Below are 114125 nucleotides of genomic sequence, written 5' to 3'. Positions count from 1 at the left end.
GAAGGCGGTCCCCCCCGAAATGCGCTCCGCAGGCTATTTCTTCGCCGAAGCCAAGTATCTGCGCCGGAAGAAGAAATTCGCCGAGGCGGCCGAGGTCATGCTGAAGGCGCCGACGGACCGGGCAGCATTGGTCGATCCGGACGCCTGGTGGCTCGAGCGCCGCGTGCTGTCGCGCGAACTGGTCGAACAGGGCGACATGAAGACAGCTTACCGGATAGCCGCGGCGCATGCCGCCGAAAGCCCGGTCAACGCCGCCGACGCCGAGTTCCACGCCGGATGGTACGCGTTTCGCGGATTGCAGGACGCGAACGCCGGCGCCAAGCATTTTGCCCGAATCGCCGAGTTCGCGGAGAGCCCGATCTCGCTCGCCCGAGCCTATTACTGGCTCGGCCGGACGGCAGTGGCCGGAGCCCCTGGCGACGCCGAATCTTACTTCCGCAAGGCGGCAATACACGGCACGACCTTCTATGGGCAGCTCGCTGCGGAGCGCATCGGCAACAAAGGGCTCAATGTCGACTATCCGGAGCCGTCAGCCGCCGACCGGGGGATGTTCGAACGCCGCGAAGTGGTGCATGCCATCAGGCGGCTGCAGCAATGCGGCGAGTACCGTCTTGCCGACACGCTCTATCGAGGGCTTGCGGCCGACATCATAAACCCCCGCGAAATGGCGCTTCTGGTGGCCATGGCCGACAAACGCGGCAACCATACGCTGGCGCTCAGGCTTGGAAAGATCGCGGCGGCGCGGGGGATAGACGCCGGCGCACTGTCGCATCCGGTCGGCGCCATTCCCGCCTCCGCCGACATCTCCGGCGCCGGCAAGGCGCTGGCCTATGCCATCGCCCGCCAGGAAAGCGAGTTCAACGTCGCGGCCGTCTCGCACGCCGGCGCGCGGGGGCTCCTGCAACTCCTGCCAGGCACCGCGAAGGCGGTCGCCAAGAAGGCCGGCCTTGCCTATTCCCCGGATCGGCTGACATCCGATGCCGGCTACAATGCCACGCTCGGCGCGGCATTCCTGGGCGAACAACTCGGGCACTTCGACGGCTCCTATGTGCTCACCTTCGCCGGTTACAATGCGGGTCCGGGCCGCGCCCGCGAATGGATCCGGCGCTATGGCGATCCGCGCGGCAAGGACGTCGAAACGGTGGTGGACTGGATCGAGGGCATCCCGTTCGCGGAGACACGCAGCTATGTGCAGCGCGTGATGGAAAACTATCAGGTCTACAAGATGCGCCTGTCGGGAAGCTTCGACATCGAAGGCGATCTGGTGAAGGGACGCTAGCGGCGCCGCTCTTCCCGCCTGGCGGCGGATGGCGGCGCGTCCGCGGCTTTGCCGGACCGGCGACCGGTGCTATCTGCTGAAGTCTTGTTGGGCGTGATCTTTCCGAAAACCCGCCTGGTATTTCGGGATCATGCTCCAGACGCGCCGAATGGAAACCTCATGGCTGCCCAGCAGACTTTCTCGGATCTCTTTTATTCCGCCCCGGACGGGCTGAAGCTGCATGCCCGCATTTACGGCGAGGGAATCAGGGGTGCGTGGCCGGTCGTCTGCCTTCCCGGCCTCTCGCGCAACGCCCGCGACTTCCATGACCTTGCCATCCATTTGTCGCAGAGGCAGGAGCGGCCGCGCATGGTCGCCGTATTCGACTATCGCGGGCGCGGTCTGTCGGCCTACGACCGCAACTGGAAGAACTACAATGTCGTGGTCGAGGCGGACGACGTCGGCGCCGGCTTGATCGCGGCGGGCATCCAAAAGGGCCATTTCATCGGCACCTCGCGCGGCGGCCTGATCATCCACAGACTGGGCGCGGTGAGGCCAACCGCGCTGAAAAGCATCGTGCTCAACGATATCGGCCCGGTCGTCGAAGGCGAAGGGCTTGCGCAGATCCGCTCCTATCTCGAGCGCTCGCCCAAGCCCAGGGACATGGACGAAGCGGTCACGATCCAGCGCGCCGCGCATGGCGCGGCGTTTCCCGCGCTTTCCGAAGCCGACTGGCAGCGCTTCGCCGCGGCGATCTACCGCGAGCAAAAGGGACGCCCTGTCGCCGATTTCGATCCGGCCCTCTTGAAGATGGTCAAGGGATTCGACCTCGACAAGCCGATCCCGGCAATCTGGCACCTGTTCGAAGCGCTGCGCGGCTTTCCGATGCTGGTCGTCCGCGGCGCCAACTCCAAGCTGCTTTCAGCGGCGACGCTGGCCGAGATGGCTCACCGGCACCCGAACTGCAGGACGCTGACCGTCGAGGGCCAGGGCCATCCGCCGATGCTGGAGACAGGAGACCTACCGCAGACGATCGCGGGATTCTTCGACCAGGTGGAAACCAGCGACTGAGCTGCGTCAAAGCCCCAAAGCGGCAAATGCACGTCGTGCAAAAGTGCGCAGCGGTTTTGCGATAACATCATGCAAAAACAGGAACTTAAAGCGCGTCGCATGAATCCGTTCAACCACGCCGCGCTTTAGCCTTCACTTGGCTTGCTGTGCCCTTCCTTCCATCGGGAAGGACGGTTCGGCCACGATGCCCGCTGCTACCGGAAAAAGCCGACACAAAAAGAAAGGCCCGCGTTCCTGAGAACGCGGGCCTTCCTGGATCTAAATCGTCAGCTTATCAGCCGCCGAAGTTGACCTGGCCGCGGAGCTGGAAGCCCCAGGCGCTGTCGAAGTCGAAGTCGTCGTCGAAGTTGTCGAAGTACTGGATTTCAGGCGTGATCACGAAGTTGTTGACGAGCTCGTACTGAACGTTCGCAACAGCCGCGAAATCTTCCAGTTCGTCATAGGAGAGCTGGACGTTGATCGTCGCCTTTTCGTTGACCTTCCAGGTGCCACCGCCCCAGACTGCCCAGTCGCCACCCCAACCAGCGTAGTAGTTCGGGCTGTCGGCACCGCCGAAGAAGTCATCATCAACAGAAGCCCAACCCGCCATGATGAAGAGCGAAAGAGCATCGGTCGCATTGAAGTCGATGCGGCCCTTGACTGCCCACTCTTCCCAGTTGGCGTCGTAGCCGACAACGGCGGACACGCCACCCCAACCAGCCGTATAGCCGACGCCACCGACAACATGCGGGACATAGCTGTCGAGCGTGTAGAGGTTGATGAAGCTCGGGAAGCCGACGGGAGCGATCAGCGCGCCATCACCCTGTTCGAGAGCGACCGCGGCGGTGAAGCCGTTGCCACCCGTGAAGGTGTAAGCGATCTGGTTGGTGCCGAACGGACCGTAGGAGATGATGTCGTCAAAAATCACGCCGCCGGCATAGCCGGTGAAGGTCGAGAAGAGCGAGTCCGTCTTACCGACGCGGAAGCCACCGAGTTCCATGTAGGCGTGCTCGATGCCGACCGAGTCATCCATGGTTACGATGGCAATGGGGCCGCCGAGTACTTCACGCGACGCCGCATAGTTGAAGTTGATCGCGGCGTAGGTGCGCAGGGTGCCGAGCTCGGTTTCAGCACGGGAGTCAACGCGCAGCTGGAAGCGGGCGCGCTTCCAGTAGGTGTCGTTGGTGTCGAAGCCATCGCCGGTGAAGAGATCCTTCTTGTCGGTGATGTCCTGAATACCCGAGAGGTCGCCCACGCCGATATCATAACGGAAGTAGCCCGAGACCTTGAGGCAGGTTTCGGTGCCGGGGATGTAGTAGAAGCCGACGCCGTACGTGTCGCAGATGCGCACATATTCCATCGGTTCCGGCTCAGCGATGACGACAGCGTCGGCAGCGCGCGCACCGGAGACTGCGACGAGAGCCGCAGCGGAGCCGAGAAGCAGGCTCTTGATGTTCATTTTCTGACCTCCAGTCAAAAGTTAATAAACGGGTCTGGGTATTTTTGCTGAAGGACAGCGTTCCCTGCCCCATCCCCAATTGCCGAAAAAGAGGCGCACCGCGCTGCTTCTTCTTGGCTGACATTACCGATGACGCGCCGCCGTTCAACCATGATGTGGCCGTCTTTGCCGTCGCCCAGCCGCTATCCCGACGCGCTGTTGCACAAATGACACGATTTAGGCTGCCGCCGAAAGCATTGATTAACCATGCAAGCCCGGATGTTGGCTTGGCGTAGGCCCGGATGCAGGCGGGCGAGACGATTCGCCGGCCGCGTTTGGCCGGCTGGGGGCCCCGCAAGTGCGAATCGCGGCCCGGGCACTTTCGGCGAACAGTTTTTTCGGCGGCCCGAGGCATTCCCGCGGCATTGCTGTTGATTGTGCCGGGCCTTTTCTTTATCCACCGCGACGACGGAGAGGTGGCCGAGTGGTCGAAGGCGCTCCCCTGCTAAGGGAGTAGAGGTCAAAAGCTTCTCGAGGGTTCGAATCCCTTCCTCTCCGCCACCTTCGCCTTCAGCTTCCGATGGCAGGCCATCCTGATTCGCTCCGCGAGCTTCGCAGGTTGCCTCCGAAGCTTCAGCGAAGGAGGGTCACCGCCTGACGCGCGATTTCAGGAAGCGGTCGAAGGACACGGCCAGAATCAGGATCAGGCCGATGACGATCGACTGCGTGTAGGAGGAGACGTTGTTGAACTGCAGTCCGTTCTGCAGCACGCCGATGAGCGCGGCTCCCACCACGGTCCCGCCAACGCTGCCGATGCCGCCGAAGAGCGACGTGCCGCCGATGACGACTGCCGAGATCACCGTCAGTTCGTAGCCCATGCCGGCAACGGCTTCGGACGAATTGAGCCGCGCCGACAGCACGAAGGCGGCGAGGCCGGCGAAGAAGCCGACGATGACGTAGACCGAGATCAGGATGCGGTCGACGCGCAGGCCGGAGAGCCGCGCGGCTTCCGCGTTGCCGCCGACCGCATAGACCGCGCGGCCATAACGCGTGTAGCGCAGCACGACGTGGCAGAGGATGGCGGCAACCGCGAAAATGATCACCGGCACGGGAACAGGGCCTACCAGCCCGTTGCCGAACCAGCGCATCGAGGCATCGAAGCCGGAGATCGGCCCGCCGCTGGAAATGGTCAGCGTCAGGCCGCGGAAGATGGTGAGGCCGCCGAGCGTGACGACGAAGGGCGGGACGCGAAGCCGCGTGATGGCAAGCCCCTGAATGAAACCGGCCAGGGCGCCGACGATGACTGCGGCGAGAAGTGCCGCGAACCAGCCGTAGCCGGTGCCGCCGCCGGCCGACAGCGAGAGCGTGTTGGCGGCGCCGCCCTTGGCCACGACGGCGGCGACCATGCCGCAGAGCGCCAGCAGCGAGCCTACCGACAGGTCGATGCCGGCGGTCAGGATGACGAAGGTCATGCCGAGCGCGATCAGCCCGGTTATCGAAATCTGCCGCATGATGTTGAAGATGTTGATCGGGTCGATGAAGCTCGGCTTCATCACCGTGAAGATGACCACCAGCGTGGCGAGGAAGATGAGCGGCCCGAAGCTCATCAGCAGGCGGGCGAAGTTGATGCCGCCGCGCTCGCCCGGTTCCGCGGTGCTGCTCATTGCGCCCTCCCCTCTCGCCTGTCGAGCGCCATGAGTTCCATCAGCTTTTCCTCCGTCGCCTCGATGGCGGGCATCTCGCCGGTGATCCGTCCGCGCCGCATGGTGACGATCCTGTCGGAGACCGCAAGAACCTCGGGCAGTTCCGAAGAGATCATCATGATGGCGATGCCGCGCTCCGCAAGCTGGACCAGGATCTGGTGCACTTCCGCCTTGGCGCCGACGTCGACGCCGCGCGTAGGCTCGTCGACGATCAGCACCTTGGGGTCGCGCGCCAGCCAGCGGGCAAGCACCACTTTCTGCTGGTTGCCGCCCGACAGGCCCTCCATCGCCTGCTCGGGCGACGCCATGCGGATCGACAGCATCTTCTTGTATTCCGCGAGCGAATCGCGCTCACGCCGCTCGGCCATGAAACCGAAACCATTGCTGAAACGCCCGAGCGCGGCGACGGAGAAGTTAGTGAGAATGCCGAGCGCGGCGAAGATCGCCTGGTGCTTGCGATCCTCAGGCACCAAACCGATGCCAAGCGCGATGGCGTCGGCCGGAGAGGCCGGCGCAATCGGCTTGCCCTCCAGCGTGATCGTGCCGCCGGCGATGCGGTCGGCGCCGAAAATCGCGCGCGCCAGTTCGGTGCGGCCGGAGCCGACCAGGCCGGCGACGCCCAATACCTCGCCAGCCCTCAGATCGAGGTCGACGCCTTCGAGCACGATGGCGTGCGGCGCTTCCGCATCGCGCACGGTGCGCAGGCCGCGCACCGACAGCAGCACGTCGCCCGAGACCTCGCGCTCGTGGGGCCGGGCGTAGAGTTCGGAGGCGGCGCGGCCGACCATCTTCTCGATGATCCGGGGAATCGGGATCGGCGCGCCTTCGCGTTCGAGATGGCCGGCAAGCCTGCCGTCGCGCAGGACGGTCATGCGGTCGCAGATCGCCGACGCTTCCTCGAGCCGGTGCGTCACGAACATGATGGCGACGCCTTCCTGGCGCAGCTTGTCCATGATCGACAGCAGCCTCTGCACCTCGTTTTCGGTCAATGCCGAGGTTGGCTCGTCCATGATGATGAGCCGGCTTTCAAGCGAAAGCGCACGGGCGATCTCGACGAGCTGCTGCTCCGCCACCGACAGCGCCGAGACCGGCGTTCGCGGATCGAGGGTCAGGCCGACGCGACCGATGATGCGGCGCGAATCCTCAATCATGCGCCGCCAGTTCACCAGGCCGAGCCGCCCGACTGGCGCGCGCCCGATGAAGACGTTTTCCGCGACAGTCAGGGTCGGGATCAGGCTGAGTTCCTGGTAGATGGTCACGATGCCGAGGCGCTTGGCGTCCTGGGGATCGGCCGGCGAGAATTCGGAGTCATCGAAGACGATGCGGCCGCTGGAAGGCCGCTGGACGCCGGAGAGAATCTTGAGCAGCGTCGACTTGCCGGCGCCGTTCTCGCCGAGCAGTCCCAATATCTCGCCGCGCCGCACGTCGAGCGACACGTCGTTCAGCGCCGTCACCCCGGAAAAATGCTTGGTCACGCCTTCGACGGTGAGAATCACGTCGTCGGTCGTGGCGGCCTTGGCCTGCGCTTGAGGCAAAAGCTACTCCCTGCGTCGCTGGAACTCATCGGAATATACATGGCCGACCCGCGCTGCGCGGGTCGGCCATGGCGTTAGCCGGCAGGACTTGCCTACTTCGTCTCTCCGATACGTTCGGCCTTGTCGAGATTGTCCTTGCCGATCACGATCGGCGTCAGGAGAACGAGCTTCTCGGCCGGTTCGGTCTTGTCCTTGGCGTAGGCGACCGCGATGCGGACCGCGGTGCGCGACTGCTCTCCCGGGAACTGCTCGACGGTGCCGGCGAGCTTGCCGTCGCGCACCGCGACGATGGCTTCCGGAAGCGCGTCGAAGCCGTAGATCTTCACGTCGTTGAAGCCGCGCGCCGCGCATGCCTCGACGGCGCCGAGCGCCATGTCGTCATTGGCGCAGATGATCGCGTCCGGCTTGCCGTTGGCGGCAAGGCCCGCTTCGGTCACCGACAGCGCCTCGGCGCGGGCGAAGTTGGCGGTCTGCTCGAAGACGATCTGGTACTTGTCCTTGAGCGGATCGAGCACGTTGTGCACGCCCTTGTTGCGATCGATCGCCGGACCCGCGCCGGGCTGGCCCTGCAGGTGGAAGATCTTGGCGCCGTTCGGGAAGGCGTCGACCATGGCCTGCGCCTCGGCCTCGCCGCCCTTGACGTTGTCGGCGCCGACATGGGCAAGGATGCCCTCGACGCCATCGACGCGGCGGTCGATGGTGACGACCGGAACGCCTGCCTGCACGGCCTGCTCGATGGCGGGCGCCAGCGCGTTGACGTCGAGCGGCGAGATGACGATGGCGTTGACCTTCTGGACGATGGCGGCCTCGATGTCGGCCGTCTGCTTGGGCGCGGAATTCTGCCCGTCGCTTTCGGTGAGGTTGACGCCCTGCGCCTCAGCCTCGACCTTGATCTGGTTCAGCATATGCACGAAGAACGGGAAGCTGAGGCTGGGCACCGAGCCCAGAATGGTCAGTTTGTCCTGCGCGAATGCGGCAGGCGCTCCGAGCGCCAATGCGCCAACCGCTACCGACGATACCAAAAACTCACGTCTGTTCATGGAATTGCTCTCCTCCTGAGCTGTGCGTTTCGCAGCGGCATCGTTTTCCTCCCGGCGCCGGCGCGACGGAGACTAGCCAACGCCATATGGATGCGCAAGGAAGGTTTGGTAGCGCTACCCCGGCCGAAACAGCGCGATCGGCGGCACTCATGGCGACAGGTCAGTAATCGCGTACTTTATAGACGCATTTCTTCACGTTGCAGGACTTGTCGGCCGCCGGGACGCTGGCGAAGTTGATGATCTCCCCGGGCCTGCAAAAGCGGCGGTCGGAGACATACCGGCCGTACAGGGACGTCCCGCTTTTCGAGCGCCAGCGCAGGATCACCGAGCCGTTGTCGCGCACCGCCCCCTGTACAGCCGAGCAGCTCATGTTGGTGATGGTATAGACCGGGTCCGCCGACGCCGCGAAGGCGACGAACAGCAACGGAACCGCCAACAATAGCCTATTCATTTGCATCTCCTGCCACATCGGCTCCGCCTGCCGCGGAGCCAAAAGATACGACCACATTCAAGCAGAACGCGCCCGCGAAGTCGATTGGGGGCGATTTTCGCGGGCGCGTCGCCGGCCACGCCGAAGATGGCTGCGCAGGACCCGTCGGTTCGCCCTTCCTTCGCCGGCCAAACCTGCCTATAGCTCTGGCCGTTTCGGATCGGATCGTCCGGGCGGGCACCACATTGCTGCCGACGCGCAAGGAATTCGAGCCGCCGACGGTCGACATTGGGCATGACGGGTCAAGGAATGACAGACGCGGGCCGGCAGACTGACGCTTTCGAATTTCCGATCCTGGTCGGCGACATCGGCGGCACCAACGCGCGCTTCGCCGTGATCGAGCACGCGGGTGCCGCGACCGGCGAACCCCAGATCGTCCATACCGCCGACTTCGCCACCATAGACGATGCGATCCGCGGCGCCGTCCTGGAACGGCTTGGCGTGCAGCCGCACTCGGCGCTGCTTGCCATCGCCGGCCCGGTGATCGGCGATGAGATCCCCCTTACCAACTGTCCGTGGGTGGTCAGGCCGAAAGGCATGGCGGCGACCGTCGGCCTGATGGACATCATGGTGCTCAACGATTTCGAGGCGCAGGCGCTCGCCGTGGTGGCGCTCGGCGACCACCACTTGGAGAAGATCGGCGGCGGCGACGCGCTGGCCCATGCCAGCCGTGCCGTGCTCGGCCCGGGCACCGGGCTCGGCGTCGCGGGTCTCATCAAGTCGGACGGCCAGTGGATCCCGGTCGCAGGCGAAGGCGGCCACATGGATATCGGCCCGCGCACGGCGCGCGACTATCAAATCTGGCCGCATATCGAGCCTCTGGAAGGCCGCGTTTCGGGCGAGCAGATCCTCTCCGGCCGCGGGCTGGTGAACACTTACCGCGCCGTCGCGCTTGCCGACGGCAAGACTCCCGTCTTCACCTCGCCGGCCGAGATCACCAAGGCGGCACTCGACAAGTCCGACGCCGTCGCGGAAGAGGCGCTCGCGCTTTTCGTCACCTGCCTCGGCCGCACCGCCGGCGACGTGGCGCTCGTCTTCAAGGCGCAGGGCGGCGTCTATCTCGCCGGCGGCATCGCGCAGAAGATCGTGCCGGCGCTGAAATCAGGCAATTTCCGCGCCGCCTTCGACGACAAGGCGCCGCACAGCGAGTGGATGTCCGAGATTCCCGTCTATGTGATCACCGACCCGCTCGGTGCGCTGGCCGGGCTTGCAGGCTATGCGCGCGCGCCCCACACATTCGGCGTCGAGACTGCCGGCCGCCGCTGGCGCAACTGACGGCTGGAAGGAGCAGGACATGAGCGATATGGGCCTCGTCGTCGTCGGAGCCGCCGGCCGTATGGGCCAGGCGCTGATCCGCGCGATCCACTCTATTCCCGGCGCAAAGGTCGCCGCCGCCATCGAGCGCAAGGGCTCGCCGCAGATCGGCCAGGACGCCGGCCAGCTGGCGGGCGTTGGCACGCTCGGCGTTTCGATCAGCGACGACCCATTGCCGGCCTTCGCCAAGGCCGACGGCGTGCTCGATTTCACAATGCCGGCCGCAAGCGTCGAGTTCGCAGGCTATGCGGCGCAGGCGCGCATCGTGCATGTCATCGGCACCACCGGCTGCGGCGCCGAGGACGACGCGAAGATTGCCGCCGCCGCCCGCCACGCCACCATCGTCAAGTCGGGAAACATGAGTCTCGGGGTCAATCTGCTCGCCGTGCTGGTCGAGCAGGCGGCGAAGGCGCTGGGACCCGAGGATTTCGACATCGAGATCCTCGAGATGCACCACCGCCACAAGGTCGACGCGCCGTCGGGCACGGCGCTGCTGCTTGGCGAGGCCGCCGCGCGCGGCCGCGCCGTCGGGCTTGCCGAAAACAGCGTGCGGGTGCGCGACGGCCACACCGGCGCGCGCAAGCCCGGCACGGTCGGCTTCGCGACGCTGCGCGGCGGCTCTGTGGTCGGCGACCATTCCGTCATCCTCGCCGGCCCCGGCGAACGCATCACGCTGTCCCACCATGCGGAGGACCGCGCGATCTTCGCGCGCGGCGCGGTCAGGGCCGCGCTCTGGGCGCGCGGCAAGAAGGCCGGGCTCTATTCGATGCGCGACGTGCTCGGCCTCGGCGCATCATGATTTCGCACTGGATCGGCGTCGCGGCTGGCAAACACGTCGCGATCGGCGTCAAGGACGGCTTCGCCATGTTCGCGCACGGCAGGCATGAGGCCGCCAAACGCGTCCAGCCGGGCGACTGGGTGGCGTACTATTCGCCGCGCGAAGGCATGAACGAGGGCGCAGAACTGCGCACCTTCACCGCACTCGGCCAGGCGTTGCCGGGCGACGCCGCCGAGCGGCAGATGCTTCCCGGCATCACCGGCTGGTATCGGCGCATGCGGTGGCTGGACGCAAGGCCCGCGGACATCTATCCACTGCTCGACAAATTTTCCTTCGTCAAAGACCGGCAGCACTGGGGGATGTATTTCCGCAAGTCGCTGTTCAAGGTCGACGCTGGAGATTTCGCGCTTATTGCCGATGCGATGGGCGTTGGCACGGAATTCGGATCGCAACCATAGGAGCTTTCATGTCCGGCACACTCGTGCTCGTCCGCCACGGCCAGAGCGAATGGAACTTGAAGAACCTGTTCACCGGCTGGCGCGACGTCGACCTGACCGAGCTCGGCCGCGAGGAAGCCAGGACAGGCGCCGAAAAACTCAAGGCGCGCGGCATGAAGTTCGACATCGCCTTCACCTCGGCGCTGATCCGCGCCCAAAAGACCTGCCAGATCATTCTCGATACGCTCGGCCAGGGCGATCTCGAAACGATCCGCGACCAGGCGCTCAACGAGCGCGACTATGGCGATCTCTCCGGCCTCAACAAGGACGACGCCCGCGCCAAATGGGGCGAGGAACAGGTGCATATCTGGCGCCGTTCCTACGACATCCAGCCGCCCGGCGGCGAAAGCCTGAAGGATACCGGCGCCCGCGTGTGGCCCTACTATCTCCACGACATGCAGCCGCATGTGCTGCGCGGCGAGACGGTTCTGGTGGCCGCGCATGGCAACTCGCTGCGCGCGCTGATCATGGCGCTGGAAGGAAAGTCGGGCGAAGAGATCGTCAAGCTCGAACTCGCGACCGGCGTGCCGATCGTCTACAGGCTCAACGCGGACTCAACGGTGAAGTCGAAAGACATCCTCGCCTGACGCTGAAGCGCCACGGCTGAAACGCAGACAGGCAGACGGCGGCTGTTGCCGTCCGCCCGCCTGTCTCGTGCCGCCCCCGCCCCGGCGGCAATTCACGGGACGGCGGGCGAACTGATCGCCCGTCCGTCCCATGCTCCTTGGGTGTTGAAACCTCGATACGGGAGCGCCCTGCCCGTTCCCCTTGCGAGCCTGCTCTTCAGTGCCGACTGGCGTCCTTCCGGCGCGGCGCCTTCGACCAAGTCATGTCGGCGTAGGTCACGACGGCGGCGAAAAAAGCAAACGCCGCGATCACGGCACTCAACACGACGATTGTCTCGGTCGGCATCGGAACTCTCCTGTCGATTTTTGGCTACGATGCCGGAGCGCCGGCCGGGCAGCCTTGATCAGGATCAAATGCCGGGAAAAAGCGCGTTGACAGGTCTGGCCCGCCCGCTTACATGAGCGCCCACCAGCCCAGATGGCGGAATTGGTAGACGCGCACGGTTCAGGTCCGTGTTCCGCAAGGAGTGGAGGTTCGAGTCCTCTTCTGGGCACCAGTCGATCCCGACTACCAACGAGATCAATAAGTTAAGCCTTTTCAGGCTGTTGCGTTCGCCCCTATGTGCTACAAAGGTGCGCAACAATGCTCTATCGTCCAGCGCGGCCGACGCTTGGTAAAGCATTCGAAACCCCCCAATTCTTTTAGCGCGTTCCGGTTGGGCTCCGTGACCGGTTGATTGGCATGCGGCTGAACCTGTGCGTGGTGGTGACCAAACAGGCCGTGGAGCGCCGGTGTGATGCTGGCGCGGGCTGAGTAAGAACCGTCCATAGGCTGATCCTTTGGGGCGGACGTGGGGGCAGATCGAAGTTCAGTTCATGTACCGGTCCCCGCGCCCAGGCTCGCGAGCCGGACGCTTGCCTCGAACCCCGTTTGGCTGCCCGTCCGGGGCGACCTGAGCGTCAGCACGCCGCCCATGCGGTCCGCGATGGTCGAGACGATGGACAGGCCGATGCCGTTCCCGCGGCCCGCCGTGCCGCCGCGCTCGAAACGGTTCGCCAGCCTCGCCAGCGTCTCGGCGGGCACGACGGGGCCGTCGTTGGACACCGTCAGAAGGCCGTCGGGGGCAAGGGCGACCTCGACGGGGGAGGACTGGCTTCCGTGGCGGAGCGCGTTCTCGACCAGGTTGCGGCAGAGGATTCCGACCGCGTCGGGATCGGCAGCCGACATGACGGGCGTGTCGGGCAGGTTGAGCAAGATGCGCCCCGCCGGCTCGTTCCGGCTCATGTCCCTGATCACGACGTCCAGTATATTGCGCAGGTCGGACTCCCGGTCCAGGTTCAGCCGTCCCCCCTCCGCCCGCGCTAACTGCATGAGCCGCTCGGCACGCGCCGTCAGCCGTTTCAACGTGGCCTCGATGTCGGCTCCGCGCTGCGCGGTCTGAGGCTCGGCGGTTTCCCTCTGGATGCGCTGGGCCTGCGCGATCGCTCCGGCCAGCGGTGTCCTGAGTTCGTGGGAAGTGTTGGCGGCAAGGCCGCGCTCCGCTTCGAACGCTGCTCTGAGCCTCTCGAGCAGCGCGTTCATGCTGGCCGCCAGCGGGGCGACCTCGCTCGGCAGGTCGTCGGACGCGACTGGGGCCAGATCCTTTTCGCTCCGGGTTTCCAGCTGGTCCCGGAACGCCCGCAGCGAACGGGTGCTGTGTCTCACCGCGAAGGCGACAGCCGCGAACGCGGCGGGGATCACCAGCAGGACGGGCAGGCCGAGGCCCATCTGCATTTCGCGAATAACCGCGTCCTGATGTGCCAGCGACTTCGCCACCGTAATGCGGATCGTACCCTGCAGCGCCTCTTCACTGTAAAGGCGGTGCGTCGCGGTGCGGCCGAAGCCCGCTCCTCCGTATGGCGGGAACGTGGAGAGGTCGGCCGCGTGTGACCGGAGCAGGATTTTGCCCTTGTCGTCGCGGACGACGTAAGTGAAGAGCTCATCATGGCTGCGGATCGCTCCGAGTCGCTGGCTGACAGTGTCACCATCTTCCCGCCCGACGATGTCAATGACCGCAAGCGGAAGCAGGCGCTGCGCGGTTTCCTGCAGGGACGAATCGAAGACTTCTTCGATCTCGTGCCTCAGCAGGACGGCGGTAGCCCACGCCGCGCCGATCCAGAATACGAGCAGGACTGCTCCGAGCGACAGGAGGAGCCTGCCCTGGAGGCTTCGCGGCCCCTTCATGCCCGCGCAAGCCTGTAGCCGAGGCCGCGCTCGGTTTCGATGAGTTTGGTGCCCAGCTTCTTCCGAAGCCGGCTCACATGGACCTCGATCGTGTTGCTCCCGATCTCGACGTCGAAATCGTAGAGCTTCTCCTCCAGCTGCGACTTGGATAGCAGTTGGCCGGGACGCGCCAGAAAGGCCTCCAACAGTGCCCACTCGCGCCCCGTCAGCTGCACCGGCTTACCCTCGCGGAGCACGCTCCGCCGCGCGAGGTCGATGTCGAGAGCACCATGCCGGATGATGGGGTTGGGGTTGCCCGAATAGCGGCGTGCAACGGAGCCGATGCGGGCGGAAAGCTCGTCGAGGTCGAATGGCTTCACGAGATAGTCGTCCGCTCCGGCCTTCAGGCCCTCGATCCTGTCGGAGACCTGGTCGAGCGCGGTGAGGATGATGACGGGCGTGACGTCCCCGGAATTCCTCAGCGCCTTCAGAAAGACGATGCCCCTGCCGTCGGGCAGCATCAGGTCGAGCAAGATGAGGTCGTAGCCCGCGCCCGCCATCGCGTCGCGCGCCCCGTCCAGCCTGGTGACCCAGTCGACCGAGTGACTGTCCCCCGAGATCTGGTCGCGCACCGCGGCGCCCAGCACGGCGTCGTCCTCTATCAGCAGGATTCGCATGTTCACACGCCTTCCGCGGCCCTCTGCCTCTACTATCGGGCCTTCCTGACGGGTTGCTGAAGCGATTAGAGGGCTAACTTCAGGGTGCCGTAAGGTTGGCCCTGCAGGGTCACCGCATATCCAAGTGAACGGAGTCATGGCCCATGCGGCTCGTTCTGACAATTCTCGCATTCGTCGCGGCCTGCCCGGTCGGCAGCGCAATGGCCGATGACGAGTGCTTCGTGCCGATGGCCGACTGGAAGCCGAGGGAGGCCGTTGCCGCGCTGGCGGCGCAGCAAGGCTGGACGGTGCGACGGATCAAGATCGACGACGGCTGCTACGAGATCGACGGTACCGATGCACAGGGGCAGCAGATCGAGGCGACAGTGCATCCGGCGACCCTCGAGATACTGGAGATCGAACACAACGATGGCGACGGCCGCCAGCGTCGCGAGGGGGAAAGCCAGAATGACGACTGACGGCCATGCCTTCCGGGGGCCAGGCCGGGAGAAACGGCGCGGAGGGCGAGGCCGAAGGGCCCCTCAATGAGGTCCACGAGACGCCGGCGAACGCCATGTTGCTGCTTTTCGCCTTGCACCTCGGCGGCGTGGCGCTCGCGTCGTTCCGCCACCGGGAGAACCTCGCGCGCGCCATGGTCACAGGTCGGAAGCGACCTGCTGGCGCCGGCGATATTGTCCGATCCCACGTCCTGACAAGCGCGCGCTTTCCGAGGCCTCGCCATTGCGGCGGGGCCTTTCGATTCCTGACGGCAAGCTGAAGCAGAAACTGCGTTTCCGTCAGGAAGGGATCAGGCGGGCCCCGCAGAACGGAGCCAGCAGAAAGGAGACCCTGCCATGAAGAAGACATTCACCATCCTGTTCGCATCGACCGCGCTTGCCGTGGGCGTTGGCATTCCGGCGTGGAGCGCCATGCATGAGCTGCAAGCATTCCCCGAGGCCGTCGCGGACGCTTCCGATGAGGTCGCGACCCTGCGGTTCGCCAGCGATGACGGCCGCCTTGACCTGGACCATCCAAACCGCCTCGGCCGTGGCGACGAGGACGACGATCATGACGAAGGCGATGACGACGAGGACGACGATCATGGCGACGACGACGACGATGACGGCGGCTACCGGGGCGGCGCCGCGGCCGGCCCCGCTCCGGCGGGCACCCCTCCGAACAATGGCATGTTCGGCAGCGGCGCAGCGCCGAAAGTCAAGGTGAACTGAGCCACTTGCCGCCTTTCTCGCGAATCCTGGAGACCTCGTCATGAGAACGATACTCGCCGCCCTGGCGCTCACCACCGCACTCACCCTTCCCGGCATCGCGATGGCGCGGCCGGTGACGCTGACGACGACCCTGAAGAACTACGGCGGCGACGGCGCCTATCTCGCCATCTATGTCACCGATCCAAAGGGCGCCTATGCGGGCACCCTCTGGATGGCGGGAGGCAAGTCCAAATACTACGAGCATCTCAGCGACTGGTACCGCGCCACACGCGGCAACATTGCCGAGATCAACGGCATAACGGGGGCCAGCGTGGGGGCGGGGCGCACGCTGGAGATCACGCTCGACCTCGCCGACGCGCTTTTCGACGCAGGCTATACGCTCCACCTCGACGCCGCGGTCGAGGACATGCGCGATAGCCCCAACGAAGTCGCCGTGCCGCTGACGTCCAAGGGCGCCGGCCAGACCGTACAGGGCCGCCGCTACGTCGCCACATTCGGCTACGGCATGTGAGGGCGGAAGCCATGATCCGAGCTCTTCACCGCTGGCCCGGTCTCGTGGCTCTGGCGCTGGTCACCCTGCTCGCGCTCAGCGGGGCTGCTCTTTCGGTCTTCCCTGCGGCGGAGCGGCTGGCAGCGCCGCGGGCCGATGACACGATGAGCGTTGCCGATCTCGCGGCCCGCATCCAGATCGCCTATCCGGGGCTGGAGCAAATCAAGCGCGCTCCCTCCGGACGCATCACCGCATACTGGTTCGACAGCGGCACGCCGGGTTCGGCGGTGGTCGATCCTGCAACGGGGGCGGGTGTCGCCTCCGCCGACCCGAACCCAGCCGAGCGCTGGTTGACCAACCTGCACCGCTCGCTGTTCATGGATAACGCCGGCCGCATCGTCTCCGGCGCCGGGGCGCTGGCCATGCTCCTGCTTTCCGTCTCGGGGACGATGCTCGTGGCCCGGCGCGCCGGAGGCTGGAGGCGATGGTTCGCCCCGTTGCGGGGACCGATGCCGGGGCGCATCCATGTCGAGCTCGCGCGCGGAGCCGTATTCGGCCTCCTGCTGTCCTCGGCGACCGCGATCTGGATGACGGCGTCGACCTTCGGGTTCCTTCCGGACCAGGCCGTTGTCCCGGACTTACCGTCGACGGTGAGCGGTGGGACCGGCATGCCGCTGGCCTCTATGCCGCTGCTGGCGGCAACGCCGGTCGAGGCTCTGCGCGAACTGAGCTTTCCCTATCCCGGCGACGCGACCGACGTCTTCACGCTCAAGACCGATCTCGGCACGGGCTACCTTGACCAGGGCACCGGAGCGACGCTGGCCTGGTCCGACCTCAGCGGCTGGGAGCGCGCGTCCGAAACGATCTACATGCTGCACACCGGACAGGGTGCCGCGCTCCTCGGCCTGGTGCTTGGACTGATGGCGCTCGCGGTTCCGCTGATGGGTGTCACCGGCGCCGTCATGTGGCTGAAGGGTCGTCGCGGACGGCCGCGCATCCGCGGCAACGTCCCGCCGTCGCGCGCCGAGACTGTCATACTCGTCGGAAGCGAGGGCGGCAGCACCTGGGGCTTCGCCGCGACGCTGCACAATGCCCTCACTCGGGCCGGGCATCAGGTGCACGTCGCGCCGATGTCGACGTTCGAACCGGCGCGGACCCCCGCCGCCCGCCGCTACCTGGTCCTCGCCGCGACCTATGGCGAAGGCGATGCTCCTGCCTCCGCGAAGGGGTTCGTTGAACGCCTTGCCGGCTTGTCCATCGTTCCGGCTGCGCCACTGGCAGTGCTGGGCTTCGGCGACCGCAGCTTCCCGGCCTTCTGCGCCTATGCCGAATCCGTCGAGGCGGCGGCAAAGGCGAAGGGATGGCCGACGCTCCTGCCTCTCGACACGGTGGACCGCCAGTCGCCACAGGAGTTCGCGCGGTGGGGGCGCGCGTTGGGCGAGGCGCTGGCCATTGAACTGGAACTGGGCCATCAGCCCGTCCGCCCCGAGTCGGTTCCGCTGACGCTCGTCGCACGACGCGACTACGGCCAGGAGGTCCAGGCCCCGACGGCGATCCTGCGTTTCGCCGTCCCGCGCCTGTCCCTCTGGCAGCGTCTCTACGGGAAAGGATTCGCGAATTTCGAGGCGGGAGATCTGCTCGGGATCGTGCCGGAGGGCTCGACCATTCCGCGCTTCTATTCGCTTGCATCGGGTATCGGCGACGGCTTCATCGAGATCGTGGTGCGCAAGCATGTCGGCGGCCTGTGTTCGGGGGCGTTGATGGCACTCGAACCAGGCGACGCGGTCGCCGGCTTCCTCCGCCGCAACCCTGGCTTCCACGCCGGCAAGGACCGCTTTCCGTTGATCCTGGTCGGGGCTGGCACGGGACTGGGGCCGCTGGCGGGCTTCATCAGGGCGAATGGCGGGCGCAGGCCAATCCACCTGTTCTTCGGCATGCGTCATCCGGAGAGCGACTTCCTCTACCGTGAGGAGCTCGAATCCTGGGTGGCCGAAGGCAGGCTTGCTTGCCTCACGACCGGTCACTCGCGCGGGGCGCGGCCGCGTTACGTGCAGGACGCGCTCGCTACCGAGAGGATGCAGGTCATCGGAGCGATCCGCAACGGTGCGCGCGTGATGGTTTGTGGTGGCAGGGAGATGGCGGCAGGGGTCGCCGAGGCGATGGCACGGATGCTGGAGCCGCTAGGCATGTCGCCCGCGATGCTCAAGGCGGAGGGACGCTATGTCGAAGATGTCTACTGAGCTCGTTCGCCACACGCTCAACGGGACGACCATGGGCACACGCTGGTCGGCCCTGTTCTTCGCGCCGCCAGCGTTCGATGCCGAAGCCACCCGCAAAGCTCTTCAGGCTGCCGTCGACGAGGTCGACGCGCAGATGTCCGCATGGAGATCCGACAGCGACCTGATGCGCCTCAACCGTGCACCCGTGGGAGAACCGGTGTCCGTCCCGGCTATGCTGATGGAGGTCCTGGGGCTGGCGCTGGCGGTCGGCAAGGCATCCGACGGCGCGTTCGACATCGGCGTGGGCGATGCCGTCTCGGCCTGGGGCTTCGGCCCGACCGCAGCTGCCCCCGACCTGATCCGCACGGCCATGACGGCGCGCCGCTTTCCCGCGCATGAGGCGCTTGAGCTGTGCGACGGGGCGGTACGCAAGCGTGTGCCCATTGCGCTCGACCTCAACGGCATCGCCAAGGGCTTCGGCGTCGACCGGCTGGCAGAGACGCTCGCACGACTGGGCGTCCGCAACGCACTGGTAGGCATCGATGGGGAGATGCTGGCAACGGGACTGAGGCCCGACGGCCAGACCTGGACGGTCGCCGTGGAACTGCCCGATCCGGACCGGCGCGCGCCGCATTCGGTCTTGTCCCTGCAGGACTGCGCGGTTGCGACCTCAGGCGATTACCGCCACTGGGTCGAGGTGCAGGGACGGCGGCTCTCGCACACCATGGACCCGCGCAGGGGCACCCCGCTGCTTAATGCCCCCGCCTCGGTCACCGTGCTTGCCGCGTCCTGTGCCGCCGCCGACGCCTGGGCGACCGCCCTGATGGTGCTCGGCCCCGGCAAGGGCGGGGAACTGGCGCGGAAGGTCGGGATCGACGCGCTATTCCTGCATCGAGGCGAAGGAGATAGGATCACCGCGTGCCGCGTCGGGCGGGTATTCGGCGACGAACAGCTGGTAACTGGAAGCGCAGGGGGCTGAGCCCATGGAGCATTTGACAGCGGACCGGGAGACGGCCGCGCTGTTGCGGTCTGCCCTGGGCGGGCTCTCGGATGCGCCAGACCTGGCCTCGGCTGCTGTCACCGGACACCAGCCGACGCTATTGCAAGGGAACCAGTAATGAGCCGCCTTTCGCACTCCGAAGTCCACATGGTCCACCGCATCGGCTGGCTGCGTGCGGCCGTGCTTGGCGCCAACGACGGCATAGTGTCCACGTCGAGCCTTGTGGTGGGTGTTGCGGCCGCCGGATCTGGCTCGACCGAAATCCTCATCGCGGGCCTTGCGGGCCTTGTGGCTGGCGCGATGTCCATGGCGGCGGGCGAGTATGTCTCGGTGAGTTCGCAGACGGACGCAGAGAACGCCGATCTGACCCGGGAGCGGCGGGAACTTGCCGAGAAACCGGAGGCGGAGCTGGAAGAACTGACGCGAATCTATGTCGACCGCGGCCTCGACAGAGATCTGGCCGCGCGGGTCGCGGTCCAATTGACCAACCGGGATGCGTTGCGGGCGCACGCCCGCGAGGAGCTGGGCATCTCCGAGACGGTCGCCGCCCGTCCGGTGCAGGCAGCGGTCGTGTCGGCCCTGACCTTCGCAGCGGGCGCGGTCATTCCGGTTCTGGTCGCGCTTGCATCCCCTGTTGAGAGAACGAGCGTTCTCGTAGCCGGGTCCACCCTCGTTGCGCTCGCCATCCTCGGAGGCCTCGGCGCGACGGCCGGAGGCGCGGGCGTGATGCGCGGGGCGGCCCGCGTCACCTTCTGGGGCGCGCTCGCCATGGGCGTCACCGCCGTGGTCGGCAAGCTCTTCGGAGTGAGTGTCGGCTAGACTAGGACCAGCCGCTGCGGCAGCCGATTGCGCCAGTGTTGCGGTGGATGCCGCGAAAGCCGCAGTCGATCCAATGCAGACCCTCAGCTTGCTGGGCTGGCTTCGTCATGGACGACCGACGTTTGCGCAAATATTCGGCTCCGGATATCGTCGAGCACAAGTCTACCGCGCTTCCGAACTTGATAAGGATCAAAGTCACGGGAGCAGTCAATCGGTAGGTCTTCTCCCATCTCGGCGGAAACCGGAGTCGGCATGCAAGTCCGCGAGCGAGAGGCGACGAATTCAGCGACACGACTTCCGGCTCCTGTGTTCGTGGCCAGGGGACTGACCAAGGTCTATGGGTCAGGCGATTCGCAGGTCGTGGCGCTGAAGGATGTCGATCTCGACGTCCGCCAAGGCGAATTCATCGTTCTTCTGGGGCCTTCCGGTTCGGGCAAATCGACCTTGCTCAATATTCTCGGCGGGCTGGACGCTCCAACGTCTGGGACGGCGACCTGGCGAGACCACGAACTGACCGGCGCCAACGACGAGGAACTCACCACCTACAGGCGCGAGCATGTCGGGTTCGTGTTTCAATTCTACAATCTGATACCGAGCCTCACTGTCGAAGAGAACGTGCGGCTCGTCGCTCAAATTGCCAGCGATCCGATGAAGCCGGCCGAGGCGCTTGAACTCGTCGGGCTGACCCATCGCGCGGGTCACTTTCCTTCGCAGTTGTCAGGCGGCGAGCAGCAGCGTGTTGCGGTGGCGCGCGCAATCGTGAAACGGCCGGACATCCTGCTTTGTGATGAGCCGACCGGGGCGCTCGACGTGGACACCGGCCGACTGGTTCTCGCGGCAATCGCGAAGGTCAACGCGGAACTGAGAACGACGACCGTGGTGATCACCCACAACTCCGCAATCGCGGGGATGGCCGATCGCGTGTTGCGGCTAAGTGGTGGGCGCATCGTCAAGGAGGAACCAAATCCGAAGCGAATTCGGGCCGAGGACGTCACGTGGTGAACGTGCTCGATATCAAGGTCCTGCGCGATCTTTGGTCGATGCGGCTTCAGGTCCTCAGCATCGCGCTGCTCGTAGCCGCCGGTGTCGCCGTCTTTGTGATGTCGCTGTCGAACTACCTGGCGCTGGTAGGCGCCATGGAGGCGCATTACCGTAACGAACGTTTCGCCGAGGTTTTTGCGGGTATGACGCGAGCGCCGCTCGCTGTCGTCGACCGGATTCGCGAAATCGACGGCGTCGGCGTTGCAGAACCGCGCGTTGCAGAGGCGGTGCGCATAATCCGCGAGGACACAAACCTCCCGATTTCGGGGCGCATCATCTCGCTCCCGGCCTCGGGCCAGCCGTTGCTCAATCGCCTCCACCTGGTGCAGGGACGTTGGCCCGATCCGCTGCGCCCGGAGGAGGTTGTCGTCAACGCCGCTTACGCCGAAGCACGCGCCGTGCGGACAGGTGACACCATCGATGTGGTTCTGAACGGGAGATTGCAGGACTTCCGCGTGGTCGGCTCCGCCCTGTCGCCCGAGTACGTTTTTGCGACGCGCGCGGCGGTGCCCCTGCCGGACGATCGGAACTTTGTCGTGCTGTGGGCCGGCGAGGATGCAGTAGCCAGCGCATTCGACATGGAAGGCGCGTTCAATGACGTGTCGATGACGCTGGCGCCCAACGCAAGCATGCCGCACGTCTTGGAAGAGGTCGACATTCTGCTTGCGCCATACGGCGGAACGGGAGCCTACGATCGGAGTGATCAGCCCTCGCACCGCTTTCTCGAAGACGAGCTGGCGGAACAGGAAACCTTGAGCATCGTCATGCCGTCGATATTTTTCGGCATCGCGGCGTTCTTGCTAAATGTGGTCATCGGCAGGATGGTCGAGGCGCAGCGGGGACAGATCGCTTCGCTAAAGGCGCTCGGGTTCAGGAACCGCACCATTGCGCTCCACTACTTCAAACTGGTTTCCGCCATTGCATTGCTGGGATCGGCGATAGGTCTGGCCCTTGGGCGCTGGTTTGCCGTTGGAGTCGTCGGAGCTTATCGCGCTTTCTTCCGTTTTCCGTCTCTGGAAGCGCAGCTCGAGCCGTGGCTCCTCGTTGTTGCGACGCTTGTCAGCGTCGCCGCGGCTAATCTCGCGGCGGCCTCGGCGGTATATCGGATGGCTATGCTTGCTCCCGCCGAAGCCATGCGGCCCGGAACGCCGCCCGCGCTACGCACATTTGGCTGGCTGCAGACTGTAGGAAGCACGCGAATTCCGCTCCAATACGTCATGGCGGCGCGCGCCATCCTCGGACGGCCGATGAGAACGCTGTTGACGACCGTCGGCATTGCTCTGGCGATTCCGCTTGTTCTGTTCGGGCTCTTTTGGTTCGATGCAATCGACTACATGATCGATGTGAGCTTCGAGCGCATCGAGCGTGGCGATGCGTTCATCACCTTCACGGAACCTGTCTCGGCGGATGCGCTCTACGAACTGCAGGCGATACCCGGCGTGCTGAAAGCCGAGCTCCAGCGAGTCGTGCCGATCAGATTGCGGGCGGGCCACCGGACCTATCGCACATCGGCTACGGGTCTGGAATTCGGCTCTGAGCTCAAGGTTCCGAGAGACCGCGCGCTGCAGCCAATTGCCGTTCCATCCGATGGCATCATGCTCAGCCGGACGATTGCGCGGCAGCTCGATCTCGACCTGGATGACAATGTCACGATCGAAGCGCTCGAAGGAAACCGGACCGTGAGGGACGTCGCCGTCCGCAAGATTTCGGACGACATCCTTGGGGCATCGGTGACGATGGAGCGCACGGCACTCAATCGCTTGATGCGCGAGAGCAACATTGCCAATGTCGCGACCCTCAGGATCGATCCGCGTCAATCAGAGCTGCTCTGGTCCAGGATAAAACTGATGCCGAAGGTCGAGGGAAGCTCCGTCAAGGCTTTGTGGTTTGCGTTGTTCAACGAGACGATCGGCGGAATGGTGCTCATCGGCGCACTCATTCTCGCGGGATTTGGAATGCTGATCGCTATAGGGGTCATCTACAACAGCGCCCGAATCGCCCTGCAGGAGCGCGCCTGGGAGCTGGCTAGCCTCCGCATAGTGGGGCTGACACGGCGCGAGGTATCCGCTGTCATTTTCAGCGAGCTTGCCGTGGAACTCGTTGTCGCTGTTCCTGCCGGACTCTTGATCGGATGGTACCTGATCGAGTTGATCGCATCCGCCCGTGCAAGCGAATCGTTCCAGATTCCCGCTGTGATCGATCCGAGCAGCTACGCCATCGCGTCGATTCTGGTTGTCGGCGCGGCTGTCGCCAGTTTCATCATGGTTCGCCGCAGGATCGACACGCTCGATCTGGTGGCTGTCCTTAAGACACGGGACTGAGCATGAAGCTGAGAACAACATCGATCGTCGGCGCGGTGATATTGGCGCTTGCAGCGCTCGGCCTCTACTGGCTGCTGATGCCGCAGCCGATCCTTGTCGAAACCGCCGAGGTGGTGATCTCACACTTCCAGGACACGATCGAAGAGGACGGCCGCACGCGCGTGCGGGATCGTTATCTGGTGTCGGCGCCTCTTTCCGGGCGAGTCCAAAGACTGGCGCTCAAGGCCGGCGATACCGTGCAGACGGGACAGAAGCTGGCGACCATTACACCGCCCGTTTCGCCGCTGCTCGATCCGCGCGTGCGGCTGGAACTCGAGGCGCAGGTTGGCGCAGCCGAGGCCTCTGTCGAGGAGGCGGAATCGCTTTACGAGCAGGCCAAGGTTCTACAGGCCCAGGCCCGGGCCGACCTTGAACGTACCGAGAAGCTCGCGAAACAAAACATCACAGCCGCCGCGCAATTGCAGCGGGAGGAATATCTGGTGCTGGCGGCGGAACGGCAAGTCATTGCCTCGGAACGCCGCTGGCACGCCGCGACGCATGTTCTCGATCAGGCTCGCGCTGCCTTGAAGTCCGCAGACAATTCCGAGTCTGGGGAGAGTTACCCTGTGCTGTCACCCATAGATGGTCGCGTTCTCAGGGTCGTCCAGGAAAGCGAAAGCGTTGTTTCGCAAGCATCCCCGTTGGTCGAGTTGGGTGATCCGGGCGATCTCGAAATCGCAGTCGACGTTTTGACGACCGACGCCGCCCGCATAAAGGATGGTGACAAGGTGGTCATCGAGCGCTGGGGCGGCCCCACGGATCTGCAAGGGACCATGCGACGCGTCGAGCCTTCCGGATTTACCAAAGTCTCCGCGCTCGGAGTTGAAGAACAGCGCGTATGGGCCATTGTCGACATAACTTCGCCGCGCGAGACCTGGACCGGCTTGGGAGACGGGTACCGGGTAGAGGTCAAGATCGTCGTTGACGAAATGGACCAAGCGATCGTCGTGCCGACCGGGGCACTGTTCCGCCGGGGCGATGCGTGGAGCGTCTTTGTTGTAGAGGAAGGCCGCGCGCACCTCCGAGAGATACAGGTTGCGCGCCTCTCGGCGCGCGTTGCCGCGATAGCCCAGGGCGTGCGTCCTGGCGAAATCGTCGTCGTCTACCCGCCCGCTGCCCTTGCCGATGGGAGCAAGGTCAGGCTCCAATAACAGCGGTCAGCCGGGCGCGCCTCGGTTAACCCGCCGCGTCACGATGCAAGTCAGCCACGAAGCGACCTTGCCAGCAGCGGCGCAAGTCGCACCACATCCTATCGCTCAAAGCACTGCAGCCCGGTCGAACGCGGCACTCAGTTCTCAGTCAGGGTGGCGGCCCGCAACTGCCTGACAAGTTCCGCAATCTGGGGATCATTCGGCTGCACTCGGGCCAGAGTCTCCGCGTGCCTGAGCGTTTCCCGGAAACGCCGAAGTTTGAGCCCGAACTGGATAGCGGTGCCGAGCATATTGGCATCGACTGCGCCACCTTTGATGGCCTGATCCAGCATCCCGAAGGCATCCTCCGTGCGACCGACCGAGTCGAGCGCGATGGCAAGCGTGGTCCTGTATTGCGCGTTGGTCGGAGCGAGCCGCACGGACGTCTCCAATTCATCGATCGCACCTGCCATGTCTTTCGCGCGGACCAGCGAGAGCGCGTGACCGTACCGGAGGAGCGGGTCTTCCGGCGAAATCTTGATGGCATCCGCGTAGGTACTCTGCGATTTCTCGTTCTGGCCGGTGGCCCGATAAAGCTCGGCCAGATTGGAGTGCGCTCCCGCGAGGCTGCGGTCGAGCGATATGGCGCGACGAAGCGCAGCCTCCGCCTCGTCCGTTTGACGCTGACCCATCAGGAAGAGGCCGAAGGTATTCTGGGCCTCGGCCATATCCGCATTGGCCTGCACAAAGGCGCGCAGGTCGTCCAGCGCAGCGTCGAAACTGCGGCGTTCATCGCCCAGCAGATCGGCCGTCGGCGCGCCGCCGAGAGCCGTAACGGCAGCTACGCGGACGGCGCGGGTCTCATCGGCAAGCAGCTTGCCGACGGTCCCTATCCGCAAGGCGGGTGGAAGATTGCCGGCCGCCTGCGCTGCGCCAAGCCGGACGAGCGGGTCGGGATTCTCGGCAGCAGCCCTTACATCGTCCACGACTGCCTCGCCGCCGAGGCGGCCCATCTCGGCGACGGCGCTGCCTTTGACGATCGCCGCTTGGTCCCGGTCCGCGACGAGGACACGCAACGCCCCGATCGCCGCCGGATCGTCCTGGGCGGCAGCCGCGAAGGCGTGCGCTATGGTCGGACGCTCGCGCCATCCGGCACCGTACCATTTGTCCATCGTTTCGACGGCCCAGTCGTTCGTCGTATTTTCATGGCAACTCGTGCAGGCGTTTGGCGTGCCATAGGCGATTGAAAGGTCCGGGCGCGGAATGACGAACGAATGGTCGCGCCGCGGGTCAACCTTCATATAGGTTCGCTCGGGCATGTGGCAGTTGGCGCAAAGGGCGCCATCCGAGCCCGCCGGGTGATGCGTGTGCGCGGGCGTATCGAAACTGCCGCTCGGATCGAAGTCCGTAAATCGTTCCGGCCTGCTCTCGGTGTGACACTGGGTGCAGACGGCGTTGCCATCGGCCTTGAGCGTCGCCTCGTGTTGCCTGTGGCAGTCCAGGCACACGACGCCGGCTCTCGCCATTTTGCTCTGCTGGAACGAGCCGTATTCGAACACCTCGTCGAGGATCTGCCCGTCGGAAAAATAGAGGTCGGGGCGCAACAGGTCCGGCGAGAAATGGTCGAGAAAAACCTTGCCCGGTCCATAGCCGCCGAGAAGTTTCGTGCGTCGCGTGTGGCAGCCCAGACAGACATTCTGTTCGGCCGGAGGCAAACCGAAATTGACGATCGACTGAGAACCGCCCGCCTCGGCCCATTGCACATGTTTCGCGCCGCCGCCGTGGCATGACTGGCAGCCGATGCTGGTCGCGACATAGGTCGATTTGTATTCGCCCGTCTCCGGCTGAAAATTTGCCTGCGGATCGGTGGAGTGGCAGTCAATGCAGGTCCGGTTCCAGCGATAGAAAGGCCCGGTCCAATGGTAGGTCGAGCCGGGTTTCGCCGGCTGGTCCACGCCAAGCCAGAACCATTCCTGCTTGTTGGTGTCCCAGGCGACATCGAGCGCTTGCAGCCTGCCGCCGCCGATATCGACGAGATATTGCTGCAGCGGTTCGTAGGCGAAAGTGTATTTGACTTGGAACTCGCCTTCCTTGCCGTCTGGCCCCTCGGTCCGGACGAAGAACTGGCCGCCGCGCTTGGAAAACCTTGTCAGGATGCCGTCGTGTTCGAAGCTGGCATCGCCGAAATTCGCGCGCACCGTGCTGTCGTCCGCGGTGGCCATTGCCTTGGCGTGGTGTGATTTGGCGAAGGCAGCCGCCTGATCCGCGTGGCAGGAGGCGCATTTCTTCTCGTCGACGAACCCATCATGAACGGCGATTTGCGGGTCGGCGACGGGCGTCGAGGCGCCCTCGGCAGCGGCCACCTGTCCGACCTGTATGAGCAGCAAGAACAGGATGGCTGTGCGAAGCAAAGGCGCGAAGCGAAGATGCATGTCGACCTAAGCTCCATCTGTGTGGCCGACCCCGCCGACCACACAGACATCATAGGCTCGTATCACGAACTATTGGCAACCATCCGAGCGCTTAGTAGCACGGGGGGTAAGGATAGTAGCCGCAGTAGGGCGGATATGCATATGGGGCCGCAGCGGCGGCGCCGACGGCAGCGCCAACCGCAGCCCCTGCAACAGCGGCCCCCGCGACAGCGCCCGCACCATACCAAGCTCCATGATAGACCGGGGCGTGCCAGTACGCGCCGCCGTGGTAACCGTATCCGCCACCATGCCAAACCGCGCCGCCGTAGCCGCCTACATGGGCGAAACCGCCGCCGCCCGGTCCGCGAAACGCGAAGGCGTCAATGAAAAGAGCCGCCGGGCCGCTCGCGTTGTTCAAGCTGCCTTCCAGGACGGCAACGTCGAACGTGAGCGTGTTTCCCTCGAGCTTCGGGGACTTAAGCGTAACCACGGCATCGTTCACATCCGAGCCGCCACCGCCAAGAATTGAAACGGTCGCGTTCGGCGGATCGATGGCGAAGTTATCCTTGCCCTCATCCCATTGCATAATGAACTGCTCTGTCGTGACATGACCCGCAGCCCGTACCGGGCGGTCCGCAAAGACAATCGAATTTGCCGACACGCCCGTAAGGACAAGCTTGCCGTCTTCGAGCGTGGCGCCGTCCGAGTTGATGACTGCGAGCGAAGGCACCGGTCCTGTCGCCTTGACTTGGCCGATGGTCTTTTCCAGCGGCACGTGAGGCTTCTTGGCCGAATCCTGAGCCATCGCTCCGGCGGTTGCCAATGCAAGGCTGCCCGCGAAGGCGATCATGCTGGTGATGCGATTGATGTCCATATTGAAATGCTCCTTGGAAAGGGGTGCTGCTCGACTGCAGGGCACCGTCAGTTTGCTACGCCTAAATTGATGAGCTGGACGCGCCTGTTGGCGGCGGCCTTCGGATTGGTGGCGTCGAGGGGCATCTCTTGCCCAACTCCGATCGCGATGAGGTGGCTCGCCGGCACCGAGAAAGTGGTCGTGAGGGCAGCCATGATTGCGTTCGCCCGCTTCATGCTGAGCTCCAAATTGTGCTCGGCTTTGCCGGTGGCGTTGGTGTGCCCGACGACAAGGAACTTGTAGTGGCGCAGCCGGGGGTCGTGCAGCGCATCCGCGATAAGTCCGATTGTCCGGTAGGACGCCGGCTCGATCGCAATGGAGTCGTTCTCGAAATCGATCTCGACAGCCAGTTGGGCAAGACTGGCGAGCTGGCTCCAGTTCGGCAGGTTGGCAACGCCCTGACCAACATTGGCATTCACCTCCTGGATGAGCAGACCGACGTCAACGACCGGCGCGACCTGCGTGACCTGGCCGAGGCTGGCGATGAGCTGCTTGTCGCTGAGCTGCTGTGCCCCGGCAGCGCCCGCGGCAAGCATAAAGGCGAGCGTCAAACCATAGCGAAATCCACGAACGAACATTCTTGCTTCTCCTGAATTCGTCATATGCTCAACGCCATCCCGCGTCTGTTATCGCCTGATTGCACTTCTCGCCGTCGATGCGCTCCGTCTTTACGAGGCACTGGAGGATATGAACCTCGCCGACAACGCCCTTGCACAACTGCTTTGCGCGTCCGGCGCACACCTTGAAAACACTGGCCTGAGCCTCAAGGCGCCGCTGGATCGAGACAACAACGCTGGCAAGCGTCGAAGTGCAGGTCGGCGAAACCTTCGCCTGGTTCTGCTCAAGGCAGTTGCGGATCTCGTTGTTGCCGAGGTTGAGGCCCCTGCAATACTTCTTGATGTCCGCGCCGCAATCGTCGGCAAGCACGGTGACGGCATCGGCATAACTGATCGTTTGCGCCAAGCCGGGGCCGGTCAGCGCAAGGAACATCACAACGACGGCCCCGCCAAAAACACTAAGTCTATTCGCCATGTATAACCCTCATTCCTTGAGTGCAGTCGAAACCGTCGATTTGAATCAGAACCGAAAGCTGGCGCCGATAATGGGTCCGTGCATTGCCACGTCGAAGACAAATCCGTCGTTGTCGTAATCGACGTCCAGGTAGCGATAGCCGGCTTCAAGCGTAACCGAGTCGTTGTAACGGTACTGAAGCGTGCCCAGCGCCTGCCAATCCAGATCGGCGCCAACGCCAAAACCGCCTATGTCGGCCTCGGCATGAAGTCCGAATCCGTTGCCGAGGGCAACAGTGCCGGCCATACCAACAATGGGATCGACCCAGGTCTTGCTGCCGCTGTCCTGACGCACGATAGCAGGGCCGGTAAGGGTCACATCCATGTCCACGTACCAGAGCCGTCCGCCGGCCAGCAAATCCAAGGTCGTGGAATCATTTTCGACGACCCGATAGGAGGCGCCGAAGGTCCACACCACCGTGTTCATTTCAACATCGGCCGACAGAGGAACCACGCCTGACGACGACCCATCGGCTTCTAGCCCCAGATAGATGAAGTCGGTGAAAAGCGCGAAGCGCCCATTGCGCGCCTCGCCGACAATCATGATCGGAGGGGGAAACCAATCGATGGCATCGAAGATCTGGCTGAAATCGACATCAACATCGGTCGGCGGCTGCCCCCGGACGCCGACTTGGCCGTTGAGACCCGCCAGCCAGAGATAGGGCGTTGCCGAGAATGTCCAGTCATTTTCGGCCGTCGTCTCCACGGGCGGCGGCTGCGCAATGTCGGCCGCCAGCACTTGCCCCGGAAGAAAGGGCCCAATCGCTGCGAGCAGACCAAATGTATACCTTCGCAACCAAACCATCGTGTCCCTCTTACCCGACGCCTCAAACCCTGAATGTCGATTGGTCCTAGTCCGCTGACACGGTAGTTATTTCTTCGGGAAGAGCAGCGTGATTGTCGTTCGAATACCCCATTCCGGTCCGCCATCGGGGGCTTCGGCATAGTATTTTCCCCCGACTTGAAAACTGATCGGCTGCTCGCCGAGCTTCAGCACCTGCGAGAAGCCGAGATTGATCGGAACCGTCCATTCCTCATTCACCCAGTCATAGGTCGTCTCGGTGTTCAACGACACCGATCGCCCATGACCAAGAGCGTAGGAAAGAAACGGCTGTATGTAAGTCGAATTCACCTTGGTTCGGTCGCTTTCGCCGGCGAAGGACCAGATGTGATTTGCCAGCGCTCCGACGGTCCATTCGCCTTTTTGAACGAGTGCGACGCCGGTCGGGCCCGCCCCCCATTTGCCGGTACCAAGAAAATCGTCTGTAGCGGTGGGCAGCAGAAACGCCGGGCCAACGCCCCAGATCAACCCCCCGGCAGTAGGTGTCTTGGGCGAGAAGAAAAGGCTCTGGGTTATATCTCCCAGCCCGAAAACATCGCCCTCTGGTGTGTAGTCCTTGTAACTAACCGGGAGGATGGTTCTCGAAATCATGTTCCATTCATCGTTCAACGAAATCGGAATCACCGGCTGTATGTTTAACGTGTAGGCAAAGCCGTCATCATCCGGTCCCGCGCCCACATCGAAATTGTTCTGGAACGGCACGCTGATCAGGCTAGCGATCGGATTGGCTAGCTGCTTGGACAATTCGTCCGCATCCTGCGCGGATGCGATGGAGGTTAACAAAGCCCACATCGACACAAGGACAAGGCGCAAGATCGACATGATTTGTCTCCGAGAGTGTCGAATGTCGAGAGGGCTGCCTAGGATTAGCGATTGGCCCGCGCCCAAGCAAGTCCAAGAAGAACCGACAGTATCGCATGGAGCACGACTGCCGGCCACAAAAGAACACCGTCTGAACGACCCGCGATGCCGAGGTAGGCGAGAAAAACGGTCACGGCCACGCTATAGGTCAACATGCCAGCCAGCGGCAGGCCGGGCCAACAGGCGATCCCCAGGGCCACGAGTGCGATGCCTGCGACCCGCGCCACCGGCAAGGCCGCGCCGGCAAGCTCCTCGCCAAGCAATAGCTGCCCGACCAGTGACGGGACGATGAGCAAAGCCAGGCCCGTTGCGGCTTCGGCCAAGGCGGCGAACGTCAACGCGTACTTCATGATCTCCACCGACCGGTCATGCCAGCAACCGGCGGGGCCGCGCCCATTCCCAAGGAAGCAGCGTGCCGACGCGTTCGCTCGTCATGCATCGCCCGCCGTGCCGGTCATTGCGGCCCGGGTTGCACGTGGTGGACCGGGCTGCCGTCCACTGCGGTCGCGGTGCCGGCGGCGCCGTCGCTCGCGGCCGCCTGGGCCCCCTGGATCTTCTTGATGTCGTCCTCGCTGAGCACCGGCCGGTCCACCTTAAGCGTCAGCTTGTTGAGCTTCGCCGTCAGCGCGAACGGCGGCTGGTAGTCGGCGTCGTTCACGCCGGTGAGCGTGTCTGAGCCGACGTCGAAGCTCTCGTCCCACTGCAAGATCATGGGCAGCGTGCGTTCCATCTTCTGGGTGGACACCACGTTGCCGTCGACCTTGAGCGTGCCGGTGCCCGAACCGCCGACGCCGCTGAAGTTGTTGAAGGCAAGCGTGCCTGCGCCGAGCCCGTCATACTTGAAGTCGAACTCGATCACATGCTTGCCAGGTGTCAGAGCGTCCGGCCCTTCCCATTTGATCCGCTTCAGGTCGACCAGGTTCCACAGGAAGATGGGCTTGCCCTCGAGCAAATAGAAGCCATAGCCTGCAAAGCGCCCGCCTGAGGTCACGATCATGCCATCCGCGCCCCCTTCCGGGACGTCGATGTCGGCGGTGAAAGTGTAGGAGCTGTTGAGGATAGACGGGGAGTCGCCCTGAGGCAGACCGGTCATCGGATGAGTGTAGACGAATTCGCTGCGGCCGGCAGTGATGTTCGGGCGCGGCGCCACGATGCGGGCCGCGACCGAGGCGTCCATCGGGAAGACCTGGTATTTCTTCGCCTCCGCGATGAACAGGTCCTTCATCTCCTTCACCTTGTCGGGATTCTGCTCGGCGATGTTCTCCGACTGGCTGAAGTCCTTGGTAAGATCGTAGAGTTCCAGCACCTGGTTGTTGAGCGGGTCGGTGTTGGCTGGACCGAACGCGTCCCACGGCGCGCGGTTTACCTTGGTGCTGAGCAGCCAGCCGTCATTGTAGAGCGCCCACTGCCCCATCATCTCGAAGTACTGGGTCTTGTGCTGCGTCGGCGCCTTGGCGTTTTCCTTGTCGAACGTGTAGGCGAAGCTCGTGCCCTCGATCGGCGCCTGCTTGATACCGTTCACCGTTTCGGGCGCCGGAATGCCGGCCGCTTCGAGAATGGTCGGCACCACATCGATGACATGCATGAACTGCTCACGGAGGCCGCCCTTGTCCTTGATGCGCGCCGGCCACGAGACCGCCATGTTCTGCCGAATGCCGCCTAGCTTCGAGGCATTTTGCTTGAACCAAGAGAACGGCGTGTCGAACGCCCATGCCCAGCCCGCAGACATGTGGTTATAGGTCTGCTCGGTACCCCAGACGTCGTACCACTTCATCTGCACGTCGACCGGCATCTTGTTGATGCCGTTGAAGAAGGCAGCTTCATTGGGAGTCCCTAGCGGGCCGCCTTCGGCGCTCGTGCCGTTGTCGCCATTGATGTAGATGATGAGCGTGTTGTCGAGCTTGCCCATATCCTCGATGGCTTGAACGACACGGCCTATCTCGTGATCGCTGTAAGCGGCGTATGCGGCGAAGACCTCCGCCTGCTTGATGAAAAGCTTCTTCTCTTCGGCAGTCAGGTCGTCCCAATTCTGAAGAACATTTGTTGGCCAGGGCTCCATCTGCGTATCCTGGGGGATGACGCCGAGCTTCTTCTGGTTCGCGAAGATCTGATCGCGAAGCTTGTTGTAGCCCTCGTCGAAAAGGTGCATGTCGCTGATCTTGTCTACCCACTCCTTGGTCGGATGGTGCGGGGCATGAGTGGCGCCGGGCGCATACTTGATGAAGAAGGGCTTGTCGGGGATCGTCTGGTTTAGTCGGGTCAGGTAATCGATGGCATCGTCGGCCATTCCCGTCACGAGGTTCCAGCCCGGCTTGCCGTCGAAGGGATAGATCTGGGTCGTGTTGCGAAACAGGTTCGGCTGCCACTGGTTCGCATCGCCTCCCACGAACCCGTAGAAATATTCAAAGCCCATGCCGGTCGGCCATTGGTCGAATGGCCCGACCGAACTGGCGGCGAAGGCGGGCGTATTGTGGTCCTTGCCGAACCATGAGGTGGCATAGCCGTTGTCGAGCAGAATCCGCCCTATCGTGGCTTTGTCCTCGGGAATAATGCTGTTGTAGCCGGGGAAGCCGGTCGACTGTTCGGAGATCACGCCGAAACCGGCCGAGTGATGGTTCCGCCCGGTTATCAGCGCCGCCCGCGTTGGCGAGCACAGCGCCGTCGAGTGGATGTTATTGTAGCGCAATCCCGCATTCGCGATTTCATCCATCGTGGGGGTTGGGATGACGCCGCCGAAAGTGCTCGGCACGCCAAAGCCGGCGTCATCCGTGATGATGAGCAGGACGTTGGGTGCGTCCTTTGGCGGCACAATGCGTGGCGCCCACCAAATTTTCGAATTAAGAGCATCGTCCTTGATCACGCCGCCGAAAGCAGGATCAGGCGCCGGCAATTGCTTGCCGTCGATCGTCGTGGTCGCGCCGGGGGAACCCATCTCGCCCGAAACCTCTTGAGCCGACGCCAATGCCACAGCGGAAAGAAGAGCCGCGACGGAAACGGTCACGAAACGTGCCAAACTCGGATATCTGTGCGCCATCACCTTACCTCGCTCTGCCAGCCTGACCTACAGTCGGTCGGTCTGTCCGTCGCGTTGCTATCGCAAGCGCGGTACAGCTATCCTTACGATACGCAGAGATGGCGTGAGGCGCCTGTAACATCGCGTAGCCTCTGTAGTGCGAATGCGTGCAGCGGCCGTCAGGCGACGCCGCCTTGATGCTCGAACCGATATCGCCGGCACGCGGAACCGTCGATAGGCGTTCGGCTAGTAGCCAGCGATGCTCAAGCCGGCTTTGCGAAGACCATCGACAAAGTGGGCTTGGTCATCGACCCTTATGTTACGAACCGCCAACTCGCGATCGACCTCGAGCACAAGTTGCGGCGCGTTTTTCATAAGCCACTCGCGCTCGACAGCCGCCGCGGCCATTTCACCACCCTGGCCAAAGATGGCCGCCGCAACGATGTGGTAGATGGGATTGGCTCCCATATTAGCCTTCTTGATCCATGTATCGGCGGATCGATAGTCACGTTGCATGTAGAGAGACAGCGCCAGCGCTGTTTCATAGTATCCTAGCGGACCGTAGTTGCGGTCGAGAACACTCTCGATGAGCTCCGCTCCGCGCTTCCACTCGCCGGACAAAGCAAGGCGAATCCCATACTCTCCGACAATTTCCGTGTCATTCGGGTTGGTTGCGACTGCCCGGGCGCCAATCTTCAACGCCTCGTTGACGTCCTTCTTGAAGAACAACGCGGTCATCTGTGCCTGCAGACCCCGCACGTTCTCGGGATCAAGGTCGATCGCGTGGCGCGCGGCTTCAAGTGCACGATCAAGTGGGGGAGAATCGTCGGCATTGACGCGGAAACGAAAGCGCAACTCATCGAGGTAGGTGAGCGACAGCAGCGCCCAGGCATTTGAGTAGGCTGGGAACCGGTCCACAGCGCGCTCGAGGCATTGCCTTACCGACATGTGCATTTTGGGATCGAGACTAACCCGATAAGCAAAATATGCGAGTGTACAAGCATAGGCATCCCAGTCCGCCGGCGGGGTGTCGGCCACCGGCCCGGCGTCGGCGTGGAATATGATCCCGTAAGGCTGCGCGAGGGCGGTTGCCACCTGGCGCGCAATTTCGGTTTGGGTCTGGATGATGGCATTGACGTCGAAGCTGGCGTCGTAGCTGTTTGCCCACAACACGGAACCGTCGTCGTTACGCAGAAGCCGAACCGACAGACGAAGCTGATCGGGGTCGGTTCGCAAGCTTCCCTCCAGTGAGTAACGCGCGAGTTTGGGATCGCGCACGGGCGCCGCGCCCGCCGGTACAACTATCACCACAATCTCCCTGAACTTCGAAATCTGGCCTACGACTTCGTCCGTCAGTCCGCGCGCGATAATTGCCGAATCGGCCGTGGCGGACAGATTTTCGAAAGGCAGCACAAGGAGTTTAGGGACATTCGGCGACGTCGCTGCGCCATCGGTCGCGACTGCCGACAGACTTTCGGAACTTGGCTGGCGAAATATCAGACCTCCAAAGGTTACGCTGAGGATCAAGGCCAGCAGCGTCGCCCCTCCGAAAAGCCACGTTCTCCGGGCCATTGGGGCACGGCGGGGCGGAACGGGTTCCGCGACTTGGGGAACGATCGCGGCCGACGCGGACCCTCGGTTCAACGACGAGAAGACCGGAACATATCCGCCCTTCGGAATGGTGATAATGATCGGGTCGTCCCGGCCCGCAGTGAGATAATATCTTTCGAGTGCCCGACGGACGCGGCTTGCCTCAATTCGTACCACCGGATCTGACTGCGCGTCGAAGGATGCGGGGCGGCCGAACACCTCGGTCGCGACTGAATAAGCCTTTAGCCGGAGAGCCCTACCAGCCATCGTCTCTTCAATGATGTAGGTCAGCAGTCTTCGCGCCCGATCCGGAACGTCGAAATCGGAACTCGACAGAATCCGATCCAGCTGCGCGCGAACATCAGACTCGGGGGGCAACGTGTGCTCGGATGTCGTATCGTCAAGCTGGACAACTTCGGGCGTCACGCGGTCTTCCCTCCCGGAACCAGGCCAACCGTGCCAAACATCCCCAGATGCTCGCGTATGTTACGTCTCGCATTGATCCAACGCAAATAAAGTAGCAGCCGACCTAGTGAGTATTCGATCATTTTCGAAGGTTTGCTTCGCCCAAGGACTGGGATGAAAACGCCATCTGGGGATATATCTGCGGAAGGCGACCTGCGTGCGACAATGAGGCGATTTCCCACGCGTTCACTGGAGATCCAGGAATTGCTGGGTCAGGACGAGAATTTTCGCGAGATGTGCGATGATCTTGTCGTCGCGGAACAGGCGCTTGCGGCGAGCGATCAACTACCAGAACCCCTCCGTGAGGAACGTCGCGCGGAGTATCAAGTGTTGATTGATGACCTTGTAAGGGAGATTGGCCGGGCGCTCGGTCAGGCCAAGGTCGTCCCGATCTCGCGAGCGCCGAAACGCTAAAGCGGACGCATCGCGACGCAGCGATCGTTGTGGGAGGGTTGGCTCCGCATCACTTCCGCCCCACTCTTCCGCTCGAGGTGCGAGGCGCCAGCCGAAAGATTAAGCGGGCCATGCCGCCATGTCCTCATGATGCCGCCTTTGCGGCCGGGTGGCATTACTCGCCTCGATGGAGGTCGCGCATGCTGCCGGATGATTTCACCGTCCCGCGCAAAGGTTGAGGGGCATCGTGGACCTAACGATCCGAATCGCCACGATCGTTGGGCGAGCCGTCGTCGCCGCCATTGCCTTTTCCGTTGTTGCCCTGTTTGGGTGAGGGCTGATCCGGCGGGTCAACAGGATCAGGGGGATCCGGCGGGTTGGGCGCGCTCGGCGCCGTTTGGTTTTGCGGCGCTGGCGACTGCGAGCGCTGAAGGGATGCCGCCAACTGGCAACCGCTGCCGACCCGGAACCGGCCCGAGAGCCGCTGGTGGCCCGAAATGAAAGGCAGCGCGCGGGGCGTGCCGAGATCGCGGAATATGCCTGTGTCGACCCGCTCGGGGGGCGTGACGCCGCCGCCCGGCGTGGCCACGACCACGTCGCAGCGGCGCTTCAGCTCCTGGCAGCCATTTCCGCCGCAGAAACGGGCTTGCCCGCTCAACAGAACGACAGCCGTTTTGCCACCCGCGCCGACAAAAATGTCGAGGGCGGTTCCGCGAATGCCGATCGTGCCTGCGGGAGTCTGTATCTTGTAAGCCGACGATTGCGATCCGCCGCTTATCCAGCGGAAGCTGCCCTTGGCAGCGTTGATAGTCAGACTCTTGACGGAGTCGCTGCCGGCGAAAACGAACTTGTCGATGACCACCGACGAGTTACCGCCGACGGCGAATTTGGTCCCGTCTCTGAACACAAACTCGCCAAGGCCAGAACTCGACGTCCGGATTCGCTCGTCGCGGTGAACCGGCGACCTGGTGGCGAGCGTTCCGCGATCACCGGTCACCGTCGTTTTGATGAGGACCGCCTCGCCAACCTGTTCGGCCGCAAAAACGCTCATGTCCGCGAACGCGAATAGCGCTGCGACGACGATACCCCTGACCACCCAAGACATCCCTGCACCTCACGCGCCACCAAGGCGCTGCCGATGAGTGCATTCCCAACAACCTTCCATATTAGCCTTGGCTGAAGATGTGTCAATTACCTTACGTTAACCAATCGAGTTCCTGTTGCGTTTCACGGCTTTTCGCAACAAATACCACCACACCGTCCGCCGGAGCCTGCCATGCCCAAACGCCCAGCCCTCACCCCGCTCGTAGCGGCGTTGCCGCCGACCGTGCCCTTCGTCGGTCCGGAGGCGCAGGAGCGCGACCGCGGCGGCCGGCGGTTCAGGGCGCGCATCGGCGCCAATGAGAGCAGCTTCGGGCCTGCCCCTTCGGTGATCGCCGCCATGCGGGCCGCCGCGCCCGATATGTGGATGTATTGCGACCCCGACAATTTCGACCTGAAGAGGGCGATCGCGGCGCATCTCGGCGTCGGCACCCACAATGTCGTCGTCGGCGAAGGCATAGACGGGCTGCTCAACCTCGTCGTGCGCATGATGATCTCGCCCGGCCAGCCCGTCGTCACTTCGCTCGGCGCCTATCCGACCTTCAATTTCCACGTCGCGGGTTTTGGGGGACGGCTCGTCGCGGTGCCCTATGTGAACGACCGGGAGAGCCTCGACGGCCTGCTTGCGGCGGTCAGGCGCGAGAACGCGCCGCTGGTCTATCTCTCCAACCCGGACAACCCGATGGGCACTTGGTGGGAGGCCGTCGACATCCTGCGCTTCATCGAGGCGCTGCCCGAGACCACGATGCTGGTCATCGACGAGGCCTATGGCGAGCTCGGCCCAGCGTCAGCGCTGACGCCAATCGACGTGTCACGGCCAAACGTCATCTGGATGCGCACCTTCTCGAAGGCCTACGGACTTGCCGGCATCCGCTGCGGCTACGCCGTCGGCGAAGAAAGCTTCATCCGCGACGTCGAAAAGGTCCGCAACCACTACGGCGTCAACCGCATGGCGCTGGTCGCCGGCGAGGCAGCACTCGCCGACCAGGCCTGGCTCGTCGAGGTTAAGGCCAAGGTCGCGGCCGGACGCGATCGGATCGCCAAAATCGCGCGCGACAACGGACTGTCGCCAATCCCGTCGGCGACCAATTTCGTCACTATCGATTGCGGCGCGGGCGGCGCCTTCGCGCTGAAGGTGCTTCAGGAACTGATTGCCCGCGACGTCTTCATCCGCAAGCCGATGGTGCCTGACCTCGACCGCTGCATCCGCGTCAGCGTCGGCCTCGACCACGAACTCGACATCTTCGCCGAGGAGCTGCCGAGGGCGGTGGCGGCGGCGCGGGGGTTAATATCGCCCACCACCAATACCTGAAACCGGGCTCCTATCCGCAAAAGGCCGCCGCGAATTCTTGCTCACTCGATCTTGATCTCCACCGCATCTGGCAATGTGAAGTCGTCTCTGTTGACCCTTTCTGTACTCCTAACTCGCAAAGTACGCCAGTCGGCCTTTGCTCCTAGTTTGACGTTAACCGCTATCTTTAGGCGATTACTATATATTTCCATTACTTCGACTTCTATAAATTTATCTTCATTCTTTTTATAATTGTCTTCGTCTTCGTCTTCGTCTTCGTCATCGTCTTCGTCATCGTCATCGTCATCGTCATCGTCATCGTTTGCTAGCTCAAACCAAACCTCATATTCCTCCTGGTCAAACTCCTCGCCTGAAATCTGCGCCTCTGCGCCAGTTCTACCCGCGAAGAACGTCTTTTTGTCGATGGTTATCATAGTTACCTCCTGAGCTACCGCCATTCTCCGATGCGGCTAGACACCTCCGCGACGTGGTGTCTAGCTGCCGGAGCGTCCCATCACGCTACCGGAGCGTCCACTGCCTGACCGTCCGCTACCGGAACGTCCGCTACCGGAACGTCCACTGCCGGAGCGTCCGCTGCCGGAGCGTCCGCCGCTTCCCCACGCTTCCTCGTCCAGTTCGGAGACCAGCAGAAGGTCTTCGAAAGTGCCGGTCTCGACCTCCAGACGCATCGAGAAGTCGCCCTTGTCATAAACCCACACCCGCATGTCCAACGAGAACACGCCCGACTGCCTACCAACTCCCGTCCACGTTGCTCGCCCGGGCGAACGCGACAGCCGCTGATATTCAAGATCTTCCGGCTCGGGTGAATCGATTTCATAACCGCCTCCGTGCACAAGGAAGAGTGCCGGCTTTGCGAGGTCGTAGATATATCCCTCGTACGAAAATGCGTAGATGCGAGCGAAGCCCGCCTTCTCGGCTTTCAACTGGCTTTGAAGGAACAGATTGGCGCCTTTTCGCTTTGGCCGCTGCTTCAGCTCCGTGTCTGCAACCAATTGGAGATCGCCTACCATTCGGCCATAGAGAAATACTGCTGATGCACTGAGCAAAGTTTCCTGTGGTACAATTGGCGCCGCCATTTTTTCCTCCAGCGCTTTCAGACGTTACGGTTGATTGATTCCGACAAAACAAACCTCTCCCGATAACTCATCCTCGGAAGCCAAAAACGGTCCCGCGGCAGCACCGCTCGCTGCGAAGGCAGGCTGCCTTGCTGCTTCGGTTCGAAACGCGGCCCGGCACACACGACGCCGATGCCGCGCCGTTCGAAATTGCGCTCGATGATGTCGCCGTAGCGTCCATCGGTCTCGCGCTCGTCGACGGCGAGGAGAACGTCGGCCACGTCGCCATAATCGAGGAAATCCGGATCGAGGTCCCACAGCGTTTCGGCGAGGTAGGCGCCCATCACATCGCGCGCATCGGCCAGCGCCTGGGCAAAGCCCTCGCTGTCGTCCGCATAAGCGCTGTCGAAGGCATGCTGTAGTTCGGCTGACTCTGCGCCGCCGAACTCGACGTCCTCAGCCAGTTGCTCGACCTCCCGAGAAATCAGGCCACGGTCGACGAGGCTCTCCTGAAAGATGTCCGCCAGAATGTCGAAAATGGCGCCGGTCAGCGGTTCGGACAGGTCATGCTCGTTCCGGTAGCCGTCGACAAAGTCGTCCATCGTACGGGTGTTGTTGGCGTCGCGGATCTGCCGGTTTCCCGGAAACTCGGAAAAGCGCGCGATGCGGTTCGACAGATAGAGGTTGCCGCTGGTTTCATCGAGGACCTGGTCGATCACCGACGGAAAGTGCATTTCGGCGATCAGCGACACGCAGTCGGAAAACGACTCGTGGAACCCCCCATATTCGGGAAACTCGGCGTTCTCGTCGGGCACGCCGAGGATGCTGAAGATAAAGGCGTGGCCGACCTCGTGGGCGATGATGTCGAAGTCGAGCGCAAAAGGCAGGACGCTGCCGTCTTTCTCAAACTGGCTGCCGATCTCGAGGAAACCGTAGCCAAAGCGGGCGTTGTCCCATTGCGGCAGGATCGAGATTTCCAGGCGGTCGAAATCGTCACGGAAATGCCAATCGACCTCCTCGCCCAGATAGTTTTCCCAGACGTCAAGCGTGAAGCGCGCGCTGCCGAAGGCATGCGCGGCCGCGAAACCCGGCATGTCGGGCTCCAGGTAGTCGAAATTTCCGTCGTCGTCGGGCAAGGCCGGCGCAAGGCGCGGCCCGCGCCATTGCGGCAGATAGACGAAAGGCGTGCCGAGCGGCCCGCGGTTCATGCCGTACGGCCATTTCTTGCCGACGGGCTCGATGACGAACATGCGGCCGTCGGACGGCCCGGCGCCAACGCTTCCCGGTGGCGACGAAACGGCCACGATCTCGGGCTCGGTGCCGAAACCCACGAAGGGAGACTGCGCAAAAAGCCTGAACCGTGTGCCCATAAGAACCCCACGACCGCCGCAAGCAATCATGATTAGATCAATATTGGGGCGTTGGCGAGCAGTCTTTACGCAGCGTAAACAATCCGGAAACCGGCTCTGGAAATCTCGCGCTCAATTTTCCGACAATTCTACAAGTCTGGCGTAGCGGGCGTGCCCGCGTATGGGATCGAGATCGGAATCGTTCCTGAACCAAAGCTTCATCTCAGTCCCCGCATGCGTCATCCATGACTCCAGTATATCGATGGCGCGCTCGAGTTCCCCAAGTTGGGAATAGGTGCACGCTGCGTTGTACTGGATGTTGATATCATCGGGCTCGGTGATCAGGGAGAGCGTGAGCCACTCAAGCGCCTTGTCGCGCTCGCCGAGAAAGGCCAGCACGATCGCCCCAAGACACGCGACGTTGGCGTTTTCCGGGTGAAGCTTCAATTCCTCCTCGGCCTTGCGAATGCCGATCCGCCCGTAGCTCTCTGCCTGCTCGAGCTGGCCGAGAGAGCGAAAGACGTTGACCAGCATGATCGGCGAAACGCAGTCCGCCGGCTTCGCCTCCATCGCTCGCATGAAGAGTTTCGCGGCCAAATCGAACTGTCCCTCCGTGACACAAAACTCGGCGTAGTAGCGGTTGGCTTCGTAGTTGGCGGGGTCCAGCGACAGCGCCCGCTCAAAGGCGGCGACAGCATCGGCGCGGCGGTCGCAAACCGCCAATGCGAAGCCTTGCACCGCATGCGCCTCGGCGAGATTGGGGTCGATCGCCAGCGCCTTGGCGGCGTTCGCGAGAATATCCTCGGCGGGAATGTCGACGCCGTAATGCGACCTGAGGCGGGAATCGCACACTGCGATGCCGGCATAGGCGCGAGCGTAATTCGGATCGAGCTCTATGGCCTTGGCCAAATTCTGCTTGGCCATCATGTGATGGGCCTTGGATGCTATGTGATAATATTCGCGCGCCCGCAGGTAGTAGGTGTATGCCTCGACATTGGCGGTCGGCTCGGTTTCGATCGCCTTCTTCTCTTCCGGCAGGAGCTTGACCTTCAATTGCTCGACGATTGCCTTGGTGATCTCGTCCTGGACCGCGAAGATATCTGTCAGGTCGCGATCGTAGCGGGCAGCCCAGAGGTGTCCGTCGGTCGCCCCCTCGATCAACTCGGCGTTGATCCTCACGCGGTTCCCGGCCTTGCGCACGCTTCCTTCGACGACGTAGGCGACGCCGAGTTCCCTGGCGATGCGCTCGAGGTTCTGCGCCCTGCCCTTGTAGGCGAACACCGTGTTGCGGCTCAGCACAAAAAGGCCCGACACGTTCGACATGTCCGTGATGATGTCTTCGGTGATGCCGTCGCTGAAGAATTCCTGCTCGGGATCGTTGCTGAGATTGGCAAAGGGCAGCACGGCCAGCGATGGCCTGTCGGGCCGAACCTGCCCAACGCCAGCGAACGCCGCCATCCCGCCGGCAGCGCGGCCAGCCGCCTGTCCCCAGTCGGCGAAATAGACATGTACGGGCTGGGCGATGTTCTTGACCCGCTTGTCGCCCTGGTCGGAGAAGCCGACATCGAGCTTGCTGCCCACCTCGTTCCGGACGGCGGCCGAGCAGGCGATTCCGCCCGGAGGAGCGAGGCTCTGCAGCCGCACCGCAAGGTTGACACCGTCACCGTGGAAGTCGTCGCCGTCCACGATGAGGTCGCCAAGGTTGATCCCCATGCGAAACTTGAAGTGCCTGTCTTCGGGAACGCCGGCGTTGCGCTCGGGCATGCCGCGCTGGATCTCCACCGCGCAGCGCGCCGCGCTCAGCACGCTCGAGAACTCGATCAGGAAGCCATCGCCCATGACCTTGAAGATTCGCCCGCCATGGCGCGCGACGGTGGGATCGAAGAACTCGCGCCGGTGCAGACGCAGGCTGCTCAGCGTCTGCTCCTCGTTGGTCTCCATAAGCCGGCTGTAGCCGACAAGGTCGGCCGCAAGTATGGCCGCCAAACGCCGCTCAACCTGCTCCTCGGGCATGCCGCTCTCCGAAGTCCGACGACGAAAGGCTACTTGATCGACGCTTCACCGGCAACGTTGCGGCTGGTGCGCCGCCCAACGGTCAGCCTTCGCGCAGAATACGCTCGAATATCCCCAGCGCCTGGCTGAATTTCTCCGGCCTCAGCAGCGCGAAACCCAAACGCATATGCTCCGGCATGCCGAAGCAGTCGCCCGGCGCGACCAGTACGCCGTTCGCGGCAAGCGCCTCGCAGAAGGGCCGGCTGTCGCGGCCGTCGCGGAACCACGGAAAACACACTGTTCCGCCCGCCGGTCGTGCCCAGGCGAGCACGTCGGATACGCGGTCCATGAAATCCGACAGCGCGACGAGGTTTTCGCCGGCGACAGCCTGGAGCCTGGTGAGCAGCACGTCGCGGTTGGCGAGCGCGTGAACCGCCAGCCGCTCCAGCAGGGGCGAACTGCTGATCGTGAAATAGCTGCGCGCGTCGATCATCTTCTCGCGCCGCTGCGGATCGCGCTCGACCAGCCAGCCGATGCGCAGGCCGGCCAGCGACATCGCCTTGGACATGTCGCCCATCGCAATCACGTTGGAGAGCGAGGCCGCCGATGGCTGGGGCTTGCCGAAATAGAGCGGGTGATAAACCTCGTCGACGACCAGCGGCACGCCTTTCCGGTGCAGGGCAGCGGCCAGTTCCTCGATTCCGTCGCGCGGCATGATGGTGCCGGCCGGATTGTGCGGAGTGTTCACCAGCGCGAACACGGTGCTCTCATCCACCGCGTCCAGCACATCCGCGGCGTGCTGCCGGAAGCCGTTGTCCCGCGACAGCCTGACATGGCGGACGCCAAGCCCCCAGACACCGGCCATCGGGTCGAAGGCCGGATAGCCCGGCGACGGCAGCACGACGTTGGTCCCCGGCCGAGCCGCCGCACAAAGCAGGATTGAAAAGGCCTCCGACGCGCCGAGCGTCACCACGACCCAATCCGGATCGACGCCGAGGAAAGTGCCGATCGCTTCGCGCAACGCCCTGCCGCCTTCGGACGGCGCGTAGCTCAGCACCGTATCGTCGAGACCAGTGCCGTCCCCAAGCGCAAGAAGTTCACCGACCGTCCATTTCGGCCCGGTGCTCGACGCCAGGTCGTATGCGATCGGCGGCGTCGCAAAGCTGTGTTTGGCCAGCCAGTGATCGAGCAGGAAGGGCGGGAGATCCATCACAACCTCTGGTGCGAGAAAGCAGCCAAAGCGTTATCGGCTGCAACAACCGGCGTCCATAACCTCCCGCGGCAATTGCGTAGGCCACGTCGGCCCCGCGCATGGTGGGGAAATTCGAGTCAGCCGCCCTCGCCGGTCAACCTGTCCTGAAGCCTGTCGAGCAACGGACGCTGGCCCTCGACGATCTTCTCGCGTGCCTCTGCGAACGCGAACCAGCCCGCGCGGTCGACCTCAGGGAAGGAGGCGATGCGTCCGCTTCTCGGCGGCCATTCCATCTCGAAGCTGTTGCTGGTCAATGTCGCCGGATCGAAATCGCCTTCCGCGGCGAAGGCGGTCACCGCCTTGCCGGCCTTCTGCCTGATTTCGCCGAGCGGCGTCAGCTCACCGGCGATCGTCCAGCCGGTTTCCTCCGCGAATTCGCGCCGGGCCGCGGCTTGCGCGTCCTCGCCCGAGTATTCGCCTTTCGGGATCGACCATGCGCCGGATTCCCGCCTTGCCCAGAACGGCCCGCCAGGATGAACGAGCAGGACTTCGATCGAGCCGGCTAGCCGACGATAGGCGATGATCCCAGCGCTTTTCGCTGCCATGCGTCACCCTCGGCCGAAACGCCAATGCCTGCAAGGGCAGGTATGGCGCACGGCAGCCGCGAAGATTTCAACGGAACCTAAAGGTCCAATCGCCAGTACTGTCCGACCAGATCCTTGCCAAAACTGCGGTGCTGCTCCTCGCGCAGAAGGACGAATCCCCGCTGTTCGTAAATCCGGCGCGCGGCAACAAGGATATCGTTGGTCCACAGGGTCAGTTCCCGGTAGCCGCAGGCCCGAGCCTGATCGATGCAAAGATCGGCCAGAAGGCCGCCGATGCCATGCCCCCGCGCGCCCCGTTCCACATGCAGCATGCGCAGTTTCGCCGACTCCGAGTCGTCCGGATCGTGAACCAGGAATATTGCGCCGAGTCGCGACCCAGCGCGTTCGGCAATCCAGCAGAAATCGCTCCCGGCGCGGAAGTTGCGGATGAAGTCGCCGCCGATCTCGGCCAGCAGCGCCTCGAATTCGTCATTCCAGCCATATTCCTCGGCATAGAGCTGCGCCTGGCGCTGGATCACCCAGCCGATATCGCCGATCCGATGCGGCCGCACCTCGACGTCGGCGGGTGCTATATCGGCGGCGCCGAGAAGGCGCTGGACAGTGTCCAGCGCGCCGCCCAGCTTGCCGATGTCATCCTGCGAAAGCCCTTCGGTCAGCCGGCCGATATCCTGGTCCGCGGCAGCCTGCAGTCCTGCGAGAGCCTTGCTGCCGGCCGGCGTGAGCGACAGGATGCGCCTGCGGCCGTCCGCCGGATCGGCATGCACGTCCGTCAGCCCGTCGGCGGCGAACTTCCTGAGGATTCGGGTGAGGTAGGCTGGATCGAGGCGAAGTTCGGCGGCGATCTGCGAAGCCGCCGGCCCGATGTCGAGCCTGAAGGTTCGGGCGAGGAATCCAGCCTCGCCGCCGCGAGCCGTTTCGACAGTGTTGGTGCGATGGCCCAGTTCGAACAGGACACGCGCCTCGGTCAGCGTGAAGATGCTGGAGGTCAGCCTTTCTTCAAGCAAGCCGATCAGTCGCGTGTAGAAGCGGTTGAAGCGGCGGATTTCGGCGATGAGCGCTCGACGGTCATTGAGCATGGCAGGGCAACCAGGAAAAGTTCAGCGCCTGACAGCGCAGCAGATTTATTGGACTGAGTCAACTATCTATGGATTCCGTCAATCTTCTGCTTCGCCGGCAACACTTGAATTAAATGAACGTATGTTTTATTAATGAGGTATGGCACGAACGGCGGGTTCCGACGGGGAGAAGACAGAGGCCGCGATCCGCGATGCGGCGGTCAGGCTGATTGCGCGGCACGGCTACGAGGCCATCTCGATGCGCCAGCTCGCCGCCGAAGTCGGCGTGCAGGCGGCCGCGCTCTACCGCTACTTCCCGACCAAGGAAGACCTGCTGTTCGCCCTGATGGAAGGCCACATGCGTGCACTCGCCGCCAGTTGGAACGCCGCGTGTCCTGCATCCGGCGGTCCGGAGGCCCGCCTCGCCGCCTTCGTGGAACATCACATCCGCTTCCACGTCGCGCGCCGCCACGCCACACATGTCTCCAACATGGAGCTGCGCAGCCTGTCCAAGCCCAACCTGACCGCGATCCTGAAGTTGCGCGCAGCCTATGAAAAGGAGCTGCGCCAGATCCTGCGGGAAGGCGCCGACAGCGGCGTCTTCACCATCGACGATAGCGGCCTCACCGCCATGGCTATCATTCAAATGATCACCGGCGTTATCGTCTGGTTCAGGCCGGACGAGAAGCTTTCCGTCGAGGACGTGGCGAAAACCTATCTCGCCATGACGATGCGGCTCGTCGGCCGCAGGGAGGATGCACATGTACCTGAACACGCTTGACTTCGGCCAGGGCGAGGAGATCGACGCCTTGCGCGATCTGGTTCGCCGCTTCGCCGCCGAAAAGATCGCGCCGCTCGCCGCCGGCATCGACAGATCGAACGAGTTCCCGGCGCATCTCTGGAAGGAGTTCGGCGCACTCGGCCTGCTCGGCGTCACCGCCGATCCCGAATTCGGCGGCTCCGGCATGGGCTATCTCGCGCATGTCGTGGCGATGGAGGAGATCTCGCGCGCCTCGGCCTCGGTAGGCCTCTCCTATGGCGCGCATTCCAACCTCTGCGTCAACCAGATCAACCGCTGGGGCACGCAGGCCCAGAAGGAAAAATACCTGCCCGGCCTGTGCTCGGGCGAAACCGTCGGGGCGCTCGCCATGTCGGAGCCAGGCTCGGGCTCGGACGTGGTGTCGATGAAACTTCGCGCCGACAAGCGCAACGACCGTTACGTTCTCAACGGCTCCAAGATGTGGATCACTAACGGGCCCGACGCCGGCACGCTGGTCGTCTACGCCAAGACCGATCCGGAGCGGAAGTCGCGCGGCATCACCGCTTTCCTCATCGAGAAGACCATGGCCGGCTTCTCGGTCGCGCAAAAGCTCGACAAGCTCGGCATGCGGGGCTCCAACACCGGCGAGCTGGTGTTCGAGGACGTCGAGGTCCCGTTCGACAATGTGCTCGGCGAGGAAGGCCGCGGCGTCGAGGTGCTGATGTCCGGTCTCGACTATGAGCGCACCGTTCTTGCGGGCGGGCCGCTCGGCATCATGGCCGCCTGCCTCGACGCCGCCGTGCCCTATGCGCGCGAGCGAAAGCAGTTCGGCCAGCCGATCGGCGACTTCCAGCTCGTGCAGGGCAAGCTCGCCGACATGTATTCGACGATGAGCGCAGCGCGCGCCTATGTCTACGCCGTCGCTTCCGCCTGCGACCGCGGCCAGACGACGCGCAAGGACGCCGCCGGCTGCATCCTCTACGCGGCGGAGAAGGCGACCCTGATGGCGCTCGACGCAATCCAGCTGCTCGGCGGCAACGGCTACATCAACGACTATCCGACCGGACGCCTGCTACGCGACGCCAAGCTCTACGAGATCGGCGCGGGGACGAGTGAGATCCGGAGATGGCTGATTGGCAGGGAGATGATGGCAGAGGGGGCTTAGCCTGGCATCTATTGTATATGCGCCATATTCTTCATATTTGCCAGATCTTTCATGTCATGGTACTTTGAGGTAGAAAAAATAGAGTTGTGATCATGTCTGCCTCAAAGAAGATCCACGGGTTTTCCGAGGAATCCGCTGAGTTCAGCCATCATCAACCTGCAAACCGGACCCGTTCGATTGGTCCTGTGCGGGCTACCGTTGGGGAGGGCGGAAGGCTTGTGATCCCCGCCGAGATGCGGAAGGTCATGGGCATCAAAACGGGAGACACGCTGATCCTGAAAGTCACCGACGACGAACTCACGGCAGTGTCCCAACTGGTCTCCATTCGAAAGGTCCAGAAGCGCCTGGCGCCCTATAAGCGGCCCGGAGAGAACGCGGTGGACGAGTTTTTGGCCGATCGAAAGGACGAGCAACGGCGGAGCGACGCGCGGTTCGACCGCTTGCATGACGAAGGCATTGCGACGAAAAAGCCGTGACGAAATACGTTCTCGACAGCTCTGCCGTGCTCGCGGTGTTGCTCAACGAAAGTGGAGCGGACAATGCGCTGCAATATTTCCAGAACGGGCAGTGCTGTTCGGTGAATGTCACGGAAATTGTGGCGCGGCTGATCGACAAGGGCCGCACTCCGGACGAAGCGGTGGGCGACTTTTTCGATACGGGCATCAATATCGATGGGTTTGGCGCCGACCTCGCTGTTCTTGCCGGACGTCTGCGCGCCGCGACCAGCCACAAAGGCCTTTCGCTCGGCGATCGTGCTTGCCTTGCTCTGGCGATCCGGGAAGGCGCCACAGCGGTCACCGCCGACCGCGACTGGGCGACGCTCGACCTCGGCTGCAAGATCGAACTGATCCGTTAGGAGTTTCATGCCCGCCCTCGCCTCCTCGATCTCCCCCGCCTCCGACGCCTTCCGCGCCAACGTCATGCCCACCCCTGCTGTTTCAAACGGCTCCAAGGTGATCTGATGCCGCAAAGCGATGTTTCGCCGACCAGAAGGAAGCTCCTGATCATATCGCTGTTGTCATCGATTTTAGCGACGCTCGGCAAAGCAAGGGCAAGCGAACCGCGCTTCCCAGACATCTCTGCGTTTCGGGAAAGAGTGATCGCCCGCATAAAGCAGTTGCCGGATCTCGACGAAGTGACGCCCGACCCTGCCGATCCTGCAAAGATAGATATCCGGATCAAAGACAACGTCATCACATCAGACGTCACCAATATATTCGGCTATCTCAACTCCTATCCAAACGAGAACGCGGACGAGATCATCGATCGTTTCGTCAGGTCTCTGACTGCATTTCAAACGCCGGTGTCCCACGAACAGCTCGTGGCGGCAATTCGTACAGCCGCACTACTCCAAGAAATTGAGGCATCTGGTCAGTCTGTCCTACATCAACGACTGGTAGGTGATCTTGTCATCGCGCTGATGGTCGACCTGCCTGACTCGCTCAGATGGGCAATAGAGGACGATTTTCCAAACGAGTCATTCGATGACCTCCAACCGATCGCCTTTGAGAATCTGAGAGAATGGCTGCCGAAGGTCGCCCCGAACAGGATTTCCGATACCGTGGTCCAGTACCTAGTCGAGGGGAACGACATATTGGCCCCCGGCATGATTCTGCTCGATGAGTTCTGGCAGCTGGCGAAATCAGATTTTCCCGGCGATGTTCTGGTGACGATTGCCCGGCGGGACCAATTGATCGTTTTCGAGGCAAGCAATCCGGCAGCTCTGCGGGCAGCAAGAAGCATTGTCGACGACACTTTTGAAGAAGGATTCATGCTGCTTTCCAATCGCATCTATCGGAGGCGCGATGGCAAGCTGGAACTCGTGGAGGAATAGTCGTCATGCCCGCCCTCGCCTCCGCCATCTCCCCCGTCTCCGACGCCTTCCGCGCCAATGCCGAGCGCATGAAAGCGCTGGTCGCCGACATCTCGGCCAAGGCCGCGACTGTCGAGCGCGGCGGGTCCGAAGAGGCGCGCGAGCGCCACACCTCGCGCGGCAAGCTCCTGCCGCGCCAGCGCCTGGCGCAGCTCATCGATCCCGGCTCGCCCTTCCTCGAGATCGGCCAGTTCGCGGCATGGGGCATGTATGACGGCGACATCGCATCCGCCGGCCTCATCGCCGGCGTCGGCCGCGTTTCAGGAACGGAGGTGATGATCGTCGTCAACGACGCGACGGTGAAGGGCGGAACCTACTATCCCCTGACGGTGAAGAAGCATCTGCGCGCGCAGGAGATCGCGCTGCAGAACAGCCTCCCCTGCATCTACCTCGTCGATTCCGGCGGGGCGAACCTGCCCAACCAGGACGAGGTGTTTCCCGACCGCGAGCATTTCGGGCGCATCTTCTTCAACCAGGCGACGATGTCGGCAGCCGGCATCCCGCAGATCGCCTGCGTCATGGGCTCCTGCACCGCGGGCGGCGCCTATGTGCCGGCGATGTCGGACGAGAGCGTCATCGTCAGAAACCAAGGCACCATCTTTCTCGGCGGCCCGCCGCTGGTGAAGGCCGCCACCGGCGAGGACGTCACCGCCGAGGAGCTCGGCGGCGCTGACGTCCACACGCGGCTGTCGGGCGTTGCCGACCATCTCGCCGAGGACGACGCGCATGCGCTGGCGATCGTCAGGCGCATCGTCGGAAACCTGAATCGGAAGAAGGCGATAGTCCTCGATCTAAAGAAACCGATTCAGCCGCTTCACGCGGCGGACGAGATCTACGGCATCGTGCCGGAGGACACCCGAAAACCCTATGACGTGCGCGAAATCATCGCCCGCATCGTCGACGGCTCGGAGTTCGACGAGTTCAAGCAGAACTACGGCGTCACACTCGTCACCGGCTTCGCGCATCTGATGGGCATGCCGGTCGGCATCATCGCCAACAACGGCGTGCTGTTCTCCGAAAGCGCGCTCAAGGGCGCGCATTTCATCGAGCTCTGCTGCCAACGCAAGATCCCGCTCGTCTTCCTGCAGAACATCACCGGCTTCATGGTCGGCAAGAAGGCCGAGCAAGGCGGCATCGCGCGCGACGGCGCCAAGCTGGTGACGGCGGTCGCGACAGCCCAGGTGCCGAAGGTCACCATGATCATCGGCGGCTCGTTCGGCGCTGGCAATTACGGCATGTGCGGCCGCGCCTTCTCGCCCCGCTTCCTGTGGATGTGGCCGAACGCGCGCATCTCGGTGATGGGCGGCGAGCAAGCCTCGACCGTGCTGGCGCTCGTCAAGCGCGAGGGCATCGAGCGCAAAGGCGGCTCATGGTCCAAGCAAGAGGAGGCCGAGTTCCGCGCGCCGATCCTCGAAAAATACGAGCGCGAGGGCCACCCGCTCTATTCCTCGGCACGTCTCTGGGACGACGGCATCATCGACCCGGCGAAGTCGCGCGAGGTGCTGGCGCTGTCGCTGTCGGCCGCGCTCAACGCACCGATCCCGGAGACGAAGGTCGGCGTCTGGAGGATGTAAAGCGCTTGCCGGCCGGCGCTTATGGGTCCATCCTTGCGAAGATACTGGCCGTTTGAGCGGCGTGCCACGACTATGCCGTCTCGGCCCTCGCGAGGTTCTGGCCGATGGACTGCTCCGGCTGCGGTTTCCTGGTTGAGAGCGGCTTCGCTTTCTGTCCCAAGTGCGGTCTGCGCCAGCCCATGCCGTGCACCAGTTGCGGCCATCTCTGCGCACCAGATTTCCAGTTCTGCCCGAAATGCGGCGCGAGCGTCGGAGCGGCGGCGAAGCCGGTCGGGCACGTGGGGCCGGCACTAGGCCGGACCGCTCGGACGACGGACGCTACGACCCATCCTCCGAACGCGGAAATTGCAACCTTCCCCGCGCATCCCACCTCGGATGCCGACCGCCGCACGGTGACGGTTCTGTTCGCCGACCTTTGCGGCTTCACGACGTTCAGCGAGAAGCTCGACCCCGAGGTCATGCAGGCGCTGCAAAACAAGCTGTTCAGGGAGCTGACCGCTTCCGTGCAGAACTTCGGTGGTTTCGTCGACAAGTTCATCGGCGACGCGCTGCTCGCATTGTTCGGCGCGCCGGTCGCGCACGAGGATGATCCGGAACGCGCACTCCGCGCCGCCCTCGACATGATGGCGCGGACGGCTCGACTCGGTGAAAGCGCCGCTCATGCCGGCCTGCCCCTGGTGCTTCACATCGGCATAAACACCGGGCCGGTCGTTACCGGCGGATTGGGCGTAGGCGTCGCGAAATCCTATTCGGTGACCGGCGACACGGTGAATACTGCGCAGCGGCTGCAATCGCTGGCCAAACCCGGCGAGATACTGGTAGGCGAACTAACCCACCGGCTGACGCGGCATGCCTTCTCATACGAGAAGCTCGGCGACATCGCGCTTCGCGGCAAGGCCGGCAGCGTGCTTGTCTATCGGCTGCGCGAGCCACTTGCGGCACCGCGGGCGGCGCGCGGGCTCGAAGCGCTCGGCCTCGGCGCGCCGATGATCGGCCGCGATGCGCAACTTCAGAGAATGCTGGCGAGCCTCGATCAGGCGTGCGGGGGCTCGGCGCAACTTGTCCGGCTCGTCGGCGAGGCGGGCATTGGGAAATCGCGGCTGGTCAAGGAGTTCGTTGCCCGTGTCGGCGAGGACGATCGCTTTCGCAACGTTGCCGTCAGGCAGGCCGCCTGCTCGCCGCTGGGCGAACAGTCATATGGCGCGCTCGGCGCGGTCGTGCGCAGCGCCGCCGGTATCATGCAAAACGACGGTCCGGACGGAATGCGGGCGAAGCTCGCGGCATTGCTCAACGATCTCGGCCTGCCGGGCGACGAAGCGGAACGGCTGATGCCCCTGCTCTTCCATGTACTTGGCCTCGGCGATCCCACCGCCGCCTTGCAGCACGTCGAGCCCGAGCAATTGCGGCGGCAGATCCTCTACGCTGTGCGCACAATCGTCGAACGGCGCTTGGCCCTGTCGCCTCTGCTGATCGTCGTCGAAGACCTGCACTGGGCCGACGCCGTGTCGCTCGAGGCGCTGCGTTTCGTGATGGACCGGCTTGAGCGGACTCGGTTGATGCTCCTGGTCACACACCGGCCGGCTCTGGAAAACGACCAGTTGGAGTCGAGCCGGGTCAGTCATACCGCGCTCAGATTGTCGCCACTCGGCAACTCTGAGGGGCGCAACCTGCTGGCCGCATTGTTCGGCGAAGGCTGGGTGAGTTCCGCCGCGGGGCTCCGCGACCAGATACTCGACCGTGCGGGCGGCAACCCGCTGTTCGTCGAGGAGATCGTGCGCGGCCTCATTGACGTCGGTGTGCTGAGGCGAGACGGCCAGCAGTGGCAGACGGCGGCGGGCGACGCGGCGGCCGGCATTCCGGCCACCATTCAGGCGATGTTGCTCGCTCGCGTCGACCGGCTGCCGCAGGACGTGCGCCGATTGGCCCAGGAAGCTGCTGTCATCGGCCCGCGCTTCGACGCCACGCTTCTCAAGGCCGTAACAGCCGACCCCGGCAGGCTTGAGGCTGGCCTCGAACTGCTTTGCGATGCGGAAATCGTCGAGGAGGTTGCCGGGTCGGGTTCTCTTTCGTCGCAAGGCTATCGTTTCACCCAAACGTTGCTGCAAGACGTAATCTACCAGAATCTGCTCCTGCAGCGCCGCACCGAATTGCACGGGCGGATAGGCGCCGCATTCGAACGGCTCGCCGGCGACAACCCGGAACGTCTCGAAGACCTGACCGTGCTCGGTCACCATTTCGCGTTGAGCGCAGAGCGGGAGAAAGGCGCTCGTTTTCTCCGGTCAGCGGGCGACCGCGCCCGCATGATCTACGCCAATGACGATGCCCTTCGTTTCTATGAGCGCGCGCTCGCCACTCTGGACGCCACCGAACAGACGCCTTTGAAGCTCGCAATCGCCGAGCGAATAGCCGATCTGAGCGGCCCGGTCGGTCGCCGGGAGATCGCGCGCGGCCACTACGAGACGGTGCTGCAGGCGTATCGCGAAACGGGCGATCTTGTCGGATCGGCACGGGTGCTGCGCAAGATCGGCCGGCTGCTCTGGGATGTAGGCAAGCGCGACGGCGCGGAATCCTGCTATGTCGAGGCGGCGGCGCTTCTCGAGGGAGCGGACGCTCCGATCGAGCAGGCGCATCTTCTGCAGGAGCGCGGGCGCCTAGCCTTCCGCAACGGCGACCATGCCCTCGCCGCGAAATGGGCCGACGCGGCTATGGATTGTGCCGGCCCGCTGACGGAGGAGCATATCTCCGGGACGGGGAGCGACGCCACGCTGGTGGTTGCCGAAGCGCTCAACACCAAGGGCGTAGCGCTGGCCCGGCTTGGGCGAAACCGCGAAGCCGTGCGCGAAGTGGAGCGGAGCATCGAACTGGCCGAAGCGGCCGGTCTGCCGGGCGCCGCCTGCCGCGGCTACACCAATCTTGGGGTGCTTTATACGACAATCGATCCCGCGCGTGCGATCGACGTATGCCGGCGCGGCCTTGAAGTGGCGCGACGCATCGGCGACCTAGGTTTTCAAGCACGGCTCCTGGCCAATCTGGCGGTAGCCTGCTGCACGTTCACGGATCGCTGCCCTACGGAGGGGGTGCCGGCTGCAGAGAAGGCCATAGAGATCGACCGGGCGCTCGACCAGCGCGAGCATCTGCCGGTTCCGCTGATCGTGCTGGGGCAGATCCACCAGTGCCACGGGCAGCAGCAACTGGCTGCCCGCCTTTACGGCGAAGCGCTGGACGTAGCGGGCGAGACAGGGGAACCGCAACTGCTCTTTCCGTGTTATGATGGTTTGGCGACCCTCAATCTCGACCTTGACAATCTGGCCGAGGCAGAACGCTACTTTTCCCTGGCGCAGGACGTTTGCGCCCAGCACGGGCTAGACCCGGAAGCGCTTGTGGTGCTGCCATTTCTCGACTAGCCGGGTGGGAGGTTGGAAATGTCCGCGCGTATTGACTTAGGCCCGCTTCAGCCGGGCGACCGCGCGCCGAACGTCGTGCTCGACGCCATCACTCAGGAAGGCAAGATCGCACTCGACGACTTTCGCGGTCAAAAGCCGGTTCTGGTCGGCCTGTATCGAGGGCTCCACTGCGCATTCTGCCGGCGCCACGTCGCCGCGCAAGCCCGACTCGATCCGGAACTGCGCGAAAGAGGCGTGGAGAGCCTTGCCGTCGTCAACACGCCGATCGAGCGAGCGCGCCTCTACTTCCGCTACCATCCCGTGCCCAACCTGCTGGCGGCCGCCGACCCGGAGCGGGCTTCGCACCGCGCCTTCGGACTTCCCAACCTCGAATTCACCGAGAACGAGACGGCGTGGCCGCACAAGGTCTCGCTCGAGACGGCGATGAGCATGCGCGTAGACGTGCCGGGCGAACTGCCGGAGCCGATGAACCCGATCGCGGCGGGCGAATTTCTCGACAGGAAAGATGGCTACGAAATCACCGAGGCCGACCAGCAGATGATGGCGACCGGCCAGGGGCAATTGCTCGGCCAGTTCCTTCTCGACCGGCAAGGCATCGTTCGCTGGAGCTTTACCGAAGTCCCGGAAGGCGGGCGGTACATGTTCGGGGTGCCCAACCCGCGGGAGCTCATGTCGGCCGTGTCGCAGGTCGCGCAATAGGCCCGGATCGCCTTCGCCAGCAATAGACACTGAGCCACGCCCGGCGGAATAATCTACCCGGCTGATGCAATCTGATTGAACCCTTGATGGTATCGACCCGCCCGACCGCTACCATCGCGGACGGAGGCTTGCCATCCGGTAGGAAACAAGATGCACTCGCGCATCCCGACCGGTGCTGGCGAGGAGGAACGATCCGGGCGTTACCGTTACGAGCGGCCGGACGTGTAGCTGTACCCAAACGGGAGGAAATCGCATGCTGAAGAAATTGAGACTACTCGTCGCCGGCGCCGTGCTGGCGATGGCCGTGCCGCTCACCGGAGCGGAAGCGGCCGGCAAGACCTTTTACTGGGTTTCCCATGGCGGCCCCGCGGACCCGGTCTGGACCTATTTCCTGGCCGGCGCCAAGCAGTGGGAGGCCGACACGGGCAATACCGTGAACACGTCGTTCCACAATGGCGACGTCGCGTCCCACCAGGAAGCCGTCCGTGCGGCGATCGCGGCCCAGGCCGACGGCATCGTCACCACCAGCCCCGATCCGGGCAGCCTCGTCGAGGTGGCCAAGGAAGCCAACGCGGCGAAGATACCGATCATCAACTTCAACACGCCCGATCCGACCGCCAGCTTCGACGCCTATGTCGGCGGCAACAATGTCGCGTTCGGCCGCGGCTGGGCGCAATATCTGGTCGACAAGGGTCTGGTGAAATCAGGCGATTTCGTCTGGATGCCGGTCGAAATCCCGGGCGCTACCTACGGCGTGCAGGAAGAGGAAGGCATCAAGAGCGTGTTCGAGCCGCTCGGCATTACCTACGAGATCACGGAAGCCACGCTTGACCAGGCCGAGGTGATCAACCGCATGGTCGATTACCTCACCGCCAATCGCGCCAAGATCAAGGCCATGATCGGCCTCGGCGATCTGGTGACCGGTTCGGTCAAGCGGGTCTGGGATCAGGTCGGCGTGAAGCCTGGTGAAATCCCCGTGGTCGGCTGGGGCAACTCGCTCGACACCACCCAGGAAGTCCTGAACGGCTACGTCAACGCCGCACAGTGGCAGGACCCGCAGGCGACCAGCTACATCGCCCTGTCGATGGCCGCGATGGAAGCAGGCGGCGTGCCCGCGGGCTTCGATGTCATCACCGGCGCGCTCTACGAAAAAGACACCGCTCAGGTCTACGACGACATCCTTTCCGGCAAGCAGAAATAGTCGTGTAACACTAACATTCGCGGCGGAGTCACCCGCCGCGAATGCCTTTGTGACGAACCGCGACGCGCAACGGGACACGTGCCGGGCGACGCGGAGCTTCCTGCAACGCCAACCACGCAGCGGGTCCCGGTGGAAAATCGCACATTCATCCAGCGCTTTGTCGCGAGGCCGGAGTTCGGTCCCCTCGTGCTTCTCCTGCTCGAGATCACGGTCTTCTGGGGTATCAATCCCAATTTCCTTTCGCCGCAGAATGTCAGCAACACGCTGGCCTTTACGGTGGAACTCGGCCTGATCGCGCTCGCCATGACGCTGCTCATGACATCAGGCGAATTCGACCTCTCGGTCGGCTCCCTGTTCGGCTTCTCGCCGGTGCTGATGTGGACGCTCTTCAACAGCGGCGCCACCTCGCTCGAGGTCGGCTTTGTCGCGGCGCTCGCCGTCGCTGCATTCATCGGCCTCGTCAACGGCTGGTTCGTGACGCGGCTGAAGATCCCGTCCTTCCTGGTCACGCTGGGCATGCTGCTCGTCGTGCGCGGCACCGCGCTCTTCATCACCGACGGCTTCCCCCAGCGAACCTGGAGCGCCGAAGGCAGCTGGCTCGCCGAGGCGCTGGTCGGCGACTTCTTCATCGGGCCGTTCCGCATCTACATGTCGCTGTTCTGGTTCATCCTGGCCGTCGTCGCGCTTGGCTACCTGCTCACCCAGAGCCGCATCGGCAACTGGATCCAGGCGGCGGGCGGCAATCCGAACGCGGCCGCCGCACGCGGCGTCCGTGTAAGCAGGGTCAAGATCGGCCTGTTCATCCTCTCGTCGATGATGGCCGCGCTTGCAGGCGTCATCTCGTCGCTGCGCACCGCCGCCGCCAACCCCAACAGCGGCACCGGCTACGAGCTCGAAGTCATCGCCATGGTGGTGATCGGCGGCACTGCGCTCACCGGCGGACGCGGCACCATCATCGGCACGGTGCTAGGCATCCTCATCCTGCGCGTCATGCGCAACGGCATCGTTCTGATCGGCGTGCCGGGGCTCGCCTACAACATATTCATCGGCGCGATCATCCTTGGCATGATGGCGCTTCATTCATGGCTCGAACGCCGTCACCAGTCGGGAACATGATCATGCCAGATACTGGGCCAGATACCGGGCCAAATACTGAGGCCGAGCCGCTGATCCGCATGGTGAACATCTGCAAGTCCTATGGCCGCGTGCAGGCTCTGCTGGACGTGAATTTCCACGTCAATGAGCGCGAGATCGTCGGACTGCTCGGCGACAACGGCGCCGGCAAGTCGACGCTGATCAAGGTACTGTCCGGCGCCGTTCCGATCACCAGTGGCGACATTTTCATCCGCGGCAGGAAGGTGGTGCTGAAGAACACCGGCGACGCCATCGCGCACGGTATCGAGACGATCTACCAGGACTCCGCGCTGGTCACGCAGCTGTCGATAGCGCGCAACCTCTTCCTCGGCCGCGAGCCGCTCAAAGGTCCGCGCTTCCTCAACCGCATGGACCAGGACGCGATGAACACCGTCGCGCGCGATCTGCTGAAGCAGGTCGGCATCACCAAGAACATCCCGCCGACCACGCCGATCGGGTCACTTTCGGGCGGCGAGCGCCAGGCGGTGGCCATCGCCCGCGCCATGCATTTCGACAGCGACCTCATCATCCTCGACGAGCCGACCAACAATCTCGGCGTCGCCGAGACGCAAGGCGTGCTCTCCTTCGTGCGCAGCGCGCGCGATTCCGGCCACTCCTGCATCTTCATCGCGCACAACATCCACCACGTCTTCCAGGTGGTCGACCGCATCGTCGTCATGCGGCGCGGCAAGGTCGTCGCCGACGACATCGACCCCAAGACGACCAGCGTCGCTGAGGTCGAGCGGGTCATCACCGGCATGTCGGAAGCGGAGATAAAAGCCGCCATCTCCTGAGCCCCACATTCGCACACGCGGATGTTTCAGCCGCCTGTGCCCGCCAAAAATGCCTCGAGGTAAGGACCCCAGACCGCAGCCGGCGCATTGATCAGCGAATGGCCTTCCTTTCCGACCGCCGGCAGCAGCCGGTAATCGACAGCGCCGCCAGCCTTCCTGAACGCTTCCGCCATTTCTCGTGATAATTCAGGCGAGAAATAGCTGTCGTTGCTTGCATAGAGCCAAAGCGTCTGCACCCGGGCAGTCTTTCCATACTTCGCTGCCGTTGCGACAAGGCGCTCAGGTGAGCAGTTTTTGCCCGGCCGATTGAAATCACGACCACCCCGTCCGCCCGAGAAATTAATCAGCGCAGAGACCCCTGCCGGGTTGCGCCTGGCAAGGGCGATCACGCCCCATCCGCCGGCCGAGTTTCCGACGACGACTATTCCATTCGGCTTGACGAAGGGCCGTTTCGCCATGAAGTCGATCGCCGCCACAATGTTCTCGGCCGTCGCGTCTCCCGCCTTTTCGTAGTTGGCGGAGCCACAGGCACCCTGCTCCTCGAGGTAGCGGCCGCCGGTTTCACCATGTCCGGGCCGCTGCGGCAGCAGAACGGCATAGCCACGCTGAAGAAACCACTCGGTGAGCGAGTTGAAGGCGGGCATCGGCATGAGCGAGCGCCTTGCAGCGTCCTGTTCTGAACCATGATTTATCACCACCAGCGAAAACGGTCCTGGACCGGCTGGGCGAAACAGGACGGCGCGCATCAGCAACCCCGACTCAGATGAAGGAATCATCCAGAGTTGACGGCGAGAATCTGCCCCTTCCGAGCCGACCGGTCCGGCCGCGAGCAGCGACGCATCGGTTGGCAATGCATAATTGGTAGTGCCTGTGCACCCGCAAAGCCCACACAGAACGCATATAAGCAAAGCTATCCGGAGCTGACCATGCGGGTCGGTCGAACGAACGGCCGGCTGGAAGTCGCTAAGAAAGAACATGATTTCGGTCACGGCCCGCCATTGCCACTTTTACGAGAAACGAACGCGAGATTTAATCGCTAAGTCTCTGTAAATCATTCTAAAATGACGTTACGTCATATCCATTATGTTCTTGTATGTTGCCAATTGGCCACACACCTTGATGATTCGACCCTGCTTTTCCGGCATCATACTAAGATTCGATAGCTCATTCATATTAGCCGAGTCTAAATTCCGGCAGGCTTGTTTAGGGTTTTATCACGCACGCGTAACGTGTGACGCGCGCCGTTCAGGAGGGGGTAATGCCGAATTCCGTTCACGAAGTCGTGCGCGTTCGCAGGAGCTGGCTGCTTGCTGGTACGGCGATCGTCGGTGGATCGTTCCTCGGCGCGATGGGAACGCCCTCCGCAGCGCTCGCGGCCTGCGCGGCAACCGTGGCAGGCCAGGAATGGGCGTGCTCGGCAGCGGGCGCGGCGTTCTCGGACACAATAACCGCTGAGCCATGGGCTTTCCTGATCGCAGGCGATGTCGACAACCCTCTCACCCCCTATGCCGGAACCGGCACGATCACCCTCAACAACAATGGCGACTACAGCGGCACGCTGCAGATGAACGACGGTTCGACGCTCAACGTCGCCGGTCACGGGATCGTTCTCACCAACAACGCTCCGAACGACAGCATAGTGACGTTCAACGTCGGCGGTGACATCACGACGACTGGTACCGGAAACCGCGACGCCATCCGGCTCCAGGGCGCCACGCTCAATGTCAATATCCTCGACACATCGCAGATTTCGGCTGCGGACGACGGCATCGTCGTAACCGTGGCCTCCGTTGCCGCGAATTTCGACATCGCCCAGGGCGCCACGGTCAGTGGCACCGCGAATTCCGGCAGCAACGCCAATGGCGGCGACGGCATTCTGGTCGCGACGAACGGAGCTCCGTCTCAACAGGTCGCCGGGGCCGTGACGATCGACAACTACGGTCACGTGAACGGCGCGAGCGGCGGCAACACCTCACCAACAGCCACAGGCGGCGCGGCGCTGAACATCTCCGCCGCGGGCGCAATCAACATCACCAACCATCTCGACGGCGACGATGGTGATTCGGTTGCGGGAACGCTGACCGGCACGTCGGGCATCTACGCCAATGGCGACGCCGACATCAACATCACCAACCTTGGCCACATCGAATCCACACAGGCCACGGGCGGCGGCATCTTCTTCGTCAGCACGGCCGATCCAGGCGACGACGCGACCGTTACCATCAAGAACCTGTCGACGAACAGCATCGTCGGCGTCGGTCCCGGCATCACCGGCGGCAGCGCCGGCGCGGATGTGCTCGTGTTCAACGGCGACGGCGGCGTCGACAATCCCGACGGCCTCATCGACGTGACCGGCAACGGTATCGACATCGAAAGCACCAACGGCGGCAACATCTCGATCTTCAACGGCTTGAGCAGCAACACCGCCTCACAGATCTTCTCCGACGGGGAATACGGCATTTATGCACGCAGCCGAGGCGACGGCGGCGGCGACAGCGATGGCGATGTCGAGGCCTTCAACCTCGGCCTCGTCGAGCTCGAAACCTCAAACGCGGATGCCGTTATCTATGTGCGGTCGAGCGCGGACCTCGACGGCTACGCGGCGGCTACCAACGGCATCTCGTTCCCTGAATCCGGCGGCGAGATCATCAATCGGAACGCGCGCCTCAACGGCTACGATGATGACAACAACGGCACTGCGACGTCGTACGACGCCAACGGTATCGAGCTTGTGAAGTATGGCGGCGCCGGCGGCCTGGAAATCGACGACGACGACGATTTCGACGGCTTCTATGGCGTCGCCGCAGCGAATGAGGGCGCCTGGGATTTCGCGCGCGACGACAACTATCTGACGCCCGGCTACAACGCCGGCGGCGCGGTCGGCAGCCAGTACGGTTCGACCGGCGGTATCTTTGCGCCTGGCGGCAGCGCAGTGCTGATCCGCCACTTCGGCGAAGACGATTCCGGTTTCTTCAACAACGGCACGACGATCGGCCAGGGCTCGAACGGCGATCCGGTGCTCGACATCCAGACATATGACAATGGTGACAATCGCGTCGTCATCTACAACGGTGGATACGATTACGACTCGGGTACATTCGGCTTGATCGGCAGCGAGAACACGCCGTACGCCTGGGACTTCGACATCGAACGGGCGTTTGACACAGGGCTCGGATATTATTCCGGCGGCGGCATCGATTGGGACTTCATCCTCAATGACATTATCGGCTCAGGTGAGCTCGCGAGATTCGCCGACGCCGGCAACGATCGTCTGGCCTATGCATCAGGCGCGTCCGTGTGGGGAGTGAACGAGGGCATACTGATCGGCCAGGTAAACCTGCCCACCAGCAGCGCCAACACGATTGACAACTATGGCGTCTGGCTGTCGGTCGGCTCGCAGGATGGAAATTCAGCCACGAACAGCAATTTCTCCGACTACGACGACGTCCTGAACAACTGGGGACTCGTTCAGGTGGCGCTCGACAACAATGCGTTCGAAGGCACCAACTTCTACAACCTCGGGACACTCAACAACTACGGCGTTCTGAGCCTGCTCGACGGCAACTCCGGCGACTATTTCTACACCGATGCTAGCTACTACGGTGGCGGCGGTTCAGCCCTGCTCGCACTCGACTCCTATCTCGGCACCGAAGACGACCCGTTGACCGACGACCAGGACATTTTCGGGTTCAACGATCCGGGCGCCACGATCGAAGGTTCGACGGGTGTCCTCATCAACAACACCAACGACGGTCCAGGGGGCATCAACCTGCGCGGCGTCGACATCGTCAACTACGATGACGAGAGCGGCATCGACAATCCCTGCGGAGGTCCCAACGACCTCTGCCAGGAGGGCGACGCCTTCTTTATCTCCGACCTGAACCAGAACTACATCAACATCGGTGGCTACGGCGCGCTCCAGAACGGCTTCTACGCGACGTTCCTGCGCCAGGATACAGACTACAATGACTTCGAACTTATCACCGACTTCGCGCCGAATGCCGCGCAGCTTCCCGGCCTCGTTACAGCCGCGCAGAACATCTGGTACACGACCGACAGCCTGGTCGAAGATCATATGCGCGGCAACCGCTTCGCCGGAGCCGGCGGCGGTGGCGCCGACGCTGTCGTCGAAGTGGAAGAGGCGGTGGTGGATACCACCAACCTTGGCCTCTGGGCGAAGGTCGGCGGCAGCTGGACCGACCGCGATACGACGGTCACCGAAGAAATCGCCGGCGTGCCGTTCGAGATCGACACCAGTTTCGACCAGGATACCTACAGCTTCCTGGGCGGTGTCGACGGCCGGTTCGGCGAGGACGGCCCGCGCATAGGGTTCTTCGCCGGTTACATCACCTCGGATGTCGATTTCTCCTCATATTCCGCCACGGGGTCCTACGACGGCGGCACGGTCGGCGCCTATATCGACTATACGACCGGCGGCTTCTACGTGGACGCCATGGTCAAGGCGGACTTCCTCGACCTCGACTACTCCGCTCCGGTCGGTGGCAGCGGCAACGCAGACGTCACCAACATCGGTGTCCGTGGCAATATCGGCTACCGCATGTATTCGGGACAGATGTTCTTCGAACCGATCGGCTCGCTGGCATATGTCAACACGCAGGTCGACGATTTCGATGACGACGGCGCCAGCATCGCCTTCAACGACGGCGAAAGCTTCCGCGCCGGAATCGGCGGCCAGGTTGGCACCACCGTCGGCGGCCCCAGCGCCACACAGATTGAACTCGCGCTGCTCGGCAAGATCTGGGGCGAGTTCGGGGACGACAATGTCGTGACTATCTCCGACCCCGTTACCGGCGACTCGACAAGCTTCGAGGACGAAATCGATGGCGCCTACGGCGAAGTCGTAGGTACGGCGACTTTCTACTCCGCGGATCGCATGTGGTCCGGCTTCGTCTCGGGCGGCGCCGATTTCAATGACGAGACGCTCATCATCAAGGCAGAGGCTGGGCTGCGCAGGAACTTCTGAACCGTCTCGGCAGACAACGCAAAACGGCCGGCCCTTGAGGACCGGCCGTTTTTGCGTCCGCGCGCAGGAGAGAGCGTCAGAGCCCGAGGTCTGCGAGCGCCATGTCGATGCCGGGAATGTCCATTGCGAACTGAACGACCTGGCCGTCGAGAAGGGTCATATCTATCTTGGCCTTCTTCGCTTCCTTCATCTGCCTGACGAGGTTGGGCGTGAGGTCAAGCGAGGCCTTGCAGCCTTTCGTTGCGCAAGACACGTACTCTGCCTTCACCGGCTTGGCCTCTTCGATCGCCACCATCACGCCCGGCTGAATCATGATATCCGTCAGGGTCAGGAACTCGGCCAGCAGTTTGCCGTCCTTGTTGCGGCCGATCAGCCAGACCAGGACAACGGAATTGTTCTTCTTGTTGATGACGCGGAAATTCGCGCTGCAAGTCTTGGCGGGCTCGGTTCCGCCTTCGCTGCATGTGACGGTCCATCCGCCATGGGTGGTGGTGGTCGTGACCGTCTTGGTAGTGCTTTCCGTTCCCGGACGGGCCTCCTTGGCGTCGGCCTGTGCCATCAGCGTCTCGACCGGCCGTTTCGTTGTGGTTTCGGCATGAGCCGTCGAGTTTCCCAAAGCCGTTGCAAGAGCAACAATGCCCACCACTGCCCTTCCCCCAGCCGTCAGTTTGCGCAAGCTTAGTAGAACCCGGTGTTTTTCGTCCATTTGACCACTCCCCGTTACTGCCCAATCTACGCTGGTCTCGAAGTGAAGTCTTTGCCAATTTGACATCTTGGTTACGCCGAGCGACGCCGACATGACGCGGTAGCGCCCATGTCACCTTCATGTCGCCATTGTCCCTCCCTGCGCTTGCGCTGCCGCTCGCCGACATGACACTCTCCGGCCCGTTTCGGAGCCTCGCAAGAAATGATCCTCATCGGCCAGTTCGATTCCTCCTTCGTGCGGCGCGTCGGCATCGCGCTGAAACTCTACGGCCTCTCCTTCGAGCATCGGCCGTGGTCGGTCTTTTCGGACAAGGAGAAGATCAGGCCGCTGAACCCGCTCATGCGCGTGCCGGTGCTCGTACTGGACGACGAGGACGTGCTCGTCGACAGCCATCTGATCCTGGCTCATCTGGAAAGCCTGGCGCCGGCGGGGCGCTCGCTCTACCCCGCCTCCGAGCCCGACAGGCATCGCGCGTTCAAGGTCGCGGGCCTCGCCACCGGCATTGCCGACAAGGGGGTCAGCCTGTTCTACGAGCAGGTGCTGCACGAGGAGGTTTCGCCGCTCTGGGTCGAGCGCTGCCGCGCTCAGATCGCGGGCGCGCTCTCCATGCTTGAAGAAGACCGCGCCGAGCGTCAGACCACCTACTGGTTCGGCGAAGGCATCGGGCATGCCGACATAGCGGTGGCCTGTGCCATCCGCCATACGACCGAGGCGCTTCCTGACGTCTTAACGATGCAGGACTATCCCGCGCTACGCGCCCATTGCGAGCGGCTGGAGGCGCTTGCGGTGTTCAAGGAAATCAGCCAGCCTTTCATTCCGCCGGCCTGATGGACGTCGTCGACGACGATTGCTGAAATCGCCGCCGACCGCTAAAGCAACCAGACGAGCATTCGAAACGAGGGAACCTTGAGAATGGCAAACATATCGCTCACCCGGCGCAGCGCGCCGCACGCCGGCATAGCGCTGGCCGTCTTTTTCGCCGGCCTTGCCAGCGGTCCTGCCTGGTCGAATGCGCAGATCGGCATGCTGAAATGCGACACGTCGATCGGCATCGGCGAGATCCTCGTGCGCAAGCAGACCATGACCTGCGTCTTCACCCACAGCGACGGCAAGACCGAGAATTACACCGGTACGGTGCATCAGTATGGCGTCGAGATCGGCATGGTGAAGGAAGGCCACCTCGCCTGGGCCGTCGTCGCCGGCTCGCCGGCCTCCGGTACTGGGCTGCTGGCCGGTAAATATGCCGGCGTCGACGCGTCGGTCGCGGCGGGCTTGGGCCTTGGCGCGGACGTTCTGGTCGGCGGCACAGGCAAGGCCTTCTCGCTGCAGCCGCTCGCCATCGAAGGCGAGCCCGGCATTGGCATCGCGGCCGGCGTCGAGCAGATCGAGCTCGTTGCCTCCAACTGAGCCACCTCTGAGTGCTCCGGTCGTCAAAAACCGTGACGCTGTCGTTCCCGACGCCTAGGATGACCTCGGAGGGTCCACTCTAGGGAGGAGCGACATGGCTTCGGGTTTCTTCTGGTACGAGCTGATGACGACCGACGTGGCCGGCGCGGAGGCTTTCTACAAGAATGTCGTCGGCTGGACTTCCGAGCCCTTCGCCGGCATGGACTATACAATCTTCAGCGCCGGCGAGCGGGCGGTCGCCGGGCTGATGCTGCTTCCCGAGGAAGCCAAGGCGATGGGCACGCCGCCCTGCTGGATGGGTTACATCCACGCCAGGGACGTCGACGCCGCGACCGCGGGCGTGAAGAAGGCGGGCGGCGCGGTGTACCGCGAGCCCGCCGACATTCCGGATGTCGGCCGCTTCTCGGTCGTCGCCGACCCGCAAGGCGCGGCCTTCATGCTGATGAGCCCGATGGGGCCGGACCAGCCGCCGGTCCCGCGCATGACGCCCGGCCATGTCGGTTGGCACGAGCTGTATGCCGGCGACTACAAAAGCGCCTTCGACTTCTATGCCGGACAGTACGGCTGGACCAAGGTGCGCGAGTTCGACATGGGCGAGATGGGCATCTATCTGATCTTCGCGTCCGACGGCGAGGAGGGCATCGGCGGCATCATGACCAAGCCGCCGCAGGTTCCGGCTCCCGCCTGGCAGTTCTACTTCAACGTGACCAATATCCAAGCCGGAGCCAAACGCATCACCGACAATGGCGGCAAGATCACCTTCGGGCCGATGGAGGTCCCGGACGGCAGTTGGGTCGTCAATGCGCAGGATCCGCAAGGCGCGCATTTCGCGCTGCTGGCGGCCAAGCCGTAGGGCATGTTCAAGAAAGTCCTCATCGCCAACCGTGGCGAGATTGCGTGCCGCGTCATCCGGACAGCACGCCGCATGGGCATCGCGACGGTCGCGGTCTTTTCCGATGCCGACCGGCGTGCCCTGCATGTCGAGATGGCCGATGAGGCGGTGCATATCGGCCCCTCGCCCGTCGGCGAAAGCTACCTGCGCGACGACCGGATCATCGCCGCCGCGATCAACTCGCGCGCCGATGCCGTGCATCCGGGCTACGGCTTCCTGTCGGAGAACCCCGACTTCGTCGACCAGGTGACGGCGGCGGGCCTCGTCTTCGTCGGCCCGTCGGCCGCGTCGATCCGCGCCATGGGCCTGAAGGACGCAGCCAAAAGGCTAATGGAGCGCGCCGGCGTGCCGGTCGTGCCCGGCTATCACGGCGAGGCGCAGGAACTCGTGCTTCTGGCAGGCAAGGCGCGCGAGATCGGCTACCCGGTGCTGATCAAGGCGCGCGCCGGCGGTGGCGGCAAGGGCATGCGCAAGGTTGAGCTAGCAGACGATTTCGCCGAGGCGCTGTCGGCGGCGCGCCGCGAGGCGAAAGCCGCCTTCGGAGACGACCGCGTGCTGGTCGAAAAGTATGTCGACCGGCCGCGCCATATCGAGGTGCAGGTTTTCGGCGACAATCTCGGCAATGCCGTTCACCTCTTCGAGCGCGACTGCTCGGCGCAGCGCCGCCACCAGAAGGTGATCGAGGAAGCCCCTGCCCCCGGCATGACGGTGGAGATGCGCACCGCGATGACCGAAGCGGCCGTGAAGGCCACGAAGGCGATCGGCTATTCCGGCGCCGGCACCATCGAGTTCATCGCCGATGCATCCGAAGGGCCCAGGCCCGACCGCTTCTGGTTCATGGAGATGAATACGCGGCTGCAGGTCGAGCATCCGGTGACCGAGATGGTGACCGGGGTCGATCTCGTCGAATGGCAGCTGCGCGTCGCCGCCGGCGAGAAACTGCCGAAGATGCAGGACGAGATCACACTGACCGGCCACGCCTTCGAGGCGAGGATCTACGCCGAGGACGCCACGCGCGGCTTCCTGCCGGCCACCGGCACGCTGCACCACCTGAAATTTCCGGAGTCCGGACCCACGTTGCGGGTCGAGACCGGCGTGCGGGCCGGCGACGCCATTTCGCCTTTCTACGACCCGATGATCGCCAAGCTGGTCGTCCACGGTCCGGACCGCAAAGCGGCGCTCGATGCGCTCGGCCTGGCGCTGGAAACGACCGAGATCGCCGGCTCGGTGACCAATATCGCCTTCCTCGCCGCGCTCGCGCGCGACCAGGATTTCGCAGCCGGCGATGTCGATACCGGGCTGATCGGCCGCAGGCAGGAGCAGCTTGCGGCAGCGCCCTCGCCTTCGTCCAAGGCCGTGACGACGGCCATCCTGGCAGCGTCGGGCATCGGCGCCGAGCCTGCCGGCGACGATCCGTGGTCGTCGCTATCAGGCTATGCGCATTTCCACCCGGTCGAGCGCCGCACAAGCGTGCGGACGGGCGACAGCGAGATCGTGGCGATGGTTTCCGCGCGACCCGACGGCCGTCATACGGTCAGGCTTGACGGCGCGCCCAACGGACACGTCGTGTCGCCCGACGAAACCGGCCGGTTTGCCCTTTGGCCTGGCCATGTCACGGTGTTTTCAGAGGGCGCTGCCTTCGACTTCGCCGTTCCCGACCCTTTTGCCAAGGCTGCCGAAGCCGAGTTGTCCATCGGCAGCATGCGTGCGCCAATGCCCGGCCTCGTCAAGATCGTGCGCGCAGCCAAGGGCGAGGCGGTCGTCAAGGGTCAGCCGCTGCTGATCCTCGAGGCGATGAAGATGGAGCATACGATCGCCGCCCCTCATGATGGCGTGGTCGCCGAGATCGTCGCCGAAGGCGCCCAGATCACCGAGGGCACGGTGCTGGTCACATTCGACGAGAGCGCCGGCTGACACGACCCTGAAACACGAAGGCCGCGCCGGCTCTTTGTCCGGTCGCGGCCTTGGTTTGCTGTCGCCGAGGCATCCCCATGCCCGGCATTCGCCTTTGCCCTGTCGTCACAGCGCGCTTGTGCGCGTCTTGTCTTGCAGCCCGGCCGTCTTTTCGCGGCCTTGGCCAAATTCCTGCCTGACCAGAGGTCAGTGCATCGTCATCCATTCGCGGGCCTCGCGCAGCGCCCTGGCGATATCGGCCTTCGACATCGTGGCCGACAGCTCCGAGCGCAATTCGGCGGCTCGGGTCGAACCCTTGATCGCCGCGATGTTGAACCATTTGTGGGCGGCGACGATGTCGGCGTCGCAGTCGCGACCGGTCGCATACATCATGCCCAGTTCGAAAAGGATGTCAGCCTGGGCGCCTGCTCCGCCGAAACCCTGCTCAAGTATTTCAAAACGTGCCATTTTTATCCCCTGTCTCAACTCCAGAGAGCGGCTCCCTTTGGTGTCCCCGGGCTGCTCTTCCGATGCTTCGAAGGATGGAGGCGGAGGCTTGAATCCGTCGTTAAACGGCGTGCTTAATTTGCGACAAACAAAGTTCAAACGAGAGGTAAATGCCGGAAATCATTAAGGATACGAAGCGCGGCCTTGCGCAGCGTTCCCGAAAAGACGATGAAAATGCAGGTGCAGCGCAGCAAGTCTTTGATAACCACGCGGCAAGGTGACGAGGCCGATATCGGGATAGGCTCCCCTTCCGATTTTCGACGGACTGCAATAACTTCAGCCGATAACGGACCCCCGCAAGCGAGGCGAGGACCAAAGGGAGGACAAGATGTTTCGCAGACTTAGCGTGGCCCTCGCGGCCTCGATGCTGTTCGCCGGAGCCGCCTGGGCAGATCCGATCGAGGGCAACTGGAGGACCGAAGCCGGCAGCACCGCCCATATCAGTCCCTGCGGCGGCGCGTTCTGCATCAAGCTCATCAGCGGCAGTCATAGCGGCAAGCAGATCGGCAAGATGACGGCTTCCGGCGCCAACAGCTACAGCGGCTCGATCACCGATCCGAACAACGACAAGACGTACAAGGGCAAGGCCTCGGTCTCGGGCGGAAATCTCAGCCTCAGCGGATGCGTGCTCGGCGGCCTGTTCTGCCGTGCGCAGAACTGGAAGAAGCTTTAGGGAAGAAGCGCTGCGTCAGGGATCAGGCCCTGGCTCTTTGCCCGAACAACACCTTCTGGGCGTCCTTGTCCTGGGCGAGATTGCTGCGGCGCTCCTGCCCGACGGCGAGGGCGCGCTCGACTGCGGGCCGTGCCAGGATGGCGTCGAACCAGCGCTTCAGGTTGGGAAAATCGTCGAGGTCCTGGCCCTGGTTCTTGTAGGACCTGACCCAGCCGACGGCCGCCATGTCGGCGATCGAATAGTCGCCCGCCAGGAATTCCCGGTCCGCCAGCCGCTTGTTCATCACGCCGTAAAGCCTGTTCACCTCGTTGGTATAGCGGTCGACGGCATAGGGCAGCTTCTCGGGCGCGTAGTTCCGGAAGTGATGCGCCTGCCCCGCCATCGGTCCGAGGCCGCCGACCTGCCAGTACAGCCACTGCTCGACGTCGACCCTGGCCCGCTCGGTTGACGGATAGTATTTTCCGAACTTGCGGCCGAGATATTGCAGGATCGCGCCGGACTCGAAGATCGAGATCGGTTTGCCGTCCGGTCCCTCGGGATCGATGATCGCCGGCATGCGGTTGTTCGGCGCTATCGCCAGGAACGACGGCTCGAACTGCTCGCCCTTGCCGATGTTGACGTATTTGACCTCGTAGGGAACGCCGAGTTCCTCAAGCATGATCGTGATCTTCCAGCCGTTCGGCGTCGGCCAGTAATAGAGTTCGATCGGCTTGGTCTGCTTGGCCATTGGGGCTTTCTCCGCTGCTTCAAACGCGAATCGGAGATAGGCCCGCGGCGCGAAAACACAAGCGCGCGAACCGCTTAACGACCGTCAATAAAATTGAACCTCACATGAACGGCCGTCTCAGAGGCGGTTCAGCCGCGTCAAGGCATTCTCCGCAGCATCGAAGGAGACAGAGATGCTCGCTCGCCGCTTCACGATCGTCTGCCTGCTTGTGACGCTCTTCGGGATGGTCTTCGCCATCCTTGTCGCCGACGCCGGCCGATCGAGACGAAACTATCAGACCGCCAGTGCGGGCTCGTGCCTCACCGGTTCGAAAATCTTCTGCCGATCCCCGGATCAAGACTGAAACCCGCGACCCAGAACGACGAAAGCCCAGTGAAATCATGACCCGCACCATCAAAGAGACCTCCCAGTGCTTCCGGCTGCTGCCCAGGGCGCTGCTGGTGATGCTGGTCGTGTCGGCGCCGCTTCTTGCCGTACCGAGCCTGCGCGCCGCCGACCAGACGATCATCGAAGCTCCTGCGGTGAAGAACAAAGGCGCCGGCTTCGTACTGATGGTGAGCCTTCAGCGGGCATAACCGGGCCATGTCGAACGCCCAGTATCGCTGCCATTTTTTTGGGCAGGCACTCCCAACTGTCACGCAAGCCCATTATATTGGGTCATGGAAAAGCGAATCTATCCCGAACCCATCGAATCAGTCGTTTCGCCCGAACCCTTCGCGCGCAAAAGCTTCACCGACGCCGTCGAGGCCGTCGCCGCGCTGAAGGTGCTCTACACCCGCAACACCACGTTCCTGCGCGATTCCTTCGCAGCGCTTGCGCAGGGAGCGGATCCCAACAGGCGCTACCGCGCATTCTATCCGGAGGTCGGCGTCACCACCTCCTCCTACAGCCAGATCGACTCGCGCCAGGCCTATGGCCACATGCCGACGCCTGGGCATTTCTCGACGACCGTCACCCGTCCGGACCTGTTCGAGAGCTACCTCATCGAGCAACTTCGCCTGATCATGCGCAATCACGGCGTTCCGGTCGTGGTCTCGGAGTCGGAAACGCCCATTCCCGTGCATTTCGCGTTCTTCGAGGGAACCCATGTCGATGGCACGGTCGCCGACCGCATCCACCGGCCGATCCGCGACCTGTTCGATGTTCCCGATCTCGACGGAACCGACGACCATATCGCGAACGGAACCTTCGAGATCGTGCCCGGCGAGGCGCGGCCGCTGGCGCCGTTCACCGCGCAGCGCATCGACTACTCGCTGCATCGCCTGTCGCACTACACGGCGACCGGCCCGGAGCATTTCCAGAACTTCGTGCTGTTCACCAACTACCAGTTCTACATCGACGAGTTCGCCATCTACGCCCGTGAACTCATGGCGAAGGGCGGTGGCGGCTACGAAGCATTCGTCGAACCCGGCAACATCGTGACCCCGGCCGGCGAGTCGCTGCCTTTCGACGGGCCGGCGCTGGCGCGCATACCGCAGATGCCCGCGTACCATCTGAAGAAGCCCGGCCATGAAGGCATCACCATGGTCAATATCGGTGTCGGCCCGTCCAATGCAAAGACCATCACCGACCACGTCGCGGTGCTGCGGCCGCATGCGTGGCTCATGCTCGGCCACTGCGCGGGCCTGCGCAACACGCAGGCGCTGGGCGACTACGTCCTGGCTCATGCCTATGTCCGCGAGGACCATGTGCTGGACGACGACCTTCCGATCTGGGTGCCGATCCCGCCGCTTGCCGAAGTCCAGGTCGCCTTGCAGGAAGCCGTCGCCGAGGTCACCGGCCTCGTCGGCTACGACCTCAAGCGCATCATGCGCACGGGGACGGTGGCAACGATCGACAACCGCAACTGGGAACTGCGCGACCAGCGCGGACCGGTGCAGCGCCTTTCGCAGAGCCGGGCCATCGCGCTCGACATGGAATCGGCGACGATCGCGGCGAACGGCTTCCGCTTCCGCGTGCCCTACGGAACGCTGCTCTGCGTTTCCGACAAACCGCTGCATGGCGAGCTGAAACTGCCGGGCATGGCGACGGAGTTCTACAAGCGGCAGGTCGCGCAGCACCTCACGATCGGTATCCGCGCCCTGGAGAAGCTCGCCGAAATGCCGAAGGAGCGCTTGCATTCCCGCAAGCTCAGGAGTTTTGCCGAGACGGCTTTCCAGTGAGCCAGCAGCCATCTTGAATGAGCCGCAATCGTGCCGAACAAGGCGCGGATGAACGCAAAAACGGTCTCTCGCATGATCGTCCTGACCGCATTGGCGGCGACGATCCTGCTGTCGCTGCCGCTCGCCGGAGGCTTTTTCGGCCGGCTGCATCCGGCTTTCGATTCCCTCGCGCATTTCCGCCTTCACCTGGCGATCCTGCTCATTCTCGCCGCGCTGCCGCTGCTTCTGGCCCGTTCGTTCAGGCGCAACGGATTGCTGGCGGCGGCTTTCGGCGCCGCCGCGCTCGTGACCGTCACGGGGACTTCCACCCTACCAGGCCTCGGGCCTGTCCATGCCGCTTTCCAGGTCAAGGACGAAACGAGCCCCGTCTACCGCCTGATGCAACTCAATCTGCGTTTCGACAACCCGCAAGCCGGACAGGTCCTGTCGCTGATCGGGCGTATCCGTCCGGATGTCGTGACGCTCAATGAAGTCTCCGGGATGTGGAACGAAAAGCTTGCGCTGCTCTCCAGCGCCTATCCCCATCGCATTGTCTGCACGCTGGATAGCCGCGCCGGCGGCGTCGCGATCCTTTCGCTGCGGCCGTTTGCGCAAGGCACGGACGGCCGGTGCCTCGCCGGCGGGATATTCGCGACTGCCACCGTCGATCTCGGCGGGCGGCCCGTGGAAGTCGGCGCATTGCATCTCCACTGGCCCTGGCCGTTCGACCAGGCCAGGCAGATCGAGGATCTCGCGCCGCTGCTCGCCTCGATGGCGGCGACGGCAATCCTCGCAGGCGACTTGAACGCCACGCCCTGGAGCGCCGCTTCGGAGCGAATTGCAGATGCCGCCGGCATGACGCCGGCCGGTCCCAGCCAACCGACATGGCTTCACCGAAGGCTGCCGGAATTCCTGCGCTTCGCCGGCCTCCCAATCGACCGGATATTCGCCAATGGCGACGTTGTCATCCACTCGGTCGACACGCTCGAGGCGGTCGGTTCGGACCATCTGCCGGTGCTGGTCGAGTTCTCCCTGAGGGCCGCTGATCCGGAAACGGGGGACCCACAGACGGCGACCGCGGCGCTGATTGACTGATCGTCAGCGCCCCAGCAGCGCCTCGATCAGCCCTTCGACGCGTCCGCCATTGCGATGCTCTCGGACATCGAACTGGATCTGGCGGGCCTCGTACTGAGCGTAGATCGCCGCCGTGCGCCGCTTCACTTCGGTGCGCGCCTTGCGGCAGCCGCGATCGTTCTCGACCGAAAGCCGCGCGACGGATTTCTCGACAGCTCCAACCATCTGGCGCGCCATGTCGCCATGCGCTTTTTCATGCTTCTTCACTCCGGCGAGGAACCTCGTCCACCGCCGTTCTAGCACCGGCGAAAGCCCGTGCGCGGACGGATAGGTGTAGGTGATGTCCAACGCGCCGTCGATTTTCTTCACGCGGCAGGCTGTGCGCGTTTCGCCCCATTCGATGGTCCACGCCACCGAATAGCGTGTCTGCGCAATGGCGCGCGTCAGGAAACCATGCTTGGGACCGTGGCGGTCCATCGCGGCTAGCAGCGCAGCGCCCGTGCCGCCGGCGACCGCATATGTCCTCGTCGTTTCAGAAACCTTCACGCCGGCGGCGGCCTCGCCCGCGAACGTTATGCAGGCGCCGAACAGAACGATCCTTGCCAGCTTGACGCAGGGCATCACCGACCTCCGCGGGAACGTTCAAACGAAGCACATCGGGACGGCCCGATCAATCACCTTTCCGCCGCTTGCGGCAGGCGACGGCCCGGGGCGGCTCGGCCCCCTCACATGTTCGGGTAGACCGGCCCTTCGCCGCCTTGTGGCGGCACCCAGTTGATGTTCTGGTTGGGGTCCTTGATGTCACACGTCTTGCAGTGGACGCAGTTCTGCGCGTTGATGACGAAACGCACGTCCTTCGCCGAGGGATCGGCGGCGGAATTTCCGTCCTCATCGACCCATTCGTAGACTGCCGCCGGGCAATAACGCGTCGAAGGGCCGGCGAAGACGTCATGCTCGGAGCGCTGCTGCAGTGCCATGTCCTTCACCTGCAGGTGGATCGGCTGGTTTTCCTCATGGTTGGTGTTCGACAGGAACACCGAGGACAGCCGGTCGAAGGTGAGCACCCCGTCCGCCCTGGGATAGACGATCTTCTCATGCTGCGATGCCGGATCGAGCGAGGCGTAGTCGGCCTTGCCGTGTTTCATCGTGCCGAAAGGAGACCAGCCGAACAGGGTGTTCATCCACATGTCGAAGCCGCCGAGGCCGATGCCGACGATCGTGCCGAAGCGCGACCACAGCGGCTTGACGTTGCGGACCTTCTTGAGGTCCCTGCCGATGTCGCTGTCGCGCCATGCCGCCTCGTAGGCGGCGAGCTCGTCATTGGCGCGACCCTCTCCGATCGACCTGGCGACGTGCTCGGCCGCCATCATTCCGGACAGCACGGCATTGTGCGAGCCCTTGATGCGCGGAACGTTGACGAAGCCCGCCGAGCAGCCGATCAGCGCTCCCCCGGGGAAGGCAAGCTTGGGGACCGACTGCCATCCGCCCTCGGTGATGGCGCGCGCGCCGTAGGAGATGCGCTTGGCGCCCTCGAACGTGCCGCGGATCGCCGGATGCGTCTTGAAGCGCTGGAACTCCTCGAACGGCGAAATCCAGGGGTTCTTGTAATTCAGGTGCAGGACGAAGCCGACCGCGACCTGATTGTCCTCGAGGTGGTAGAGGAACGAGCCGCCGCCGGTCTTCATGTCGAGGGGCCAGCCGAAAGAGTGCTGGACGAGACCGGGCTTGTGGTTCTCCGGCTTCACCTGCCAGAGTTCCTTGAGCCCGATGCCGTATTTGCCCGGTTCGCGACCGTTGGCGAGATTGTACTTCGCGATCAACTGCTTGGCGAGCGAGCCGCGCACGCCTTCGCCGATCAGCACATATTTGCCCATCAGCGCCATGCCGGGCGCATAGGCCGGCCCGTGCGAGCCGTCGCGTTCGACGCCCATGTCGCCGGTGTAGACGCCGTTGACGGCGCCCGCATCGTTGTAGAGCAGCCCCGCCGCGGCGAAGCCCGGATAGATCTCGACACCCAGTGCCTCGGCCTTTCCCGCCAGCCAGCGGCACACATTGCCGAGCGAGACGACGTAGTTGCCGTGGTTGTTCATCAGCGGCGGCATCAGGAAATTCGGCAGGCGAAGCGAGCTTGCCGCCGTGAGCAGCAGGAAACGGTCATCCGCGACCGGTGTCTTGAACGGATGATCGGCCTCCTCGCGCCAGCCGGGCAGCAGCCGATCGATGCCGATCGGATCGACGACGGCGCCCGACAAGATATGCGCACCGACCTCGGCGCCCTTCTCCAGCACGACCACGGAAAGCTCGGGGCTCACCTGCTTCAGCCTGATCGCGGCCGCAAGGCCCGCCGGCCCAGCCCCGACGATCACAACGTCGAACTCCATGCTTTCGCGTTCGATCTCGCTCATTCCACTCCCCGCATTGGCTTGCTCAGGCTGGCTTGGGTGCGCCATTTTGCTGGCTTAGCGGCTCCATAGCTCATTCAGGAGCGACGTGAAACCGTCTGCCGCCGCTTTTGCAGTGTTCGGCGGGGTGGTTGTCGTCCATACTGGCGGGATGCGGCAAGCCGAGCTGATCCGGTCCGTATTGCAGCGAATTCCATGCGTGCGCCGCTGGACCATCGGCACGGCGGCGCAAACCGTGCTGGCGGTTCTGGTCGCCGGGACCGCATTCGGGCAGGACGCCCCCTCCAAGCCATGGAACGCCGGCGCCTACAGCTTCTCCGACGAGCTCGGCGGCTTCCGTATCGTCGGCGCTTCCGGAAAGGGCACCAAGGAAGACCCGATCGTCATTCAGGAGGAGATCAACTCGGCAACGCCCGTCACGATGGTCATCCGCACCGTGCGCCCGATCCGGCCATTCGACTATTCCGGCCTCTACGCAAACGGCTTCCTACACATCCGCGTCGAGGTGCTGAACAATAGCGCGCTCCCCTGGATCGAATTCGAGTTCGAGCTGCAGGAAAAACTCGGCAAGGCGAGTCTGTTCGGCGACGGCCTGTCCTTCGACCAGCGCCGTTCCGAAGGCGGCAACATCTGGTCGGAGAGTTTTCGCGAATACAGCCGCGCCTTCGAGCCATACGACCGCTTGCTCTTTCGCGAGGGAACGATCGACCACCTGGCCACCGCGTCGTTCAATTTTTTCATCAGCGACTTCACGCCGCGGTGGGAATTTTATCTCGTGCAGGATCCGCGCATTCCGTCATCATGACCTTGCAAATGCCGTGCCTGCGTCCGAATGTCGGCCATGGATTTTGCGAATGAAAACGACCGGCTGGGCCTGCGCGATGTGCTTGCCTTCTACGCGCAGGCCGGCGTCGACGACGCGCTTGTCGAGGAGCCCATCAATCGGTTTGCGGCAAGCGAAGCTCCGCCTACACCGGCAGCGCGGCAGCCTGATGTCGCCAAGGCGGCTGCGCCGGAACCGCGTACCGGAGAACAGGCGTCGCCTCTCGCCTTCGCAGCTCCGAGACCCCCTGTCGCCGTGCCCGACGAGGGGCAGATCGCGATCGCACGGCAGCGGGCCGCGACAGCCGCGACGCTCGACGAGTTGCGCCAGCAGATGGCCGAATTCGAGGGCTGCAACCTGAAGTTCACGGCAAAGAACCTGGTCTTCGCCGACGGCAACCCTCGGGCCGACATCATGCTGGTCGGCGAGGCGCCGGGCCGCGACGAGGATCTGGAGGGGCTGCCCTTCGTCGGCCGCTCCGGCCAGTTGCTCGACCGGATACTCGCTGCGATCGGGCTCGACAGGCAGTCGGTCTACATCGCTAATGTCATTCCGTGGCGGCCGCCGGGAAACCGCACGCCGACGCCGCAGGAAACCGAAATCTGCCGCCCCTTCATCGAACGGCAGATCGAACTCGCAAATCCGAAGGTTCTGGTCACGCTCGGCGGGCCGTCGGCAAAAACCCTGCTCCATACGACGGAAGGGGTGATGCGGCTGCGCGGCAACTGGAAAGCGCACGTCACCGCTTCCGGCGTTACCATCCCGGCCATGCCGACGCTGCATCCGGCCTATCTGCTCAGGAACCCCGCCCACAAGAAGTTCGCATGGCGGGATTTTCTTGAGGTCAAGGCGAAGCTCAAAACGCTGACCTGAGACTTGCGATCAACACCCGCAAGGCGTTTACCGGTTCCTGGCGCGATCAACGGCGGACGGTATCAACCTAAGTGATGACAAGTGTAGTACAACTACCTACAGTTGCATCGCGGGGCGGATGTTGCAGGCTACCGCTACTGCGGCAGCGATGCTCTCAGCGCCTTGCGCCGCTCGATGCCGAGTTGCCGTTCGCGCCAGACGATGAAGATGCCGGCGCCGATGACGATCGCGCCGCCGGCGATGATGTGGATGGTCGGCTTGTCGCCGAAGGCCAGATATCCGACGATGATCGCCAGGATGATCGAGATGTATTCGAAGGGCGCTACCGTGGAGGGTTCCGCGTGGCGGTAGGCCTCGGTCATCAGGATCTGCGCGACGCCGCCGCAGAAACCGGCGGAGATGAGAAACGTGGCCTGCCAGGCGCTGATCTGTCCCCAGCCGAAGGGTATCGACAACAGGCCGACCGCGCTCGCCGTCAGCGAGAACCAGATGACGATGACCGCGCTTTTCTCCGTGCGAACGAGGCTGCGAATCTGGAGCATGACGATGGCGGACAGCGCGGCTGCGACGAAGGCGGCGACAACGCCGACCAGTTCATCGGGGTCGATGGCGGAAGCGTCGCCGAACAGCGAGAGTTTCGGCCACGAGACGATCAGGACGCCGACGAGGCCGACCGCGACCGCCGACCAACGATAGGCGCGTATGGCCTCCCCGAGAAACACCGCGCTGAAGACGACCACCAGCAGCGGCTGGGCGTAGTTGATGGTCACGGCTTCCGGCAGTGGCAGGCGCGTGAGCGCAAAGAAGCCCAATCCCATGGAACTCACCCCGACAACGCCACGCAGGACGTGCGCCAGGGGCCTGGTCGTATAGACCGCGGCGCGCAATTCGCCCCGGTAGGCAAGGTAAAGCACGACCGGAAGGATGGCGAAGAAGGATCGAAAGAAGACGATCTGACCCGCGGGAAGCTGGCCGGACGCCTTGATGAAGGAGGCCATGGCCACGAAAATGGCAACCGAACCGACCTTCAGCCCGATGCCGACCAGCGGATTTGGGTGAGGGTCGCGCGGAGGGTTCACTTGCGCTGCATTTCTCTGACCTAATTGCTATGCATCGCGCGTAGCCGACCGGATCGCCGACCAGATGCGCGCCGGCGTCGCCGGCATCTCGATATGGCCGATGCCATAGGCGCGCCAGAGCGCATCGGTGACGGCGTTGATCGCGGCCGGCGCCGCACCGATCGTGCCCGCCTCGCCGGCGCCCTTGATGCCCATCGCGTTTGTCGTTGAGGGGACATTGCGCGTCCCGAAGTCGAAGAAGGGAAAATCCTCGGCGCGCGGCATGGTATAGTCCATGAAGCTCGCCGTCAGCAGTTGGCCGTCTTCGTCATAGACAGTGTCCTCGCGCAAGGCCTGGCCGAGGCCCTGCGCGACGCCGCCATGCATCTGCCCGGCCAGCAGGACAGGGTTCACGGTGACGCCGAAATCGTCGACGATCGTGTAGCGAACGATCTCGGTCGCGCCGGTTTCCGGATCGATCTCTACCTCGCAGACATGAGTGCCGTTGGGGTAGGTCGCCTCGTCCTGCACGAATTCGCCCATGCCCTGCAGGTCTTCCGGCTGCTTAGCCGCCTTGGCGATCTCGGCATAGGTCATCGAGCGGTCGGTGCCCACGATGCGCGCCGAGCCCTCATGCAGTTCGATGTCGACCGCCGAGGCTTCCAGCTCGTCGGCGGCGATACGCCGGATCTTCTCCGCGAGGGTTTCGCCGGCGCGCGATGCCGAGACGCCGCCGAGCGGGATGGAGCGCGAACCGCCGGTGCCCTCGCCGTTGTCGAGATCGTCGGTGTCGCCCTGCCGCATGACGATCTTGTCGATCGGCATGGCGAGCTTCTCAGCGATCATCTGCGCGTAGGCGGTCGCGTGGCCCTGTCCGGTGCTCTGCGTGCCGATCTTCAAGGTAACCGTGCCATCGCCGTTGAGCTCGACGAATGCGGGCTCCGAACCCGGGAAGGCGCAGGCCTCGATGTAGGTCGCCATGCCGATGCCGCGTATCTTGCCGGCCTGTTTCGAAGCGGCCAGCCGCTTGTCGAAGTCGTTCCAGCCGGCCCGCTCCATGGCGAGCGTCATGTGGCCATCGAACTCTCCGACATCGTAAAGTCGCTTGGTCTGGGTGCGGTAGGGGAACTGGTCCGGCTTGATGAAATTCCGCCTGCGTATCTCGTCGCGCCCCAGCCCCATGTCGCGCGCGCAGGCGTCAACAAGCTTCTCGACCAGGAAGGCGGCTTCAGGCCGGCCCGCGCCGCGATAGGCGTCGACAGGCACGGTATTGGTGTAGACGCCGGCAACTTCGACATCGAGCACTTGGATGTCGTAGACGCCCGTCGACATGCTTGTGCCGATATAGGGAATCTCGGCGCCATATTGGGAGATATAGGCGCCCATGTTCGCGATCAGGTCGACCTTTAGGGCGAGGAACCGGCCGTCCCTGTCCATCGCCATCTGTCCGATGGCCACATTGTCGCGGCCCTGAGCGTCGGTCAGGAAATGCTCGGTGCGGTCGCTCGTCCATTTCACCGGCCGGCCAAGGCGTTTCGCCGCCTCCATGACCAATGCATACTCCCGATAAGCGAATATCTTGGTGCCGAAACCGCCGCCGACATCCGGCGTGATGACGCGCAACTGCTTCCTGTGGATCCCGAATACTCGGGCGAGGATCTTCTGGACCGAATGCACGCCCTGCGAACCCGTTGTCAGCACGAAGCGGTCCTCGTCGGGCTTCCATTCGGCAAAGGCCGAGCGGGGCTCGATGTAGTTGGCAACGAGGCGGTTGTTGCGGAATTCGACGCGCGTCACCAGGCTTGCCTTGGCGAAGGCGGCCTCTGCCTTTGCCCGGTCGCCGTGACGGTAGGTGAAGGCGCGGTTGGTGCCGAGCTCCGGCCAGACCAGCGGCGCAGCCGGGTCGAGCGCGGTCGCGGTGTTTGCCGCCGCGTCCAGGCTGTCGTAGTCCACTTCGATCAGGTCGGCTGCATCCTGCGCCAAGGCGCGAGAATCCGCGACGATGAAGGCGACGGCGTCTCCGACATAATGGACCTGGTCGCGGCAGAGGATCGGGATGTCGCGCGTCGGCGCCCTGGTCCCGTCCGGCTGGCGCTCCATCGATTTCGATCTCAGATCGCCAAGATGCGTCAAATCGGCGCCAGTCAGGATCAAATGCACGCCCGGCGCGGCTGAAGCGGCTTCGATCGAGGCTATCGTGAAGCGGGCATTCGCGAAGGGCGAGCGCAAGACATAGCCGTGAAGCACGTTTGCCGGCGCTATATCGTCCGTATAGCGGCCCTTGCCGGTGATGAAGGTCTGGTCTTCCAGGCGAAGGACGGAAGCGCCCATCCCGAATTTCGGCGTGACGACCGTCATTTACTGCCTCGCGAGATTGGATTGGAGATGCGTGCCTGAAATAAGCCGCGTTTCAGTTTTGTCGAGGGGAAGCGATCGTGTAAAGAGCACCTTTCTCACGAATGCGCCGATTACGCGGCACGCCAGCACACTGCGGGACGATACAGAACATGCGTACAGACACGGGCCAGGTTTTCCGCCTCGAAGACTACCGGCCCAGCGACTACATCATCCCGCAAACCAGCCTGACCTTCCGGCTCCATCCGGATGCAACCTCGGTCCTGGCCGAACTGACGGTCGCCCGACGGCACGGCGCTTCGAAGAACGCGCCCCTGATCCTCTCCGGCGACGGGCTGGTTCTGAAGCGGATCGAGCTGGACGGCTTGCCGCTCGCCGCCTCCGCCTACCAGGCATCGCCCGACCAGTTGATCATCCCGGCGCCGCCCTCGGCAGAGACTTTCCGGCTGACCCTGGAGACCGAACTGTCGCCGTCGACCAATTCCGCGTTGATGGGCCTGTTCCGCACCAACGGCGTCTACTGCACCCAATGCGAAGCGGAGGGGTTCCGCCGCATCACCTATTTCCTCGACCGCCCCGACATTCTGTCGGTTTATACGGTGCGCGTCGAGGCGCCGAAGAACGCGGCGCCGCTGCTTTTGTCCAACGGCAACCGCCAGGAGACCGGCGATTTGGCGGATGGCTGGCACTATGCCGTCTGGCACGACCCCTTCCCGAAGCCCTCCTACCTCTTCGCGCTCGTCGCCGGCGACCTGGGCGTGGTGACCGACAGCTTCGTCACCGCGTCGGGCCGCAAGGTCGATCTCGGCGTCTATGTCGAGCACGGCAAGGAAAGGTTCGCGACCTATGCGATGGACGCGCTGAAGCGCTCCATGCGCTGGGACGAGGAAGCGTTCGGCCGCGAATACGATCTCGACATATTCAACATCGTCGCGGTGTCGGATTTCAACATGGGGGCGATGGAGAACAAGGGCCTCAACATCTTCAACGACAAATATGTGCTGGCCGACGACGAGACCGCGACCGACGCCGACTTCGCCAACATCGAGGCGATCATCGCGCATGAGTATTTCCACAATTGGACAGGCAATAGAATCACTTGCCGCGACTGGTTCCAGCTCTGCCTGAAGGAAGGGCTGACCGTCTTCCGCGACCACGAGTTCTCCGCCGACCAGCGCTCGCGGCCGGTAAAACGCATCGCCGAGGTGCGCACACTGCGCGCGCACCAGTTCCCTGAGGACCAGGGGCCGCTGGCGCATCCGGTGCGGCCGCGCCGCTACCGCGAGATCAACAATTTCTACACGGCGACCGTCTACGAGAAGGGCTCGGAAGTCGTGCGCATGATCCGCACGATTCTTGGCGCGGAAATGTTCCGCGCGGGCATGGACCTCTATTTCGAGCGCCACGACGGCGAAGCAGCGACGGTCGAGGATTTCGTGAAAGTCTTCGAGGACGTGTCGGGCCGTGATCTCCAGCAGTTCGCGCTCTGGTACAATCAGGCAGGCACGCCGAACCTGACGGTCTCGACCTCGCATGACGCGGCAAAGCGCGAATTCGTCATCGAGATCGAACAATCGGTGCCGCCGACGCCGTCCGAAAGCCGCAAGCGGCTGATGCATATCCCTTTGGCGTTCGGCCTGGTCGGCAGCGACGGCAAGGACATCGCGCATGGCGGCGCGGACGATGCGGCCGTCGAGAACGGCGTCATCCATGTGAAGAAGCGCCGCCATGTCGTGCGTTTCTCCGGCATCGCCGAGCGCCCTGCCCTCTCGCTCAACCGCGGTTTCTCCGCGCCGGTCACGCTGTCGGTCGAGCAGCGCGGCGAGGACCAGTTCTTCCTCGCCCGCCACGACAGCGATCCCTTCTCGCGCTGGCAGTCCTACAACACGCTTCTAACCGAAGCGCTGATCGCAGCCTTCCGCGACGGCCTCGGCGGCAAGCAGCCGCGGTTCCCCGAAAGGCTCGTCGAACTCGCCGGCATCATCGCGGCCGACGAAGAGCTGGAGCATGCCTTCCGCGCACTGGCGCTCTCGCTCCCCGGCGAGGCCGACATCGCGCGCGAGATCGGCAAGAACATCGACCCGGACGTCATTTTCGTCAGCCGCGAAGCACTCGCAGCGGCGGTCGCCCAGTCGAACGAACACGTGCTGCGCAAGCTCTACGGCTCGCTCGAATTCACAGGCCGCTTCAGCCCGGACGCGGCGAGCGCCGGCCGCCGCGCCTTGCGCAACATGCTGCTCGACTATCTCGCCATCCTGCCCGGCGGCGCCGATCTCGCCTCGCGGCATTTCGCCGACGCGACCAACATGACCGACCGCGCCGCGGCGCTAGCCATCCTCACGCATCGGCATGGGGAGACCGAGCAGGCGAAAGATGCGCTCGCGGCGTTCGAGGAGCGCTACCGCGCCGATCCCCTGGTCATGGACAAGTGGCTGACGATCCAGGCGACCGCGCCGGGTGCGGCCACGCTCGAAAAGGTTCGTGCGCTGACGGAATATCCCGGCTTCACCATGACGAACCCCAACCGCGTGCGGGCTCTGATCGGCACCTTCGCCACCGCCAACCAGACCGCTTTCAACCGCGCCGACGGGGCGGGCTACGACTTCTTCGCCCGCGCGGTGCTGGAGATCGAAGGGCGCAATCCCCAGCTTGCGGCGCGCCTGGCGACCGCTCTGCGCTCCTGGCGCTCGCTGGAACCGGAGCGCCAGGGCAAGGCGCGTGAGGCGCTGCTTCTGATCTCTGGGACCGAGAATCTGTCCGCCGACCTGCGCGATATTGTCGAGCGCACCCTCGCTTAGGGGAATCGAAACGATTTTCGGCAATTTTCGGTCTTTTTGCCGGCTGCCACTGGACAAGCCGAATCACCTTTGATTCTTTATGGATGATTCGGATGTGCGGTGTCGCCGGATCGTCAACAGGAACATTCGGGGGAACGGCATGGCCGGAGCGGACGCGTGGGGCGCGGCCGATGGCTCGACCTTTGCCCGCCACAACGAAGGGCGGGACAAGGTAGCGGGAAATGCGCGCATCATCGCAGCGCCTGCCTATCGTCGCCTGCTCGCTGCCGAACCTTTGCTCAAGCGCTCGATCCCCGTCCTCATCCTCATCTTCCTGATCGTGATCGCCTCGGTGCGTTTCCTGTCGCTGATGGCGCTGCGCGACGACGTGGAGCGCGATGCGAAGACGGTGCTCGGCCTTGCCGCAGGCGAACTCGTCAATGCGCTGATGCTTGCGGAGGCCGGCCAAAACGACGCCGAGGCCGAGGCTCACCGGCTGGTGCAGGAGACGATGCAAGGCGGAATGCTCGCCGGCGGACATGTGCTTGCCGTCACTGACGCGGCGTTCAAAGTCATCGCCACGACTGCCGGAGGAGCCTCCTGGCAGGGGCACAACCTCGACGGCATCGTCTCGGGCGGCCAGCCGCTCTTCATGTTCGGCGACCGAGCCGGCGTCATGGACGTGAGGGTCGGCGACCGCACCTGGCTCGCGGCGGTCGAGCTGACCGACAGCCGGTCCGGCGCGGCGGTCGCGATGATCCCCTACGACAGCGTATTCGCCGAATGGCGCAGGACCGCGTCGATGAATGTCACGCTGTTCGTGGTGACGGCCGGCGTGCTGCTCGTCATCCTCTACGCCTATTTCAGCCAGGCGGCGCGCGCGCAGGCGGCCGACCGCATCTACCTCGAAGCGCACCAGCGCATCGACCTCGCGCTCGTGCGCGGCCGCTGCGGCCTGTGGGACTGGGACATGGTGCGCGGCAAGATGTACTGGTCGCGCTCCATGTACGACATGCTCGGCTACGAGCCGTACGACACCATGCTTTCGTTCGGTGAGGTCGCCGAAATCATCCATCAAGGCGACGGCGACCTGTTCGACCTCGCCAAGAGGATCGTGGCGCGCGAGATCGACCATATCGACCAGGTCTTCCGTATGCGGCACGCCAACGGGCAGTGGATCTGGGTGCGCGCCCGCGCGCAGGTCATCGATCCGGAGGCGCCGGAGATCCAGCTCATCGGCATCGCCGTCGACGTGACCGAGCAACGCCATCTCGCGCTGCGCTCGGAAGCAGCCGACATGCGGCTCAGGACCGCGATCGAGAGCATCAACGAATCCTTCGTGCTGTGGGATTCGGCCCGGAAGCTGGTCATGTGCAATTCGAAATACCAGGAAGACAACGGGCTCTCGGACCGCGATGTGGTCCCGGGCGCCCCCCGCGACGAGCTCGAAACGAAAATGCTCGCCTTCGCGTCGGAACGGCGGCTTGCCAACGCCAACGGGCCGAGCGGCGGCGCCAGCTTCGAGCGCCAGCTCGTCGACGGACGCTGGCTGCAGGTCAACGAGCTCAGGACCCGCGACGGCGGCACCGTGTCGGTCGGCTCCGACATCACGCAGATCAAGCAGCATCAGGAGAAGCTCGTCGACAGCGAGCGGCGGCTGATGGCGACCATTCACGACCTCAGCCTGGCGCGCCGTTCCGAACAGGAGCGGTCGACCGAGCTCGTCGAACTCAACCGGAAATACATGCGCGAAACGGAGCGCGCCGAGGCGGCGAACCGCGCCAAGTCGGAATTCCTCGCCAACATGTCGCACGAACTGCGCACGCCGCTCAATGCCATCATCGGCTTCTCTGAAGTGATGGAATCGAAGCTGTTCGGTCCGCTCGGCTCCGACCGCTACGAGGAATACGCCCGCGACATCCAGGCCAGCGGGGCATATCTGCTCGGCGTCATCAACGACATCCTCGACATGTCGAAGATAGAGGCCGGCCAGTTCTCGGTCGACCGGGAAGAGATCGACCTGTGCCCACTCATCCACGAGACGGTCAGGGTGGTCTCGCTGCAGGCCGCCGAGAAGAATATCTCGGTCGAGACGCGGATCGCCGATTCCATGAGGGTCTTCGCCGACCGGCGCGCCATCAAGCAGATCGCCATCAACCTGCTTTCCAACGCGGTGAAATTCACCGGCCAAGGCGGCCACATCTCGGTGCGTGCCCGCAATGTCGCGGGCGCATTGATGCTGACCATCGAGGACAATGGCTGCGGCATCCCCAAGGAGGCGCTGGGCAAGCTCGGACGGCCTTTCGAGCAGGTGCAGAACCAGTTCTCCAAGAACCACACTGGCTCGGGGCTGGGGCTCGCGATTTCCCGTTCGCTGGCGCAGCTCCACGGCGGCGCCCTCAAGATCCGCTCGACGCAAGGCGTCGGAACCATCGTCTCGGTTCGCATCCCGATCAGGCGCCCTGCGGCCCCAGCAAAGGCCGCCTGAACGGCCGGTCGGGGTTGGCTGGCTAGAACGCTACGACATCGCGGACAGCAGACGGTTGAAGTGGCCGCGCACCTTCGCCGCCGTCTCCTTGAGATGCGCTTCGAGCACCTTGATATCCGGCAGGTCCGTCGCCGCCAGAATCAGATCGATGAGGCCCGGCGGGCTATCGTCCTTCACGAACGGCCCGGTTAGGCAAAGCCTGATCATCTGCGTGAGCGACAAATAGAGCGCATAGGCGTCGGTGAGTTCCTGCCTGGTCTGGCCGTCCGCGAAGTCGGGCGAGAGCCGTGCCAGCGTCTTGGCGGTCCCCGTCACCCTTTCGCCTTTCGTCCGTCCGCAAAGCACGGCAACCTGTGCGATGAACTCCAGATCGATCAGGCCGCCTGGAATGAGCTTGATGTCCCAGAGGTCGCGCGGCGGTTTTTCCTTGTCGATCATGGCGCGCATCTCGACCGCCTCAGCCGCGATCTTCTTGGGGTCTCGCGGCAGCGCCAGGACTTCCGCCACCTCGACCTCGATCTCGGCGGCCAGTTCCGCCTCGCCGGCGACGACGCGCGCGCGCGTCAGCGCCATATGCTCCCAGGTCCAGGCCTCGCCGCGTTGATACTTCTTGAATGCGTCGACATGGGTCGCCACCGGCCCCTTGTTGCCCGAGGGACGCAGCCTGAGGTCCAGCTCGTAGAGCACGCCTTCCGCCGTCGGCGCGGAGACCGCGGCGATCAGGCGCTGCGTCATGCGGGCATGGTAGTGCGAGGGCGCCAGCGGCTTTTCGCCATCGGATTCGTCGGCGTCCGCATCGTGGTCGTAGAGCAGGATCAGGTCGACGTCAGACCCCGCCGTCAGTTCGCGGCTGCCGAGCTTGCCCATGCCGAGGATCGCCACCCGGCCGCCGGCAACGCGGCCATGCCGGTGCGCGAACTCCTCCTGCACGGCGTGCAGCGCGGCGCCGATGGTCAGGTCGGCGAGATCGGAAAAAGCCTTGCCGGCACGTTCGGCGTCGATCGCGCCGGCGAGAAGCCGAACGCCGATCAGGAATTTCTGTTCGGCGGCGAAAATGCGCAGCCGGTCGAGGACCTCCTCGTATCCGGCCGCGGTATCGATGAAGACCGCGAGCCGGCCCGCCAGATAGTCGCGGTCGGGCAGTTCCGAAAGCAGCGCCGGATCGAGCAGTCCGTCAAAGACGTGCGGACGGCGCGTGATCACGCCCGCCAGCCGGGGTGCTGCCCCCATGATGGTCGCCAGGAGCTTCAACAGGCTCGGATTGGACTGCAGCAACGAGAAGAGCTGGATGCCGGCAGGCAGGCCGGCCAGGAATTGGTCGAAGCGCACAAGCGCCTTGTCGGCCTTCTTGGTCTTGCCGAAAGCTTCGAGCAGCGCGGGCGTCAGCTCGGTAAGCCGCTCGCGAGCCTCGGCCGACTGAGTGGCCCGGTAGCGGCCGAAATGCCAGCTCCGGATGACACGGCAGATGTCGCTCGGCCGCTTGAAACCAAGCTTGCCGAGCGTCTTCAACGTGTCGGGATCGTCCACGTCGCCGGTGAAGACCAGATTGCCCACCCTGGACGACAGTTCGGGTGCTGCTTCGAACAGCGCCGCATAGTGACGCTCGACAGCCTGCAAGGAAGCGCGGAAGATCGCCGAAAATTGTGCTGCCCCGGCGAGGCCCAGCAGACGCGCGATCCGCTCCAGCCCCTCGTCGGTTTCCGGCAGCGTGTGCGTCTGCTCGTCGGCGACCATCTGGACGGCATGCTCGACGCGGCGCAGGAACCAGTATTGCCCGGTCAGCGCATCGCGCGCGTCCGTGGTTATCCAGCCGCGCGCCGCCAGTTGTCCCAGCATGGGCACCGTCGCCCGGCCGCGCAACTCGGGAAAGCGCCCGCCCGCGATCAGCTGCTGGGTCTGAACGAAGAACTCGATCTCCCGGATGCCGCCCCGCCCGAGCTTGACGTTGTGCCCCTTCACGGCGATCTCGCCATGGCCCTTGTGCGCGTGGATCTGACGCTTGATCGAATGGACGTCGGCGATGGCGGCATAGTCCATGTATTTGCGCCAGACATAGGGGCGCAGCTCTGCGAGGAATGCCTCGCCCGCCTCGATGTCGCCGGCGACCGGACGCGCCTTGATCATGGCGGCGCGCTCCCAGTTCTGACCGCGGCCCTCGTAATAGTTCAGCGCGGCCTCGACCGGGATCGCCAGGGGCGTGGAGCCGGGATCGGGGCGCAAGCGAAGGTCGGTGCGAAAGACATAGCCGTGCTCCGTGCGGTCCTGAAGGATGCGCACGAGCCGGCGCGTCAGCCGGGCGAACAGTTCCGTTGCATCCACAAGATCGACGATGGCGGGCGCGGTCGGATCGTAGAATACGATGAGGTCGATGTCGGAGGAGAAGTTCAGCTCGCGCGCGCCGAGCTTGCCCATGCCTAGGACGACCCAGCCAGAACCTTTGCCCGGATCTGTTGGATCCGGCAGGTTGAGCTTGCCCTGCCTGTGGGCGTCGAGCAGCAGAAAGTCGATAGCGGCGTTGACACAGGCGTCCGCCAGATTGCTGAGACGTTCGACTGTGGTCGCCGTGTCGGCCTCGCCGGCAAGTTCGGCAAGCGCGATCAGGAAATGCGCTTCGAGCTTCAGCCGGCGCAGCGCCATCATCAAGGCATTTTCGCTGACATCCTCGGCGCGGGGCGTGGCCGCGATCTGCTTGAGCAGAACATCAAGTCGTTGCTCGACCGCTTGGTCGAACAGCGCCTCGAGCATTTCGGGCCGCCGGCGCGCCGCATCGCGAAGGAAGCCGGAGAGATTGAAGACCGCACCCAGGAAGCCCTGCATCTCCCCGTCGGCGGACAGGAATGCCGCCAGCCGCGAAAATCCGTTCTCCGCGGCGGCCTCCGCCACGTCGGCAAGCTCCGCTCTCGCCGCGGCGGCGTCGAGCGGGAAGAGTTTCGCCGTTGCTTGTAGTCGCAGCACCGGTCCCTCCGCTTTCGCCGCCGCGTCGGCGTTTATCACGCGCCCTTGGCCGCGGGAAAGGTCATGACCACTGTCAGCCCGGGATCGCCCTGCAGCAGTTCGAGCCGCCCGCCATGAAATTTCATGACAGCCTTGGCAAGGCTGAGGCCAAGGCCGGAACCGGGCTGCGACCGGCTCTGCTCCAGCCGCACGAACCTCTCGGTCGCGCGGTCACGGTCGCTCTGGTCGGGAATGCCAGGGCCGTTGTCCACGACCTTCAGGCTTATCTCGCCAGCTTTCTTCTCGATCGTCACGCGAACGACCGGCGCTTCCGCGGCCCCGGAGGAATATTTGATCGCATTGTCGACGACGTTCGAAAGGGCCTGGCCGATCAGCTCGCGGTTGCCGTCGACCAAAAAGCTTCCAGCCGCCGGCGCGTCCAGCGTCACGCCGACCTCTTCCGCCGCCGGCTCGTAGAGCTCCACGACATCGTGGACCGCCGTCGCGAGGTCGACCCTGGTCAACGCTTCGGCCGAATAACCGGCCTCCAGCCGAGAGATCATCAGGATCGCATTGAACGTCTTTATCAGGCGGTCGGATTCGGTGATCGTCGCCTCGAGCGCCTCGCGGTAGCCCTCGGCTTCCTCCGGATTGCCCGCAAGTGCCGCCTCGGCGCGGTTGCGCAGCCTCGTCAGCGGGGTTTTCAGATCGTGCGCGATGTTGTCCGAGACCTGCCTCAGCCCCTCATTCAGGCCGGCAATCTTGGTCAGCATGGCGTTCAGATTCTCCGACAGGCGATCGAACTCATCGCCCGCGCCGGTCACCGGCAGGCGGCCGCTGAGGTCGCCGCCCATGATGCGGCGGCTGGCCTGCGACACGCTGTCGATGCGCTTCAGCGCACGGCGGCCTACAAAATACCAGATCAGCAGCCCGCCGACCGCCATCATGCCGAGCGCGAAGATCAGGGCGCGCTGCACGACGACGCGAAAGCGCTCCGGTTCGCCCAGATCCCGCCCGACCAGCACGATCATCTGGTTGGGCAGGCGCGAGATGAGCGCGATAGCCGCATGCCGGGTCTCTGTTGCGGCCGGCGGCGTCTCGAGGTCGCTTACATTCGGTGCCCGGCGCTCGACCACTCCGTCGCCGTAGCGCTGGTATGTGAAGGGCTGCGCCGTCCAGCCTTCGGTCTCCAGCACGCCGGGTTCAAGGCTTTCGACGTTGCCGGTCAGGATGCGGCCGTTGGAATCGGCGATCAGATAGAGGTTCGCGCCCGGCTGGCGCGAGCGCTGTTCGACGACGCGCACCAGGAACGGCAGCCCGCCGCGGCGGTAGGCGCGGTCGAGCCCCTGCACTTCCTCGTTGATCGTCTCCTTGGTCTGCGCGGCGAGCATGCTTGCAGACAACGACGTCATGTAGAAGACGAGTAGCACCGCGCAGATGGCGAACAGGATGAGATAGAGCGCGGAAAGCCGGGCGGCCGTCGTCCTCATGATCGCGGGCAGCCGAAGCGCCATTAAAGCAATATCCGACGAGCCGACATGGCCTAGGCCGCCTTCAGCATGTAGCCCGCGCCGCGCACCGTGTGCAGGATCGGGCTGTCGAAACCCTTCTCGATCTTGCCGCGCAGACGCGAAACGTGGACGTCGATGACGTTGGTCTGCGGGTCGAAATGGTAGTCCCAGACATTTTCGAGCAGCATGGTCCGGGTGACCACCTGCCCGGCGTGCCGCATCAGATATTCGAGCAGGCGGAACTCGCGCGGCTGCAGCGTTATCTCGCGGCCGGCCCGCTTGACCGTATGGGAAAGCCGATCGAGTTCGAGGTCCCCGGCGCGGTAGACCGTTTCTGTCTCCTTCGAACTGGCGCGCCGGTTGAGAACCTCGACGCGCGCGAGCAGTTCGGAAAAGGCGTAGGGTTTGGTCAGATAGTCGTCGCCGCCGGCGCGCAGGCCGGTCACGCGGTCGTCGACCTCGCCCAGCGCCGAAAGGATAAGCACCGGCGTGGCGTTGCCGCGCGAGCGCAGCCCGGCGATCAGCGACAGGCCGTCGCGGCGCGGCAGCATGCGGTCGACCACCATCACGTCGTAGTCGCCCGAATCGGCGAGCGCGAAGCCGGTCTCGCCGTCACGCGCCACATGGGCGGTGTGTCCGGTCTCCGCAAAGGCCTTCTCGAGATAGTCGGCGGCCTCGCGATCATCCTCGACGATGAGAATCTTCATGCGACCTCTATACGCGAAAAAGCGGCGAAGCGGATGTCCGGAAGGGACGCTCCGGCAGCAGGCGATTATGCCTGCTGCCGCCGAGCGTCCCGGATGACTGACTGGACGCGGGATGCCCGGAGTTCCGGCGCGGCGGCTCGGGGGTGCGGGACGCCGGCGCCGGAAACTAGGAGCGGGACGGCGACTGGAGGAACGCCATCCCGCCGCGGGTTCAGCCCTTGGCGATGGGCAGGGTGACGAAGCGGCTGACGTCGTCGCGAGTCACCTGCACCAGCACCGCCTTGCGGCCGGCCTTGGCGGCGTCTTGCATCGCCTTTTCGATGTCGCCGCCGCCGGCGACCGGCTTGGAGTTGACGTTGGTGATGACGTCGCCGGCCTGGAGACCGCGGTCGGCTGCATCGCTGCCCGGATCGACATCGGTCACGACGACGCCCTTGCCGTTATCGGACGGCGCTATCGTCAGGCCGAGGTCGGCAAGTTCGTCGGACTCCGCCGGCGCGGTGTCGTCGCCCTGGAGCGCGGCTTGCTTCTCCGCACCCGGCAGTTCGCCGAGGTCGATCTTGACCACCTCGGACTTGCCGTCGCGCCAGACAGTCACGTCGACCGCGCTGCCAGGCGCGATGCCGCCGATGATGCGGGCGAGTTCCTTGGGCGAAGCAACTTCCTTGCCGTCCACGGCGGTGATGACATCGCCTGCCATGACGCCGGCCTTCTTGGCCGGGCCATCTTCCTGCGGATTGGAGACGAGCGCGCCCTTATCGTCGGCCAGGCCGAGCGAATCGGCGATCTCCGGGGTCACCGGCTGGATCTCGACGCCGAGCCAGCCGCGCTGCACCGCGCCGTCCTTGATCAGGTCCTGGACAACTTCGCGGGCCGTCGACGCCGGAATGGCGAAGGCGATGCCGACATTGCCGCCGGACGGCGAGAAGATCGCCGTGTTGATGCCGACCACCTCACCGTTGAGGTTGAAGTCAGGACCGCCCGAGTTGCCGCGGTTGACCGCCGCGTCGATCTGCAGGAAATCGTCGTATGGGCCGGCGCCGATGTCGCGGCCGCGGGCCGAGACGATGCCGGCAGTCACCGTGCCGCCGAGACCGAATGGATTGCCGACCGCCACGACCCAGTCGCCGACGCGCACCTTGGCGTCGTCGGCGAAGGCGACATAGGTGAACTTGGTGCCGGGCTCGTCGACCTTGAGCACGGCGAGATCGGTGCGCGGATCGGTGCCGATGAGCTTGGCGTCGAGTTCCTTGCCGCTGTCGGTGACGACGGTGAAGACCGCGCCACCTTCGACGACATGGTTGTTGGTGACGACATAGCCGTCCTCGGAGATGAAGAAGCCGGATCCCTGCGCCACGGGGCGCGGGCCGTCGTTGCGGCGCTGGCGGCGCTCGGAACGAGGTGCATCCTGATCGTCGAAACCACGGAATTCCTTGAAGAAGCGCTTCATCGGATGGTCGTCGGGCAGATCCTCGAAGCCGCGGCCGAACATCTGGACGTCGGTATCGGATGCAGGCTCGATCTTGGCTTTGACACGCACGCTGACGACGGCGGGCGAAACGCGCTCGACGACGTCGGCGAAGCCAGGAGCCTGTGGCGCCTCGACGCGAACGGCTTCGGCGAAAACGGGAACGGTGCCGGAGGTCACGGCGCCGAGGCCGGCTGCGCCTATGATTGCGACGGAGGCCGCGGCCGCCAGAAGCCGCTTGCGGCCATTCGAAATGGGCTTGGGGGAGTTGGTCATCAGTTTCTATCCTCTGCTCAGGAATGCTTCGACGGCATCCTTCGACCGAAGAGATAGAAAGCAGGACATTACGGCGCCATTTCCGCCGCATGAAATTTTGGTAATGTTGGTCGCCATGACCAACCATGAAACGCCGCCAGCACCCTCCGGGATTGTCGACTGGCTTATTGGGCCGGCCAGGCAGAACGCCACCCCGGAGGAGGTCGTGGGCGGGGTTGCCGAAAGGCTGGTGGAGTCAGGCGTTCCCCTTTTGCGCGTCCGTATCGGGCAGTCGGTGGCCAATCCGCTTATCAGCGCCTGGGGTGTCATCTGGAGCCGCGAGGGCGGACCAGAGAGCTATACCGTTCCGCGCGGCATGCTTGCCACCGGGTCCTACGAGGGCAGCCCGTTCAAGCATGTAATCACGACCCGCAAGAGTTACCACAGGTCGTTGGAAAACCTCGTGACGGGGCAGGACCATGCCGTGCTGTTCGAGCTCGCGGAAAGCGGGAGCACCGACTATCTGGCGATGCCGGTCGCCTATGGCGACGGCTCTGTTCAGGCGTGTGCCTTCACCACGGACCGGCCGGGCGGCTTTTCCGATTCGGAAATCGGCCTGATCGAAAGCCTCGCGCCTGCCATCGGGGCGGCGCTGGAACCTGCTGCGATGCGTCATTCCATGGCCAGTCTGCTTCAAGTCTATCTTGGAAGCGGGCCGGCGGAGCGCATTGGCAAGGGGGCCTTCCGACGCGGCCAGACCACCGCGATCGACGCGGCCGTACTGATCACCGACTTGCGCGATTCGAGCGGAATGTCCGAACGCCTGGATCCCGATACCCTGCTGAAAAGGCTCGACGCCTATTTCGAGGTCGTCGTCGATGCAATCCGCGCGCAGGGCGGAGACGTGTTGAAATTTGTTGGAGACGGAGTGTTGGCGGTTTTTCCGGCTGACGAGGAGGGCAGCCGGCCGGAGGCGTGCCGGCGTGCCGCCCGCGCCGTCCTGGACGCGTTCGCCTGTCCTGCCGCCGCAGGCATGCGTTTCGTCGCCGCGCTGCATGTGGGACCCGTCGTTTATGGCAACATCGGTAGCCTCGACCGGCTTGACTTCACCGTGGTCGGCCCGACCGTCAACTATCTCAGCAGGCTGGAAGGTGTCGCCAAGACTCTTGACCGGCGCGCCGTCTGTTCCCGCGAGGTCGCTGCGGTGCTTCCTGACGGCGCTACGCGAAGCCTCGGTAGTCAGACCTTGAAAGGCTTCGCCGAGCCGCGGGAAGTCTTCGAACTCTGGCTTCCGGATGGCGCTTCGAGCTGAGGCAGCGATCCACTTATGAAGGGTTCGGCGTATCGTGAAGAATGCGGTCGAGCTCGGCCGTTTCTTCCTCGGTGAGCGCCTGTGCAGCCGATTTCCGCTTTCTCCGCGAGAAGAGCAGGACGGCAGCGCCAGCCCCAAGCAGCACCACCGGTGTGCCCCACAGCAGTGCGTTGCGCAGGTTGAATCGCGGCTTCAGCAATACGAATTCGCCGTAGCGCGAAACGACATAATCGAGAACTTCCGCGTCGCTGTCGCCGGCCATCAGCCGCTCGCGCACCAGAACGCGCAAATCCCGCGCCAGCTCGGCATCAGAGAGATCGATTGACTGGTTCTGGCAGACCATGCAGCGCAGTTCCGCCGACAGCGCCCGCGCCCGCGCCTCCAGCCCCGGATCGGCCAGTGCCTCGCCAGGCTGGATCGCCGCGGCCGGCCCGTGCCAGAGCGAGATCGCAAGCACCAGGCTGGCAAGCAGGAAAGCGCGCTTCATGACGTCGCCGCTTCCGGCCTGACGGCTGCCTCGCGGCGCCGCCGGGCGGGCGCGCCGACACGCAGCCGGCGGTCGAAGAGCGACACCGCGCCGCCGGCCATCATCGCGAGCGCGCCGCCCCAGATCAGCGTCACCAGCGGTTTCCACCAGATGCGCACCACCAGCGCGCCGTCGGCCGTTTCGTCGCCGAGCGACACGTAAAGCTGGCTGAACCCAATGGTGCGGATGCCGGCTTCGGTCGTCGGCATCTGCCGTACCGGATAGAAGCGTTTCGACGACACGATCTCGCCATAGGGCTTTCCGCCGGCGTCCAGCAACGAGAATTTGGCGCGGTTTTCCGTGAAGTTCGGACCCCGGACGGGCTGGATTTCGTCGAACCTGAGAACGTAGCCCGAAATCTCGGTCGTCTGTCCCGGCTTCATCGCCAGGATGTTTTCCGTCTCGAACGACATCACGCCGACGATGCCAAGCGTGGTCAGGCCAAGACCGAGATGGGCAAGCGTCGTGCCGAACACCGAGCGCGGCAGCCCGGCAAGGCGTCGCATCATCTGGCGCACAGATACGCTGCCGAAACCGGCCTTGAGTGCCAGATCCGTCAGGGCGCCGAGCACCAGCCAGACCGCGAGGCCGATACCCAGTGCCGCGAACGCGGATGCCCCGTCGACGAAAAGCATGGTGACAAGCACGGCGAGCAGCGCGCCAGCAAAAGCCGTCATCAGCCGCTGCGCGACCGCAAGGATGTCGCCGCGCTTCCACGCGAGCAGAGGCCCGAACGGCACCACCGCCAGCAGCGGCGCCATCAGCGAACCGAAGGTCAGGTCGAAGAACGGCGCGCCGACCGAAATCTTGTCGCCGGACAGCGCTTCCACGATGAGCGGATAGAGCGTTCCGACCAGAACCGTGGCCGTTGCCGTCGTCAGGAACAGATTGTTGAGGACGAGCGCGCCCTCGCGCGAGATCGGATGGAATATCCCGCCGGCCGTCAGCGTCGGGGCGCGCAGCGCAAAGAGCGCCAGCGAGCCGCCGATGAAAAGTGTCAGGATGCAGAGGATGAAGATGCCGCGGCCGGGGTCCGTCGCGAAAGCGTGGACCGAAGTCAGCACGCCCGACCGGACCAGGAAGGTCCCGAGCAGCGACAGCGAGAAGGTGAGGATGGCGAGCAGCAGCGTCCAGATCTTCAGCGCCGAGCGCTTCTCCATCACGATCGCCGAATGCAGCAGCGCGGTGCCCGCAAGCCACGGCATGAAGGAGGCATTCTCCACCGGGTCCCAGAACCAGAAGCCGCCCCAGCCGAGCTCGTAGTAGGCCCAGTAGGAACCCATCGCTATGCCGCCGGTCAGGAACGACCAGGCGGCGAGCGTCCACGGCCGCACCCATCTCGCCCAGGCCGCATCGATGCGGCCGTCGATCAGCGCCGCCACCGCGAAGGAGAAGCAGACCGAGAAGCCGACATAGCCGAGGTAGAGGAGCGGCGGATGGATGGCGAGGCCGACGTCCTGCAGGATGGGGTTGAGGTCGCGCCCTTCGATCGGCGCCGGCGACAGCCGGGCGAACGGATTGGACGTCACGAGGATGAACAGCAGGAAGGCGGCGCCGATCCAGCCCTGAACCGCGAGCACCGTCGCGCGCAGGCTGGCCGGAAGGTTGGCGCCGAACAGCGCCACCAGCGCGCCGAAGAAGGTTAGGATCAGCACCCAGAGCAGCATCGAACCTTCGTGGTTTCCCCAGGTGCCGGTGATCTTGTAGAGAAGCGGCTTCAGCGAGTGCGAATTCTCCCACACATTCGCCACGGAAAAGTCCGAGCGCGCGTAGGAAATCGTCAGCACTCCGAAGGCGAGCGCAACGAGCGCGAAACCGGTCACTGAAACCGGCCGGGCGACGGCCATCATGCGGTCGTTGCCGGTGCGGGCGCCGGCCAGCGGCACGATCGATTGCACCAGGGCCAGCGCGAAGGCCAGCACGAGCGCGAAATGCCCGAGCTCAACCATTTGGCTCAACCATCTGGCCGCACCTGCGCCGCGGCACGCTCATTGCGTCGTCTCCTGCCACACGCCCTTTTCTTTCAGGCTGTCGGCGACTTCCTTGGGCATGTAGGTCTCGTCGTGCTTGGCGAGCACGCTGTCGGCGATGAACACGCCGTCCGGCCCGAAGCTGCCTTCCGTGATGACGCCCTGCTCCTCGCGGAAGAGATCGGGCAGGATGCCGGAATAGGCGACCTTGACCGATCGCTCCATGTCGGTCACGGAGAATTCTACCTCGGTCCCCTGGTCGCGCACGATCGTGCCCTTCTCGACCAGCCCGCCGAGCCTGATGCGCTGGCCGGGCTCGAGCGTAGCGCTGGCGAGATCGGCGGGCATGTAGAAATACGACGCCTTCTGGCCGAGCGCATAGAAGGTAAGCGCCACCGCGACGCCGAGGAAACCCAGCGCGCCCGCGATCACCGACAGTCTTTTCTGCTTGCGTGTCATGAACTCATTCCGCCGCCGTCAGCCCGAGCGTGCTGGACAAATCGGCGAGTTTTTTGCCCTCGTCGGTGCTCTCGCCCAGAGCCGCAACGCCGCGCTTCAGCGCGTCACGCGCCGCGTCTGCCCGGCCGAGCACATGATAGGAACGAACGAGCCGCGTCCAGCCTTCCAGGTCGCGCGGATTCTGCCGGAGCTTCTCGTCGAGCCCCGCCACCATCGTCTCGATCATCGCATTGCGGTCCTCGTCGGACATGCCGGCCGCGGCGTTGACCTGTTCCTGCGTCGGCCCGGCGCCGCCTGCTTCAGCCACGAGCCTCGCATTGGCCGCGGCGACAGCCTCTCCTATCGCGCCGCGCCACGGCGAATCCGCCGGCATCGCCGTCAGCATCGCCTGCCAGGCGCTCACGGCTTCTGCGGTTTTGCCCTCCTGCGCCAGCGCGGATGCAAGGTAGAAGCTCGCCTTCGGCTGCCCGGGCTCCAGCTCGAGCGCCCGCGCGAACGCCGCCTGCGCCTCGGCGGAGATCATTCCGCCCGCCGCCCCGGCAATTGCCTCGCCGAGGCCGGATTCCCTGGCGCTGTTCGCGCCGCCGAGGCGAATCGCGTTGCGATAGGCGATCACCGCCTCGCCGTATCGGCCCATTCGTGAATAGATCGGCGCAAGCACGTCCCAGCCCCTGCCGTCGTCGGGATTGGCGGCAAGATGCGATTCGGCCCGGGCGATCAGCTCCTCGACCGAGCTGTCGGCCGGACTTTTTTCCAGACGCGCCGCGAGCGGCTGCGAGGGCAGGTCCGGCGAACCGATGGCCGCATAGACGCCCCAACTCACCAGCGGCACGGCAAGCACGGCCGCCATGCCGACCGCGCGAATGCCCTTGCCGCCGGACGGTGCGCCCGCACCGGCGGATTTCGCGGCCTTGTCTGCCTTGAGGATGCGCCTGGCGATCTCGGCCCGCGCCTGCTCCGCCTCCGATGCCTGGATCAGCCCGCGCGCGGCGTCGCGGTCGAGTTCGGCAAGCTGGTCGCGGTAGACTTCGAGGTCATGGCTCGCGTCGGCAGCACGAACCTGACTGCGGCCGGCAAGGGGCAGCAGCACTGCAAGGCTGGCTCCCAGTGTCAGCAAGGCGGCTATGACCCAGAACAGCATGGCGTCTCAAATAGACCTCGGCATCATGCATGCCAATATCGTACGCGTGCGGCAAACTGTTTGACCCAGCGCAAACGTCACGTCAGCGGCGTCCAGCTGCCGTCCGGATTGCGGCATGCTGTACCCCTTGCGGTCCGGCTCTGGCCACCGCTCGAGACCGTTTGGGTATACTGCCGGCAGTCCTGCGAGCCGACCCGGTAAGGCTGCGCCGCCGTCACCGAGCCGGTGACGCCCAAGCCCTGCCAGTCCACGGCCTTGCCGCCGGGCGTGTATTCCAGCGCGCGGTACTCGGCCTGCAGGGCAGTGCGCCGGTCACTCTCCCTGAGGCCGGAGCCGATCGATCCGCCGATCAGCCCGCCATCCATCGCGGAAATGATCGTTTCGGGCGCCGCGGGGGTCGCCGGCCCGCTTGCGGCCGGCCCCGGCGTAGTGGGTCGCCCGCCCAGTCCGACCGTCGAACAGCCGGCCAAAGTCCCGGACAAGGCTATCGTCGCGGCAACGAACGCCACCTTAATTTTCATGCAAGTCACCCGGTTTCGACAGCGCCGCACACATCGAAGACTTGGCGTTATGTGCCATGTTTGTCCGAAATTTGGCCCAAACGCCATGGGACGAAGTTTCATCAATGCGTGATGATGAAAAACAACCCGCTCCTATTGCACGCTGCGCAATTCCACAACCGCTCTCAGCCCGCCTAGTTCCGAGCGCTCCAGCAAGAGCCTGCCGCCATACTCGTTCACCAGTTCGGATACGATGGCGAGCCCGAGACCGGTGCCGGGCTTGGTCTCGTCGAGCCTCCTGCCGCGCTGCAGCGCCTCTCGCGCCCTGTCCTCCGGAATACCGGGACCGTCATCCTCGATGACGATCGCGAACCGCGTCTGCGCCTCGCCGGCAGCGGCCGGCAGCTCCCGCGCGGAGAGCGCGACCTGGCTCTTCGCCCATTTCATGGCGTTTTCGAGCAAATTGCCGACGATCTCCTCCAGATCCTCGCGTTCGCCGGCAAAGACGATCTCGCTGGTCGGCGGCGTCAGCGACACCTTCATGCGGCCGAGCTTCTCGATCACGCGCACCAGTCGCTCCAGCAGCGGCGTCACCGGCGTGCGGTAGACCACGCTATCGCGCTGCGCCGCCACGCGGGCGCGCTTGAGATAGTGGTCCACCTGCTCGCGCATCGCCGCCGCCTGATCCGAGATCAGCCCGCCCCTGGCGCCGCCCAGCGCCCGCCCTTCATTGATCAGAACGGCGAGCGGCGTCTTCAGCGAATGCGCGAGATTGCCGACCTGGGTGCGCGAGCGCTCGACGATGCGGCGGTTGTTCTCGATCAGCGCGTTGGTCTCGTTGGCCAACGGCTCGATCTCGGCCGGAAAGCGGCCGTCGAGCCTCTGGGCCTGGCCTTCGCGCACCATGGCAAGCGCGTTCCTCACCCGGCTGAGCGGCCTCAGTCCGAGCAGGATCGCCACCGCGTTGATGGCGATCATCCCAAGGCCGAAGACGGACAGATAGGTGAAGAGCCGCCGCTCGAAGCCCGATATCTCGGCTTCCAGATCGGTGCGGTTGCCCATCACGCGGAACCTGGCGACGCGGTTCTGCGCATCGAGTGCGATTTCGCTCTCCAGCACGGCTATATCCTCGCCGGCCAGGCCGTCGGTGAGATAGCTGCGGCGAAAATCCGCATCGAACGGCGCCTCGCTCACCGGCGGCGACGGGATGGCTTCGGTCATCGAGAGCGAGCGGAGTTCGCCGGTCAATCCTTCCGAAACCGGCTCGACGGCCCAGTACCAGCCCGAGTTCGGCTCGGAGAAGCGCAGGTCGCCGAGGTTGGGGGTGCCGGTCAGGGCGCCGGTTTCGGAGACGCTCACCGAGCCGATGAGATTGAAGAGATGCGCCGACACGAGGCTGTCGAAGCCGCGCTCGCTTGCCTGCCGGTAAAGCGTCGAAATCACGGTCGAGATGACGATCAGCGCCAGGATCGCCCAGCCGGTGGAAAAGGCGATGACGCGGAAGGCGAGCGAGCGCGGGCCGAACCTCATGCCAAGCGAGCGCGCTGCCATCTCTAGACCATCGTCCGCCGGTCAGACCTCGGGCTCGCGCATGCGATACCCCATGCCGCGCACGGTCTCGATCATGTCGATGCCCATCTTCTTGCGCAGGCGGCCGACAAACACCTCGATCGTGTTGGAATCGCGGTCGAAATCCTGGTCGTAGAGATGCTCCACGAGCTCGGTGCGCGATACCACCTCGCCCATGTGATGCATCAGATAGGCGAGCAGCCGGAACTCGTGCGAGGTCAGCTTCAGCGGCTTGCCATCGACATCGGCCTTCGACGCCTTGGTGTCGAGCCTCAGGGGCCCGCAGGTCAATTCGGAGGAAGCATGGCCGGCGGCGCGCCGGATCAGCGCCCGCACGCGGGCAAGCACCTCCTCGATATGGAAGGGCTTGGTCACATAATCGTCGGCGCCGGCGTCGATGCCCGACACCTTGTCGCTCCAGCGGTCGCGCGCGGTGAGGATCAGCACCGGCATCTTCTTGCCGTCGCGCCGCCAGCGCTCGACGACGCTGATGCCGTCCATCTGCGGCAGGCCGATGTCGAGCACGATCGCATCGTAGGGTTCCGTATCGCCGAGGAAATGCCCCTCCTCCCCGTCGAACGCCTTGTCGACGACATAGCCGGCGTCGGTCAGCGCCTCGGAGATCTGGCGGTTGAGGTCCTTGTCATCCTCGACGACGAGTATCCGCATGGGGGAAGGTCCTATAGGGCCTGTGGACAGTTGGGTTTGGGGCGTGGTGCCAGCCGGATTTCGGGAAGTGCATGAGACATAGGCGAAATCCGGGCGTTTGGGAAAGCAGCTTGTGACGGCGCTCAGTCGAGCGGAATCACCTGCCTGTCGCGGCGCGGCGGCTGGCCGTCCTTGGCCGGCAGCAGGATCATCACGACGCAGACGGGCCGCCCGCCCTGGTTCGACTCGGCCGCCTGGATGAGCTTCCCGCCGTTCTCGGCGGCGATCTGCCGGCCCATCGAAGCGCAGTCCGCGGCTGCACCTGGCCCGGCCTGCGGCCCGAGCAGCCCGGCCGAGAAAAGGCCGAGCGCGGCAAACCGGGAAAGGGCGCGAAAAATCATCATGCCACGCGTTCTAGCGCATCGGCGCTGAACGGGGAATGAACGATGGGGAAGGAATTTTCCCGATGCCCACGCGTTCCAACTATTCTCACCCAATCCTGCTGCTCGCACCCAGCCGCCCAAAAATCGCCACCAGCCCGCTGATCGCGGTGATCGCCTGGAGCAGCGTGTCGGTCAGCGCCGAATTGTCGAGGCCGGCAACGGGCACGCCCAAAATCCCGGCCCCTGCCGTCAGAATCGTGATCAGCGAGGCCCAGATGGTGCGCGAAAGATACCACGGTTTGCTGTCGGCCATTGTTTTTCCCGCATTCGTTGAAGTTCATGAAAGCGAAAGGCGGCGCGTCGCCTGCAGGCCCCAGCCGGCCGCCAGGCTGAGCTGGCTGACCGTGACGTCGATTTCACCGGGCGGCGCGCCAAAGTCCGCGGCGATTGCTGCGCTATCATAGAGAAAGCCCGGCGCGAGCACCGTCTCGGTGCGCACGACGGCGCCGCCGGCTTGCGCGATCTCGACCCGGTATTCCTCGCGCTCCTCGCCGAGCTGAATGTCGCTCGCCGTCCAGTTGTCGGCGTCGATACGCCCGCGCCTGATCCAGCTCAGCGTCACGTCGCCGGATGCGTCCTTTTTCGCGCGCAGATGCACCGGCGACAGCGGCAGCAGCGCGCGCAATCCGCCGATCTCCGAATGGTCCGAGAAATTCGCGCCTGACAGATCCGAGCCGGCCGGCCCGACGCGCCAGTTGAGTTCCAGCCCGGCCTCGCCGGCGAGCAGCCCCGCGGCCTGCACGGCGTCGTCGAGCACGACCAGATGCGCGCCGGCCTCGGCCCCGGCCGCAGTCGCATCGTCGGTGCCGAGCTGGCCGCGCAGCAGCCCGCCCAGCCGCCAGACGTCGGGCGCGATTTCCTCCGCCGCCTCGAACTGCACGATCCCCCAGGCTCCATCAGCCGAGCGGATCGCCACCGCGTTGGCGCCGTTCAGCAACAAGGTGCGACTGATGTTCGACAACTCGCCGCCGTAAAGTTCGACCGTGATATCAGCCGAATGATCGACTCGCCCGACGACGCCCGGCGGCAGCGCATGCGTCAGCACGCCGAGATCGGCCGCCTGGCTGATCGTCGTGCGCTGGGCGAAACCCGTATCCTCCGGCGAGGCGAAGACGGCCTGGCTCTTCCAAGGCTTCTGCCATGCAGCGGCGCGGAACTGGTCCTGCGGCTCGCCCGGCCCCGCCCCCATCGGCAGGTCGAGGAACAGCGCCAGCGGCTGCCCGACAACCAGCGGCGCGGCCGAGATCACGCCGGGATTGGCCGACTGCCACAGCCCGGGTGCTGCGCGCACGATCTGCCGCGCCGACACTTTCCGCACCAGCCCGTCCTCGATCTCGGTGACGAGCCAATCGTCATCGCGGCCGGGCAGGCGCGCAATAGCGCCCGGCACGATCCCCTCGTTCGGCTGCGCCACGGCAAAGGTCGTTCGCTCGCGCTCGTTCCAGACGCGGGAGAGCCAGTCGCCGACCAGCGCGCTGCCCTGCCCCGCCTCCAGCACGCCGGAAAATCCGATCGCATGCTGGCGGCTGCCCGGCGCGCCGGCGCGTGTCTGCCGCACGGAGATCGCCTGGTAGTCGACCAGCGGATCGCGGAAGCTCAGCACCGCCTCGGCCGGCAGTTGATGGTCCGGCGTGCGCACCGTCTCGATGACCGGCTCGCGGCCGTCCGAGACCATCTCGGCGATCTCGACGGGTGCCGCCGCCTGCCCTGCTTCGCTGCGAAACGCCAGCCCGTCCGGCGTCTCGAACACGGCGAGCCCGAACAGTTCCGTCAGCGGCTCCAAGGCTCCGCGCGCCGAGCCCGGCTCGTCGATGAGGTATCCGTGTACCGTACCGTAAGCGCCCTCGACCGAAGCCGGCGGCAGCCCATGGTCGTCCAGGATCGCGTTGATCAACTCGCCGACATCAGGATTGCCGATCCTGCCGTTCAGCCAGTGGCCGTAATGCCAGTTGCCATGATCCGACCAGCGGTCGGCACGCACAGGAAACGCCGGATAGGGCCGCGCGTCCCAGGCCCAGACATAGAGCCGCTCGGGATCGACCATGCGCCTGCCGTCGACCGTCGAGACGGGGTTAGCCGCCTCGCTGAAACTCTCGTCATCGGGATCCCAATAGCGATGATGCACCATGAGGAATCGCTGCTGCGCGAGGTCGCTGCGCCCGCCGCTCGAAAAATGGGGCCGCATGCTTTCGGCCGATTTCGGATCGGAGAATACGTTGGGCTGGTTCGGCCCCTTGTCCATCGCGGGACAACCGATCTCGGTAAAGATGATCGGCTTGCTTTCCGGTGTCCAGGCCGTCGGCGCTAGCGCCTCCTCGCCGTCGATGCGGTCGAAATGCTGCTGCGACCACCAGCCCTTCAGGTCCTTGTTGCGGAACACCCACGGCTTTCCGAACGCCCCGTCGGCGATTTCCGTCCGCTCGCGCGCCTGCCGCGCGGCGAAGCTCGGATAATGCCAGTCGAAGCCCTCCCCGCCGGTAATCGCCGAGCGCAGCCCATCGGGATCGTACGGACCGGCGAACCCATCCGGATTTCCGGTCGCATGATCGCCGTCGCGCCAGTCCGACAGCGGCATGTAATTGTCGATGCCGACGGCGTCGATATCAGGATGCGCCCACAGCGCATCGAGGTGGAAATAGACGTTGCCAGTGCCGTCGAGCGGGTGGTGCCCAAAATATTCGCTCCAGTCGGCGCCGTAGGTGATCCTGGTCGAGGGTCCAAGCATCGCGCGCACGTCGCCGGCCAGCGCGCAGAGCTCCTCCACGAAGGGAAAAACGTCGCTCTCGTCGCGCAGCGTGGTCAGCCCGCGCAGCTCGCTGCCGAGCAGGAAGGCGTCGACCCCGCCCGCGGCCTGCGCCAGCTTTGCATGGTGCAGCACGAAGCGCCGGTATCCCCAGTCGCCGGAAGAACCCGAAAAATTGATCGTGCTCGCCGAGGCCGAAAACTGCCCGGGCAGCGCGTTGCCGCAAAAATCCTTGACCTGGTCGCGCGCCGCCGCGGTGCGGTCAGCCGTGCCGGGCATCAGCGGCGCCGGGTCGGCGGTGATGCGCCCGCGCCAGGGATAGGCGGGCTGCGCCGGATTGCCGTAGGGGTCGGGCAACTCGTTGTCATCAGGCACGTCCATCATGATGAACGGATAAAGCGTGACCTTCAGCCCGCGCGCCTTGATCTCGGCGATCGCGTCCATGACGCTCCGGTCCGATGGCGTCCCGCCATAGGCAGCGCCTTCGTCATGCGTCGAGACGACCATCGCCGACGCGCGCGACACGCCCGACACCGTCCACGCCTTCGAGAATCCGGAACCGTTGCTCGTCGTCACCGCCGGGCGCATCTTGCACTCCCCAGCCCTGAGATCGTCGCCGAACCAGGCGACGACAAGCGCCACATGTTCCAGGTTCGGGCAGAGCATCTGCAACTCGTCGAGCGAGGCCGTCAGATCGCTGCCTTCGAGTAGCGTGTGACGATTCACCGCCTCCGTCTCGCCCTGCCTATGCTGCCGCGTCACCAGCGTCGGGGACAGCCCGTATTCGGTCGCGCCGGGGATCAGCGAAATGGCGCGTATTCTCTTCGGTAGCTCACCGACCGGCCTGAGCACCTCGAACTGGAACTGCGGGACGCGGTTGCCGTAGTCGGCCAGCGCAAAGCGTTCGACCACCACATAGGCCGTGCCGCGATAGGCCGGCGTGTTGCCCGCCCCCTGCTTCGCCGAGACCAGCGGGTCGACGGCCTGCGCCTCGCTGCCGCGATGGATGCGCAGCTCGACCTTGTCCCGGTCGATCTCGCGCCCGTCCGCCCAGACGCGCCTGATGCCCGCGATCTCGCCCTCGCAAAGCGCGAAGGCGACATTGGCGAAATAGTTGTACTCGGTGACCTTCGGGCCGGTCTTGCCGCCTTGCCGTCGCGTCGTGCGCGTCTCCTCGAAACGCGTCGCCCAGATCATGATGCCGCCGATACGCGCCGTACCATAGACGCGTGGGATCGCCGCGCCCTCTTCGGCGGTGAAGGGCCGCGCGCCCGACAACCTCGGCCCCTCGATGCGGCGCGTGCCGTTGATCAGCGCCTGGTCGATCGTGTAGCCGGCCAGCGCGCCGGCCGCCGCACCCAGCGCACTGCCGATCGGACCGAGCAGGCCGCCGATGGCCGCGCCGGCGGCCTGGAGCAGGATTGTTGCCATGCGGCGTCCTCAGTCAGTTCTTCTCTGGAAAGGCGAACACGCCGGCGATGCGCCGCCGCCATTGCGGCACCAGCGGCGACAGCGACACGGCGTTGCCCTGATAGGCATGGACGAAGCTGCCGGGCTCAACCAGCACGCCGGCATGCTTGGCCGGAAGGTGCGGCCGCCAGCGGAAGAGCAGCAAATCGCCCGGCGCCATCGCGTTTGGCGGCTTCTCCCGGAAATGCCTGCGCATCGCCGCCAATAATCTTTCCTCGCCGCCGGCCTCCGCCCAGTCGGGCGCATAGGGTCCCGGCAGTTCGGGCACGTCGCGGTAGATCGCGCGCCATACGCCGAGCACCAGCCCGAGGCAGTCGCAGCCAACGCCCTTGCGCCGCCCCTGGTGCCGATAGGGCGTGCCCAACCAGGACAGCGCTTCGGCCACCACCGTCTCGGTAATCGACCCGGCCTTCATGGCACCACCGGCCCGCCGTCGAACCGGCCGCCGTCGACGACATAGCCATAGGCCGCGTCGTTGCCGGGCAGATGCGGGAAGCCGCGGAAGTTCAGCGCATTGGCGAATTTCGCCTTGCAGGTCGCGAATTTCTTGTCGCAGCCGGCGACGGCCGAGAACGTGTCGCCTTCCGCAGCAGCCATCCCGCTTCGCGGGCGCAGCACCAGCCGCGTACCCGTCGCGTCCTTGCGATGCTCCTCGACGCGCTCGCTGCGGCCGGCATTGGCGCCCGTCGTCCAGCTCAGCACGCCATGGGCGAACCATCCGGCCTCGAAGCCGTCGAGCCCGCTCACCACCAGCGTCGACGGCGCTTCCCATGCCGCCACCGTCCCCGCCCCGGTGAAATCAGGGTTGTCTGGAGCGAAGCCGCAGCGCGCATCGCCTAGTTCTGCATCGCATGTGCGGCTCACATATCGCCCATTCGGCCGGTCGAGCGCATGCGCCGCGCTTTCGAGCTCGGCCACGAAACGCCCATCCGAACGCGTGATTTTTCCCACCGTCGCCTTGCGCAGCAGAACGAAGTCTTCCGGCTGCCGCCAGTTGACCAGGAACGTCTCGACCACCGCCCCGTCATAGAGGCCGGCGGCAATGTCCTCCTCGCCAATGTCGTCCGACGACAGCGCGCCCTCGACATCGACCGTATCCACCGCGAGCCCCAGCGTGTCGCGCGCCTCGCTGGCGGCGAGCCCCGTTTGCGGGGCAAAAACAGTTGCGCCTGATATCAGCGGGCGGTCGTGATCGGTGTAGCCCGCCATCCAGCCGTCGGTGCGGGTCAGCCGCCAGCAGTGACAGACGGTCGTCACCTCGCGCCCGAGATGCGCGGCCAGCGTTTCGGGATAGAGGCTCATTGCTGCACCTCGACCAGCGGAATCGACGGGATCTGCCCTGCCTTGAAGGCCGTAAGGCTGATTTCGATGCGCTCGGTGTCGAAGCGCACCGGTACGTCGAACTCGTAGCCTGCCGTCACCGCATCGCCAGTCCCGGGGACGCTGCCCGGCGCAAACACGATCTCGCCGGTCGAGAAATCGAAGCTCCAGTCCGCGGGCGACGCCTTTTCGACGCCATCGACCGCCACGCGCAGCGTCTCCGCCACCGGCCTCGCAATCAGCCTTTGATAGGCGTCCTCGCCCTCGCCATAGGTCTTCACCAACGCGAAGCGCACCGTCGTCCCGTCGCCGGTTCCGATCGCCTGATCGGCCGCCGACACCGCCTCCTCCGGCCGGCACGACTTCATGTCGAACGGGTCGCGAAAACGGAAGGCATGCAGCGAACCCCGCCGCGCCTCGAAGAAGACCAGCACGTCATGCAGGTCGGCGAGCGAGCGTACGCCCGTCCCTGCATCGTAGTGATGGCGCGACTGCGAGAAGCGCGCATTGCGCTTCTCGCGCCCCGAGGTCAGCGAGACGATCTCGTTACGCCGCTCCGGCCCGCCGGTCGCGCCGAACGAAACGCCGAGCGGAAACCGCACGTCGTGAAAGTTCGAAAGTTCCGACACCATTCGCTCCTGGTTGAGATTTGGACTGGCAGGCCGGCCTCACTTGAAATCCCTCAGAAAGTCCTCGTTCCCCGCGACACCGCCCTGGCCAGCATGCCCGTCACTTGCGCCTCGGACTTGCGGAAGGAGGCGGCATCCGTCGTCGTCACGTTGAAGACGACATTGACGGACGCGCCTCCGCCGGCCGCCGCCACCCCCAGCCTTCCGTCGGCCGAGCGTTGCAGCGGCAGGATCGCCTCGGGCCCCGCCTCGCCCATCACGCCGACATTCCTGCCCATCGGGAAATAGCTCGGCGCCGAAACCACCCCGCCTGAAGCGAAAGGCACCACATGACCCGGCACGCCGCCCTTGGCGAAGGGCAGCAGCCCCGACAGCCCGCTGAGCAGGCTGGAGGACAGCCCGCCGGCCAGCGACTGCAGCGGCTTCAGCCCCTGCTCCAGCGCCAGGCCGGCTAGGTTCAGCCCGATCCGCCGCAAGATGTCGTCGAGATCCTTGCCGCTGACGGCGGCACTCTTCAGCGCGCCGGAAAGCTGCGAGCCGAAACTCGCCGACAGCTTTTCCAGGTTCTGCAGCGCGTCCTGGAACGGCTGCGTATCAGCATCGATCCTGACGGTCACGTCCTCGGCCATTTGGGTCTACTCCTTCGCCGCTCAGGCTCGTCCCCCTCCCCCTTGTGGGGAGCGGTTAGGGGTGGGGGTGAAATGATCCGGAAATCTATGCATCAGCTCGGCCAACTCATGCCGCCCCGGCGCGCCGACCCGCTCGCCGCCGAGCACGCTCATCGCGCGTTCCATCTCGCGCGGCGTCATCGACCAGAAATCCCCGGGCGAAAGCCGCAGCAGGCCGAATGCCGCGGCCATGACGCTGTCCCACGGAAATTCGTTTGCCCTGCCGTCTGCGGCGTTCAGGGGTTTGGCGGCTCGCCTTCCGCGCGCGCCGTGCCGAATGTCGTCGTCAGGAGATCGCTGACAACAGCCGCGAAACCCGCCGCGCCCTCGTCCGAGCGCATGGCCCGCACGCCGTCGTCGGAAATGTCGTTGCCGGCGCCGCGCAGGCCGGCGCCGATGACGCGGATCATGTCGAGCGCCGACAGCCGCCCGCGCGAAAAGCGCTCGACCAGCGCGCCGAGATCGTCGGCTGCATAGGCGGCCTCCAGTTCGGCAAGCGCGCCGAGCGTCAGGCAGAGCCGGTACTCCTTGCCGTCTAGCGTGGCGTCGATCTCGCCGCGCCTTCTGTTCGCCGTCATGCCGCCACCGTGAAGCTCACCGGGCCCGCCGACTCCAGCGCCACGTCGAAGGTCACCTCGCCGTCGTGGCTGCCGGTATATTCGAGCGAGGTGATCTGGAACGGCCCCTCCACCGTGCCGAAGTCCGGCACGGCGAGCCGCCAATCGGCGATCTCGCCGGCGAAGAAGCGCTGACGCATCAGCGCATCGGACTGCGCATCCTTGAAGATGCCCGAGCCGCTGACCGCCGCGCGCTGCACGCCCGCGCCCGCGAGCAGTTCACGCCATCGCCCGGCCGAATCCGCATCGGTGATGTCGACCGTCTGGCTGTTGAAGGCGATGCGCTTGGAACGCAGCCCCGCGACCGTCACGAAGCCGGCTTCGCCGTCGATTTTCAGAAGAAGGTCCTTGCCCTTCTGTGCGACCATTTTTCGGTCTCCTGATTGTGATGAAATTTGTCTCGGGTGCGCTCGGCTTGAGCCGGCCTGAGATTCGGGTCAGGCCGAGTCGAAAATGGTGGATTTCGAGAACCGGAGCGGAGCGTACTTTCGGGTACGTGAGCACCGGAAGCGCAGAAAGCCACCGTTTGCAGGCCGGCTCACCTGAATATCAGGCTGGCTCGGTCACTGCGCGAAACCGCAGTAGTCCATGATGCACCGACAGATCCTCGTCATACCTGGCCTCGGAAAATTCGAGCCGGAGGTTGACCAGCCGGTGGCCTTCCAGCTCGAGCGCGGCGTCGTGCAGCGTGGCGCGGGCCAGCTCCATGATCTCCAGCACCTCCTTCTTGCCCTTGCCTTTCGACCAGACATGCAGCGTGAAGAGCTGCTCGCTGCCGCTCTCCGTGCCGGTGCTCCAGTCGTAGATGCTGGTGCGCCCGAAGGTGAGGTAGGGAAAGGCGACGTTGGCCGGCGCGTGATCGTGGATGCGCGCGCCCACCAGCGCGGTCAGCGCGCCATTCGCACCCAGCGCCTCGAAGATCGCCTTCTGCAGTTCAGCGGCCGAACTCATCGCCAGCCTCCAGTGCATGCCGCCGCGATTCCGCCGCCAGCAGCGCCAGCACGTCGTCGTTGCGCGCCGCCGCCCGGCGCTCGGCGACTTCGTAGTCCTCACCCATAGTATGCACCTTCAGGCGCATGGCGCGGATCATCCCGTCAAGCGTCAATTGCATCGCCAGCTTCACAGTCCCGTCTCCCTTGCGCGGCACACGAGGTAGCGCCCGATATCGTCCGGATCGTGCACCGTCACTATGTCGAAAATCCTGCCTTGCCTGACGAAGCGCATGCCGCTGGCGACGCCGCTGCGCCAGCGCAGCGTCACGCGATGCGTCACCGTCTCCACCGTCTGGTCCGGACCGAAGCTGCTCGTCGCCGTGACCGGCTCGATCTTCGCAAACACCGTCGCGATCTCCGCCCAGCTCTCCGTATGCCCACCGAGCCCATCGGGCACGGGCGTGCTGGCCTGCAGTGCGAGCTCGCTGCGCAGCCCCCCCGGATCGAGGAACAGCGTCCGCATCACAGTCTCCGCGAGCGGTAGGAGGCGACGATGCGATCATAGGCGGCGGGATAGGAAACCGGCTGTTCGGCCGGTTCGAAATGTGCGCGGAATTCATACCAATGCCCCACGAGCAGCAGGATCGCCCGCTTCAGGAGGTCGGGCACATCAGTGCCCGCCTCGCCGTAGCCGGCCGAAAAATCGATCTCGATTCCGTTGAAGATGCGCAGCGGCTCGGGCCGCGTCTCCAGGTGCAGCCTGGCCGGCCGCGACAGCGTGTCGAGCTGGTAGTCTTCAGGGTTGATCAGCGAGGCCTCGCCTTCGGTGCCGAAGGCCGTCACCGACAACACCTCGCGCACCGGATGAACAGTCAGCAGTGCACAACCCTGGCTCGGCCAATGATCCAGCGCCAAGCGCCAGTCCTGGTCGATCAGCGCGACGCCGGTCGCCCGCTCGAGGTCTTCGCGCGCCGCTCGGATCAGCCCTTCGAGCAGGCTGTCCTCACTGTTATCAGCGATCCTCAGATGCGCCTTCACGTCGGCAAGCGTCACCGGCTCGGCCGCCGGTTCGACGGTTCGAAAAAGCGTCATGCTTTCCATCTTTGCGCTGGAGGAAAAGAGCGGCCCCGGCTGGAGAGACACCGGGGCCGCGACGGCCGCGCTCAGCCTGCTAGGCTGTCACCGTAGCCGGTTTGCGAACGTTGGCGATTGGCGGGAAATCGGTTCGATAACTCGCTCCTGCGAGTCAGCTGCGGAGCGGCTTCGAGAACCGGAGCGGAGCGTACTTAGAGTACGTGAGCACCGGAAGCGCAGAAGACGCCCGCAGATGGCCGCAGGAGTAGAGTTAGAAACCGATTTACGACACTCCATATTTCAGGAGCTTGATCGCATCGAAGTCCTGCACCCCGCCGCCGACGCGCTTGGTCGTGTAGAACAGCACGTAGGGTTTCGCCGAATACGGATCGCGCAGCACGCGCACCCCGGTGCGGTCCACGACCAGATAGCCGCGGCTGAAATCGCCGAAGGCGATCGGCGTGGTGTTGGCGCCAGAGTCCGGCATGTCTTCCGCCTCGACCAGCGGGAAGCCCATCAGCATGGCGCGGCTCCCCGCCGCCGCCGGCGGCTGCCAGAGGTAGTTGCCGTCGGCGTCCTTCAGCTTGCGGATCGCGGCTTGCGTCTTGCGGTTCATCACCCAGTTGGCGTTCTGCCGGTAGCCCGACTTCAGCGCATAGACCGTGTCGATCAGCACGTCGGACGGATCGCTCGCCGGCAGCGCGCCGGAAACGCCGGTCGCGACATAGCCGATCTGTCCCCACACCCAGCTCACTTCCGCGACCTTGGTGTAGTCGAGGAAACCCTTCGGCTTGTTGGTGCCGTCGCCGGCGACGAAGGCCGTGCCCTCCTGCTCGGCGAAGGCGGCTTCCACCTCGCTCGAAATCCACTGGTCGAGGTCGACCACCGTGTCTTCGAGCAGCGAGGCGGTCGCCGCCGGCATGGCGTAGAGCTCCATCGTCGGGAAGGAAAGTTCGGCAAGTGTGGCCGTGTTGGTCTGCGGACGCGCCGCCGTCTCGGCCACCCAGCCGACCGCCGGCCCGGTGATCGAGAAGGGCTTTTTCAGCACCGCCGCCGACACCTGGCGCACGGTCGCGATCGAGCGGATCGGCGACAGCTCCGCCAGCCGCTTGCCGATCTCGGTCTCGGTCTCGTCGGGCACCAGATAGCCGCCATCCTGGCCGGAGCCGTAGGACATCGCCTTGGTGTCGAGCGCACGGATCAGGCGGTCGTCGCCCGAACGCATATAGGCGTCGAACGCCTGCTTGTGTTCGCTGGGCATCGCCCGCCCGTCACGCCCAAGGGCCGGCCGGATCTTCTTCAGCGTCAGATTGTCGATCGCGCGCTTCTGCTCGTCCAGCGCCTTGGAGATGCGGTCGACCTTCTCTGATGTCAGCACGTCGGCATTCTTGCTTTCCAGTTCGGCGAGGCGCCGGTCGTTGCCGTCCTTGAACGCCACGAAGGTGGTCATGAACTCGTCGAATGCGTCGGCGAGTTCGGGGCCCGCCGACTTCGTCTCAGGCGCGCGGGCAAGGTTTTGTTCCGTCATCGTGTTGTTTCCCACATTCTTGTTTTCGTCATCATGCGTGTGGCCTCGCGGATCTTGTCCGTCAGGCTCCCATCCGGCGCGGCGTCCCGCCCGCGCAGAGCGGCAAAACCCCTGGCGATCACGCACCGGGCCTCGCCTCGCGTCAGCCCCGCATCCCGCGTGAGCCAGCTTTCGAATTGTCTGGTCGTCGGCAGCCGTCCCCTGCCTGGATGTCCACGTCCCTTGACGGTGTCGATGCGCGCGTCGGGCAGCATCGGGAAGGTCACCACCGAGATCTCCCAGAGGTCCGCCTCCAGGATGCGGCGCACGCCGCTTCTCGGATCGTTCTTCGCCCTGACCGCGCGAAAGCCTATCGACAGGCCGTCGAGCGCGCCGCCGCGCATCAGCGACAGCACCTCCCTCGCCCGCGCCACGTCCTTGGTCAGCCGTCCCCGCACGAACAGCCCGCGCGCATCCTCGCGGATCTCGGTCCACACGCCGATCGGCTCGGCAGGATCATGCTGGAACAGCATGCGGATGCCGCCCGCCCCGCGTGCTTCCAGCGACGCCGCGAAGGCGCCCTTCTCGACCACATCCTTGCCGAGGTCGACGGCGCCGAACAGGCTCGCATAACCCGAGAACACGCCGTCCGGCTCGACCTCGTCGAGCGCCAGCGCGACGAACTTCCGTTCGTTGATCATGCCGTTTCCCTTTTTTTTCCGAAGTTGCGCCGACCGCGCGGCAGGCCAATCTCCCCCCCTTGAGGGGGAGATGTCCGGCAGGACAGAGGGGGGTGGTGGCCCGCCAACCTCACCCCTTGCCGCCCTACCCTTTCCGCTTCAGCATCCTGATAACCGCCCCCAGCGCCCACCAGGCGCAGAGGCTCGCCGCCGCCGATCCCATCAGCATCGTCTCGCTCGCGCCGATCAGCTGATCGACGCCGAGTTCTACCGCGATCTTCAGCCCGGCCGTTCCGCCGAAGACAAGGCCGCAGACCACGCCCACCGCGAAGCGCACCGCCGCCTCGCGCCTGCCCTGCGGCAGGATGTAGGCCAGCGAGATCGCGGACCCCGCGACCGCGCCGGCGCCCTTGGCCGCCCATAGCCAGCCCGTGCCGGAAATATCCGTCATGCCAAATCTCCCATGTTCATTCTGGTCGGCCGAAGCGCTATTCATCTTCACTGTCCGGGATCAGCGCCTATGGCACAGAAATGAGGGTGTGATTTAAGGAGTGTTCGTTCTCGTCGGAGACGAAGGAACGAACATGAATTCGAAGTCGACTGGCGGCAAACGCTCCGCCGAAC

The 114125-nt window shown here is 64.3% G+C and carries 104 protein-coding genes and 2 tRNA genes (1 of these 106 running past the window's edge); 45 read left to right on the top strand and 61 right to left on the bottom strand.

Going from position 1 to position 114125, the window contains the following annotated elements:
• Both ABLE71_RS16740 and ABLE71_RS16735 read left to right on the top strand, forming a co-directional pair.
• Positions 1-1279, top strand: the 3' portion of a protein-coding gene (locus ABLE71_RS16740) for a lytic transglycosylase domain-containing protein (RefSeq protein ID WP_348784609.1). 761 nt of this gene lie to the left of the window's left edge; the window shows 1279 of its 2040 coding nt (coding positions 762-2040); its start codon lies off the left edge, out of view; it ends in the stop codon at positions 1277-1279.
• A 159-nt stretch (positions 1280-1438) separates the two neighbouring features.
• Positions 1439-2329 carry an alpha/beta hydrolase gene (locus tag ABLE71_RS16735; protein WP_348784608.1) on the top strand — a complete coding sequence of 297 codons (891 nt, stop codon included), beginning with the start codon at positions 1439-1441 and terminating at the stop codon, positions 2327-2329.
• 274 nt (positions 2330-2603) lie between these two features.
• Here the strand turns inward: ABLE71_RS16735 and ABLE71_RS16730 are convergent, their stop codons facing one another.
• The gene (locus ABLE71_RS16730) at positions 2604-3767 is read right to left on the bottom strand and encodes a porin (RefSeq protein WP_348784607.1); all 1164 of its coding nucleotides are present in this window, start codon (positions 3765-3767) and stop codon (positions 2604-2606) included.
• A 449-nt stretch (positions 3768-4216) separates the two neighbouring features.
• Here ABLE71_RS16730 and ABLE71_RS16725 point away from each other — a divergent pair.
• Positions 4217-4307 (top strand) — tRNA-Ser (locus ABLE71_RS16725).
• Between the two features lie 86 nt (positions 4308-4393).
• On the opposite strand, the gene ABLE71_RS16720 is transcribed toward ABLE71_RS16725, so the two are convergent.
• The 4 genes from ABLE71_RS16720 to ABLE71_RS16705 form a co-directional block, all read right to left on the bottom strand.
• Entirely contained in the window at positions 4394-5410 is a 1017-nt protein-coding gene (locus tag ABLE71_RS16720) for an ABC transporter permease (protein ID WP_348784606.1), read from the bottom strand.
• Entirely contained in the window at positions 5407-6984 is a 1578-nt protein-coding gene (locus ABLE71_RS16715) for a sugar ABC transporter ATP-binding protein (protein ID WP_348784605.1), read from the bottom strand. Before ABLE71_RS16715 ends, ABLE71_RS16720 begins: the two co-directional genes overlap by 4 nt.
• 92 nt (positions 6985-7076) lie before the next feature.
• The gene (locus tag ABLE71_RS16710) at positions 7077-8024 is read right to left on the bottom strand and encodes a substrate-binding domain-containing protein (protein ID WP_348784604.1); all 948 of its coding nucleotides are present in this window, start codon (positions 8022-8024) and stop codon (positions 7077-7079) included.
• 160 nt (positions 8025-8184) lie between these two features.
• The gene (locus ABLE71_RS16705) at positions 8185-8493 is read right to left on the bottom strand and encodes a hypothetical protein (protein ID WP_348784603.1); all 309 of its coding nucleotides are present in this window, start codon (positions 8491-8493) and stop codon (positions 8185-8187) included.
• Between the two features lie 270 nt (positions 8494-8763).
• Between ABLE71_RS16705 and ABLE71_RS16700 the strand changes: the two genes are divergently transcribed.
• Genes ABLE71_RS16700 through ABLE71_RS16685 form a run of 4 tightly spaced genes read left to right on the top strand, consistent with a single transcriptional unit; the run spans position 8764 to position 11690 of the window.
• A complete protein-coding gene (locus tag ABLE71_RS16700; RefSeq protein WP_348784602.1) occupies positions 8764-9789 on the top strand; it encodes a glucokinase in 1026 nt (341 codons plus the stop codon).
• Between the two features lie 19 nt (positions 9790-9808).
• A complete protein-coding gene (gene dapB, locus ABLE71_RS16695; protein WP_348784601.1) occupies positions 9809-10627 on the top strand; it encodes a 4-hydroxy-tetrahydrodipicolinate reductase in 819 nt (272 codons plus the stop codon).
• Positions 10624-11064, top strand: a complete 441-nt coding sequence (locus tag ABLE71_RS16690) for an EVE domain-containing protein (protein WP_348784600.1) — start codon at positions 10624-10626, stop codon at positions 11062-11064. The genes dapB and ABLE71_RS16690 overlap by 4 nt, the downstream gene beginning before the upstream one ends.
• 8 nt (positions 11065-11072) lie before the next feature.
• A complete protein-coding gene (locus ABLE71_RS16685; RefSeq protein ID WP_348784599.1) occupies positions 11073-11690 on the top strand; it encodes a 2,3-bisphosphoglycerate-dependent phosphoglycerate mutase in 618 nt (205 codons plus the stop codon).
• 196 nt (positions 11691-11886) lie between these two features.
• Here the strand turns inward: ABLE71_RS16685 and ABLE71_RS16680 are convergent, their stop codons facing one another.
• Positions 11887-12015: a hypothetical protein gene (locus tag ABLE71_RS16680; protein ID WP_348784598.1), complete on the bottom strand. Its 129-nt coding sequence runs from the start codon at positions 12013-12015 to the stop codon at positions 11887-11889.
• Between the two features lie 126 nt (positions 12016-12141).
• Here ABLE71_RS16680 and ABLE71_RS16675 point away from each other — a divergent pair.
• Positions 12142-12226 (top strand) — tRNA-Leu (locus tag ABLE71_RS16675).
• A gap of 317 nt (positions 12227-12543) precedes the next feature.
• Here the strand turns inward: ABLE71_RS16675 and ABLE71_RS16670 are convergent.
• On the bottom strand, positions 12544-13893 hold the full coding sequence (locus ABLE71_RS16670; RefSeq protein WP_348784597.1) for an ATP-binding protein: 1350 nt from the start codon (positions 13891-13893) through the stop codon (positions 12544-12546).
• Positions 13890-14549: a response regulator transcription factor gene (locus ABLE71_RS16665; RefSeq protein WP_348785136.1), complete on the bottom strand. Its 660-nt coding sequence runs from the start codon at positions 14547-14549 to the stop codon at positions 13890-13892. The genes ABLE71_RS16670 and ABLE71_RS16665 overlap by 4 nt, the downstream gene beginning before the upstream one ends.
• Before the next feature lie 143 nt (positions 14550-14692).
• Here ABLE71_RS16665 and ABLE71_RS16660 point away from each other — a divergent pair, with 143 nt between their 5' ends.
• The 9 genes from ABLE71_RS16660 (at position 14693) to ABLE71_RS16620 (ending at position 24837) form a co-directional block, all read left to right on the top strand.
• Positions 14693-15007: a PepSY domain-containing protein gene (locus tag ABLE71_RS16660; protein WP_348784596.1), complete on the top strand. Its 315-nt coding sequence runs from the start codon at positions 14693-14695 to the stop codon at positions 15005-15007.
• A 375-nt stretch (positions 15008-15382) separates the two neighbouring features.
• Entirely contained in the window at positions 15383-15757 is a 375-nt protein-coding gene (locus tag ABLE71_RS16655; RefSeq protein ID WP_348784595.1) for a hypothetical protein, read from the top strand.
• A 40-nt stretch (positions 15758-15797) separates the two neighbouring features.
• Positions 15798-16268: a DUF2271 domain-containing protein gene (locus ABLE71_RS16650; RefSeq protein ID WP_348784594.1), complete on the top strand. Its 471-nt coding sequence runs from the start codon at positions 15798-15800 to the stop codon at positions 16266-16268.
• Positions 16269-16279: 11 nt separating this feature from the next.
• Positions 16280-18487 carry a PepSY domain-containing protein gene (locus ABLE71_RS16645; RefSeq protein ID WP_348784593.1) on the top strand — a complete coding sequence of 736 codons (2208 nt, stop codon included), beginning with the start codon at positions 16280-16282 and terminating at the stop codon, positions 18485-18487.
• Positions 18468-19445, top strand: a complete 978-nt coding sequence (locus ABLE71_RS16640) for an FAD:protein FMN transferase (RefSeq protein WP_348784592.1) — start codon at positions 18468-18470, stop codon at positions 19443-19445. Before ABLE71_RS16645 ends, ABLE71_RS16640 begins: the two co-directional genes overlap by 20 nt.
• Positions 19446-19583: 138 nt before the next feature.
• Positions 19584-20285, top strand: coding sequence for a VIT family protein (locus ABLE71_RS16635; protein ID WP_348784591.1), 702 nt, complete (start codon positions 19584-19586; stop codon positions 20283-20285).
• A 252-nt stretch (positions 20286-20537) separates the two neighbouring features.
• A complete protein-coding gene (locus ABLE71_RS16630) occupies positions 20538-21287 on the top strand; it encodes an ABC transporter ATP-binding protein (RefSeq protein WP_348784590.1) in 750 nt (249 codons plus the stop codon).
• The gene (locus ABLE71_RS16625) at positions 21284-23647 is read left to right on the top strand and encodes an ABC transporter permease (RefSeq protein ID WP_348784589.1); all 2364 of its coding nucleotides are present in this window, start codon (positions 21284-21286) and stop codon (positions 23645-23647) included. The genes ABLE71_RS16630 and ABLE71_RS16625 overlap by 4 nt, the downstream gene beginning before the upstream one ends.
• A gap of 35 nt (positions 23648-23682) precedes the next feature.
• Positions 23683-24837 (top strand): efflux RND transporter periplasmic adaptor subunit, encoded by a 1155-nt coding sequence (locus tag ABLE71_RS16620; RefSeq protein ID WP_348784588.1) that lies wholly within the window; start codon positions 23683-23685, stop codon positions 24835-24837.
• Between the two features lie 137 nt (positions 24838-24974).
• On the opposite strand, the gene ABLE71_RS16615 is transcribed toward ABLE71_RS16620, so the two are convergent.
• The 9 genes from ABLE71_RS16615 to ABLE71_RS16575 all read right to left on the bottom strand — a co-directional run bounded on the left by ABLE71_RS16615 (position 24975) and on the right by ABLE71_RS16575 (position 35941).
• Complete coding sequence (locus tag ABLE71_RS16615) at positions 24975-27248, bottom strand: tetratricopeptide repeat protein (RefSeq protein WP_348784587.1); 2274 nt, start codon at positions 27246-27248, stop codon at positions 24975-24977.
• A 91-nt stretch (positions 27249-27339) separates the two neighbouring features.
• Positions 27340-28101 (bottom strand): hypothetical protein, encoded by a 762-nt coding sequence (locus ABLE71_RS16610; protein ID WP_348784586.1) that lies wholly within the window; start codon positions 28099-28101, stop codon positions 27340-27342.
• A gap of 47 nt (positions 28102-28148) precedes the next feature.
• Positions 28149-28718 carry an OmpA family protein gene (locus ABLE71_RS16605; RefSeq protein WP_348784585.1) on the bottom strand — a complete coding sequence of 190 codons (570 nt, stop codon included), beginning with the start codon at positions 28716-28718 and terminating at the stop codon, positions 28149-28151.
• A gap of 28 nt (positions 28719-28746) precedes the next feature.
• Positions 28747-29172, bottom strand: coding sequence for a hypothetical protein (locus ABLE71_RS16600; protein ID WP_348784584.1), 426 nt, complete (start codon positions 29170-29172; stop codon positions 28747-28749).
• 45 nt (positions 29173-29217) lie between these two features.
• On the bottom strand, positions 29218-30015 hold the full coding sequence (locus ABLE71_RS16595; RefSeq protein ID WP_348784583.1) for a hypothetical protein: 798 nt from the start codon (positions 30013-30015) through the stop codon (positions 29218-29220).
• A gap of 66 nt (positions 30016-30081) precedes the next feature.
• Positions 30082-30873, bottom strand: a complete 792-nt coding sequence (locus tag ABLE71_RS16590) for a transporter (RefSeq protein ID WP_348784582.1) — start codon at positions 30871-30873, stop codon at positions 30082-30084.
• Between the two features lie 44 nt (positions 30874-30917).
• Positions 30918-31262, bottom strand: coding sequence for a hypothetical protein (locus tag ABLE71_RS16585; RefSeq protein ID WP_348785135.1), 345 nt, complete (start codon positions 31260-31262; stop codon positions 30918-30920).
• A 104-nt stretch (positions 31263-31366) separates the two neighbouring features.
• Positions 31367-33946, bottom strand: coding sequence for an arylsulfatase (locus ABLE71_RS16580; protein WP_348784581.1), 2580 nt, complete (start codon positions 33944-33946; stop codon positions 31367-31369).
• Between the two features lie 225 nt (positions 33947-34171).
• Positions 34172-35941, bottom strand: coding sequence for a hypothetical protein (locus ABLE71_RS16575; RefSeq protein WP_348784580.1), 1770 nt, complete (start codon positions 35939-35941; stop codon positions 34172-34174).
• 153 nt (positions 35942-36094) lie between these two features.
• Between ABLE71_RS16575 and ABLE71_RS16570 the strand changes: the two genes are divergently transcribed.
• The gene (locus ABLE71_RS16570; protein WP_348784579.1) at positions 36095-36394 is read left to right on the top strand and encodes a hypothetical protein; all 300 of its coding nucleotides are present in this window, start codon (positions 36095-36097) and stop codon (positions 36392-36394) included.
• Positions 36395-36626: 232 nt separating this feature from the next.
• Here ABLE71_RS16570 and ABLE71_RS16565 read toward each other — a convergent pair whose 3' ends face one another.
• Positions 36627-37478 (bottom strand): FecR domain-containing protein, encoded by an 852-nt coding sequence (locus ABLE71_RS16565; protein WP_348784578.1) that lies wholly within the window; start codon positions 37476-37478, stop codon positions 36627-36629.
• Between the two features lie 171 nt (positions 37479-37649).
• Here ABLE71_RS16565 and ABLE71_RS16560 point away from each other — a divergent pair, with 171 nt between their 5' ends.
• On the top strand, positions 37650-38786 hold the full coding sequence (locus tag ABLE71_RS16560) for a pyridoxal phosphate-dependent aminotransferase (protein ID WP_348784577.1): 1137 nt from the start codon (positions 37650-37652) through the stop codon (positions 38784-38786).
• Between the two features lie 41 nt (positions 38787-38827).
• Here ABLE71_RS16560 and ABLE71_RS16555 read toward each other — a convergent pair whose 3' ends face one another.
• From ABLE71_RS16555 to ABLE71_RS16525, 7 genes are all read right to left on the bottom strand, one after another.
• Positions 38828-39199: a hypothetical protein gene (locus tag ABLE71_RS16555; protein ID WP_348784576.1), complete on the bottom strand. Its 372-nt coding sequence runs from the start codon at positions 39197-39199 to the stop codon at positions 38828-38830.
• Between the two features lie 60 nt (positions 39200-39259).
• Positions 39260-39862 carry a hypothetical protein gene (locus ABLE71_RS16550; RefSeq protein ID WP_348784575.1) on the bottom strand — a complete coding sequence of 201 codons (603 nt, stop codon included), beginning with the start codon at positions 39860-39862 and terminating at the stop codon, positions 39260-39262.
• 17 nt (positions 39863-39879) lie between these two features.
• The gene (locus ABLE71_RS16545) at positions 39880-41211 is read right to left on the bottom strand and encodes a hypothetical protein (RefSeq protein ID WP_348784574.1); all 1332 of its coding nucleotides are present in this window, start codon (positions 41209-41211) and stop codon (positions 39880-39882) included.
• Between the two features lie 111 nt (positions 41212-41322).
• Positions 41323-43203, bottom strand: coding sequence for a tetratricopeptide repeat protein (locus ABLE71_RS16540; RefSeq protein WP_348784573.1), 1881 nt, complete (start codon positions 43201-43203; stop codon positions 41323-41325).
• An 82-nt stretch (positions 43204-43285) separates the two neighbouring features.
• Complete coding sequence (locus ABLE71_RS16535) at positions 43286-44392, bottom strand: pyridoxal phosphate-dependent aminotransferase (protein ID WP_348784572.1); 1107 nt, start codon at positions 44390-44392, stop codon at positions 43286-43288.
• A 119-nt stretch (positions 44393-44511) separates the two neighbouring features.
• Positions 44512-44979: an NUDIX domain-containing protein gene (locus ABLE71_RS16530; protein ID WP_348784571.1), complete on the bottom strand. Its 468-nt coding sequence runs from the start codon at positions 44977-44979 to the stop codon at positions 44512-44514.
• A 77-nt stretch (positions 44980-45056) separates the two neighbouring features.
• Positions 45057-46055: a bifunctional helix-turn-helix transcriptional regulator/GNAT family N-acetyltransferase gene (locus ABLE71_RS16525; protein WP_348784570.1), complete on the bottom strand. Its 999-nt coding sequence runs from the start codon at positions 46053-46055 to the stop codon at positions 45057-45059.
• A 139-nt stretch (positions 46056-46194) separates the two neighbouring features.
• Between ABLE71_RS16525 and ABLE71_RS16520 the strand changes: the two genes are divergently transcribed.
• The 11 genes from ABLE71_RS16520 (at position 46195) to ABLE71_RS16470 (ending at position 58638) form a co-directional block, all read left to right on the top strand.
• The gene (locus tag ABLE71_RS16520) at positions 46195-46815 is read left to right on the top strand and encodes a TetR/AcrR family transcriptional regulator (RefSeq protein ID WP_348784569.1); all 621 of its coding nucleotides are present in this window, start codon (positions 46195-46197) and stop codon (positions 46813-46815) included.
• Complete coding sequence (locus ABLE71_RS16515) at positions 46796-47959, top strand: isovaleryl-CoA dehydrogenase (protein WP_348784568.1); 1164 nt, start codon at positions 46796-46798, stop codon at positions 47957-47959. Before ABLE71_RS16520 ends, ABLE71_RS16515 begins: the two co-directional genes overlap by 20 nt.
• Before the next feature lie 92 nt (positions 47960-48051).
• On the top strand, positions 48052-48435 hold the full coding sequence (locus ABLE71_RS16510; protein ID WP_348784567.1) for an AbrB/MazE/SpoVT family DNA-binding domain-containing protein: 384 nt from the start codon (positions 48052-48054) through the stop codon (positions 48433-48435).
• Complete coding sequence (locus ABLE71_RS16505; RefSeq protein WP_348784566.1) at positions 48432-48815, top strand: type II toxin-antitoxin system VapC family toxin; 384 nt, start codon at positions 48432-48434, stop codon at positions 48813-48815. The genes ABLE71_RS16510 and ABLE71_RS16505 overlap by 4 nt, the downstream gene beginning before the upstream one ends.
• Positions 48816-48920: 105 nt before the next feature.
• Positions 48921-49793, top strand: a complete 873-nt coding sequence (locus tag ABLE71_RS16500) for a hypothetical protein (protein ID WP_348784565.1) — start codon at positions 48921-48923, stop codon at positions 49791-49793.
• A gap of 5 nt (positions 49794-49798) precedes the next feature.
• Entirely contained in the window at positions 49799-51406 is a 1608-nt protein-coding gene (locus ABLE71_RS16495; protein WP_348784564.1) for a carboxyl transferase domain-containing protein, read from the top strand.
• A gap of 104 nt (positions 51407-51510) precedes the next feature.
• A complete protein-coding gene (locus tag ABLE71_RS16490) occupies positions 51511-54810 on the top strand; it encodes an adenylate/guanylate cyclase domain-containing protein (RefSeq protein WP_348784563.1) in 3300 nt (1099 codons plus the stop codon).
• 18 nt (positions 54811-54828) lie between these two features.
• Entirely contained in the window at positions 54829-55509 is a 681-nt protein-coding gene (locus ABLE71_RS16485; RefSeq protein ID WP_348784562.1) for a peroxiredoxin-like family protein, read from the top strand.
• Positions 55510-55762: 253 nt separating this feature from the next.
• Positions 55763-56710, top strand: coding sequence for a substrate-binding domain-containing protein (locus ABLE71_RS16480; RefSeq protein ID WP_348784561.1), 948 nt, complete (start codon positions 55763-55765; stop codon positions 56708-56710).
• Positions 56711-56839: 129 nt separating this feature from the next.
• Positions 56840-57826 (top strand): ABC transporter permease, encoded by a 987-nt coding sequence (locus tag ABLE71_RS16475; protein ID WP_348784560.1) that lies wholly within the window; start codon positions 56840-56842, stop codon positions 57824-57826.
• Positions 57827-57828: 2 nt separating this feature from the next.
• A complete protein-coding gene (locus tag ABLE71_RS16470; RefSeq protein WP_348784559.1) occupies positions 57829-58638 on the top strand; it encodes an ATP-binding cassette domain-containing protein in 810 nt (269 codons plus the stop codon).
• A 26-nt stretch (positions 58639-58664) separates the two neighbouring features.
• Here ABLE71_RS16470 and ABLE71_RS16465 read toward each other — a convergent pair whose 3' ends face one another.
• Complete coding sequence (locus ABLE71_RS16465; protein WP_348784558.1) at positions 58665-59627, bottom strand: alpha/beta fold hydrolase; 963 nt, start codon at positions 59625-59627, stop codon at positions 58665-58667.
• A 269-nt stretch (positions 59628-59896) separates the two neighbouring features.
• Between ABLE71_RS16465 and ABLE71_RS16460 the strand changes: the two genes are divergently transcribed.
• On the top strand, positions 59897-63622 hold the full coding sequence (locus ABLE71_RS16460; RefSeq protein ID WP_348784557.1) for an autotransporter outer membrane beta-barrel domain-containing protein: 3726 nt from the start codon (positions 59897-59899) through the stop codon (positions 63620-63622).
• Positions 63623-63698: 76 nt separating this feature from the next.
• Here the strand turns inward: ABLE71_RS16460 and ABLE71_RS16455 are convergent, their stop codons facing one another.
• Entirely contained in the window at positions 63699-64421 is a 723-nt protein-coding gene (locus ABLE71_RS16455) for an invasion associated locus B family protein (RefSeq protein ID WP_348784556.1), read from the bottom strand.
• Between the two features lie 108 nt (positions 64422-64529).
• Between ABLE71_RS16455 and ABLE71_RS16450 the strand changes: the two genes are divergently transcribed.
• The 4 genes from ABLE71_RS16450 (at position 64530) to ABLE71_RS16435 (ending at position 68541) form a co-directional block, all read left to right on the top strand.
• A complete protein-coding gene (locus ABLE71_RS16450) occupies positions 64530-65156 on the top strand; it encodes a glutathione S-transferase family protein (RefSeq protein ID WP_348784555.1) in 627 nt (208 codons plus the stop codon).
• An 84-nt stretch (positions 65157-65240) separates the two neighbouring features.
• A complete protein-coding gene (locus ABLE71_RS16445) occupies positions 65241-65735 on the top strand; it encodes a DUF992 domain-containing protein (protein WP_348784554.1) in 495 nt (164 codons plus the stop codon).
• A gap of 94 nt (positions 65736-65829) precedes the next feature.
• Positions 65830-66588 (top strand): VOC family protein, encoded by a 759-nt coding sequence (locus ABLE71_RS16440; protein WP_348784553.1) that lies wholly within the window; start codon positions 65830-65832, stop codon positions 66586-66588.
• Positions 66589-66591: 3 nt separating this feature from the next.
• Complete coding sequence (locus ABLE71_RS16435; RefSeq protein ID WP_348784552.1) at positions 66592-68541, top strand: acetyl/propionyl/methylcrotonyl-CoA carboxylase subunit alpha; 1950 nt, start codon at positions 66592-66594, stop codon at positions 68539-68541.
• Positions 68542-68727: 186 nt separating this feature from the next.
• On the opposite strand, the gene ABLE71_RS16430 is transcribed toward ABLE71_RS16435, so the two are convergent.
• Positions 68728-68988 carry a sel1 repeat family protein gene (locus tag ABLE71_RS16430; protein WP_348784551.1) on the bottom strand — a complete coding sequence of 87 codons (261 nt, stop codon included), beginning with the start codon at positions 68986-68988 and terminating at the stop codon, positions 68728-68730.
• Between the two features lie 367 nt (positions 68989-69355).
• On the opposite strand from ABLE71_RS16430, the gene ABLE71_RS16425 reads away from it, so the two are divergent.
• Positions 69356-69700 carry a DUF2147 domain-containing protein gene (locus ABLE71_RS16425; protein WP_348784550.1) on the top strand — a complete coding sequence of 115 codons (345 nt, stop codon included), beginning with the start codon at positions 69356-69358 and terminating at the stop codon, positions 69698-69700.
• Between the two features lie 22 nt (positions 69701-69722).
• On the opposite strand, the gene ABLE71_RS16420 is transcribed toward ABLE71_RS16425, so the two are convergent.
• On the bottom strand, positions 69723-70427 hold the full coding sequence (locus ABLE71_RS16420) for a glutathione S-transferase N-terminal domain-containing protein (RefSeq protein ID WP_348784549.1): 705 nt from the start codon (positions 70425-70427) through the stop codon (positions 69723-69725).
• Positions 70428-70599: 172 nt separating this feature from the next.
• On the opposite strand from ABLE71_RS16420, the gene ABLE71_RS16415 reads away from it, so the two are divergent.
• The 4 genes from ABLE71_RS16415 (at position 70600) to ABLE71_RS16400 (ending at position 73663) form a co-directional block, all read left to right on the top strand.
• Positions 70600-70770 carry a hypothetical protein gene (locus tag ABLE71_RS16415; RefSeq protein ID WP_348784548.1) on the top strand — a complete coding sequence of 57 codons (171 nt, stop codon included), beginning with the start codon at positions 70600-70602 and terminating at the stop codon, positions 70768-70770.
• 37 nt (positions 70771-70807) lie between these two features.
• Positions 70808-71002, top strand: a complete 195-nt coding sequence (locus tag ABLE71_RS16410; RefSeq protein ID WP_348784547.1) for a hypothetical protein — start codon at positions 70808-70810, stop codon at positions 71000-71002.
• An 84-nt stretch (positions 71003-71086) separates the two neighbouring features.
• On the top strand, positions 71087-72589 hold the full coding sequence (locus ABLE71_RS16405) for an AMP nucleosidase (protein ID WP_348784546.1): 1503 nt from the start codon (positions 71087-71089) through the stop codon (positions 72587-72589).
• Between the two features lie 48 nt (positions 72590-72637).
• On the top strand, positions 72638-73663 hold the full coding sequence (locus ABLE71_RS16400) for an endonuclease/exonuclease/phosphatase family protein (protein WP_348784545.1): 1026 nt from the start codon (positions 72638-72640) through the stop codon (positions 73661-73663).
• Positions 73664-73666: 3 nt separating this feature from the next.
• On the opposite strand, the gene ABLE71_RS16395 is transcribed toward ABLE71_RS16400, so the two are convergent.
• Both ABLE71_RS16395 and ABLE71_RS16390 read right to left on the bottom strand, forming a co-directional pair.
• Positions 73667-74263, bottom strand: coding sequence for a DUF922 domain-containing protein (locus ABLE71_RS16395; protein ID WP_348784544.1), 597 nt, complete (start codon positions 74261-74263; stop codon positions 73667-73669).
• A gap of 104 nt (positions 74264-74367) precedes the next feature.
• The gene (locus ABLE71_RS16390; protein WP_348784543.1) at positions 74368-76047 is read right to left on the bottom strand and encodes an electron transfer flavoprotein-ubiquinone oxidoreductase; all 1680 of its coding nucleotides are present in this window, start codon (positions 76045-76047) and stop codon (positions 74368-74370) included.
• Between the two features lie 85 nt (positions 76048-76132).
• Between ABLE71_RS16390 and ABLE71_RS16385 the strand changes: the two genes are divergently transcribed.
• Together ABLE71_RS16385 and ABLE71_RS16380 are read left to right on the top strand one after the other, a co-directional pair.
• A complete protein-coding gene (locus ABLE71_RS16385; RefSeq protein WP_348784542.1) occupies positions 76133-76849 on the top strand; it encodes a hypothetical protein in 717 nt (238 codons plus the stop codon).
• A gap of 36 nt (positions 76850-76885) precedes the next feature.
• A complete protein-coding gene (locus ABLE71_RS16380; RefSeq protein WP_348784541.1) occupies positions 76886-77740 on the top strand; it encodes a uracil-DNA glycosylase in 855 nt (284 codons plus the stop codon).
• Between the two features lie 134 nt (positions 77741-77874).
• Here the strand turns inward: ABLE71_RS16380 and ABLE71_RS16375 are convergent, their stop codons facing one another.
• Together ABLE71_RS16375 and ABLE71_RS16370 are read right to left on the bottom strand one after the other, a co-directional pair.
• Positions 77875-78819 carry a DMT family transporter gene (locus tag ABLE71_RS16375; protein ID WP_348784540.1) on the bottom strand — a complete coding sequence of 315 codons (945 nt, stop codon included), beginning with the start codon at positions 78817-78819 and terminating at the stop codon, positions 77875-77877.
• A 27-nt stretch (positions 78820-78846) separates the two neighbouring features.
• Positions 78847-81156: a xanthine dehydrogenase family protein molybdopterin-binding subunit gene (locus ABLE71_RS16370; RefSeq protein WP_348784539.1), complete on the bottom strand. Its 2310-nt coding sequence runs from the start codon at positions 81154-81156 to the stop codon at positions 78847-78849.
• Between the two features lie 149 nt (positions 81157-81305).
• Between ABLE71_RS16370 and pepN the strand changes: the two genes are divergently transcribed.
• On the top strand, positions 81306-83951 hold the full coding sequence (pepN, locus tag ABLE71_RS16365; protein WP_348784538.1) for an aminopeptidase N: 2646 nt from the start codon (positions 81306-81308) through the stop codon (positions 83949-83951).
• Between the two features lie 139 nt (positions 83952-84090).
• Positions 84091-86418: an ATP-binding protein gene (locus ABLE71_RS16360; protein WP_348784537.1), complete on the top strand. Its 2328-nt coding sequence runs from the start codon at positions 84091-84093 to the stop codon at positions 86416-86418.
• 30 nt (positions 86419-86448) lie between these two features.
• On the opposite strand, the gene ABLE71_RS16355 is transcribed toward ABLE71_RS16360, so the two are convergent.
• From ABLE71_RS16355 to ABLE71_RS16340, 4 genes are all read right to left on the bottom strand, one after another.
• Positions 86449-89373, bottom strand: coding sequence for a bifunctional [glutamine synthetase] adenylyltransferase/[glutamine synthetase]-adenylyl-L-tyrosine phosphorylase (locus ABLE71_RS16355; protein ID WP_348784536.1), 2925 nt, complete (start codon positions 89371-89373; stop codon positions 86449-86451).
• A 35-nt stretch (positions 89374-89408) separates the two neighbouring features.
• Positions 89409-90866 carry an ATP-binding protein gene (locus tag ABLE71_RS16350; RefSeq protein WP_348784535.1) on the bottom strand — a complete coding sequence of 486 codons (1458 nt, stop codon included), beginning with the start codon at positions 90864-90866 and terminating at the stop codon, positions 89409-89411.
• A gap of 29 nt (positions 90867-90895) precedes the next feature.
• A complete protein-coding gene (locus ABLE71_RS16345) occupies positions 90896-91570 on the bottom strand; it encodes a response regulator transcription factor (RefSeq protein WP_348784534.1) in 675 nt (224 codons plus the stop codon).
• 211 nt (positions 91571-91781) lie between these two features.
• Positions 91782-93314 (bottom strand): Do family serine endopeptidase, encoded by a 1533-nt coding sequence (locus ABLE71_RS16340; protein WP_348784533.1) that lies wholly within the window; start codon positions 93312-93314, stop codon positions 91782-91784.
• A 115-nt stretch (positions 93315-93429) separates the two neighbouring features.
• Between ABLE71_RS16340 and ABLE71_RS16335 the strand changes: the two genes are divergently transcribed.
• Positions 93430-94605: an adenylate/guanylate cyclase domain-containing protein gene (locus tag ABLE71_RS16335; RefSeq protein WP_348784532.1), complete on the top strand. Its 1176-nt coding sequence runs from the start codon at positions 93430-93432 to the stop codon at positions 94603-94605.
• Positions 94606-94618: 13 nt separating this feature from the next.
• On the opposite strand, the gene ABLE71_RS16330 is transcribed toward ABLE71_RS16335, so the two are convergent.
• From ABLE71_RS16330 to ABLE71_RS16215, 24 genes are all read right to left on the bottom strand, one after another.
• Positions 94619-95092 (bottom strand): cytochrome c-type biogenesis protein, encoded by a 474-nt coding sequence (locus tag ABLE71_RS16330; RefSeq protein ID WP_348784531.1) that lies wholly within the window; start codon positions 95090-95092, stop codon positions 94619-94621.
• On the bottom strand, positions 95089-97080 hold the full coding sequence (locus tag ABLE71_RS16325) for a heme lyase CcmF/NrfE family subunit (RefSeq protein ID WP_348784530.1): 1992 nt from the start codon (positions 97078-97080) through the stop codon (positions 95089-95091). The genes ABLE71_RS16330 and ABLE71_RS16325 overlap by 4 nt, the downstream gene beginning before the upstream one ends.
• A 39-nt stretch (positions 97081-97119) precedes the next feature.
• Positions 97120-97560 carry a cytochrome c maturation protein CcmE gene (ccmE, locus tag ABLE71_RS16320; protein ID WP_348784529.1) on the bottom strand — a complete coding sequence of 147 codons (441 nt, stop codon included), beginning with the start codon at positions 97558-97560 and terminating at the stop codon, positions 97120-97122.
• 4 nt (positions 97561-97564) lie between these two features.
• Positions 97565-98701, bottom strand: coding sequence for a c-type cytochrome biogenesis protein CcmI (gene ccmI, locus ABLE71_RS16315; RefSeq protein ID WP_348784528.1), 1137 nt, complete (start codon positions 98699-98701; stop codon positions 97565-97567).
• A 77-nt stretch (positions 98702-98778) separates the two neighbouring features.
• Positions 98779-99222, bottom strand: a complete 444-nt coding sequence (locus ABLE71_RS16310) for a hypothetical protein (protein ID WP_348784527.1) — start codon at positions 99220-99222, stop codon at positions 98779-98781.
• Positions 99223-99354: 132 nt separating this feature from the next.
• A complete protein-coding gene (locus ABLE71_RS16305) occupies positions 99355-100752 on the bottom strand; it encodes an ATP-binding protein (protein ID WP_348784526.1) in 1398 nt (465 codons plus the stop codon).
• Positions 100753-100773: 21 nt separating this feature from the next.
• Complete coding sequence (locus ABLE71_RS16300; RefSeq protein WP_348784525.1) at positions 100774-101439, bottom strand: response regulator transcription factor; 666 nt, start codon at positions 101437-101439, stop codon at positions 100774-100776.
• 122 nt (positions 101440-101561) lie between these two features.
• The gene (locus ABLE71_RS16295) at positions 101562-101822 is read right to left on the bottom strand and encodes a hypothetical protein (RefSeq protein ID WP_348784524.1); all 261 of its coding nucleotides are present in this window, start codon (positions 101820-101822) and stop codon (positions 101562-101564) included.
• 85 nt (positions 101823-101907) lie between these two features.
• Positions 101908-102114, bottom strand: a complete 207-nt coding sequence (locus ABLE71_RS16290) for a hypothetical protein (RefSeq protein WP_348784523.1) — start codon at positions 102112-102114, stop codon at positions 101908-101910.
• Positions 102115-102138: 24 nt separating this feature from the next.
• Complete coding sequence (locus ABLE71_RS16285; protein WP_348784522.1) at positions 102139-106035, bottom strand: glycoside hydrolase/phage tail family protein; 3897 nt, start codon at positions 106033-106035, stop codon at positions 102139-102141.
• A 13-nt stretch (positions 106036-106048) separates the two neighbouring features.
• Positions 106049-106489, bottom strand: coding sequence for an NlpC/P60 family protein (locus tag ABLE71_RS16280; protein ID WP_348784521.1), 441 nt, complete (start codon positions 106487-106489; stop codon positions 106049-106051).
• Complete coding sequence (locus ABLE71_RS16275) at positions 106486-107376, bottom strand: DUF2163 domain-containing protein (protein ID WP_348784520.1); 891 nt, start codon at positions 107374-107376, stop codon at positions 106486-106488. Before ABLE71_RS16275 ends, ABLE71_RS16280 begins: the two co-directional genes overlap by 4 nt.
• Positions 107373-108023 (bottom strand): DUF2460 domain-containing protein, encoded by a 651-nt coding sequence (locus tag ABLE71_RS16270; protein ID WP_348784519.1) that lies wholly within the window; start codon positions 108021-108023, stop codon positions 107373-107375. The genes ABLE71_RS16275 and ABLE71_RS16270 overlap by 4 nt, the downstream gene beginning before the upstream one ends.
• 53 nt (positions 108024-108076) lie before the next feature.
• Entirely contained in the window at positions 108077-108652 is a 576-nt protein-coding gene (locus ABLE71_RS16265; protein WP_348784518.1) for a phage tail tape measure protein, read from the bottom strand.
• 21 nt (positions 108653-108673) lie between these two features.
• The gene (locus ABLE71_RS16260) at positions 108674-108931 is read right to left on the bottom strand and encodes a rcc01693 family protein (protein WP_348785134.1); all 258 of its coding nucleotides are present in this window, start codon (positions 108929-108931) and stop codon (positions 108674-108676) included.
• Positions 108928-109269, bottom strand: coding sequence for a gene transfer agent family protein (locus ABLE71_RS16255; RefSeq protein WP_348784517.1), 342 nt, complete (start codon positions 109267-109269; stop codon positions 108928-108930). Before ABLE71_RS16255 ends, ABLE71_RS16260 begins: the two co-directional genes overlap by 4 nt.
• On the bottom strand, positions 109266-109676 hold the full coding sequence (locus ABLE71_RS16250) for a phage major tail protein, TP901-1 family (RefSeq protein WP_348784516.1): 411 nt from the start codon (positions 109674-109676) through the stop codon (positions 109266-109268). Before ABLE71_RS16250 ends, ABLE71_RS16255 begins: the two co-directional genes overlap by 4 nt.
• Before the next feature lie 181 nt (positions 109677-109857).
• Positions 109858-110259, bottom strand: coding sequence for a DUF3168 domain-containing protein (locus ABLE71_RS16245; RefSeq protein ID WP_348784515.1), 402 nt, complete (start codon positions 110257-110259; stop codon positions 109858-109860).
• Complete coding sequence (locus ABLE71_RS16240) at positions 110243-110431, bottom strand: hypothetical protein (protein ID WP_348784514.1); 189 nt, start codon at positions 110429-110431, stop codon at positions 110243-110245. Before ABLE71_RS16240 ends, ABLE71_RS16245 begins: the two co-directional genes overlap by 17 nt.
• Positions 110428-110763, bottom strand: a complete 336-nt coding sequence (locus ABLE71_RS16235; protein WP_348784513.1) for a phage head closure protein — start codon at positions 110761-110763, stop codon at positions 110428-110430. Before ABLE71_RS16235 ends, ABLE71_RS16240 begins: the two co-directional genes overlap by 4 nt.
• Complete coding sequence (locus ABLE71_RS16230; protein ID WP_348784512.1) at positions 110763-111332, bottom strand: head-tail connector protein; 570 nt, start codon at positions 111330-111332, stop codon at positions 110763-110765. Before ABLE71_RS16230 ends, ABLE71_RS16235 begins: the two co-directional genes overlap by 1 nt.
• A 265-nt stretch (positions 111333-111597) precedes the next feature.
• On the bottom strand, positions 111598-112842 hold the full coding sequence (locus ABLE71_RS16225) for a phage major capsid protein (RefSeq protein ID WP_348784511.1): 1245 nt from the start codon (positions 112840-112842) through the stop codon (positions 111598-111600).
• A complete protein-coding gene (locus ABLE71_RS16220; RefSeq protein ID WP_348784510.1) occupies positions 112839-113522 on the bottom strand; it encodes an HK97 family phage prohead protease in 684 nt (227 codons plus the stop codon). The genes ABLE71_RS16225 and ABLE71_RS16220 overlap by 4 nt, the downstream gene beginning before the upstream one ends.
• A gap of 124 nt (positions 113523-113646) precedes the next feature.
• Positions 113647-113952, bottom strand: coding sequence for a DUF6107 family protein (locus tag ABLE71_RS16215; RefSeq protein WP_348784509.1), 306 nt, complete (start codon positions 113950-113952; stop codon positions 113647-113649).
• Between the last annotated feature and the right edge of the window lie 173 nt (positions 113953-114125).

The organism is Mesorhizobium sp. KR9-304, from assembly GCF_040049215.1.
Classification (GTDB): domain Bacteria; phylum Pseudomonadota; class Alphaproteobacteria; order Rhizobiales; family Rhizobiaceae; genus Mesorhizobium_K.
This window is presented reverse-complemented; position numbering and strand designations above follow the sequence as displayed.

Excerpts from the sequence above, each read along its gene's own strand:
- ABLE71_RS16605 (WP_348784585.1), bottom strand. The coding sequence starts at position 28,718 with ATGTTCGTTCGTGGATTTCGCTATGGTTTGACGCTCGCCTTTATGCTT.
- ABLE71_RS16635 (WP_348784591.1), top strand. The coding sequence starts at position 19,584 with ATGAGCCGCCTTTCGCACTCCGAAGTCCACATGGTCCACCGCATCGGC.
- pepN (WP_348784538.1), top strand. The coding sequence starts at position 81,306 with ATGCGTACAGACACGGGCCAGGTTTTCCGCCTCGAAGACTACCGGCCC.
- ABLE71_RS16285 (WP_348784522.1), bottom strand. The coding sequence starts at position 106,035 with ATGGCAACAATCCTGCTCCAGGCCGCCGGCGCGGCCATCGGCGGCCTG.
- ABLE71_RS16435 (WP_348784552.1), top strand. The coding sequence starts at position 66,592 with ATGTTCAAGAAAGTCCTCATCGCCAACCGTGGCGAGATTGCGTGCCGC.
- ABLE71_RS16555 (WP_348784576.1), bottom strand. The coding sequence starts at position 39,199 with ATGATAACCATCGACAAAAAGACGTTCTTCGCGGGTAGAACTGGCGCA.
- ABLE71_RS16630 (WP_348784590.1), top strand. The coding sequence starts at position 20,538 with ATGCAAGTCCGCGAGCGAGAGGCGACGAATTCAGCGACACGACTTCCG.
- ABLE71_RS16275 (WP_348784520.1), bottom strand. The coding sequence starts at position 107,376 with ATGAGCCTCTATCCCGAAACGCTGGCCGCGCATCTCGGGCGCGAGGTG.
- ABLE71_RS16405 (WP_348784546.1), top strand. The coding sequence starts at position 71,087 with ATGGAAAAGCGAATCTATCCCGAACCCATCGAATCAGTCGTTTCGCCC.
- ABLE71_RS16420 (WP_348784549.1), bottom strand. The coding sequence starts at position 70,427 with ATGGCCAAGCAGACCAAGCCGATCGAACTCTATTACTGGCCGACGCCG.
- ccmI (WP_348784528.1), bottom strand. The coding sequence starts at position 98,701 with ATGCTGTTCTGGGTCATAGCCGCCTTGCTGACACTGGGAGCCAGCCTT.
- ABLE71_RS16595 (WP_348784583.1), bottom strand. The coding sequence starts at position 30,015 with ATGGTTTGGTTGCGAAGGTATACATTTGGTCTGCTCGCAGCGATTGGG.
- ABLE71_RS16390 (WP_348784543.1), bottom strand. The coding sequence starts at position 76,047 with ATGAGCGAGATCGAACGCGAAAGCATGGAGTTCGACGTTGTGATCGTC.
- ABLE71_RS16335 (WP_348784532.1), top strand. The coding sequence starts at position 93,430 with ATGACCAACCATGAAACGCCGCCAGCACCCTCCGGGATTGTCGACTGG.
- ABLE71_RS16680 (WP_348784598.1), bottom strand. The coding sequence starts at position 12,015 with ATGCCGACCGAGACAATCGTCGTGTTGAGTGCCGTGATCGCGGCGTTT.
- ABLE71_RS16500 (WP_348784565.1), top strand. The coding sequence starts at position 48,921 with ATGCCGCAAAGCGATGTTTCGCCGACCAGAAGGAAGCTCCTGATCATA.
- ABLE71_RS16280 (WP_348784521.1), bottom strand. The coding sequence starts at position 106,489 with ATGAAGGCCGGGTCGATTACCGAGACGGTGGTGGCCGAAGCGCTGTCC.
- ABLE71_RS16440 (WP_348784553.1), top strand. The coding sequence starts at position 65,830 with ATGGCTTCGGGTTTCTTCTGGTACGAGCTGATGACGACCGACGTGGCC.
- ABLE71_RS16530 (WP_348784571.1), bottom strand. The coding sequence starts at position 44,979 with ATGGCAGCGAAAAGCGCTGGGATCATCGCCTATCGTCGGCTAGCCGGC.
- ABLE71_RS16590 (WP_348784582.1), bottom strand. The coding sequence starts at position 30,873 with ATGTCGATCTTGCGCCTTGTCCTTGTGTCGATGTGGGCTTTGTTAACC.
- ABLE71_RS16485 (WP_348784562.1), top strand. The coding sequence starts at position 54,829 with ATGTCCGCGCGTATTGACTTAGGCCCGCTTCAGCCGGGCGACCGCGCG.
- ABLE71_RS16235 (WP_348784513.1), bottom strand. The coding sequence starts at position 110,763 with ATGCGGACGCTGTTCCTCGATCCGGGGGGGCTGCGCAGCGAGCTCGCA.
- ABLE71_RS16250 (WP_348784516.1), bottom strand. The coding sequence starts at position 109,676 with ATGGTCGCACAGAAGGGCAAGGACCTTCTTCTGAAAATCGACGGCGAA.
- ABLE71_RS16650 (WP_348784594.1), top strand. The coding sequence starts at position 15,798 with ATGAGAACGATACTCGCCGCCCTGGCGCTCACCACCGCACTCACCCTT.
- ABLE71_RS16710 (WP_348784604.1), bottom strand. The coding sequence starts at position 8,024 with ATGAACAGACGTGAGTTTTTGGTATCGTCGGTAGCGGTTGGCGCATTG.
- ABLE71_RS16470 (WP_348784559.1), top strand. The coding sequence starts at position 57,829 with ATGCCAGATACTGGGCCAGATACCGGGCCAAATACTGAGGCCGAGCCG.
- ABLE71_RS16540 (WP_348784573.1), bottom strand. The coding sequence starts at position 43,203 with ATGCCCGAGGAGCAGGTTGAGCGGCGTTTGGCGGCCATACTTGCGGCC.
- ABLE71_RS16350 (WP_348784535.1), bottom strand. The coding sequence starts at position 90,866 with ATGGCGCTTCGGCTGCCCGCGATCATGAGGACGACGGCCGCCCGGCTT.
- ABLE71_RS16720 (WP_348784606.1), bottom strand. The coding sequence starts at position 5,410 with ATGAGCAGCACCGCGGAACCGGGCGAGCGCGGCGGCATCAACTTCGCC.
- ABLE71_RS16645 (WP_348784593.1), top strand. The coding sequence starts at position 16,280 with ATGATCCGAGCTCTTCACCGCTGGCCCGGTCTCGTGGCTCTGGCGCTG.
- ABLE71_RS16520 (WP_348784569.1), top strand. The coding sequence starts at position 46,195 with ATGGCACGAACGGCGGGTTCCGACGGGGAGAAGACAGAGGCCGCGATC.
- ABLE71_RS16510 (WP_348784567.1), top strand. The coding sequence starts at position 48,052 with ATGTCTGCCTCAAAGAAGATCCACGGGTTTTCCGAGGAATCCGCTGAG.
- ABLE71_RS16310 (WP_348784527.1), bottom strand. The coding sequence starts at position 99,222 with ATGAAAATTAAGGTGGCGTTCGTTGCCGCGACGATAGCCTTGTCCGGG.
- ABLE71_RS16585 (WP_348785135.1), bottom strand. The coding sequence starts at position 31,262 with ATGAAGTACGCGTTGACGTTCGCCGCCTTGGCCGAAGCCGCAACGGGC.
- ABLE71_RS16665 (WP_348785136.1), bottom strand. The coding sequence starts at position 14,549 with ATGCGAATCCTGCTGATAGAGGACGACGCCGTGCTGGGCGCCGCGGTG.
- ABLE71_RS16325 (WP_348784530.1), bottom strand. The coding sequence starts at position 97,080 with ATGGTTGAGCTCGGGCATTTCGCGCTCGTGCTGGCCTTCGCGCTGGCC.
- ABLE71_RS16480 (WP_348784561.1), top strand. The coding sequence starts at position 55,763 with ATGCTGAAGAAATTGAGACTACTCGTCGCCGGCGCCGTGCTGGCGATG.
- ABLE71_RS16395 (WP_348784544.1), bottom strand. The coding sequence starts at position 74,263 with ATGCCCTGCGTCAAGCTGGCAAGGATCGTTCTGTTCGGCGCCTGCATA.
- ABLE71_RS16600 (WP_348784584.1), bottom strand. The coding sequence starts at position 29,172 with ATGGCGAATAGACTTAGTGTTTTTGGCGGGGCCGTCGTTGTGATGTTC.
- ABLE71_RS16215 (WP_348784509.1), bottom strand. The coding sequence starts at position 113,952 with ATGACGGATATTTCCGGCACGGGCTGGCTATGGGCGGCCAAGGGCGCC.
- ABLE71_RS16690 (WP_348784600.1), top strand. The coding sequence starts at position 10,624 with ATGATTTCGCACTGGATCGGCGTCGCGGCTGGCAAACACGTCGCGATC.
- ABLE71_RS16550 (WP_348784575.1), bottom strand. The coding sequence starts at position 39,862 with ATGGCGGCGCCAATTGTACCACAGGAAACTTTGCTCAGTGCATCAGCA.
- ABLE71_RS16615 (WP_348784587.1), bottom strand. The coding sequence starts at position 27,248 with ATGCATCTTCGCTTCGCGCCTTTGCTTCGCACAGCCATCCTGTTCTTG.
- ABLE71_RS16360 (WP_348784537.1), top strand. The coding sequence starts at position 84,091 with ATGGCCGGAGCGGACGCGTGGGGCGCGGCCGATGGCTCGACCTTTGCC.
- ABLE71_RS16655 (WP_348784595.1), top strand. The coding sequence starts at position 15,383 with ATGAAGAAGACATTCACCATCCTGTTCGCATCGACCGCGCTTGCCGTG.
- ABLE71_RS16430 (WP_348784551.1), bottom strand. The coding sequence starts at position 68,988 with ATGGCACGTTTTGAAATACTTGAGCAGGGTTTCGGCGGAGCAGGCGCC.
- ABLE71_RS16425 (WP_348784550.1), top strand. The coding sequence starts at position 69,356 with ATGTTTCGCAGACTTAGCGTGGCCCTCGCGGCCTCGATGCTGTTCGCC.
- ABLE71_RS16295 (WP_348784524.1), bottom strand. The coding sequence starts at position 101,822 with ATGATGATTTTTCGCGCCCTTTCCCGGTTTGCCGCGCTCGGCCTTTTC.
- ABLE71_RS16535 (WP_348784572.1), bottom strand. The coding sequence starts at position 44,392 with ATGGATCTCCCGCCCTTCCTGCTCGATCACTGGCTGGCCAAACACAGC.
- ABLE71_RS16300 (WP_348784525.1), bottom strand. The coding sequence starts at position 101,439 with ATGCGGATACTCGTCGTCGAGGATGACAAGGACCTCAACCGCCAGATC.
- ABLE71_RS16580 (WP_348784581.1), bottom strand. The coding sequence starts at position 33,946 with ATGGCGCACAGATATCCGAGTTTGGCACGTTTCGTGACCGTTTCCGTC.
- ABLE71_RS16525 (WP_348784570.1), bottom strand. The coding sequence starts at position 46,055 with ATGCTCAATGACCGTCGAGCGCTCATCGCCGAAATCCGCCGCTTCAAC.
- ABLE71_RS16330 (WP_348784531.1), bottom strand. The coding sequence starts at position 95,092 with ATGAAGCGCGCTTTCCTGCTTGCCAGCCTGGTGCTTGCGATCTCGCTC.
- ABLE71_RS16545 (WP_348784574.1), bottom strand. The coding sequence starts at position 41,211 with ATGGGCACACGGTTCAGGCTTTTTGCGCAGTCTCCCTTCGTGGGTTTC.
- ABLE71_RS16290 (WP_348784523.1), bottom strand. The coding sequence starts at position 102,114 with ATGGCCGACAGCAAACCGTGGTATCTTTCGCGCACCATCTGGGCCTCG.
- ABLE71_RS16345 (WP_348784534.1), bottom strand. The coding sequence starts at position 91,570 with ATGAAGATTCTCATCGTCGAGGATGATCGCGAGGCCGCCGACTATCTC.
- ABLE71_RS16265 (WP_348784518.1), bottom strand. The coding sequence starts at position 108,652 with ATGGCCGAGGACGTGACCGTCAGGATCGATGCTGATACGCAGCCGTTC.
- ABLE71_RS16685 (WP_348784599.1), top strand. The coding sequence starts at position 11,073 with ATGTCCGGCACACTCGTGCTCGTCCGCCACGGCCAGAGCGAATGGAAC.
- ccmE (WP_348784529.1), bottom strand. The coding sequence starts at position 97,560 with ATGACACGCAAGCAGAAAAGACTGTCGGTGATCGCGGGCGCGCTGGGT.
- ABLE71_RS16450 (WP_348784555.1), top strand. The coding sequence starts at position 64,530 with ATGATCCTCATCGGCCAGTTCGATTCCTCCTTCGTGCGGCGCGTCGGC.
- ABLE71_RS16460 (WP_348784557.1), top strand. The coding sequence starts at position 59,897 with ATGCCGAATTCCGTTCACGAAGTCGTGCGCGTTCGCAGGAGCTGGCTG.
- ABLE71_RS16380 (WP_348784541.1), top strand. The coding sequence starts at position 76,886 with ATGGATTTTGCGAATGAAAACGACCGGCTGGGCCTGCGCGATGTGCTT.
- ABLE71_RS16255 (WP_348784517.1), bottom strand. The coding sequence starts at position 109,269 with ATGACGGCGAACAGAAGGCGCGGCGAGATCGACGCCACGCTAGACGGC.
- dapB (WP_348784601.1), top strand. The coding sequence starts at position 9,809 with ATGAGCGATATGGGCCTCGTCGTCGTCGGAGCCGCCGGCCGTATGGGC.
- ABLE71_RS16640 (WP_348784592.1), top strand. The coding sequence starts at position 18,468 with ATGTCGAAGATGTCTACTGAGCTCGTTCGCCACACGCTCAACGGGACG.
- ABLE71_RS16445 (WP_348784554.1), top strand. The coding sequence starts at position 65,241 with ATGGCAAACATATCGCTCACCCGGCGCAGCGCGCCGCACGCCGGCATA.
- ABLE71_RS16570 (WP_348784579.1), top strand. The coding sequence starts at position 36,095 with ATGAAAACGCCATCTGGGGATATATCTGCGGAAGGCGACCTGCGTGCG.
- ABLE71_RS16410 (WP_348784547.1), top strand. The coding sequence starts at position 70,808 with ATGACCCGCACCATCAAAGAGACCTCCCAGTGCTTCCGGCTGCTGCCC.
- ABLE71_RS16705 (WP_348784603.1), bottom strand. The coding sequence starts at position 8,493 with ATGTGGCAGGAGATGCAAATGAATAGGCTATTGTTGGCGGTTCCGTTG.
- ABLE71_RS16565 (WP_348784578.1), bottom strand. The coding sequence starts at position 37,478 with ATGTCTTGGGTGGTCAGGGGTATCGTCGTCGCAGCGCTATTCGCGTTC.
- ABLE71_RS16490 (WP_348784563.1), top strand. The coding sequence starts at position 51,511 with ATGGACTGCTCCGGCTGCGGTTTCCTGGTTGAGAGCGGCTTCGCTTTC.
- ABLE71_RS16515 (WP_348784568.1), top strand. The coding sequence starts at position 46,796 with ATGTACCTGAACACGCTTGACTTCGGCCAGGGCGAGGAGATCGACGCC.
- ABLE71_RS16730 (WP_348784607.1), bottom strand. The coding sequence starts at position 3,767 with ATGAACATCAAGAGCCTGCTTCTCGGCTCCGCTGCGGCTCTCGTCGCA.
- ABLE71_RS16455 (WP_348784556.1), bottom strand. The coding sequence starts at position 64,421 with ATGTCGGCGTCGCTCGGCGTAACCAAGATGTCAAATTGGCAAAGACTT.
- ABLE71_RS16700 (WP_348784602.1), top strand. The coding sequence starts at position 8,764 with ATGACAGACGCGGGCCGGCAGACTGACGCTTTCGAATTTCCGATCCTG.
- ABLE71_RS16225 (WP_348784511.1), bottom strand. The coding sequence starts at position 112,842 with ATGACGGAACAAAACCTTGCCCGCGCGCCTGAGACGAAGTCGGCGGGC.
- ABLE71_RS16230 (WP_348784512.1), bottom strand. The coding sequence starts at position 111,332 with ATGACGCTTTTTCGAACCGTCGAACCGGCGGCCGAGCCGGTGACGCTT.
- ABLE71_RS16305 (WP_348784526.1), bottom strand. The coding sequence starts at position 100,752 with ATGGCAGCGCGCTCGCTTGGCATGAGGTTCGGCCCGCGCTCGCTCGCC.
- ABLE71_RS16245 (WP_348784515.1), bottom strand. The coding sequence starts at position 110,259 with ATGAGTTCGGCCGCTGAACTGCAGAAGGCGATCTTCGAGGCGCTGGGT.
- ABLE71_RS16400 (WP_348784545.1), top strand. The coding sequence starts at position 72,638 with ATGAACGCAAAAACGGTCTCTCGCATGATCGTCCTGACCGCATTGGCG.
- ABLE71_RS16735 (WP_348784608.1), top strand. The coding sequence starts at position 1,439 with ATGGCTGCCCAGCAGACTTTCTCGGATCTCTTTTATTCCGCCCCGGAC.
- ABLE71_RS16415 (WP_348784548.1), top strand. The coding sequence starts at position 70,600 with ATGCTCGCTCGCCGCTTCACGATCGTCTGCCTGCTTGTGACGCTCTTC.
- ABLE71_RS16610 (WP_348784586.1), bottom strand. The coding sequence starts at position 28,101 with ATGGACATCAATCGCATCACCAGCATGATCGCCTTCGCGGGCAGCCTT.
- ABLE71_RS16495 (WP_348784564.1), top strand. The coding sequence starts at position 49,799 with ATGCCCGCCCTCGCCTCCGCCATCTCCCCCGTCTCCGACGCCTTCCGC.
- ABLE71_RS16370 (WP_348784539.1), bottom strand. The coding sequence starts at position 81,156 with ATGACGGTCGTCACGCCGAAATTCGGGATGGGCGCTTCCGTCCTTCGC.
- ABLE71_RS16660 (WP_348784596.1), top strand. The coding sequence starts at position 14,693 with ATGCGGCTCGTTCTGACAATTCTCGCATTCGTCGCGGCCTGCCCGGTC.
- ABLE71_RS16220 (WP_348784510.1), bottom strand. The coding sequence starts at position 113,522 with ATGATCAACGAACGGAAGTTCGTCGCGCTGGCGCTCGACGAGGTCGAG.
- ABLE71_RS16340 (WP_348784533.1), bottom strand. The coding sequence starts at position 93,314 with ATGACCAACTCCCCCAAGCCCATTTCGAATGGCCGCAAGCGGCTTCTG.
- ABLE71_RS16670 (WP_348784597.1), bottom strand. The coding sequence starts at position 13,893 with ATGAAGGGGCCGCGAAGCCTCCAGGGCAGGCTCCTCCTGTCGCTCGGA.
- ABLE71_RS16560 (WP_348784577.1), top strand. The coding sequence starts at position 37,650 with ATGCCCAAACGCCCAGCCCTCACCCCGCTCGTAGCGGCGTTGCCGCCG.